At 63.7% G+C, this 115,343-nt stretch carries 105 protein-coding genes and 2 tRNA genes (1 of these 107 running past the window's edge); 28 read left to right on the top strand and 79 right to left on the bottom strand.

Annotated elements, in window-relative coordinates; genetic code table 11:
* Positions 1-197 precede the first annotated feature (197 nt).
* A complete protein-coding gene (locus OES25_05045) occupies positions 198-833 on the top strand; it encodes a YiiX family permuted papain-like enzyme (protein MDH3627006.1) in 636 nt (211 codons plus the stop codon).
* Between the two features lie 6 nt (positions 834-839).
* Here OES25_05045 and OES25_05050 read toward each other — a convergent pair whose 3' ends face one another.
* The 4 genes from OES25_05050 to OES25_05065 are packed head-to-tail and all read right to left on the bottom strand — an operon-like array spanning position 840 to position 4,909.
* Positions 840-2,924: a protein kinase gene (locus OES25_05050; protein ID MDH3627007.1), complete on the bottom strand. Its 2,085-nt coding sequence runs from the start codon at positions 2,922-2,924 to the stop codon at positions 840-842.
* Between the two features lie 22 nt (positions 2,925-2,946).
* Positions 2,947-3,723, bottom strand: coding sequence for a DUF4097 family beta strand repeat-containing protein (locus OES25_05055; GenBank protein ID MDH3627008.1), 777 nt, complete (start codon positions 3,721-3,723; stop codon positions 2,947-2,949).
* Between the two features lie 11 nt (positions 3,724-3,734).
* Entirely contained in the window at positions 3,735-4,355 is a 621-nt protein-coding gene (locus OES25_05060) for a zf-HC2 domain-containing protein (protein ID MDH3627009.1), read from the bottom strand.
* Entirely contained in the window at positions 4,352-4,909 is a 558-nt protein-coding gene (locus OES25_05065; protein MDH3627010.1) for an RNA polymerase sigma factor, read from the bottom strand. The genes OES25_05060 and OES25_05065 overlap by 4 nt, the downstream gene beginning before the upstream one ends.
* 108 nt (positions 4,910-5,017) lie before the next feature.
* Here OES25_05065 and OES25_05070 point away from each other — a divergent pair, with 108 nt between their 5' ends.
* The 3 genes from OES25_05070 to OES25_05080 are packed head-to-tail and all read left to right on the top strand — an operon-like array spanning position 5,018 to position 5,835.
* Positions 5,018-5,374: a VOC family protein gene (locus OES25_05070; GenBank protein MDH3627011.1), complete on the top strand. Its 357-nt coding sequence runs from the start codon at positions 5,018-5,020 to the stop codon at positions 5,372-5,374.
* Between the two features lie 4 nt (positions 5,375-5,378).
* A complete protein-coding gene (locus OES25_05075; GenBank protein ID MDH3627012.1) occupies positions 5,379-5,666 on the top strand; it encodes a hypothetical protein in 288 nt (95 codons plus the stop codon).
* The gene (locus OES25_05080; protein MDH3627013.1) at positions 5,656-5,835 is read left to right on the top strand and encodes a DUF1272 domain-containing protein; all 180 of its coding nucleotides are present in this window, start codon (positions 5,656-5,658) and stop codon (positions 5,833-5,835) included. The genes OES25_05075 and OES25_05080 overlap by 11 nt, the downstream gene beginning before the upstream one ends.
* Here the strand turns inward: OES25_05080 and OES25_05085 are convergent.
* Both OES25_05085 and OES25_05090 read right to left on the bottom strand, forming a co-directional pair.
* Entirely contained in the window at positions 5,827-8,208 is a 2,382-nt protein-coding gene (locus OES25_05085; protein ID MDH3627014.1) for a Smr/MutS family protein, read from the bottom strand. The genes OES25_05080 and OES25_05085 overlap by 9 nt on opposite strands.
* The gene (locus OES25_05090) at positions 8,201-8,818 is read right to left on the bottom strand and encodes a CDP-alcohol phosphatidyltransferase family protein (GenBank protein ID MDH3627015.1); all 618 of its coding nucleotides are present in this window, start codon (positions 8,816-8,818) and stop codon (positions 8,201-8,203) included. The genes OES25_05085 and OES25_05090 overlap by 8 nt, the downstream gene beginning before the upstream one ends.
* Positions 8,819-8,959: 141 nt before the next feature.
* On the opposite strand from OES25_05090, the gene OES25_05095 reads away from it, so the two are divergent.
* Positions 8,960-10,447 carry a PilT/PilU family type 4a pilus ATPase gene (locus tag OES25_05095; protein ID MDH3627016.1) on the top strand — a complete coding sequence of 496 codons (1,488 nt, stop codon included), beginning with the start codon at positions 8,960-8,962 and terminating at the stop codon, positions 10,445-10,447.
* Between the two features lie 22 nt (positions 10,448-10,469).
* On the opposite strand, the gene hfq is transcribed toward OES25_05095, so the two are convergent.
* The 8 genes from hfq to OES25_05135 form a co-directional block, all read right to left on the bottom strand.
* A complete protein-coding gene (gene hfq, locus OES25_05100; protein MDH3627017.1) occupies positions 10,470-10,730 on the bottom strand; it encodes an RNA chaperone Hfq in 261 nt (86 codons plus the stop codon).
* Between the two features lie 64 nt (positions 10,731-10,794).
* Positions 10,795-11,802 carry a tRNA (adenosine(37)-N6)-dimethylallyltransferase MiaA gene (gene miaA, locus OES25_05105; protein MDH3627018.1) on the bottom strand — a complete coding sequence of 336 codons (1,008 nt, stop codon included), beginning with the start codon at positions 11,800-11,802 and terminating at the stop codon, positions 10,795-10,797.
* Complete coding sequence (locus OES25_05110; protein MDH3627019.1) at positions 11,736-12,047, bottom strand: hypothetical protein; 312 nt, start codon at positions 12,045-12,047, stop codon at positions 11,736-11,738. The genes miaA and OES25_05110 overlap by 67 nt, the downstream gene beginning before the upstream one ends.
* A 77-nt stretch (positions 12,048-12,124) precedes the next feature.
* Positions 12,125-14,353 (bottom strand): SpoIID/LytB domain-containing protein, encoded by a 2,229-nt coding sequence (locus tag OES25_05115; protein ID MDH3627020.1) that lies wholly within the window; start codon positions 14,351-14,353, stop codon positions 12,125-12,127.
* Positions 14,350-14,913: a GTP cyclohydrolase I gene (locus tag OES25_05120; GenBank protein MDH3627021.1), complete on the bottom strand. Its 564-nt coding sequence runs from the start codon at positions 14,911-14,913 to the stop codon at positions 14,350-14,352. Before OES25_05120 ends, OES25_05115 begins: the two co-directional genes overlap by 4 nt.
* Positions 14,914-14,916: 3 nt before the next feature.
* Positions 14,917-15,264 (bottom strand): 6-carboxytetrahydropterin synthase QueD, encoded by a 348-nt coding sequence (gene queD, locus OES25_05125; GenBank protein ID MDH3627022.1) that lies wholly within the window; start codon positions 15,262-15,264, stop codon positions 14,917-14,919.
* Positions 15,261-15,644, bottom strand: coding sequence for a dihydroneopterin aldolase (gene folB, locus OES25_05130; GenBank protein MDH3627023.1), 384 nt, complete (start codon positions 15,642-15,644; stop codon positions 15,261-15,263). The genes queD and folB overlap by 4 nt, the downstream gene beginning before the upstream one ends.
* A gap of 41 nt (positions 15,645-15,685) precedes the next feature.
* Complete coding sequence (locus OES25_05135; GenBank protein MDH3627024.1) at positions 15,686-16,864, bottom strand: threonine synthase; 1,179 nt, start codon at positions 16,862-16,864, stop codon at positions 15,686-15,688.
* 198 nt (positions 16,865-17,062) lie between these two features.
* Here OES25_05135 and OES25_05140 point away from each other — a divergent pair, with 198 nt between their 5' ends.
* On the top strand, positions 17,063-19,087 hold the full coding sequence (locus OES25_05140) for a matrixin family metalloprotease (GenBank protein ID MDH3627025.1): 2,025 nt from the start codon (positions 17,063-17,065) through the stop codon (positions 19,085-19,087).
* On the opposite strand, the gene OES25_05145 is transcribed toward OES25_05140, so the two are convergent.
* Both OES25_05145 and OES25_05150 read right to left on the bottom strand, forming a co-directional pair.
* Entirely contained in the window at positions 19,084-20,745 is a 1,662-nt protein-coding gene (locus tag OES25_05145) for a CRTAC1 family protein (GenBank protein MDH3627026.1), read from the bottom strand. The genes OES25_05140 and OES25_05145 overlap by 4 nt on opposite strands.
* Positions 20,735-22,162, bottom strand: coding sequence for a tetratricopeptide repeat protein (locus tag OES25_05150; GenBank protein ID MDH3627027.1), 1,428 nt, complete (start codon positions 22,160-22,162; stop codon positions 20,735-20,737). The genes OES25_05145 and OES25_05150 overlap by 11 nt, the downstream gene beginning before the upstream one ends.
* Before the next feature lie 78 nt (positions 22,163-22,240).
* Between OES25_05150 and OES25_05155 the strand changes: the two genes are divergently transcribed.
* A complete protein-coding gene (locus OES25_05155) occupies positions 22,241-22,624 on the top strand; it encodes an MGMT family protein (protein ID MDH3627028.1) in 384 nt (127 codons plus the stop codon).
* On the opposite strand, the gene tyrS is transcribed toward OES25_05155, so the two are convergent.
* The 29 genes from tyrS to OES25_05300 all read right to left on the bottom strand — a co-directional run bounded on the left by tyrS (position 22,621) and on the right by OES25_05300 (position 51,842).
* Positions 22,621-23,859 carry a tyrosine--tRNA ligase gene (gene tyrS, locus OES25_05160; GenBank protein ID MDH3627029.1) on the bottom strand — a complete coding sequence of 413 codons (1,239 nt, stop codon included), beginning with the start codon at positions 23,857-23,859 and terminating at the stop codon, positions 22,621-22,623. The two genes, OES25_05155 and tyrS, sit on opposite strands and share 4 nt — an antisense overlap.
* A 63-nt stretch (positions 23,860-23,922) precedes the next feature.
* Positions 23,923-24,615: a DNA repair protein RadC gene (radC, locus tag OES25_05165; protein ID MDH3627030.1), complete on the bottom strand. Its 693-nt coding sequence runs from the start codon at positions 24,613-24,615 to the stop codon at positions 23,923-23,925.
* Between the two features lie 48 nt (positions 24,616-24,663).
* Positions 24,664-25,290 carry a phosphoribosylglycinamide formyltransferase gene (purN, locus tag OES25_05170; GenBank protein ID MDH3627031.1) on the bottom strand — a complete coding sequence of 209 codons (627 nt, stop codon included), beginning with the start codon at positions 25,288-25,290 and terminating at the stop codon, positions 24,664-24,666.
* Positions 25,280-26,353, bottom strand: coding sequence for a phosphoribosylformylglycinamidine cyclo-ligase (gene purM / locus OES25_05175; protein ID MDH3627032.1), 1,074 nt, complete (start codon positions 26,351-26,353; stop codon positions 25,280-25,282). The genes purN and purM overlap by 11 nt, the downstream gene beginning before the upstream one ends.
* A gap of 120 nt (positions 26,354-26,473) precedes the next feature.
* Positions 26,474-27,859 (bottom strand): amidophosphoribosyltransferase, encoded by a 1,386-nt coding sequence (purF, locus tag OES25_05180; GenBank protein MDH3627033.1) that lies wholly within the window; start codon positions 27,857-27,859, stop codon positions 26,474-26,476.
* Positions 27,860-27,904: 45 nt separating this feature from the next.
* Positions 27,905-29,206, bottom strand: coding sequence for an adenylosuccinate lyase (gene purB / locus OES25_05185; GenBank protein ID MDH3627034.1), 1,302 nt, complete (start codon positions 29,204-29,206; stop codon positions 27,905-27,907).
* Positions 29,203-30,018, bottom strand: a complete 816-nt coding sequence (locus tag OES25_05190; GenBank protein ID MDH3627035.1) for an MBL fold metallo-hydrolase — start codon at positions 30,016-30,018, stop codon at positions 29,203-29,205. The genes purB and OES25_05190 overlap by 4 nt, the downstream gene beginning before the upstream one ends.
* Positions 30,019-30,020: 2 nt before the next feature.
* On the bottom strand, positions 30,021-30,533 hold the full coding sequence (gene dut / locus OES25_05195) for a dUTP diphosphatase (GenBank protein MDH3627036.1): 513 nt from the start codon (positions 30,531-30,533) through the stop codon (positions 30,021-30,023).
* The gene (locus OES25_05200; protein ID MDH3627037.1) at positions 30,530-31,792 is read right to left on the bottom strand and encodes an insulinase family protein; all 1,263 of its coding nucleotides are present in this window, start codon (positions 31,790-31,792) and stop codon (positions 30,530-30,532) included. Before OES25_05200 ends, dut begins: the two co-directional genes overlap by 4 nt.
* A 96-nt stretch (positions 31,793-31,888) precedes the next feature.
* The gene (locus tag OES25_05205) at positions 31,889-32,965 is read right to left on the bottom strand and encodes a hypothetical protein (GenBank protein MDH3627038.1); all 1,077 of its coding nucleotides are present in this window, start codon (positions 32,963-32,965) and stop codon (positions 31,889-31,891) included.
* A gap of 7 nt (positions 32,966-32,972) precedes the next feature.
* Positions 32,973-34,031 (bottom strand): PKD domain-containing protein, encoded by a 1,059-nt coding sequence (locus OES25_05210; protein ID MDH3627039.1) that lies wholly within the window; start codon positions 34,029-34,031, stop codon positions 32,973-32,975.
* 27 nt (positions 34,032-34,058) lie between these two features.
* Entirely contained in the window at positions 34,059-34,463 is a 405-nt protein-coding gene (locus OES25_05215) for a type II secretion system GspH family protein (GenBank protein ID MDH3627040.1), read from the bottom strand.
* Positions 34,464-34,474: 11 nt separating this feature from the next.
* A complete protein-coding gene (locus tag OES25_05220; protein MDH3627041.1) occupies positions 34,475-34,966 on the bottom strand; it encodes a type II secretion system GspH family protein in 492 nt (163 codons plus the stop codon).
* Positions 34,966-37,353 (bottom strand): cohesin domain-containing protein, encoded by a 2,388-nt coding sequence (locus OES25_05225; protein MDH3627042.1) that lies wholly within the window; start codon positions 37,351-37,353, stop codon positions 34,966-34,968. The genes OES25_05220 and OES25_05225 overlap by 1 nt, the downstream gene beginning before the upstream one ends.
* A gap of 10 nt (positions 37,354-37,363) precedes the next feature.
* Complete coding sequence (locus OES25_05230; GenBank protein MDH3627043.1) at positions 37,364-37,930, bottom strand: hypothetical protein; 567 nt, start codon at positions 37,928-37,930, stop codon at positions 37,364-37,366.
* The gene (gene pilO / locus OES25_05235; GenBank protein MDH3627044.1) at positions 37,930-38,559 is read right to left on the bottom strand and encodes a type 4a pilus biogenesis protein PilO; all 630 of its coding nucleotides are present in this window, start codon (positions 38,557-38,559) and stop codon (positions 37,930-37,932) included. Before pilO ends, OES25_05230 begins: the two co-directional genes overlap by 1 nt.
* On the bottom strand, positions 38,556-39,242 hold the full coding sequence (locus tag OES25_05240) for a hypothetical protein (protein MDH3627045.1): 687 nt from the start codon (positions 39,240-39,242) through the stop codon (positions 38,556-38,558). The genes pilO and OES25_05240 overlap by 4 nt, the downstream gene beginning before the upstream one ends.
* Positions 39,243-39,245: 3 nt before the next feature.
* Positions 39,246-40,253: a pilus assembly protein PilM gene (pilM, locus tag OES25_05245; GenBank protein ID MDH3627046.1), complete on the bottom strand. Its 1,008-nt coding sequence runs from the start codon at positions 40,251-40,253 to the stop codon at positions 39,246-39,248.
* Positions 40,254-40,269: 16 nt separating this feature from the next.
* Positions 40,270-41,901 (bottom strand): ATPase, T2SS/T4P/T4SS family, encoded by a 1,632-nt coding sequence (locus tag OES25_05250; GenBank protein ID MDH3627047.1) that lies wholly within the window; start codon positions 41,899-41,901, stop codon positions 40,270-40,272.
* Between the two features lie 19 nt (positions 41,902-41,920).
* On the bottom strand, positions 41,921-43,141 hold the full coding sequence (locus OES25_05255; protein ID MDH3627048.1) for a type II secretion system F family protein: 1,221 nt from the start codon (positions 43,139-43,141) through the stop codon (positions 41,921-41,923).
* On the bottom strand, positions 43,141-43,884 hold the full coding sequence (locus OES25_05260) for a hypothetical protein (GenBank protein ID MDH3627049.1): 744 nt from the start codon (positions 43,882-43,884) through the stop codon (positions 43,141-43,143). The genes OES25_05255 and OES25_05260 overlap by 1 nt, the downstream gene beginning before the upstream one ends.
* Positions 43,884-44,372 (bottom strand): hypothetical protein, encoded by a 489-nt coding sequence (locus OES25_05265; protein MDH3627050.1) that lies wholly within the window; start codon positions 44,370-44,372, stop codon positions 43,884-43,886. The genes OES25_05260 and OES25_05265 overlap by 1 nt, the downstream gene beginning before the upstream one ends.
* A complete protein-coding gene (locus OES25_05270; protein ID MDH3627051.1) occupies positions 44,369-44,980 on the bottom strand; it encodes a sigma-70 family RNA polymerase sigma factor in 612 nt (203 codons plus the stop codon). The genes OES25_05265 and OES25_05270 overlap by 4 nt, the downstream gene beginning before the upstream one ends.
* Positions 44,981-45,104: 124 nt before the next feature.
* On the bottom strand, positions 45,105-47,522 hold the full coding sequence (gene lon / locus OES25_05275; GenBank protein MDH3627052.1) for an endopeptidase La: 2,418 nt from the start codon (positions 47,520-47,522) through the stop codon (positions 45,105-45,107).
* A complete protein-coding gene (locus tag OES25_05280; protein MDH3627053.1) occupies positions 47,519-47,959 on the bottom strand; it encodes an Hsp20/alpha crystallin family protein in 441 nt (146 codons plus the stop codon). The genes lon and OES25_05280 overlap by 4 nt, the downstream gene beginning before the upstream one ends.
* Before the next feature lie 37 nt (positions 47,960-47,996).
* Entirely contained in the window at positions 47,997-48,455 is a 459-nt protein-coding gene (nrdR, locus tag OES25_05285) for a transcriptional regulator NrdR (GenBank protein ID MDH3627054.1), read from the bottom strand.
* A gap of 12 nt (positions 48,456-48,467) precedes the next feature.
* Complete coding sequence (locus OES25_05290; protein MDH3627055.1) at positions 48,468-49,448, bottom strand: flippase-like domain-containing protein; 981 nt, start codon at positions 49,446-49,448, stop codon at positions 48,468-48,470.
* A gap of 174 nt (positions 49,449-49,622) precedes the next feature.
* Entirely contained in the window at positions 49,623-51,299 is a 1,677-nt protein-coding gene (locus OES25_05295; GenBank protein ID MDH3627056.1) for an NFACT RNA binding domain-containing protein, read from the bottom strand.
* A 27-nt stretch (positions 51,300-51,326) separates the two neighbouring features.
* Positions 51,327-51,842, bottom strand: coding sequence for a CarD family transcriptional regulator (locus tag OES25_05300; GenBank protein ID MDH3627057.1), 516 nt, complete (start codon positions 51,840-51,842; stop codon positions 51,327-51,329).
* Between the two features lie 149 nt (positions 51,843-51,991).
* On the opposite strand from OES25_05300, the gene OES25_05305 reads away from it, so the two are divergent.
* A tRNA-Leu gene (locus tag OES25_05305) sits at positions 51,992-52,077 on the top strand.
* 17 nt (positions 52,078-52,094) lie between these two features.
* On the opposite strand, the gene OES25_05310 is transcribed toward OES25_05305, so the two are convergent.
* Entirely contained in the window at positions 52,095-53,069 is a 975-nt protein-coding gene (locus OES25_05310) for a pyridoxal-phosphate dependent enzyme (protein MDH3627058.1), read from the bottom strand.
* A 181-nt stretch (positions 53,070-53,250) separates the two neighbouring features.
* On the opposite strand from OES25_05310, the gene pepF reads away from it, so the two are divergent.
* Together pepF and OES25_05320 are read left to right on the top strand one after the other, a co-directional pair.
* Positions 53,251-55,053, top strand: a complete 1,803-nt coding sequence (pepF, locus tag OES25_05315; GenBank protein ID MDH3627059.1) for an oligoendopeptidase F — start codon at positions 53,251-53,253, stop codon at positions 55,051-55,053.
* A complete protein-coding gene (locus OES25_05320) occupies positions 55,053-56,846 on the top strand; it encodes a hypothetical protein (protein MDH3627060.1) in 1,794 nt (597 codons plus the stop codon). The genes pepF and OES25_05320 overlap by 1 nt, the downstream gene beginning before the upstream one ends.
* Here OES25_05320 and OES25_05325 read toward each other — a convergent pair.
* From OES25_05325 to OES25_05335, 3 genes are read right to left on the bottom strand one after another with little or no spacing between them, the layout of a single operon-like run.
* Entirely contained in the window at positions 56,843-58,240 is a 1,398-nt protein-coding gene (locus OES25_05325; GenBank protein MDH3627061.1) for an aspartyl protease family protein, read from the bottom strand. The genes OES25_05320 and OES25_05325 overlap by 4 nt on opposite strands.
* Positions 58,237-58,800 (bottom strand): hypothetical protein, encoded by a 564-nt coding sequence (locus tag OES25_05330; GenBank protein MDH3627062.1) that lies wholly within the window; start codon positions 58,798-58,800, stop codon positions 58,237-58,239. The genes OES25_05325 and OES25_05330 overlap by 4 nt, the downstream gene beginning before the upstream one ends.
* A 3-nt stretch (positions 58,801-58,803) precedes the next feature.
* Positions 58,804-59,520, bottom strand: coding sequence for a metallophosphoesterase (locus OES25_05335; protein MDH3627063.1), 717 nt, complete (start codon positions 59,518-59,520; stop codon positions 58,804-58,806).
* Positions 59,521-59,608: 88 nt separating this feature from the next.
* Here OES25_05335 and OES25_05340 point away from each other — a divergent pair, with 88 nt between their 5' ends.
* Positions 59,609-61,303: a hypothetical protein gene (locus OES25_05340; GenBank protein ID MDH3627064.1), complete on the top strand. Its 1,695-nt coding sequence runs from the start codon at positions 59,609-59,611 to the stop codon at positions 61,301-61,303.
* 283 nt (positions 61,304-61,586) lie between these two features.
* Here the strand turns inward: OES25_05340 and OES25_05345 are convergent, their stop codons facing one another.
* Entirely contained in the window at positions 61,587-62,585 is a 999-nt protein-coding gene (locus OES25_05345; protein MDH3627065.1) for a sigma-70 family RNA polymerase sigma factor, read from the bottom strand.
* 32 nt (positions 62,586-62,617) lie between these two features.
* A complete protein-coding gene (locus OES25_05350; protein ID MDH3627066.1) occupies positions 62,618-63,466 on the bottom strand; it encodes a M23 family metallopeptidase in 849 nt (282 codons plus the stop codon).
* 184 nt (positions 63,467-63,650) lie between these two features.
* Here OES25_05350 and nagZ point away from each other — a divergent pair, with 184 nt between their 5' ends.
* Entirely contained in the window at positions 63,651-64,721 is a 1,071-nt protein-coding gene (gene nagZ, locus OES25_05355) for a beta-N-acetylhexosaminidase (GenBank protein ID MDH3627067.1), read from the top strand.
* Here nagZ and OES25_05360 read toward each other — a convergent pair.
* From OES25_05360 to pyrR, 4 genes are all read right to left on the bottom strand, one after another.
* Entirely contained in the window at positions 64,718-65,620 is a 903-nt protein-coding gene (locus OES25_05360; GenBank protein ID MDH3627068.1) for a phosphoribosylaminoimidazolesuccinocarboxamide synthase, read from the bottom strand. The genes nagZ and OES25_05360 overlap by 4 nt on opposite strands.
* Before the next feature lie 70 nt (positions 65,621-65,690).
* A complete protein-coding gene (locus OES25_05365; protein MDH3627069.1) occupies positions 65,691-66,980 on the bottom strand; it encodes a dihydroorotase in 1,290 nt (429 codons plus the stop codon).
* On the bottom strand, positions 66,964-67,902 hold the full coding sequence (locus OES25_05370) for an aspartate carbamoyltransferase catalytic subunit (GenBank protein MDH3627070.1): 939 nt from the start codon (positions 67,900-67,902) through the stop codon (positions 66,964-66,966). Before OES25_05370 ends, OES25_05365 begins: the two co-directional genes overlap by 17 nt.
* Positions 67,899-68,471, bottom strand: coding sequence for a bifunctional pyr operon transcriptional regulator/uracil phosphoribosyltransferase PyrR (gene pyrR / locus OES25_05375; GenBank protein MDH3627071.1), 573 nt, complete (start codon positions 68,469-68,471; stop codon positions 67,899-67,901). Before pyrR ends, OES25_05370 begins: the two co-directional genes overlap by 4 nt.
* Positions 68,472-68,620: 149 nt before the next feature.
* Between pyrR and OES25_05380 the strand changes: the two genes are divergently transcribed.
* Genes OES25_05380 through OES25_05400 form a run of 5 tightly spaced genes read left to right on the top strand, consistent with a single transcriptional unit; the run spans position 68,621 to position 72,738 of the window.
* The gene (locus OES25_05380; protein MDH3627072.1) at positions 68,621-69,427 is read left to right on the top strand and encodes a dihydroorotate dehydrogenase electron transfer subunit; all 807 of its coding nucleotides are present in this window, start codon (positions 68,621-68,623) and stop codon (positions 69,425-69,427) included.
* Entirely contained in the window at positions 69,421-70,344 is a 924-nt protein-coding gene (locus tag OES25_05385; GenBank protein ID MDH3627073.1) for a dihydroorotate dehydrogenase, read from the top strand. The genes OES25_05380 and OES25_05385 overlap by 7 nt, the downstream gene beginning before the upstream one ends.
* Positions 70,344-71,063: an orotidine-5'-phosphate decarboxylase gene (gene pyrF, locus OES25_05390; GenBank protein ID MDH3627074.1), complete on the top strand. Its 720-nt coding sequence runs from the start codon at positions 70,344-70,346 to the stop codon at positions 71,061-71,063. Before OES25_05385 ends, pyrF begins: the two co-directional genes overlap by 1 nt.
* Positions 71,064-71,072: 9 nt before the next feature.
* A complete protein-coding gene (locus OES25_05395) occupies positions 71,073-71,846 on the top strand; it encodes an MBL fold metallo-hydrolase (protein ID MDH3627075.1) in 774 nt (257 codons plus the stop codon).
* A complete protein-coding gene (locus OES25_05400) occupies positions 71,830-72,738 on the top strand; it encodes a hypothetical protein (GenBank protein ID MDH3627076.1) in 909 nt (302 codons plus the stop codon). The genes OES25_05395 and OES25_05400 overlap by 17 nt, the downstream gene beginning before the upstream one ends.
* A gap of 1 nt (position 72,739) precedes the next feature.
* Here the strand turns inward: OES25_05400 and smc are convergent, their stop codons facing one another.
* The 3 genes from smc to OES25_05415 form a co-directional block, all read right to left on the bottom strand.
* A complete protein-coding gene (gene smc, locus OES25_05405) occupies positions 72,740-76,318 on the bottom strand; it encodes a chromosome segregation protein SMC (protein ID MDH3627077.1) in 3,579 nt (1,192 codons plus the stop codon).
* A 251-nt stretch (positions 76,319-76,569) separates the two neighbouring features.
* A complete protein-coding gene (locus OES25_05410) occupies positions 76,570-77,598 on the bottom strand; it encodes a polyprenyl synthetase family protein (protein MDH3627078.1) in 1,029 nt (342 codons plus the stop codon).
* 67 nt (positions 77,599-77,665) lie between these two features.
* Positions 77,666-78,325 carry an outer membrane lipoprotein carrier protein LolA gene (locus OES25_05415; protein ID MDH3627079.1) on the bottom strand — a complete coding sequence of 220 codons (660 nt, stop codon included), beginning with the start codon at positions 78,323-78,325 and terminating at the stop codon, positions 77,666-77,668.
* 79 nt (positions 78,326-78,404) lie between these two features.
* On the opposite strand from OES25_05415, the gene OES25_05420 reads away from it, so the two are divergent.
* Positions 78,405-79,565 (top strand): hypothetical protein, encoded by a 1,161-nt coding sequence (locus tag OES25_05420; protein ID MDH3627080.1) that lies wholly within the window; start codon positions 78,405-78,407, stop codon positions 79,563-79,565.
* Here the strand turns inward: OES25_05420 and OES25_05425 are convergent.
* Positions 79,562-79,921: a hypothetical protein gene (locus tag OES25_05425; protein ID MDH3627081.1), complete on the bottom strand. Its 360-nt coding sequence runs from the start codon at positions 79,919-79,921 to the stop codon at positions 79,562-79,564. The genes OES25_05420 and OES25_05425 overlap by 4 nt on opposite strands.
* Positions 79,922-79,985: 64 nt before the next feature.
* Between OES25_05425 and mutS the strand changes: the two genes are divergently transcribed.
* Positions 79,986-82,643: a DNA mismatch repair protein MutS gene (mutS, locus tag OES25_05430; protein ID MDH3627082.1), complete on the top strand. Its 2,658-nt coding sequence runs from the start codon at positions 79,986-79,988 to the stop codon at positions 82,641-82,643.
* On the opposite strand, the gene OES25_05435 is transcribed toward mutS, so the two are convergent.
* The 3 genes from OES25_05435 to OES25_05445 form a co-directional block, all read right to left on the bottom strand.
* Positions 82,640-82,975, bottom strand: coding sequence for an STAS domain-containing protein (locus OES25_05435; GenBank protein MDH3627083.1), 336 nt, complete (start codon positions 82,973-82,975; stop codon positions 82,640-82,642). The genes mutS and OES25_05435 overlap by 4 nt on opposite strands.
* 31 nt (positions 82,976-83,006) lie before the next feature.
* The gene (locus OES25_05440) at positions 83,007-83,459 is read right to left on the bottom strand and encodes an ATP-binding protein (protein ID MDH3627084.1); all 453 of its coding nucleotides are present in this window, start codon (positions 83,457-83,459) and stop codon (positions 83,007-83,009) included.
* A 136-nt stretch (positions 83,460-83,595) separates the two neighbouring features.
* Positions 83,596-84,663, bottom strand: a complete 1,068-nt coding sequence (locus OES25_05445; GenBank protein ID MDH3627085.1) for a trypsin-like peptidase domain-containing protein — start codon at positions 84,661-84,663, stop codon at positions 83,596-83,598.
* 29 nt (positions 84,664-84,692) lie between these two features.
* On the opposite strand from OES25_05445, the gene OES25_05450 reads away from it, so the two are divergent.
* Positions 84,693-85,157: a hypothetical protein gene (locus tag OES25_05450; protein ID MDH3627086.1), complete on the top strand. Its 465-nt coding sequence runs from the start codon at positions 84,693-84,695 to the stop codon at positions 85,155-85,157.
* Here the strand turns inward: OES25_05450 and OES25_05455 are convergent.
* The 7 genes from OES25_05455 to OES25_05485 all read right to left on the bottom strand — a co-directional run bounded on the left by OES25_05455 (position 85,152) and on the right by OES25_05485 (position 94,619).
* On the bottom strand, positions 85,152-86,327 hold the full coding sequence (locus OES25_05455) for a glycosyltransferase family 4 protein (GenBank protein MDH3627087.1): 1,176 nt from the start codon (positions 86,325-86,327) through the stop codon (positions 85,152-85,154). The genes OES25_05450 and OES25_05455 overlap by 6 nt on opposite strands.
* 58 nt (positions 86,328-86,385) lie before the next feature.
* Positions 86,386-87,588, bottom strand: a complete 1,203-nt coding sequence (locus OES25_05460; GenBank protein ID MDH3627088.1) for an efflux RND transporter periplasmic adaptor subunit — start codon at positions 87,586-87,588, stop codon at positions 86,386-86,388.
* 4 nt (positions 87,589-87,592) lie between these two features.
* Positions 87,593-89,956, bottom strand: a complete 2,364-nt coding sequence (locus OES25_05465; GenBank protein MDH3627089.1) for an ABC transporter permease — start codon at positions 89,954-89,956, stop codon at positions 87,593-87,595.
* A 2-nt stretch (positions 89,957-89,958) separates the two neighbouring features.
* Positions 89,959-90,687, bottom strand: coding sequence for an ABC transporter ATP-binding protein (locus OES25_05470; protein ID MDH3627090.1), 729 nt, complete (start codon positions 90,685-90,687; stop codon positions 89,959-89,961).
* A 32-nt stretch (positions 90,688-90,719) separates the two neighbouring features.
* The gene (locus OES25_05475) at positions 90,720-91,283 is read right to left on the bottom strand and encodes a hypothetical protein (protein ID MDH3627091.1); all 564 of its coding nucleotides are present in this window, start codon (positions 91,281-91,283) and stop codon (positions 90,720-90,722) included.
* A gap of 105 nt (positions 91,284-91,388) precedes the next feature.
* Positions 91,389-92,915, bottom strand: a complete 1,527-nt coding sequence (locus tag OES25_05480) for a YifB family Mg chelatase-like AAA ATPase (GenBank protein ID MDH3627092.1) — start codon at positions 92,913-92,915, stop codon at positions 91,389-91,391.
* Positions 92,916-92,957: 42 nt separating this feature from the next.
* On the bottom strand, positions 92,958-94,619 hold the full coding sequence (locus OES25_05485) for a LysM peptidoglycan-binding domain-containing protein (GenBank protein ID MDH3627093.1): 1,662 nt from the start codon (positions 94,617-94,619) through the stop codon (positions 92,958-92,960).
* 283 nt (positions 94,620-94,902) lie between these two features.
* Between OES25_05485 and recA the strand changes: the two genes are divergently transcribed.
* Together recA and OES25_05495 are read left to right on the top strand one after the other, a co-directional pair.
* Positions 94,903-96,057, top strand: coding sequence for a recombinase RecA (recA, locus tag OES25_05490; GenBank protein MDH3627094.1), 1,155 nt, complete (start codon positions 94,903-94,905; stop codon positions 96,055-96,057).
* Positions 96,058-96,100: 43 nt separating this feature from the next.
* Positions 96,101-96,176 (top strand) — tRNA-Phe (locus OES25_05495).
* On the opposite strand, the gene OES25_05500 is transcribed toward OES25_05495, so the two are convergent.
* From OES25_05500 to lexA, 7 genes are read right to left on the bottom strand one after another with little or no spacing between them, the layout of a single operon-like run.
* The gene (locus OES25_05500; protein MDH3627095.1) at positions 96,155-96,880 is read right to left on the bottom strand and encodes a hypothetical protein; all 726 of its coding nucleotides are present in this window, start codon (positions 96,878-96,880) and stop codon (positions 96,155-96,157) included. The genes OES25_05495 and OES25_05500 overlap by 22 nt on opposite strands.
* 54 nt (positions 96,881-96,934) lie before the next feature.
* Positions 96,935-97,528 (bottom strand): isoprenylcysteine carboxylmethyltransferase family protein, encoded by a 594-nt coding sequence (locus OES25_05505; protein ID MDH3627096.1) that lies wholly within the window; start codon positions 97,526-97,528, stop codon positions 96,935-96,937.
* Entirely contained in the window at positions 97,525-98,250 is a 726-nt protein-coding gene (locus OES25_05510) for a PilZ domain-containing protein (protein ID MDH3627097.1), read from the bottom strand. The genes OES25_05505 and OES25_05510 overlap by 4 nt, the downstream gene beginning before the upstream one ends.
* A complete protein-coding gene (locus tag OES25_05515; GenBank protein MDH3627098.1) occupies positions 98,247-98,417 on the bottom strand; it encodes a hypothetical protein in 171 nt (56 codons plus the stop codon). Before OES25_05515 ends, OES25_05510 begins: the two co-directional genes overlap by 4 nt.
* Before the next feature lie 39 nt (positions 98,418-98,456).
* The gene (locus OES25_05520) at positions 98,457-99,281 is read right to left on the bottom strand and encodes an aminotransferase class IV (protein MDH3627099.1); all 825 of its coding nucleotides are present in this window, start codon (positions 99,279-99,281) and stop codon (positions 98,457-98,459) included.
* Positions 99,278-100,591 carry an anthranilate synthase component I family protein gene (locus tag OES25_05525; protein ID MDH3627100.1) on the bottom strand — a complete coding sequence of 438 codons (1,314 nt, stop codon included), beginning with the start codon at positions 100,589-100,591 and terminating at the stop codon, positions 99,278-99,280. Before OES25_05525 ends, OES25_05520 begins: the two co-directional genes overlap by 4 nt.
* Positions 100,592-100,596: 5 nt before the next feature.
* Positions 100,597-101,202, bottom strand: a complete 606-nt coding sequence (gene lexA / locus OES25_05530) for a transcriptional repressor LexA (protein ID MDH3627101.1) — start codon at positions 101,200-101,202, stop codon at positions 100,597-100,599.
* Positions 101,203-101,328: 126 nt separating this feature from the next.
* On the opposite strand from lexA, the gene OES25_05535 reads away from it, so the two are divergent.
* Complete coding sequence (locus tag OES25_05535) at positions 101,329-103,320, top strand: HEAT repeat domain-containing protein (protein MDH3627102.1); 1,992 nt, start codon at positions 101,329-101,331, stop codon at positions 103,318-103,320.
* Here the strand turns inward: OES25_05535 and OES25_05540 are convergent.
* Positions 103,310-105,139, bottom strand: coding sequence for an HD domain-containing protein (locus OES25_05540; GenBank protein ID MDH3627103.1), 1,830 nt, complete (start codon positions 105,137-105,139; stop codon positions 103,310-103,312). The two genes, OES25_05535 and OES25_05540, sit on opposite strands and share 11 nt — an antisense overlap.
* A gap of 176 nt (positions 105,140-105,315) precedes the next feature.
* On the opposite strand from OES25_05540, the gene OES25_05545 reads away from it, so the two are divergent.
* Genes OES25_05545 through OES25_05565 form a run of 5 tightly spaced genes read left to right on the top strand, consistent with a single transcriptional unit; the run spans position 105,316 to position 109,735 of the window.
* On the top strand, positions 105,316-106,584 hold the full coding sequence (locus tag OES25_05545; protein MDH3627104.1) for a 3-deoxy-D-manno-octulosonic acid transferase: 1,269 nt from the start codon (positions 105,316-105,318) through the stop codon (positions 106,582-106,584).
* The gene (gene lpxK, locus OES25_05550; protein ID MDH3627105.1) at positions 106,584-107,621 is read left to right on the top strand and encodes a tetraacyldisaccharide 4'-kinase; all 1,038 of its coding nucleotides are present in this window, start codon (positions 106,584-106,586) and stop codon (positions 107,619-107,621) included. Before OES25_05545 ends, lpxK begins: the two co-directional genes overlap by 1 nt.
* 35 nt (positions 107,622-107,656) lie before the next feature.
* On the top strand, positions 107,657-108,250 hold the full coding sequence (locus OES25_05555; protein ID MDH3627106.1) for an HAD-IIIA family hydrolase: 594 nt from the start codon (positions 107,657-107,659) through the stop codon (positions 108,248-108,250).
* Positions 108,240-109,244 (top strand): PfkB family carbohydrate kinase, encoded by a 1,005-nt coding sequence (locus OES25_05560; protein ID MDH3627107.1) that lies wholly within the window; start codon positions 108,240-108,242, stop codon positions 109,242-109,244. The genes OES25_05555 and OES25_05560 overlap by 11 nt, the downstream gene beginning before the upstream one ends.
* Positions 109,241-109,735 (top strand): adenylyltransferase/cytidyltransferase family protein, encoded by a 495-nt coding sequence (locus OES25_05565; protein ID MDH3627108.1) that lies wholly within the window; start codon positions 109,241-109,243, stop codon positions 109,733-109,735. Before OES25_05560 ends, OES25_05565 begins: the two co-directional genes overlap by 4 nt.
* 20 nt (positions 109,736-109,755) lie before the next feature.
* Here the strand turns inward: OES25_05565 and OES25_05570 are convergent, their stop codons facing one another.
* Positions 109,756-112,290 carry a zinc-dependent metalloprotease gene (locus OES25_05570; protein ID MDH3627109.1) on the bottom strand — a complete coding sequence of 845 codons (2,535 nt, stop codon included), beginning with the start codon at positions 112,288-112,290 and terminating at the stop codon, positions 109,756-109,758.
* A 106-nt stretch (positions 112,291-112,396) separates the two neighbouring features.
* On the bottom strand, positions 112,397-115,343 hold the 3' portion of the coding sequence (gene carB / locus OES25_05575; GenBank protein MDH3627110.1) for a carbamoyl-phosphate synthase large subunit. The gene runs 281 nt beyond the window's last position; 2,947 of the gene's 3,228 nt are visible here — the last part of the coding sequence; its start codon lies off the right edge, out of view; it ends in the stop codon at positions 112,397-112,399.

Consider the following 115,343-nt stretch of genomic DNA (forward strand, 5'->3'; position numbering starts at 1 on the left):
ACTCGGGATCGAAGTTGAGTTTCAGGATCATGAGATCTCGCATTCGATTTACTTTCTTGATCCGGACGGACATGAGATCGAGATCACCTCGTACGACGTCCATGAAGCGTAAACTCTCGAACCGCTTATCCGGGATGCCGTTACGGATCGTTCACACGATAATCGGGATCCACCCGGCGACAAACGGGATCATGTAGATGACCCACACACCCACCGCAATCAGCTACACGATGAGAAGGGTTGTCCTTGTACTCCTCCTGGTCATCGGCTGCACTCCGGCGTCCGAATCCAGCTACCGAAACGGCGACATCATCTTCCACGAGTCCCGCTCGTCCCAGAGCGTGGCCCTACGCCTGGCCATGAACTCGCGTTACACCCACATGGGAGTGATCTACATCAACGATGGCAAGCCGTTCGTCTACGAGGCGGTCGGTCCCGTGAAGGTGACCCCGCTCCAGGAGTGGATCGATCGCGGGATCGACGGTCACTATGTCGTCAAGAGACTGAAGGACGCGGATCGTATCCTGACGCCGGAGGCGCTGACCCGACTGAAGGAAGTCGGCAAGCGCTTTTCGGGACGCCCCTACGATCTACGCTTCGAGTGGTCCGACGATCGGATCTACTGCTCCGAGCTGGTGTGGAAGATGTACCACTCGGCGCTGGGACTAGAGATTGGTTCGCGACAGACGTTCGCGGACTTCGACCTGTCCAGTCCTGAGGTCGCGGCCAAGATCAAGGAGCGATACCCCGACGGACTCTCCATGAACGAGCCGGTCATCTCGCCGGCAAGCATCTTCGAGTCGCCGCATCTCGTGCTCGTCGAAACGCTCTAGCTCGCCCTACTCCATCAGCTCCATGATCGCGTCCGCCGCCATCGGACAACGATCCGCAGCCGCCTGAAGCATCGTCTGGGACTCCTCTACGGCCCCCAGTCGGCTCATCTCCCCTGCCAGGCCGACAACCGCCGGTAGGTAGTCCCGATCGATCTTGAGCGCCGCACGCAGCTGGCGGATGCCTTCCATCGAGTCGCCCTGCAGCTCGGACGCCGCGCGACCCCACCAGACATGGGACTCGGGATTACGGGGGAAGCGTTCGATCAGATCCGCAAACAACGCGGCGCCCTTCACGAAGTCGCCCTCGCGGAAATACGCGTCGATCCCCTGCGCCAGCAAGCGCTCGTCCTCGGGAAGAGACTCGGAATCCTGCAGGGCCGTCTCGATGGCGACCAACCCGCCGTCCACGTCACCCATCGTCAGCAGCGTCGTCGCTAGATGGACCTGTGGCAACGCAAACTCGCCGTCGTGCTCGATGGACGCACGGAAGCTGTCCGCCGCCGCTTCGAACTGTAGGTTCTCGTACTGGGTCTTGCCCTCGGTGAAGGCCAGGAACGCGTCCTGCGACCGGGTGGGCATCCTCTCGGGGCGGGTCGTCTCGCCCTGGGTCAGACCGGACAGCAGCCCGGTGGTCAGGTTCTCGACCATCAAAAATAAATCTGTCCCCGATACCTTGTGGGCGGCGGACAACGTGCCGGTCTCGACATCGTAGGCCTGGGCATCGATGCGGTACTGATCGCCCAGCTTGAACACCGAGCCGCTGATGACGATGTCGGCGCGGGCCCAACGGGCCAGCTCGGCGGTGGTGGATCGATCGAGGGGTGTGGTTGCGTCCTTGCCGGCGTTGGCCAGCAGGTCGTGCAGACGCTGGGTGGCGATCACCTCGAGTTGGCTCGAGCGCGACAGATCGGTGGTCAGCATCTGCGGCAGACCGCTGGAGATCCAACCGGCACTATCGTCACCGGTCTGGTTCTCGAAGAACGCCACGATGACCCGCGGGATGGGCGCTACCTCCATCGCCACCGGCATCACCGACGACGTCTGCGCCGCCGCCTCCACCTCAGGTCCACGATCGACGAACTTCGGAATCCACAGTCCCAGCAGACCGACAACCACGATCGCCGCGATCCCGAGCCACCAACGCTTTGACAGCCCCCGTCGCTTAGACGCCGGAAAGACGCTCAGTCGCTCGACACCACCGGAGCCGCCATGCATCTGTCGGCGTAGAAGGTTGAGATCGTCGGCAAGCTCCGCCGCCGACGAGTAGCGTTTCCCAGGATCCTTCGCCAGACACTTCTCGAACACCAACGCCAAACCACGGGGAACCCGAACCTCGGAGTCGGTCGGAATATTCGGCGGTTCATACGCTATCGCGTGCAACGTCGCGACGTCACTGCCACGGGCAAACGCAGAGCAACCGGTCGCAAGCTCGTACAGCAGGCTGCCTAGTGCAAAGATGTCCGAACGGGCATCCGCAACGTTCCCCGACACCTGCTCGGGACTCATGTAGGCCACGGTGCCCATCAGCACCCCGCCCCGTGTCAGCCACTTGGTCGGGGTCTGGGTCTTCGACAACCCGGACTCTTCTTCCTCGTTGACGACGTCCTCGATCCGAGCGACGCCGAAGTCAAGCACCTTGTAGAAGCCGGTGCCGCCGACCATGACGTTCTCGGGCTTCAGGTCTCGATGGATGACCCCGTGCTCGTGAGCCGCCGCGATGGCGGACGCCACCTGGGAGCCACAGTCCAGCACCTGCTCCACGGGAAGTGCGCCGGACTCAAGAACCTCTCGGAGGGTCGGGCCCTCCACCAGTTCCATGGTGAGAAACGCCGATTCCCCATCCACGTCGAAATCGAACAACGTCGCGATACCGGGGTGGCTGACCGACGAGACGATCTTCGCCTCACGCTCAAACCGGCGACTGCGCTCGGCATCCAGCCTGAACTCACCCGACAGCATCTTCAGCGCGACGGTACGACCCAGCCGGGTATCGCGGGCGCGATAGACCACGCCCATCCCTCCCTCGCCAAGCCGAGAGATAATCTCGTAATGCTTGACTCGGGTCGGGTCGTTTACGCCGGGCTTCTCCACGGGTGCTGGACCTCTGTCGTGTTCAGGATTTCTGCAGTCGGATCGTACCGCTAAACGTCTCGATCTCCACATCGGCGCTGCCGTTGCCCTCGGTGAAGCTGAGGCTCTTGGACGGCAGGTACTCGGCACGCTTGGGGGTGGGACCGAAGTCGCTCTTGATCGAACCGCTGAAGGTCTCGATCTCGTACTCCGCACCGAAGCCCGCAGGCACACGAAGCGTGATGTTGCCGCTGACGGCGCCGATCGAATAGTCGCCGCCGTTGTTGAAGCCACCGGACACCTCGACCGTGCCGGAGACCAGCTCCACCTCGATGGTGTCGGTCGACTTGCCGCCGCGGATGTCGATGCTCCCACTGACGGACTCCACGAGGATCTCTTCCATGTTTCCGTCGATGTCGATGTCGCCGCTGACCGTTTCGACGGAGACGCTACCGGTCAGACCCTCTACCCAGATCTCGGAGCTGACGGTCTCGATGCTCAGCTCGACACCGGCGGGCACGCTGATCTCCAGGTCGGCCTCCAATCGGACGTTGTTGTGGGTCCCGCTGGGGAGATCGACCTCGATCGAGATATCGTCGTCGTCGCCGTCGACCTCGACGGTCTCCCAGCGGTCGTTGACGGTCCCGCGGATCCGAACCTCGCTGTTGCTGCCGACGACGACACGGATGGTCCCCGAGATCAGCTCGATGGAGACGTCGGCGTCCGCGGTCGCGTCGCGGGTGATGTCGACGGTCTTGGTCCCCGCCAGAAGCGGCAGTGCCATCAGTAATAGTGCGGCGATGAGTGTGATCTTCTTCATGGCAATTCCTCTCAGGAGCGGAGCCGGGAGGCCCGCAAGAGAATGTCTAATTTCCGGTTATAAAGGGCGGTCAGGATGTGGCTGTTCTCGAAGGTGACCCCGTCGCGACCCAGGGCCAGACGGACCTCGGCGATGGCGGTATCGACGACGGCCAGGTTCTTATCCAGGACCGCCAGGGTCTCGGGCTCGATCTCGTCGCGGCGGGCTTCAAGCCCCTCCGCCAACGACTCGGTCGCCCGGATGTACTCGGCCTCCGCGGCCTCGAAGTTGGCCAGCAGGGTCTCAAACGACGGCTCGACTTTGCCCGACGGGCCCACCGCGGTCTCCCCGTTGTCACGACCGAGCTCGAGTCCGGCAAAGATCGCCACCAACCCCACCGCGGCGGCCGCCGCCAGCCAGCGGGTCCAGCCGTAGCTAGGCTTGCGGGCGCGAACTCGAACCGCATCCAGCAGGTCGCGGTCGGGCTCGATATCGCTCAACTGCGTCGCCTGATGCAACAGGTTCCGGATCGACTCCACGTCGGAGCGGCAATCGGGGCAGCTATCGAGATGACGACGCACCTCGAGAGTCTCCGACTCCGAGAGTAACTCGTCGACGTAGTCGTTCAGCATCTCTTCGTTGGGATGAGTCATGAGTTCAATGCCTCTCTTAGAATGCGTCGCGCGTGATGAAGTTGGCTCTTGGAGGTCCCCTCGGCGATCCCAAGCCGGTCGCCGATCTCGTGATGACGGAAGCCCTCGACGTCGTGCAGGATGAAGACCAGGCGGGCCCGCTCCGGTAACAACGCGATGGCCCGATCCAGGTCGACGCCGCCACCGACCGGCGCCGGACGAGGGGCCTCAGCCGGTTCCACCACCTGGATATCCTCGACGGTGTGCTCGTAGCGACGACGACCCGAGCGCCGCTCGCTCAGCACGAAGTTGACGGCAATCTTACGGAGCCAGGCCCCGAAGCCGGCCTCGCCACGGAAGGTGTCCAGCTTCTCCCAGGCCCGGATGAAGGTCTGCTGGGTCATGTCCTCGGCCTCACCACGGTTGGCGGTCATCCGCATACACAGCCCGTGGATCCGTCCGACATGCTGATGGTAGAGCCGCTCGTAGGCCGAGAAGTCCCCACCCCGGGCACGCGCCACCAAACCGCCGGAAGCGGAGGATGGGTCGGGAATCTGAATGATGGCTGCCTCCATGGTGACTATTGGATGCAACCGGGGCCCCAAGGGTTGTATCCGACCCGGATTTTACGAGATTTGTCCTATTATTGGGGCGGCATCTGCCATCCAGGAAGGGAGCGCCCCATGCCGGCCCACGAGAAGATCAATTACCTCGAATTTCCGGTCACCGACATGGACGGCTCGAAGCGGTTCTTCAGTCAGGTGTTCGGCTGGGAATTCGTCGATTACGGCCCGGACTACGCCTCGTTCAAGAACGCCGGCCTGAACGGCGGCTTCGTCCGATCCACGCTGAGCGCCCATTCGACGACCGGCAGCGCGCTGACCGTCTTCTACAGCCATTCGCTGGAGGCGACCCAGGCCAAGATCGAGGAGGCCGGCGGCAAGCTCATCAAACCGATCTACGCCTTTCCCGGTGGGCGGCGGTTTCACTTCACGGACCCCAGCGGCAATGAGTTCGCCGTCTGGTCCCACCCGGAGTAAAGAGATGGACGGGATCCTTGGCGGATCGATCGGTGCGATGGTCGGAGTGATCGGCGGGGTGCTGGGGACCTACCTGGCGTATCGGAATACGAAGAGTGACGGTGAGCGGGCGCTGGTGGTTCGCGGGGCCATTGCGGTCTGGACCGGGGTCCTCGTCTTTGTCGTGTTGTTCCTGGTCGTGCCGGCGCCTTACAAACATTTTCTGTGGATACCGTATGTGGTTCTGTTGATTCTGGGGATTCGGATCTGGAATCAGAAGCAACTGCAATTGAGAGAAGATCATGAGTCTTGAGATGAAGACGAGTTGTGAGGCCTGTGAAGTGGCGCTGGCGGCGGATGATGAGGCCTACATCTGCAGTTATGAGTGTAGTTTCTGTGGGGAGTGTGCGCGGAAGTTGAGTGCGAACTGTCCGAACTGTATGGGAGAGCTGGTGCGGCGCCCCCGACGGACCTCAGCGTAGGGTCGCGATCGTTGCGGCGTTGCCCCCCTCCGTCTCATCCCCCGGCCGCACCTTCTTGATCCTCGGATCCCCCCGCAGATACTCCCGCACCGCGTTCCTCAACTTCCCGGTCCCATGCCCATGCACAATCCGGGTCACGTCAAGCCCCGCCGCTACCCCCTCATCCAGGTAACGATCCAGCTTCTCCAGCGCCTCGACCACCCGTTCACCGATCAGCACGATCTCCGTCGGATAACTCTCGTCGGTGTCATCCATCGGCGTCGGAACTCTGGGTCCGCCCGTGCCGGCATCCGCCTGCGAATCGCTGACCCGCAGATCGCTGATCGACACGTTGAACGAGTGGCTACCAAGCTTCACGTCGGCCCGTTCCCCGTCGACGGCCACAAGCGTCCCCACTCGCGCCAACGAGTGAACACGTACCGACATTCCGACCTGCAACGTCGCCGGGGGCGAGCCATCGTCTTCCGGCGCACCCAGCTCGGCGTCCCGGCGCCGATGCTCCATCCTCATGGCGGCCTCGCGGGTCTGGTATTCCTTCTGAGCGGCACGACGCGCCGTCCCCTCCTCCAGACCACGGAGCTGCTTGCCGGCCTGCTTGCGAAACTCCTGCAGGGCACGATCCAGCTCCCTGGAAGCCTTGACCTGGATCTCGCGACGATCGTCCTTCGCCTGACCCTCGATCTCCGCAAGCTTGCGCTGAAGCGTGTCATGGGCGGCCTGCGCCTCGTCACGCTCCTTCTCGGCGCCCGACACCGCCTCACGCAGACGACGCATGAACCGTTCGGACTCGACGCCATGCTCGCCCAGCAGTTCCCGGGCGCGGCTGAGCAAATCGGCCGGCAGCCCGAGTCGCTCGGCCACATCCAGACCGGCCGACGACCCGGCCGTTCGTGGAATCATCCGATAGGTCGGACGATGGGCCTCGTCGTCAAATTCCATGGCGGCGGAGTCGATCTTCGGCTCCAGATAGGCCCAGCGCTTCAGCGGACCATGATGGGTCGTCGCGATGGTGGTGAAGCCCGGCCTCAGGTAACGTTCCAGGAACGCCTGGGCCAACGCCGCACCCTCCGCGGGGTCGGTTCCGGAACCGATCTCATCGATCAACAGCAACGAGCGCGGTGCGGCCTGCTCGACGACCGTGCGCAGCGAGGCCACGTGACCGGAGTAGGTCGACAGGTCGTCGTCGATCGACTGATGATCGCCTATGTCGGCGAACAGTCGTTCGTAGATCGGGGCCGCAAGCCGCGTCGCGAGCGGAGGAATCCCGGACTGCGCCATCAACACCGCCAAACCGAGACTCTTCAACACCACAGTTTTGCCACCCGCGTTGGGACCGGAGATGACCAGCAGAGGCGTCTCGGCATCGACGGTGATCTCGAGGGGCACGACCTCCCGCGACTCGCCTTCGAAGTGACGGATCAGCAGAGGATGACGGAGACCCTCGGCCGACAGGGCCGCGCTCTCGCCGAACGACGGGCGACAGCCCTCCAACCGATCGGCAAACTCGGCCCGAGCCTCGAGCCCGTCGAGGATCGCGATCTGTTCCACGTTGCGATCGATGGTGTCCAGCTGCTCCAGCAGAGCGCCCTTCCACTCCAGCAGGATCCGGCGCTCTTCCTCCCGCTCACGATCCCTTAGCTGAACGCGCTCATTGTTAAGCTCGACGGTCTCCAGCGGTTCGATGAAACGGGTCGATCCCGTCGACGAGTGGTCGTGGACGATGCCAGCCACCTGTCCGCTGGAATCGGTCTTGACCGGAACCACGAACCGCTGATTGCGCTGGGTGACGAAGGTATCCTGCAGGTGCACCGCCCGAGCCGGCTCCCGCATCCAGCCTTCCAGCATCTTCTGCAGGCGACCGGCCGACTCCCGCTGCCGACGGCGGATGCGCCCCAGCTCGGGGCTGGCGCTGTCGGTCAGGTTGCCGTCGGGATCGACCCCCTTCAGGATCTCCTGGGCCAGCGGCAGCAACCCGGTAGGGATCGCATCCAACGCGCTGCGCAAGACCGGCCACTGCTCGACCGACAGATCGTCGGCACGCTCTCTGACCTTGCCCGAGCCGACCAGGAACCCGGCCAGCGCGCGCAGGGCCGACGGATCCAGCCCGCGATCCCCGCTGGCCAGCAGACGACGGCTAGGCATGGGATCGGGAAGCCCCCGCGGCACGAGCCGCCCCAGTCCCTGACGAAACTGTCGAAGCTCGTCGATCCCGTCGAAGACCTGCTCCAGCCGGGCTCGATCGGTGTGCGGCCGCAAGGAAAGGAGCGCTTCGCGACCCGGTGGTGTCACCGCCCGTTTCGCCAGCCAGTCCAGTAGTTCTGCGAAACCCAGTGCCGACGATGTGGCGTCGTCGAAACGCAGGGAGTCAGTCATGGGGTCCGGGTGGAGCGGCCGTTCCGTCCTGCTGCAACATGCGGATCGTGCGGATCATGTAGTGGAAACCGGAGATCAGCGTCAACGTCAGCGTCGTCCAGATCGCGATCTCCAACAACAGGCCCGTGCGTTGCAGCGCGTTGGCCAGCAGGAAGCCACCGATGGTGATCAACTCGACGGCGGTGGTCAGCTTGCCCCAGATCGAAGGCTTGAAGCGACGCTGTGCGTGGGTGATCGTGAGGATGAACGCGATGCCGACGATACAGGCATCACGAGAGATCGTCAGAACCGTCAGCCACACCGGCAGGCGGGCCACCATGTCGATGTCCTGGAACATCCGCGGATAGTCGGTCAACAGAATGAACGCCGAGGTCAGCAGCAGCTTGTCGGCCGCGGGGTCGAGCCAGGCACCCAGCGGCGTGCCGGCGTTCAGGACCCGCGCGGTCCAACCGTCGAGGAAGTCCGTCACGGCGGCACCGACAAAGATCAACAGCGCCAGGTCGAAGCGACCCTCGAGGATCGAGAGGATGAAGAACGGGACGGCCGCCAACCGTAGAAAGGTCAGCTGATTGGCAAGATTCAGGTTTGCCAGCAGTCTCTTGGCGTTCACATGCCTCGCCTATCGCTCGAAAGTGCTGATTTATAGACCATTTACGGCTTCACGGTCAAACTCCCGTAGTTGCGGCCTGTTTAGGCCGGACCTATGTTCGAGAAGCGGGTCCGGATGGAGGACTCCCCTACGGAATCGACCATGCAATTAGACCTTCTGGACATCGACGACTTGCTTCGCTTCATGGTCGAGAAGCAGGCCTCCGATCTCCATCTGAAACCGGCACGCCCACCGCTTCTGCGCTTGAACGGCAAGCTGTTGCCGCTCAAGACCGACCCGGTTCCGCCGGACGCGATCCCGACGATGCTGGACAAGATCCTCACCGATCGGCAACGGGCCGCCCTGAAAGATATGCAGGCCGTCGATTTCGGTTACAGCGTTCCCGGTGTCTCCCGTTTTCGCGCGTCGGTATTCCATCAACGCGGCACGCTCTCGGCGATCTTCCGCCGTGTGCCGTTTGACTTCCCGTCCCTCGAGGACTGGTCGCTCCCACCGGTGGTCGAGGAGTTCACGAAACTACCGCAAGGCTTGGTCCTGATCACGGGACCGACCGGTGCCGGCAAGTCGTCCACATTGGCCGCGATGATGCGACGGGTGGCGGATACCCGACTGGTTCACATCGTGACCGTCGAGGATCCGATCGAGTTCTTACTGAATGACAACCTCGGCGCGGTCACCCAGCGAGAGATCGGTTGCGACACGCCGGGCTTCAGCCACGCGTTACGCAACGCCCTGCGACAGGACCCCGACGTGATCATGGTCGGCGAGATGCGGGACGCCGAGACGATGTCGACGGTCTTGACCGCGGCCGAGACCGGCCATCTGGTCTTCTCCACGCTTCACACCAACGGTGCCGTTCAGACCATCGATCGACTGATCGACAGCTTCCCCTCCGGTAATCACCGACAGATCCGCCAGCAGCTGGCCAACGTCCTACAGGCGGTCGTGTCGATGAAACTGATCGAGCGAAAGGATGGCCAGGGACTCGTCGCAGCCATCGAGATCCTCCGCCGTTCGCCGCGGGTCTCCAAACTGATTCTGGAAGGAAACCTGGAGGCGCTCGAAGAGGAACTCGAGAGTTCCGTCTCCTACTACCGCATGCAGTCGATGAACCAGTCGACGGCGGCTCTGGTGTTGAACGGGGCTGTCAGTGTCGAGACCGCCCTGGCCTCTTCCAGCAATCCAGGCGACCTCGATCTGATCCTACGCAAGTTCCTCTACCAGTCCGAGAATCCCGTCGATGGGGGAGATGACATGGGCCAACCACTAGGCGATTTTTCCAAGATCCTCGAGTTGCAGGAGATCCGTCAACGTTACGAGGAGTCCCAGGAACGTCACAAGACCGACCTGGACGCCAAGGACGAAGAGATCCAACGGCTGCAGCAGGCGTTGGCGCAGAACAGCGAGCATGTCGATTCCAACGACGGCGCTGTCGAAAGACTTCGCGACGAGAACTCCCGTCTGGCGCAGCAGATGAAGCTGGTGCGGACCGAGTACGAGACGAAGATCGAGCGACTGAACGACCGCATCCGCGACCTGTCGGGGACCACAGCCACGGGCGGCGAGCCCTCGTCGAAGACTGCCGAGCCCGTCGGGGCCGAACCCAAGCGCGGTTTCTTCAGACGCTAACCGTCACCCCTAGCCGGCACCCTTACCCGTCCACAGTCGCTGCGGCGGGACGGGCGGCGGCCTCGGATCGACCGGCGGCCGAGTTGGGGCTGACCGTCGAGACCGCATGCTTGAACACCAGGAGTTCCCCCTGGTGTCCTTCCAGCAAGACCGTGAACTTGTCAAAGGATTTGACGCGACCCGTCAGCTTCTTGCCGTTGCTGAGAAACACAGTGACGACCGAACGCGCTTTACGAGCCGCGTTGAAGAAGTCGTTCTGAAGGTTTCTAGACTCCCCTTCCATCCGCGTCCTCCCATACGATGGATTCGAGCGCGCGGAGTATACCACGGTAGACGTGGGTTTCTTGTCAAGGGGGGTGGGGGTTGGCCGTCCAGTGGGTCACGATCTCTCCCGCGACGACCTCGGCGGGTCGTTCCGCGTCCAGCCAGATCACGCCGGGCTCGCTCCGGAACCAGGTGCGTTGACGCTTCGCGTAGCGTCTTGTGTTCCGTTGGATCGTCGGTAACGCCGACCGTGGATCCTGGCCCGCCTGCCGGCATTGCAGGATCTCTCGATAACCGATGGCCTTGAACCCACTGGCGCTCTCCGGGATCCCGTCGGCCAGGATCGCCTCGACCTCCTGAAGCAACCCGGCCGCGAAGAACCCATCGACCCTCTCTTCCAGGCGACGGGCCAATCGCTGCGAATCGAACTGCAGCGCAAACTTGGCATTGGGGAATCGCTCGGCGCCGGCGGCCCAGGTCCCCTGCTGCTCGAGCCGTCGGCTCCAGCTGGGGCCCTCCGACAGCAGGAGCTCGAGGGCCCGAATGGTCCGCTGCCCGTCGGCGGCGTGCAGACGGCCGGCACTCTCGGGATCCCAACACCGCAGCAGACGATAGAGTCGCTCGGCGCCGTAGCGCTCCCGCAGGCCGTAGAGCCGTTCTCTCAGCGCTTCATCCCGAGACGGCGCATCGACGATGCCACGCAGGAGCCCTCTCAGGTACATCCCGGTCCCGCCGACGATGATCGGCTGTCGTTTCCGGTCGACGATCTCGGCGATCACCGTCTCGGCCCGGCGGACGTAGCGGGCCAACGTGAACAACTCGCCCGGCTCAACTTCGTCGACCAGATGATGGGGCACCTCGGCCCGCTGCGCGTCGGAGGGCTTGGCCGTCGCGATGTCGAAGCGTCGGTACACCTGCAACGCATCGCAGCCGACGATTTCGCCGTCAACGGCCTTCGCGACCTCGATCGCGATTTCGGTCTTCCCGCTACCGGTCGGACCACAGATGATGAGGAGTGGGGACGCTAGCGACGCTGAGAATGCAGACGGTCCTGATATTCCTGGACCGTGGCTCGCAGGTGATCGGCACAATACGTCTGCCCTCGCGGTACGGCTGCGCTACAACGTGCGCAACGACTCCCGGACATTGTACGGGCAACCGGCGAGAGCACCGTCAGCAGGAGCCCACCGACGAAAGCGACCGCTCCGCCTATCAGTAATGGGCCGGTGAACTGGAAGAATTCGTCGCTTTGCATGAGCGACGCCTCCTCGGCGATCAACAGCCAGGCACCGGCTGCCATCGCGATCAGTCCTAACAATCGAAGTGTGCTTCCCACGGAGTGCCTCCTGGACAGACTCTTCATGGAATATAGGTTCCGGGAGGTGGGAGTTCACTACCTGTTTTGGGGTGAGTTTACGGGAAATCGCCGATCTTCTCGATTTCGGTGCCCCGGTAGTAGTGCGCGAGGATTTTCCGATAGCCCGCACCGCGGAGGGCCATGCCATAGGCACCTACCTGACACATCCCGACACCGTGCCCCCAGCCCTTACCGGTGAACAGCACGGCCTCGATGGATCCGTCCGTGGCGCGCTGGATCTCGATCACCGTCAGGATCTCGCGCAGGTCCAGGACCCTCCGCACATCGAAACCGATCGCACGACTCGAGCCGCTGCTGCCGACGAGTTCGAGTTCGACGACACGACCGGACACACCCCGCTTGATCACCTTCAGATCCTTCAGCGTCCCGATCGACAGTCGACGGTTGATGGTTCGTTCCAGCTGACGACGGGTCTTGCGAACCTGCCACTTGTAGAGCCGTCCGCTGCGATCGTCCGACGTGCCCTTGACTGGGGGTCTCAGCTCCAGGAAGTCGATGGCGCCCCGCGCATCGGTTCGATAACGGATCCGATCGCCGGGCCACAACTCCAGTTGATCGACGGGCACCGGATGCCCACCGGACCAACCCAGTAGCGTCGGACTGGACGCCAACTCGACACGGACCTCGGACTTCCCGCGGATGACCCTCACACTCGTCTTCCCCAGGCCGGAGACGACCGCCTTCTTCAGACGGAACGCCTTGTAGCTCTCCCCCAGCCGCGCCAGCGCCGGGACCAGGCGTCGGATCTGCGTCGCCTCTCCGGCCCGGTAGCGTCCGTCGCCGTGAGAGCTGAGGGCATCGATAGAAACCAGGTAGGCCAGCGCCCGCTGTTGCGTCGCCGGCAGGCTCTCGACCTCGGCATCCCTCAGAAGCGCCGGCACGTCGGCGTCTGCCACGAGGAGATCGAGTCGTGGCGCCAGGCCGAGGTCCCGCAACAGCTGCTCGGAGGAGGCTCCGAGTGTGGCCGTCGACGGCTCGGGTCCCTGCGGCGCCGGACGCCCCGCCAGGGACGCCAGTCTGCGTGTCGCGTCTCGCAAGCTGGCGCCGTCCTTCAGCACACCGGCGGCGACCAGCAAACCGTGGTCCCGGGAAACATCCCGACCGGTCTCGTCCTTGACGGCGGTCAAGTCACGACCGACCACCGTGCCACGCAGGCTGGCCATCGCATCCTCCTCGGCGCGACAGGGAACACCGGTCAGGTACTTCGAGTCGAGATGCTCGGGGAAGATCAGTCCGCCATTCTCCGTGTGGCCGCCACAGGTCGCCGTGTACTTGGCATCGATCGGCTGCTTGCCATGCACCAGGACCTCCCCGCGGGTTTGCGATAACGCGCGATCGGAGAGCGGATGCTCCGCGCGCAGCCCCTTGTAGACCTGACAGCGCGGCGTGAAACAGATATCGAAACCACGATCGGCAAACTGATTACGATTGGCCCAGGCATAGGTCCGTGCGGCGACCGCCTGCGCTTTCAGCGCCTCGAGTTCGGGCCAGACCTCCGGCCCCAACTCGGCGGGCACCACACCACGCAGGTAACGTTCGAGATGGATCCAGTTGATCGCCTGCAGGGTCCCGAAGCCGGTGGTACGCACCTCGACCAGACCGCGATACGCCACATCCTCGACCTTGACCCCCGCGCTGCCGATCGGGACGATCGCCACCCGCCCCAGATCCAGGACCTGGGAGGCATAGCTCTCATCGACAAGACGGATACGGAAGCGGGCCGCCTCGCGTAACGGCTCCTCGGCGATCCAGATCGAGCCGAGTCCGGCGACCCGTAGCCGATCGACCAGGGGTTGAAGGCCCGCCCGGCGTTCCGACTCCCCCAGGCGAACACGCCAGTTGCCACGGTCCACGTCTTCGCGAACCACACCGCTGACACCGAATTGCTTTGTCAGCTTCTCCAGCTCCGCCTCGGCGGCATCCCGTCCACCGAAGGCGGCAACCTGGACGCGGAAGACACTCTGACGCCGATCCGTTGACGTCGCACTCGCGCCTGCAGGGTCCGCCGGGTCTTCCGCGACGAACCGCAACTCACCGCGATAGCGATCCCGCCAGACATCGGCGCCGCTTACGGGATCGATGACACGAAAACCGGAGCCGGCGACCCTCAGCGTGGCACCCTCATCGAGGCCGATCCGCATCCTGGGGGTCTTCTCGCCGAGCGCCGCCGCACGACGAGCGAGCGCATCGTCGACGGTATCCCCGAACACCTGCCCGGAGAGCCCGTACAACAACAGAAGCAAGAAGACGACGAGCCGTCTCACCCGCGATGCCCCGCGATCAGTGCGAGCGCTTCGTCACGACGGGCGCCCTCGGCCAACAGACCGGCGCCCCGCATCGTGGTCATCCGGCTACCTTCCTTCCGCACGCCACGCAACGACATGCAGGTATGCTCCGCGTGCAACACGACCAGGACGCCTCGCGGCTCCAGCACCTCGACAAGCGTGTCGACGACGCCACGCGTGAGATGTTCCTGGGTCTGCAGGCGACGGGAGTGAGCGTCGAGAACGCGGCCGATCTTGCTCAGTCCGGCAAGACGCCGACCGGGCAGGTAGGCCACATCCGCCGTGCCGAAGAACGGCAGCAGATGATGGACACAGATCGACGCGAAGCGCACGTCACGCACAAGGACCAACCCCTCGTCAGCGGCGCATGGAGTCCACGTGAGCTCCTCGCCCGGATCGAGGTCGTAGCCGGAGACCAGGTCGTCGCGCCAGGCCCGTGCGACTCGCTCGGGTGTCCGCTCGCGATCGTCCGCCTCGAAGCCGCCGCCGATACCGTCGAGGAACATGCGGATCCCCTCTTCCATCTTCTTCAGGTCCATCGGTTACTCGCCTCGATAGATCACGGAGCAGTTCTCCGTCTCGTGGAGCTCGATCTCGACCAGTCCGTCGAGACCTCTCGTCAGTTGCTGCCAGCACCAGACCGCCATCCGTTCGGCGGTCGGGTTGTCGATGATCTCATTGATGTAGCGATGATCCAACCGATTCACGACGTGCTCGCGGACGATGGTCTTCAGGTCGGAGAAGTCGATGGCCATGCCGCTCTCGGCATCGACCTCGCGATCGACGGTGACGAACAACTTGTAGGAGTGGCCGTGGAGCTCTTTGCACTTGCCCGGATGATTGGGAAGCTTATGAGCCGCCTCGAACGGGAATCGTCGTCGGACCTTCATTCGCGATTCCGGTTCCAGGCCTTGCGATCCCTAAAGATCTCGACACCGACCGAATCCACGATGCCGTCCAACACCGGGGTCTCCTTGCGGACCGTGATGCGGATCTCCTCGGCGGCGAAGTCGTCGAACAAGCGATCGAGGACGGCGACGGCGAACGACTCCAGCAACTTGTGCGAAGAACCGCGACCGAGCTCGATCACGCACGCGTGGACCTTGCGGTAGTCGATGGTCCGATGCACATTGTCTCCGCGACCGGAGGCCTCAAGGTCGAAGGTCAGCGAGACGTCGATGGACAGGCGACAGCCGACCTCACGCTCCATCCGCGTCAGGCCGTGGTAGCCGTGAAACTTGATTCCTTCGACGAAGATTCGGTCGCGCAAGGCGCCTCCCGCTAGAGATGGAAGTGTATCGTAATCCCGATTCAGGGAACCCGCAGGCCGGGAATCTCCGGATACTTCAACCCGCTGCCCGTGTTGAAGAGGACGACGGTCTCATGGGAATCGATCCAACCGATGTCCACGAGCTTCTGGGCGGCCGCGAGGGTGGCACCCCCCTCGGGCGCGGCGAAGATCCCCTCGCCACGACAGATCGCCAGTTGAGCCTTGGCCATTTCGCGTTCGGTGACCGCCAACGCGGTGCCCCGAGAGTCGCGGACCGCCCGCAGGATCAGATGATCGCCGATCGCCGCCGGAACCCTCAGGCCGCTGGCGTAGGTCCGCGGGTTCTCCCAGCGGGTCGCCCGCTCGACACCCTCCTCGAAGGCCCGCACCATCGGTGCACAGCCCTCGGCTTGCACGACGACCATCCGGGGACGCTGGCCGACTTCGATCAACCCGAGCTGCTCCATCTCCTCGAACGCCTTCCACATGCCGATCAGACCCGTGCCGCCACCGGTGGGATAGACGATGACATCCGGTAGCTTCCAGTCCAGCTGCTCGGCCAGTTCGTAGCCCATCGTCTTCTTGCCCTCTAGTCGATACGGCTCCCAGAGTGTCGACAGGTCGAACCAGCCGTGACGTGCCTTGCCCTCGCGGACGTGGACGCCACAGTCGGCGATATCGCCATCGACCAGATGGATCGTGGCACCGTGGGCCGCCGCCTCCAGTCGGAAGGGCTCCGGGGTCCACACCGGCAGGTACAGATCCACCGCCAGACCGGCCAGCGCACCGTAGGCCGCCGCCGCCCCACCGGCGTTTCCCGCCGACGGTAACGCGAGATGCCGGGCTCCAAGCTCTCGAGCCATCGTGACCGCGGTCGCCATCCCGCGGGCCTTGAACGATCCCGTCGGGTTGACCGACTCGTCCTTGATCCACAGCTGGTTCATGCCGTTCGCCGTACCGATGAAGCTGGCGCGGCGCAAGGGCGTCAGCCCCTCGCCGAGGGTCAGGACGTCCGAGCCTCCCGGTAGCACCTCGCGGTAGCGCCAGAGGTTGTTGGCGCGACCGGTCAGGGAGCCGCGATCCAGTGTGCGGGCGGCCTCGTCCAACCGGTACCGCGCCAGCAGCACACTCCGGCAATGCGTGCAGACGGTCTGCAGACGATCGACGTCGAAGGCCGCCTTGCAACGGGAGCACTCCAGCCATTCGAGTGTGGATTTCAAGGCGTCTCCCGGAGGCGAGGGTGCCACTCGCCCACCCTAGCGAACCCCCCTCCCCGGGGCAAGTTGTGACCGTCGGGCTTTTCCGGATCGTCGAATGCCGACTCTGCCGACCGGGGCCCCGGACCTTTCGACATGGACATCGTTTGGCCCCGGACCGGGACGTTAGTTTTGCGATAACACAAGCAACGGGGACACTTCGTGCGACGCAACACCTCTCTCATCTGCCTCGTGTGGGCGCTCGGCGTCGCCCTGGCTCCGGTGGCCGCCTCCACGTCCATCTATATGACACCGGAGGCGTTGGCCGAGCGCGCAACCGTCGTCGTCGAAGGCCAGGTCACCCGGATCGCGTCGGGGCCCGACGCCAACGGTCTGCGGGTGGCGACCTACATCGATCTCGACATCGATCAGGTCCATCGCGGACCCGCAGACCTGACAGGTTTGACCGTGCGCGAAGCGGGTGGCGTTGCCGGCGATCTGGTCCTCGAGATCGACGCCGCCCCCCACTACACGGTCGGCGAGCGTGTCTTCGTCTTTCTCGAAGCCGCGGACGACGGCGCCCTGCGAACCGTCGGTATGTTCTACGGTAAGTACAGCCTTGCGGGATCCGACAGCGATGACGTCGAGCCGGCCCGTCGAGACCTGGCCGATCGTGGTCGGATTTTCCGCGCACCGCTACGCGACGGCGACGACGACGTGGCCCCGGTCGAGGAGATCGACAAGCGGTCGCTGGTCTCCCTGACCGCCAGCATGGCGACGCCTCGACATCAGCGTCAGGGTCGTCTGGAATCGGCCGCGTCGACCGACAACTGGCGACCACGACCGGTGGAGTACGACGCCATCGACTGGCAACGGATCGAGGAGTGGCAGCCCACACCGGCCACCGACCGCGGCTTTGCCTCCGACCTGACGACCTACGAACTGGACGACCAGGATCTTCGCCCGCGATTCGTGGCGCTATCTTCCAGCAACCCCGCGCGCTGGGTTCAGTCCGACAGCGGCAGCGCCGTCGTGATCGACGTGGACCCGACAGGCAACCCCCTCGGCAACGACGCCCAGGCGACGGCCGAGATGGTCCGCGCCTTCGATGCGTGGAATGATGTCCCCGAGTCCCGCCTGCTGCTATCCCTCGGCAACGGCAACGACAACTTCGTCGCGACCCACGCACAGAGTCCGGCCGCCGCCTATCCCGACCGCAGCGTCATCCTGTTCGATGATCCGTACAACGACATCAGCAATCCCAGCGGCTGCTCCGGCGTCCTCGCCATCGGCGGCTACTGGCGAACCACCTCCATGGCCGGCATGGTCAACGGCGTCAACTTCCACCCCGTGCTGCGTCTCTACGTCATCTTCAACAATAACTTCTCGTGCTTCCTCGGTGACGCCGACAACCTGGCGGAGGTCGCCGCTCACGAGCTCGGTCATGGGATCGGTCTGGGTCACTCCTGGGTCTTCGACGCGCTGATGCGGTCGTCGGCCTACGGCGGTCGTGGCCCGCGTCTGGGTGACGACGATCTCGACGCCGCCCACTGTCACTACCCACACGCGGTGGGGATGGTCACACCGAACGGCGGCGAACAGCTGACCGTCGGCGAGACGTATGGGATCCAGTGGAGCGCCAGCGCAGAGAGCAGCGGCGACCCCGGAAGCGTCCGACTGCAACTTTCCACAGACGGCGGTCAAGCCTGGAGCACGATCGCCGACGGCACCGCCAACGACGGCTGGTACGACTGGACGGTTCCCGACACGCCGGGCACCGACATGCGGGTGCGGGTCGTCCGTCCCGCACGCATGGGCGCGAATCCCTCATTGTACGACGAGTTCTGTAGCGACGACGTCTCCAACAGCTCCTTCGAGATCGTCGCGGCGTCGCCTACCGAGCCCGGCGATATTGACCTCGGCTCGTTGCGTCTGGAACCCAGCGGCTTCGGCGACGTGCGTGTCAGCTGGGAGGCCGGCTGCTCGACGTCGATCTCCGGCTATACGGTCTACGAGGGCAGTCTGGCCACGCTTCGTGGCGGCCAGTACCAGGTGACGGCGGCCGTCTGCGACGCCGGCCTCGATCTCGAAGAAGTGCTCACTCCGTCCGGTGCGGATCGGTTCTATCTGGTGGTCCCCCACGACGCCTCCCGCGAAGGTGGGCTGGGGGTCGACTCGGATGGCACCCTGCGACCCGCACCGTCTTCGCCCTGCCGGGCTTCGACGACGGGGTCCAGCTGCTCCTAATCCCGTTGGATCGTGTGGGTTTGATTGACGTCAAACGCGCCTAACGTCTGTCGCGTGCCGTCGACCCACAGGATCTCGAGGGCATCGATCTTCGTGGCTTCACCCAGCCCGAAGGTCACCCTCGGGTCATTGCAGGCGAGGTAACTGTAACCGGAGCGAACGTCCTGACGTTCGGTGTGATCGCCGACCGAGGCGAACAACACGGCCCCCTCGGCATCCCGACCGGACCGCTCCAACACACGAAAGCGGACCCAGTTGCCGACATCCTCGTGGACGTTCATCAGCAGATGCGCCCGCTGGTCCTTGTTCACGACCAGGATATCGGGAGCCCCGTCGTCGTCGATGTCGCCGAATGCCGCCGCCCGGCTGGCCGCGATGAGGGGTTCGGTGGTCCCGCCCCGGGGAAGGACCTCATCGAAGGAACCCTGGTCTCTGCCCTTGAACAGGAGGTTGATCTCGGCGAAGCCGTCCTCGGCAAGACTCGATGGCGAACGCATCACCTTGCCGTTGGCCTGAAAGAGATCGAACTCGCCGTCCAGGTCGAAGTCCACCCAGCCGAGCCCGAAGCGTGTGTAGCGACGGCTGACGAGTCCCAGGCCGGTACGGGCCGTCACATCCGAGAAGTACTCCCCCTCGTTCCGATAGACCGAGTCGGTCTCGTCCACGAGGTTACAGACCATCAGGTCCAGGTCGCCGTCATCGTCGACGTCTCCTGCAGTCACACCCATGCCGGCCTTCGGCACGCCACCTTCCAGGTCGACCGCAACCCCCGCCACCAATGCACGGTCGATGAACGTCCCGTCCTGCTGGTTGACCCATAACTGATCGCCGATCCCGTCGTTGGCCACGAAGATATCCAACCAGTCGTCGCCGCTGAAATCGCCGAACACAAAACCAAGCCCGTTGCCGAAGCCCGCATCGAGACCGGCGGCCACCGTCACATCGGTGAATCGTCCTTCACCATCATTGCGATAGAGAGTATCCATCGACGGTGAGTCGTAGTTCAGCGGGCTACAGTAGTCCGGCTCCCCCATCGGGTTGGCGCAGTCCAGCTCCGTGGACTCCTGCCAGTTCAGGTAGTTGGCCACGAAGAGATCCAGGTCGCCGTCACGATCGTAGTCGAAGAAGCCCGCGCTGGTGCCCCAACCGTCATGCCCCACACCGGCGACGTCGGTGGCGTCGACGAACTTGCCGCTACCGTCATTCAGCAGCAGCGTGTTGGGTCCGAAGTTGGTGACATAAAGATCCACATCGCCGTCATCGTCCACGTCGCCGCACGCGACACCCATCCCGTAACCACTGCCGGCGCCTGCGCCGCTGTCCTGCACCTCGCGGAAGCGACCGTCGCCGAGGTTCTCGAATAGCTGGTTTCCGGGGGTTCGTTTTGCGGGGTCGGTGAGACTGCCGCTCTGCACCAGATAGGCGTCCAGGTCACCGTCATTGTCCATGTCGAACAGACCGCCGCCACCGGCCGCCGCCTCGGGCATCAGGTAGCGACCATCGTGACCCGAGCGATGGACGAAAGTCAGACCGCGGGCTGCGGCATCCTCCTGGAACCACGGCTCCGGCGTGTCTTCCTGGGGCTCCGTCGGCGGCGTACAGGCCAACGTCCCGAGCAACGAGCACGTCACGAGCAACTTAAGACAACTATCCCGCACCGCCACCCTCTTGCTGCTGTCGCCTGGACTGCTGGAGCAATTGGTTGACACGGTCCGGCTGACTCGGCCCCAGTTCCAACGCACGCACCAGCGCGGTCTCGGCGACGGCGGGATTGCCGGCGAACAACATCACCAGCCCGTAACGAACATGAAGGTCGGCATCCTGATCCTGCTGCTGGAGCGCCTCCTGGTAGCGTTCGGCCGCCGGCTCCCAACGTTTGAGCGTAGCCAGGCAGTCGCCCAGCGTCTCCAGAACCCGCGGATTCCCCGGATCGAGTCGTAGCGCCTCCTCGAGAGCGTCCACCGCGTCCTCGTTCCGCGCCAGTGCACGGAGCGCGGTCCCCTTGCGGATGTGGGCGAGGCTCTGCTCCGGCCGCAACTCGATGGATCGTTCGGCGTGACGCAACGCGCCGGCCGCGTCACGGGTCACGTAGTAGTAGGCCGACAGCTCCAGATGGACCCTCGGGTTCTCGGGGTGACGGTCCAGCGCGTCCTGTAAGACGACGAGGGCCTTCTCGTTCTTCCCGAGCCGCATCAGGACCTGCCCCATCTGTGCCAGCACACGGACGTCGTCGGGGTTACGCTCACGCAGGGACTGCAGCATCTGCAACGCGACGTCGTTCTGCCCGTCGTTGGCCAGCTGGATCGCCAACTGGACCTGGGCACCGTAGCCCACGCGATAACGCAGGACGTCGTTGCTCCAGAGATCGTCACGGATGACCTGGGATCCGCCGCCCCGCTTGAGGTGGTACTCGGCCCGCGTCATGTCGCCGAGCTGCCGGTAGGCGTTGCCAGCCAGCAGGTTGGCCAACGAATGGGTGGGATCTTTTCGCAGGATCTCCCGGGCCGCGACCAGCGCCTCTTCGGCCTGCCCTTTCTCGAGGGTCACGCGCACACGACCCAGGCGGGCCTGCACGTTTCCGGGGTTCAGTTCGAGCGCGCGATCGAAGTCCGTCGCCGCACGATCCACATCGCCCAGTTCGAAATGCCAACCGCCACGACGCCAGTAGCTGGGGACGTAGTCCGGCTGCAACGCGATGGAGCGTCCCATCGACTCGATGGCCGCCTCCAGATCGCCTTCGCGATGTTGGAGTCGAGCCAGGTGGTACCACGCCACCGGCTGCTCGGCGTCCAGGGTCAGGGACTGCACGAAAGTCGCCGCCGATTCTACGAACAGCTCGTTGGCCTGATAGACCATGGCCAGCCGGGTCCGTGGCTCCGGGTTGGACGTGTCCTTCTCGACGTCCAGGAGCATCTGTTGCACCAGAGCGGCGACGGTCGAATCCAGGGCACTCATATCCGCCGGCCGAGGGATCGGTCCGAGCGCTTCGGGTGCCGAGGGGCCACAGCCAGGCGAGAGCAGGAGCCCCAGGCCGAGCCCCACGACGATCCAGAGTCCGCGAATCTTCCGCCCCACGCCTCGATCTCCTACCGGGAAACGTCGTCTACTCCAATATACTCGACCGTCGAGAGATTACCGGCCCAGGAGGATCCGATGAAGCGTAAGCCGAGGCCCATCCGGACCGCGGACCGTCTGCACGGGGATCAACGCGACACCGCCGAAGCCGGCACGGGTGCCTTCGCGGCGGTTTATGCGATGGTCCGCCGAATCCCACGCGGTCACGTCATGACCTATGGACAGATCGCCAACGAGATCGAGGATCGACTCTCGCCCCGTGCGGTGGGCTGGGCGCTGAATGGCTGCCCGTCGGATGTCCCCTGGCAACGGGTGGTCAACGCGACCGGAGGCTGCTCCACCGATCGACTTGCCGACAGCCCCCGGGGACTTCAGCGAGCGCTACTGGAAGAGGAAGGGATCGCCTTTCGTGACAACGGGACGCTGGACCTTCTGACCTACCGCTGGATCCCCGCGGACTAACCCTCGAAGCGGATGCGCGCGAAGCGGCGCTTGCCCACCTTGACCAGCCAGGCGTCCCCCCCGGCGACCGCCCGCTCGAACGTGCCCTCGCCGACCCGCTCCCCGTCGATGGCCACTGCGCCTTGCTTGAGAAGACGGTTGGCCTCGGTCTTGGAACTGGCCAGTCGGGTGTCCGCCAGAAGTTGTGGCAGGAAGGTCTTGCCGTCGCCGACAGCGAAGGTGAACTCCGGGACGTCCTCGGGTGTGCCCTTGTTCTGGAAGACCCGGCTGAACTCTTCCCGCGCCTTCTGTGCCGCCGCCTCGCCATGGAACCCGGCGATGATTCGTGCGGCCAGCCCCTCCTTGGCCTTCTTCGGGTGGAGCGTGCCGTCTTCCGACAACCTTCGCATCTCCGCGATGCCGTCCAGCGATACATCCGTACAGAGCTCGTAGTAACGCCACATCAGGTCGTCGCTGATCGACATCAACTTGCCGAAAACCTGGACGGGGTCCTCCTCGACACCGACGTAGTTGTCGAGAGACTTGGACATCTTCTCGATGCCGTCGAGTCCCTCGAGTAGCGGCGTCGTCAGTACGACCTGCGGCGGAAGATCGTAGCCGGGCATGATATCCCGCCCGACGTTCAGGTTGAACAGTTGATCGGTGCCACCCAGCTCGACATCCGCCTTCAGATAGACCGAATCGTAGGCCTGGGCCAACGGGTAGAGAAACTCGTGAATCGAGATCGACTGGCCGGCGTTGTAACGTTTCTTGAAGTCGTTGCGCTCCAACATCCGCGCAACGTTGTAGCGTGCCGCCAGACGAACGAAGCCGTCAGAGCCCAACTCGTCGAGCCATTCGCTGTTGAAGCGAATCTCCGTCTCGTCGGGGTCGAGGACCTTGAAGCACTGCCGCTTGTAGGTTTCGGCGTTGGCGAGGATCTCCTCGTTGGACAGGGCCGGCCGCGTCTTCGATCGACCGCTGGGATCGCCGATGCGTCCCGTGAAGTCGCCGATGACGAAGATCACCCGGTGACCGAGATCCTGAAAGTGACGCATCTTTCGCAGCAGCACGGTATGACCGAGATGCAGATCCGGCGCCGTCGGATCGAAGCCCACCTTGACCAGCAGCGGCCGCTCGTTCTTGCGGGAGTCCTGAAGTTTTTGCTTCAGCTCGTCACGCCGGAACAGGTCCACCGAGCCCCGCTCGAGGAGTGCGAGTTGCTCGTCGACGTCGGCGAAAATCGATTGGCTCAAGACGACCTCATGGGGTTGCGACCGGATCGACGGGGATTCTAACAAACCGTTGCACGGGAAGCCTCAGAGGAGTCCCCGCTCCCGCAGGCTGGTGTAGCCGTCGCGGGTGACGACCAGATGATCGAACAGTTCGATACCCAGCAGTTCGGCCGCCGACGCGACGCTTCGGGTGAACTCGATATCCTCCGGCGACGGGTCCCGGCAGCCGCTCGGATGGTTGTGGGCCAGCAGGAACCCGAACGCCAGATGGACGATGGCGGGATGAAGAATCTCTCTTGGATGGGCCCGGGTGATGTTCAGACTGCCGACGGAGATCGTCTCGCGATGGATCATCCCGTTCTGGGGATCCAGGTAGAGCCCGACCAGATGCTCCTTGGTCTGCCGACCCAGCTCCCTGAGGTGTCCCCAGGCATCGGACGGGCCGCCGATCCGCGGACGCCGGGGTTCCGGTTGGTCGCCTACGAGCCGTCGTCCCAACTCCACCGTCGCCTGCAACCTTGCGGCGGGCTCCAGCGGCAGCCCCGACTCGGCGCGGAGACGGTCGAGGGGCCAGCCGCGGATGGCCTCGATGCCGTGCTCCCCGATCATGCGGGTCACCGCCTGCGCCCGCTGGACCGGTTGCACCTCAAGCGCCAGGACCAGTCCCAGCAGCTCGTCCTGGGTCAGGGCCTCGACGCCCTGCCCACGCAGCCGTTCGCACAGATGACGCGGACGACGACGCTGACGGGTCCGATCCTGTCTCCTGGCACCGTACATCGTGGACTTCTCGAATCGTCAGGAGACGGCGGAACCGGGCGATAGACGTCAGTGGGTGGCGGCCAGGATCCGCACCCGTCGTCCTTCCACACGGAGACGACCTGCGGCGAGGAGCGCCAGCGCTTCGGGATAGATGCGATGCTCCTGCTCGAGGATGCGGGCCGAGAGGGTCTCCTCGGTGTCGTCGGGCTGGATCGGGACGACGGCCTGCAGGACGATCGGTCCATGATCGCACTTTTCGTCGACGAGGTGCACGGTGCATCCTGCAAACGACGCCCCGTGGTCCAGGGCCTGGCGCTGCGCGTGCAGACCCGGGAACGCCGGCAGCAACGAAGGATGGATGTTGAGGATCCGACCACGGAAAGCTCCCACCATCCTTGGCGTCAGAAGCCGCATGTAACCGGCCAGACAGACGAGATCGACGGCGTGCTCCTTCAGGATCCGGATCAACTCTTGCTCGTGACGATCCCGGGGTTTGACCTGCTTGTGATCCACCACCGCCGTGGCGATCCCGCGGGCGGCGGCGATTTCAAGCCCACCGGCATCGGGGCGATTGGAGATGACCACCGCCGGCTGGGCGTCGATGGAACCGTCGGCCATGGCGTCGAGCAGCGCCACCATGTTGCTCCCCCTCCCGGAGAGCAGGATGCCGACACGACGCGGGCTACGCTCCATCGACATACCGCACCTGCCCGTCGCCGCGGATGACACGACCGATCGTGTGGTGTGCCTGACCGACCTGGTCGAGATGGGACTGAACCCGGGCGAGGTCGTCCGCGCCACAGATCACGACCATGCCGATACCCATATTGAAGGTGCGATACATGTCGTCCGTAGGGACGTTGCCGTGTTCCTGAATGTACCGGAAGACCGGCAACACCGGCCAACTGCCGAGCTGGATCTCAACACCAAGACCGTCGCCCAGGACCCGCGGAACGTTGTCGGTCAGCCCCCCGCCGGTGATGTGGGCCAAGCCGTGGATCCGATCGGCGTCCAGCAGCGGCGTCAACGGCTTCAGATAGCAGAGATGGGGTGCCAGCAGGATGTCGCCGACGGTCTCGTCAAGACCCGCCACGGCATCGTCGACGTCGTGTCCCGTGACGTCGAAGAAGATCTTGCGCGCCAGGGAATAACCGTTGGTGTGGAGACCCGCGGAGGGCAGACCCAGGAGAACGTCGCCCTCGCGGACCGCGCTGCCGTCGAGGATCTTCCCACGATCCGCAATGCCGACGATGAACCCCGCGACGTCATACTCCCCGTCCTTGTAGAACCCCGGCATCTCCGCGGTCTCGCCACCCAGCAGCGCGCAGCCGGCATCGCGACAACCGCCTGCGACCCCCTCGACGACCGCCGCCAACACGGCCGGCTCCAGGACACCCGTCGCCACGTAGTCCAGAAAGAACAGGGGGCGTGCACCCTGAACGAGGATGTCGTTGACGCAATGCTGAACGAGATCTCGGCCGCAGCTGTCGTGACGCCCGGTCCGAAACGCGACCTGCAGTTTGGTGCCGACGCCGTCGGCACTGGAGACCAGGACCGGCTGCTCCATGCCCGACAGGTCGGGAGAGAACAACCCACCAAAACTACCGAGATCGGATAGCACGCCGGACGTCCGTGTCGACTTGACGAACTCCTTGATGCGGCTTAGCGCCTGGTCCTGCGCATCGATATCCACACCGGAGTCCCGATAGGTCCACGCCTTGCGTGGCGTCGTCTCGTCCTGTTCAGTCTTCGACACGGGAGACTCTCCTGGCGACACCCCTCGGCGTCCCGATCCACGATAGTACGCGGCACCGCCCAGGGGATAGGGTCCGGCGCGGTCGTCGGGTTATGCCACGGTAACGGCGCGCGCAACCCATCAGCGTCGTGCCTTCTCAAACAACCTCAGCTGTTCCGCCTCGGTGGGTGGGATCGCGACGGGTTGGTCCCCGGTCCAACAGGCGGTACAGACCTCGTCCCGTCGCTCCTCCGCGGCGGTCAGCATCCCCTCCAGCGAGAGGTAGCCCAGCGAGTCGGCGCCGATATGCTGGCGGATGCCGTCCTCGTCCTTGTGGGATGCGATCAACTCTTCCGGGTGCGGTGTATCGATTCCGTAGAAGCAGGAACCCGTCGTGGGCGGACAGGAGATACGCATGTGAACCTCGCGGGCGCCGGCATCCCGACAGAGCTGGACGATCTTGCGGCTCGTCGTCCCGCGCACGATCGAGTCGTCGATCAGAACGACGCGCCTGTCCTCGAGGATCTCCGGGACCGGATTCAGTTTGATGCGAACACCGAAGTTGCGGATGTTCTGGGTTGGCTCGATGAAGGTTCGCCCGACGTAATGGTTGCGCACCAGACCCAGGTCGAACGGGATCCCCGACGCCGCCGCAAAGCCCAGAGCGGCGAACATGCCGGAGTCCGGCACGGGAACGACAACATCCGCGTCAACCGGTTGTTCGGCATACAGCTGTTCGCCGAACTTCTTTCGTGCGTGTTGCACCGATTGACCGAACAGGTCGCTGTCGGGGCGCGCAAAGTAGACATGTTCAAACAGACACGGCGCAGGACGTTCGGCCTCGAACGGGCGGAAGGAATGCATCCCCCCGACATCGAAGACCACGACCTCGCCACGTTCGATGTCGCGCACACGGGTTGCCCCGAGAAGATCGAAGGCACAGGTCTCGCTGGCCACGACCCAGGCGCCGTCCACCTTACCGATCGACAGGGGGCGCAACCCCCACGGATCGCGAACCGCGATCAGCCGTCCGGCGACCATCGTGACCATCGCGAACGCGCCACGCATCGGGCGAAGAGCCTCGACCAACGCGTCGACCACGTCCGCCGCCTGCGAGCGTGCCGTCAGGTGCAGCACCGTCTCGGTGTCGCTGGAGGTCTGGAAGATTGCACCGTCTTCCTCCAACTGCCCTCGGATCGACGCGGCGTTGACCAGGTTTCCGTTGTGAGCGATGGCGATCGGTCCACGATGATGACGCAGCAAGAGCGGCTGGGCGTTGCAGGTGTCGGAGACTCCGGACGTCGAGTAACGGACATGACCGATGGCGGCCGTGCCCGGCAGCGCCTTCAGGATCTGCTCGTCGAAGACTTCGTCGACGAGACCCATCCCCGCGTGACGGTGGAACTGTTCTCCGACGGCAGAGACCACCCCCGCAGATTCCTGACCGCGATGCTGGAGGGCGTAGAGCGAGAGGTAGGCAAGCGTCGACGCCTCTGGGTGGCCGAAGATGCCGACGATCCCACACATGCGTGAATGACTCCCGGGTCAAAAATAGATTATAGCGAACCCTGGCTATTGTTTGCCGCCAAAGGTCCTCTCGTAAATCGTGTCGACGTGCTGCAGAAACTTCTCGGGTTCGAAGCAGGCCTCGAATCGTCCGTCGGGCAGTGCCTGGAGGACCGCGTCATCGGCGGCCAAAAGCTCCCGGAACGACCCCTCCCCGGCCCAGGTCCGCATGGCGTTCCGCTGCACGATGGCAAACGCATCGTCCCGGGCCATCCCCGACTCGGTGAGCGCCAGCAGGACCGCCTGAGAGAAGACCAGCCCGCGGGTGATCTGCATATTCTGTTGCATCCGCTCGGGATAGACGTGGAGCCCGTCCAGCACCGACGTCATCCGGGACAGCATGAAATCGCAGAGCGTCGTCGAGTCCGGAACGATCACCCGCTCGACCGACGAGTGGGAGATGTCGCGCTCGTGCCACAGGGCAACATTCTCCAGGGCCGCCTGGACGTTGGAGCGGACCACCCGGGCCAACCCCGAGACGTTCTCGCAACGGATCGGGTTGCGTTTGTGGGGCATCGACGACGAGCCCTTCTGGCCGGCGCGGAATGGCTCCTCGACCTCTCGCACGTCGGACCGTTGCAGGTGGCGGATCTCGGTGGCGATCCGGTCCAGGGACGAGGCCAGGACGCCAAGCACGCCCATGTAATTAGCCAGGCGATCCCTTGCGACGACCTGGGTCGACACGGTCTCCGCCTTCAACCCCAGGCGCTCCATAACCGCCGCCTCGACCTGGGGTCCCAGGTGGGCGTAGGTCCCGACCGACCCGGAGATCTTGCCGACGGCGATCTCCTCGCGGACGGCGGTCAGCCGCTGGCGATTCCTCTGCGCCTCGGCATACCACGACGCGAACTTCAGACCCAGCGTGTAGGGCTCGGCGTGGATGCCGTGGGTCCGACCGACCATCACGGTCTGGCGATGGGCCAGGGCCTGCTTCCGCAGCACCGTCAGCATCGCTTCGATTCCGGCCAGCAATCGATCGGTGGCGCGAACGATCCGCAGGGCCTGGGCCGTATCGACCACGTCGGACGAGGTCAGGCCGTAGTGGATATGGCGGGACGCGGGCCCGACCTTCTCGGCGACGCTGGTGCAGAACGCGATGACGTCGTGACCCACGGTCGCCTCGATCTCGGCGATCCGGTCGATGTCGAAGTCGGCCTTCTCGCGGATCACCGCCATGTCTTCTTCGGGGACGATCCCCTCGAGGGTCAAGACCTCACAGACCGCAAGCTCGACGTCCAACCAACTACGGAGACGGGAGTCCTCGCTCCAGAGCGCGGCCATCTCTTTTCGTGTGTACCGATCGATCAACGTAGACTCTCCTCTTCGCGAACACCGTCATGATCCAACCACAGCGCGGGGGTCAGAGCGCGTGGCGATGCGACACGCATGCGAACCCGCGCGTACCCCCTCTCGGCCAGCACGCCGGATGCCGCCTGTCGTGCCAGTTCGGGTCGATTGTTGTTCTCGGAGAGATGGGCCAGCACCACGGCGTAACAGCGGTCATCGACCACCTCGCCCAGCAACGCCGCTGCCGCCGCGTTGGACAGGTGACCCATCCGACCGGAGACCCGTTGTTTGATCTGCCACGGATACCGTCCCTGATTCAGCAGGACCGGGTCGTAGTTCGATTCGATCATCAACAGGTGGCAGCCCAGCAGTCGCTGACGCACCAGCGTCGTGGCGTGACCCAGGTCGGTCGCCACACCCACCCGCAGACCGTCTCGCTCGAGAACGAAGCCCACCGGACGAGCCGCGTCGTGGGGAACGGGGAACGTCCTCACGTTCACGCCGGCCACACACTGGTTCCCCTCGGCCGGAAGCGACTCCCAGCGATGGAAGTGTTCCGGCGAACAGTCCATCGCCTCCAGGGTCGCCCTGGAACAGGCCACGGTCACCTGATGCTGGCGGGAAAACAGCTGAGCGCCTCGGCTGTGATCCTGATGCTCGTGAGAGAGCACGATGGCAGAGACCGACGACGGCTCGACACCGGCCTCGACGAGCCGACGGGTCATCGCACGGGCCGAGAGCCCCGCATCGACCAGCAGGGTCGCTTCGCCGAACTGGACCAGCGCGGCGTTGCCACGGGAGCCGCTGCCGAGCGGTTGGAATCGAAGCCCCACCCTCAATGATCCCCGGTGTGGCCGAAGCCGCCGGCACCCCGATCGGTCTCCGGCAGGGTCGTGACGGCCTGCCAGGTGACCCGCGGAAGCCGTTGGACCACCAACTGGGCGATCCGATCGCCCCGTCTCACGCTGAACAGCTGGTCTCCGTGGTGGATCAGGATCACCTGGATCTCGCCACGGTAATCCGCGTCGATGGTGCCGGGGGAATTCAGCAGGGTGAGTCCATGCTTCCAGGCCAGTCCGCTGCGAGGTCGCACCTGGGCCTCGTAGCCCGACGGAAGGGCGATGGCAATCCCCGTCGCGACACGATAGCGACCCCCGGGTTGCAAGGTCAGAACACCGTCGATGTTGGCCCGGAGGTCGAACCCCGCCGAGTCTCCGGTGGCCTGAGACGGTAACGGGAGATCCTCGGCCCCCGGCACCGCACGAACCTGCACGGTCGTCTTGGAGGCTGCGCCCCCGTCCGTGGACGCCAGGGTGACGTTCGATGCCTCGTGGTGATTCTGTTTCATAGTTTCAAGGCCCCCGAAAGTCGTTTGATGCTGCCGATCTTGCCGACCGCCGCGACACTCATCTCGCGGTCGGCAACAATGTGACGAGCGATATCCTGAACCTGATCCCGATCGACCGACTCTACGCCGGCCAGCGTCTCTTCCATCGTGAACTGACGTCCGTAGTAGATCTCTTGCCGGGCGACGTTGGACATCCGACTGGAGGTGGACTCCAGGGAGAGCATCAGCGATCCCTTGAGATGCTCCTTGGCCACCCTCAGTTCCTCGGCGGTGGGCCCGTTGTCGCGGAGGTCTCGCAGTTCCTCCTGCACGACCTCCAGCACCTCCGGTCCCTTTTGCGGGCTGGTGGCGGCGTAGATCGCCAGGAAGCCCGCATCGACGAAACCGTTTACGGCGGAGTAGACGCTGTAGACCAGGCCCCGTTCTTCGCGGATCCGCTGGAATAGCCGCGAGGACATGGTCCCCCCCAGCAACGTGTTGAAGACGTAGAGCGGATAGCGTCGTGTCCCCCGATCGGGAAACGCCGGTAACCCCATCAGCAGATGGAGTTGGGCCAGCTCTTTCCGCGACCGTGTCACCAGTCCCCCGTGGGGTCGTGGCAAGGCCTGGTGACGGAGCCCGCGACTGCCCCTCTCGAGATTGCCGAAGGCCCGACCGATCTTGCGGGAGAGACGTCCGTGATCGACATCTCCGGTGGCGACGATCAGCATGTTCTCGGGGCGATAGGCATTGCGGAAGAACGACATCAACTGACGCCGCGTCAGGCCGCCGACCGACTCGGCGGTTCCCTGGATCGGGCGACCCAGCACATGCCCCGGATAGAAATGGGAGGCGAACAGGTCGTAGATCAGGTCGTCGGGGGTGTCGTCGACCATCTGGATCTCTTCCAGGACGACCTTCCGTTCCCGCTCGACCTCATCGGCGTCGAAGAGCGGGTTCTGGACGATGTCCGCCAGCAGGTTGACGGCCACGTCGAGATGCTCGTCCAACACCTTGGCGTAGAAACAGGTGTATTCCTTGGAGGTGAAGGCGTCCATCTGCCCACCCACCGAGTCCATCTGCAACGCGATGTCACGGGCCGAGCGATTGCGCGTGCCCTTGAAGACCAGATGCTCGATGAAGTGGGAGATCCCGTTGACCCGTGCCGCCTCGTGGCGGCTGCCGCGACGGAGCCACACCCCGACACAGACCGAGCGCACGTGGGGGATGCTCTCCGTCAACAGGGTCAGGCCGCTGGCGAACTTTTTCCTGCGAATCATCGGGGATGTTGGACGGCGTGAGCTCCGTCGGACGGGCAACGGATGCGCGAAACAGCCGGTGCAAAAGCCGATTATAGCAGGGACTCGGCGGAGCGTTTACGGATTGTTGTTCTGCTGATTGTTGTTTTGTTGGTTGTTATTTTGCGGGTTGTCCCGGAGCTGGAGACCCTGCCCCTGACGTCGAGGGGGGCGTCGCCGATTCTCGCCGGGTGTCCCCTGGGTACCGGGCTGGTTGAAGGTGCTGCCGGTGTCGTTGCCGAACGCGTCGGTACTCCCCTGACCCGGCTGGCCAAACCCCGGGGCCGTCGTCCCACCGGGCTGGGCGCTGTTTCCGGCGCTGCCCGCGCCTCCCAGCCCGCCGAAACCCTCCCGGGCTCGTTGGACCGGTGACGCGCCGGCCACGGCGTTGGGATTGGTGTTGGTCGGGTTGCCGGCCTCCCGTTGGCCCTGCTGCCCCGGCTGTCCCTGGGGCTGGTCGATATCCAGGTAGGTGAAGGTCCACTCGCTGTATTCGGTCAGGTCTCGATAGATCCGGAACGGCGTCTTCTCGCACAGGCTGCGAACCCCGGCGATGGGCAGGCCACTCTCACCACTCCGGTTGGCGAAACTGCCGGAATTGGCCACGCCGCCCAGAGGATTGTCTCGGTTCTGGTTCATGCCGGAGTCCAGGCGGCCACCGGAACCGGGCGGCTCCGAGTCGCCTCCATTGCGATCCAGCGGTGATCGACGATCGCGGTTTCGCCCGCCACGGTCCGAGCCGAATGGGGAGCCCGAACCGCCAAGCCCCAGGTCGTCGGGGTTGCGATTGGGATCCACGATCTGCCCGTTGGGTCCGATGTAGAGCATCCCCCATTCGCCATCGGGCACCAGGGGGTCGGTCCATTGCTTCCGAAGGAAATACTGGCCCTGGGGGCCCCGCTCCATCAGCTTCTCCCAGTTGACCGGCGCGATGCCACCGTTGGCCCGTCGGTATCGCTGGATGCCGCGGACGATGTCCTGCGCCCGGAAGACCATCTCGGCTTCCATCTCCCGGTGAAGCATGTCCTCCCACGCCTGGTAGCCCACCAGCGAGAAGATCATCAGGATCGCCAGTGTGGCGACCAGACCGGCCATCAGATGACCGGCCTCTCCCGTCCGTGGCGAACCCATCGTCTTTTGGAACCGTTGCTTCAACCTGGCCTCAGGGGTTCGTCACCGTAACTCGAACCGTATCGGTGGAGGGTTGACCGCAGCCGTTGGTCACGGTGACCGTCGCGGTGTAGGTCAACGAGTTGGTGTACGTACACGTCGCCACCGGAGACTGGATCGTCGGGTCTCCGTTGCCGCAGTTCCACGAGTAGGAAGCGATCCCGGAGTCCGGGTCGCTGGATCCACTGGCGTCGAGGACGACGGAGGCCGAGCCGCCACTGAGCGTGATGATCTGATCGGTGCCCGCCGCGGCCGATGGCCCCGTCGGATCGCAGACGATCTGGTAGGCGATCGCGTCGATGTCCAGACTGAACAGCGCAGGATCCGCCGGCGAACTGTTGGGCGGGCAGACCGCCGTGGCGGCTGGATCGTCGCTGACACGTAGGATGACGGATAGATTCTGATCCGTGTTGTAGGTGCGAGAGAAGGTACTGACACCCTGCACGATCTCGTCATTGGTGTTGTTGGTGGAATCGATCTCCCACTGGTAGCAGGTGATCGGGTCGCCGTCGGAGTCGTCGGAGTCACGGCCGTCGAACAGAACCAGGGTTCCACGAACCGCCGGGCTGTCCGGGCTGACGTCGATCACGGCGAACGGGTCAGTGGACTCGAAGATCGTCTTCGTGATCATGACCGGCTGGGACGCCGCCGCCGAGCTGGCCGTGACGGTCGCCGCGGCCGGGTCGCTGCTGGTCATCGTGAGGACATCGACCGCCAGCCCGTTGTCGTCGGTCAGGATCTCCGTCGGCGGCGATCCCGTAGCGCCGGCCGAGGCGAGAACGCCGGCGGTCGTCGAGAACGTGATCTTGATGTCCTCCAGTGGGAAGCCACCCTCGTTGAGCACCAGGACGGTGATCGTCGATGTGCCCTCGGACTCGCCGGCGGTCTCGTCGATGACGATCTCGGACGGTGAGGCCGTGACGGTGAACTGGGCTGTCGCCGGCGCCAGGACTCCGTCACTATTGCAAGACAGCAGCGCCCACGACGCGCTGAACATAAGGAGTAACAGACCAACGGTTTGTAACGTTCGTTTACTTGTTTCGCGAATCATCGATCACACTCCTCGTTCACAGGGGGCTTACCAATCTGAAAAGAGCGTACCGTCCAGCGAAACGCCCGAGGCACCGCTTCGGACATCGACGATGCCCGGCTCGGTCGAGATATCCTGGTCAGAGACTTCGTTCATGATGACGTCCCAGGTGTCCGCACTCTGAGTGACGGGGTCCTGCGGGACGGCTCGCAGGTATTTGTCGTCGACCAGCGCGTGCAGGTCGTAGGGGTAGCGGCCCTTGTCGGCAAAGTAGTTGTTGATCTGGGTCCGCATGACGAAGAGGTTTTCTCTCAGCGTCGCCTCTCGTGCGCGATCGATGGCACGACCGTACTGCCCGACCGCGATGGCCGCGACGATACCGATCAGGGCCACCACTACCAACATCTCGACCAGCGTAAAGCCGGCCTGACCTTTTGCTCGCTTCTTGCTCACGACACTCACTCCTACCACTCCGAGTACGGCACATCATTCAGTCCCACCGCCTCGGAGAGGCTGTAGACGTCCATGATGTTGATGCCATCGGAAAACAGCGAACCGGGTTCGTCGCGACTCGACCGGGTACCCCACTCGTCGGACCCGGTCATCGGATCGATCGGCAACCGACGGAGGTACTTGATCTTGGTCCCGGCGGCGTCGCCGATATCGACCCCTTCGTAGAGCCATTTCAACTCTTCCGGATAGCCTTCTTCGTTGGTGGCGCTGAGGACCTGGGTCTTCAGCCCCTCGTAGCGTTCGGTATCGAACTGGAACTTATCGATGGCCTCACGTATCTCGCGCAGGTTGCGTCGTAGGACGACCTCCTTGCGACGCTTGAGCATGGTGTTGGCGACGGGAAGGGCCACGGACGCCATCACCGCGAGGACCGCCGTGACGGCGACCAGCTCCACCAGGGTGACACCCCGTTGGCCGCGCCCCCGCTGTCGCCGTTTGAACACTACTGAACCTCGACCGGAATTACGTTAAACGCCGCCGGCAACGGCTGGGCCTGAGGATCGGTCACGCTGGCGCCCAGGAAACCAAAGCCGGCGTTCCCCGGTGCGATCGCCTGGAACTGGAAGGTCCCGAGAGTGCCCGTTCCCGAGGCACCCTGGGGCGCGCCGAGTCTCGAGAGACCGACGATCACCGCCGTCCCCGAGTCTCGTGCCAGGAAGACCGTGTTGGCCCCGTCGGAGCGCATCATCGGCCCCTCGGCCGCCGAAACGAAGCGCATCACCTCCGGGTTGTAGGAGAGATGGAACGGGATCGAGCCCACGTTGCTGGCGTTGCCCACGTTGACCTGCACCACGAGGGTCGATCCGACGCCGATCGTCTGGGCGCTCGGCACCAGGTTGACCACCGCGACGGTTTGCGGTGGGTCGTCGGCCGGGTCATCGGGCTCGGTATCGGCGTCATCGTCGTTACCGTTGCGACGCCGGGAGCGCTCGGCTTCGCCGTCGTCATTCCCCGTCGTGTCATCGGTACCGTCCGCCGCGTTGTTGTCGTCCCCGGAGCGGTCCAGGCCGCGCGGATCATCGGCGTCGTCGTCGCCTGCGTTGGGGTTGCTCGCCACACCGCTGCCGGCGTCCCCGTTACCGGTGAACGGTAGGTCTCCCGCGTCCTCGGCGGCGCCGAACGGCCCCACACCCCCGGCACCGACTGCCGGACCACGGAGGACCGTCTTATCCTCGGTGCCGACCCAGAGGGTCATCAGATCCTCTTCGGTGATATCCGGGATGCGGACGATCCGCGGTGTCAGGGTCATGATGATGTCGGTCTCGGTCGACTGTTGACTGCTGTTGCTGAAGATCCGTCGGATCCCGGGAATGTCGATCAACCCCGGCACACCGGACAGCGTGTCCTGGTCGGTCGTCTGGATCAGGCCGGCGATGACGTTGGTCTCGCCATCCCGCAGCCGCAAGACCGACTGGATCTGACGGGTGCCGATGATCGGTTGACTCTGGCCCGGACCGGTCTCGACGAACGAACTGATCTGCGAGATCTCGACCTGGACCTTGAGGGTTACTTCCTTGTTGTGATGGACCCGGGGCTCGATCTGCACGGTGATACCGACGTTCTGATAGGTGAACGACGTGATCGGGACGATGTTGCCACCGACGGTCTGGGACGTGTTGAACGAGGTCGAGGGGATCGGCACGCGGTCGCCGATGAGGATCTCGGCCTGCTCGCCTTCCGCCACGCGGAGCTGCGGCTTGGCGACCGTCTTGGTCTCCGAATCGCTCTTGAGGAAGTTGAGCACGACGCTCGGGATCACACCGACCGTCCAGTTGGCGGCCTTGCCAAGCTGGTCCAGCTGATTCACGGGTAACGACTGCTGCCCATCGCCGAAGCTGAGAGAGAACGTCTTGGACGAGAGATCGATGCCGAGGGTCTTGGCCACGGTGCGATTGATCTCGAGCAGCTCCACATCGATGATCACCTCGCCCTTGGACTTGTCGTTGGCGTTGATGATCCGTTCGGCGATGGCCACCTTGGATGGCGTGTCCTTGATCGTGATGGAGTTCAGGTCCGTGTTCTCCGCGATCTGTCGGGATTGAAGAAGCGATCGCAGCAGCGTTGTCACGGTCTTCGGGTCTGCGTTACTGAGGAAGAAGGTGCGAATCACCTGGTCCTCGTACTCCTGACGCTTCTGACGAGAGTCGGGGTAGATCAACAGCGTGTGCTCGTCGATCACCTTGTAGTCGTTCTTCGTGCGCAACATCAGAATGTTGAGCGCCTTGGCGAAACTGACGTTGCCGATATCGAGAGTCAGTGGCTTGTCGTCGTCGACCTTCTCGTCGAAGATGAAATTGATTCCGGCGACCTTTCCGACGGCCTCGAAGATCTTGCGCGCCTCGGTCTCCTTGAAGTTCATCAGGATCGGGATATTGGACGTCGGATCCAACTCCGGTGGACCCAGACTCCGGCGTGCCGCGCGGGCCTTCAGCTCTTCGATCTCCGAGGGGCCGGACTTCGAAATCCGAAACTCCTTGATCGCCCGATTCAGCTCGTTGCTGGCATGCTCGTTACCGGGATTCAGCAGGAGTGTCTGCTGGTACTCGGCAATGGCCAACTCCAGCTGTCCGGCGTTGTGGAACCGTTGTCCCTTGAGGAAGTGCTGGCTCGATGACAGCAGCTTGGCCCGACCCAGGGCCACCGTGTAACGGGTGTTTCCCGGGTCCATGGCGACCGCCTTGCTGTAACCCAGTACCGCCGCATCGAGGTTCTCTCGGCGCTGGTCACGTTCCGCCTGTTCGTATGCCTTCTTGGCTGCACAGCCCGAGAGCATGAACAACAGCGCAATGACCGCCGCCAATCGAATCCATTGTCTGGATGGTCGTCCCACGAACCTCTCCCTAACGGCCCACTTGGGCCAGTTCCTTCGTCTGATCCTTGAACGTATCATCGGTATAACCCATCACCACCGCCTCGAAACCGAAATCCACCAGGCGGAATTGCTGCTGCACGACGTCACCGATCCGTGCCAGCAGGACTTCCTCGCCTTCTGAGAAGACGGCGATCTTGTTGTCCTTCGGCCCAAGATAGCCCAGGTAATCGAAGCCCATGTTGGGAGCCCGAGGGGCCCGCTTGGTCGGCGTCGGCTTGACCGTCGGCTTCGGCGGCTGTGGCGTCGGGAGTGTCTTCGCGATTTCTTGCGGTTTCGGCTTTGGCCGTGGCGGTCGTGGCGGAGGCTTCGGCACGAAGTAACGGAACAGGTTCCGTCCGTCGGGGTCGTAGTCGTCTCTCTCCGGCGACAGCTCCGCCATGTTGACGGCGGGGATCGGCTTGAGGTTCATGTCGGCGCTATCCGTGGCGCTGATCACGCCGGCGCCGACCTTGTCACGCGTCATGTAGAAGAAGCCGAAGGCCACCACGGCCAGGAGTGACAGGAGGATCTTCTCGCTCTGGGTCAGCGGCCTCATCACGCCCTCCGTGCCGCGGATTCGTCGACGCCCTGGGGCTTCCGGGTCTCTTGACGCAACGCTTCCGGGGCCTCGAAGTAGGTCGTCAGGGTGATGTTGAGGATCAACTGCTGGCTACCATCGGCACTCTCGCCCAGGGAGACCTGCTCCACCACCAGGAACTCGTCGGAGCCCTCGACGGCCTGGATGAACTTCCGCAGATTGGAGTAACCACCCGTGAGCGGGACGATCATCGCCATCCGCTCCATGGCCTGCGCTCGCATCGACTCGTTCTCGATATTGATCGAATCCCAACCGATACCGAATTCGCGACAGATCGTCTCGACCTCGGACTGAACCGCCACCGCGCGCAGGTCTCGTACCGACAACGCGTCGCGCAGCTCATGGAGATCGCGCTCGGCCTGCTCGAGGCTCTCGGAGTAGTCCTCTACCGCCTCGACCTGATTACGACGCACCTCGAGGGCCTGTCGAACCGGTCCGCTGTCATCCACCAGGGCCCGATGCTCTTCCAGTTTCGGTTGCAGCATCAGGAACCAGAATGCCAGCCCCAATGCCAACCAGATACCCACACCGATCAGGATCGGTCTAGCGCTCTGCCGGATATCGAAACGGATGCGTCGTTTGTTCATGGCGCCTCCTCCGTCTCCGTCTCGTCCGCAACCTCGGCCGCGTCACCGGCATCGCTGACCGCTTCGTCGCTTCCGTCGGGGTAGTACATGAAACGGGCGACCACCAGGTATTCGCTGGTCCCCAGATCGCTCTTGGAGATCCGTTCCATCTCGACTCGTCCGAAGTGAGGCGACTCAAATAGTTGATTCTGCATGTCGAGGACCGACGGGAAGTTCTTGGCGATGGCCTCGATGGCGACGGGAAATCCCAGATCCTCGGCGGACGTCAGTTGGGCGCGTCCGCCACGACGGGTGCGAGACCGCCCGAACTCCGGCCGGATCGTCACCATTTTCACATCGTTGGGCTGACAGGCCTCGAGCTGATTGAACAGCCCCGTCCAGGAGAACGCCTTGCGCTCGATGACATCGTTGGCCTTCCGAACCTGTCCTTCCAGGACGGCAAGATCGAAGGTCGCGATCTCCTTGCGAGCTGCGCGATCCCGTTGCTCCAATTCCTCTTCCTGCTCATCGAAGGTAGAAACATCCTGGGTCATCATCTTCAGTCGCGCGCTGTAGTCCAGGAAGGAGCGAACCTCCCAGACGGTTCCCGCCACCAGCGCCAGCACCGCGAGACCGGTCACAATCCACAACAGCGTGTTGTTGCGGTATGGCCGATGGGCCAGGTTGAGATCAAGTGGACGCACGACCTAGCCCCTCCCCGCCACGACGCCGATGGCCGGCGCCAGGACCGTCGCCTGAGAGCCACTGAAGCCGACTCCCGGTGCCAAGTCGATCGCGTCGGAAGAGGTCAGCGTCTCGATCCGCCCACAGCCGATCTGACCCAACCGCGCCTCCAAAGCGTCGTTGTCGTTGGCGACGTTGCGCAGGATGACCCGGCCGACGCCCTCCCCGCCGAGCTTCTCCTCGTAGTACGAGAAGGAACTGGACAGCTCACGGAGCAGCCCGCTGTTGGCGGCCATCCCCTCGCCGGGCTCCTGGGCCAGGGACTTGCTGCGATAGAAGATGATGTTTTGATTTCGCATGATGACCAGCGAGAAGTGGGTCCCCGCACAGTTGAGGATCGCCGTGTCCCCGTCCCCGGCTTCGGTCACCTTCTCCCGGCAGAGGTTTAGTAGGTTAGGGGTGCTGAGATCGATCAAGCCGAGACGACAGCCACAGGCCTCGAAGGCCTGCTCGAAGCGGTCCGTGAGGGAGCGCCGCACAACCACGACAAGCATCGTTACGCCCTTGCCCTCGGACGGCAGCGACTCGTACGAGAGGCTGGCCTCCTTGAGACGAAACGGGATCGCCTTGCGCATCTTCGCTCGCACCAGCTCGTCGAGGACTCGACGATTGGCCGGCCGCTCCGGCAACGTGAACAGGCTGACCTTGGCCAGGTTGTCGGGGAGCACCAGGGACGCACGCCCTGGACGCGTCCCGCTGGCCTCCAGGAGTTCGCGCAACGTCAGCGTGAGCTTGCCGGCGTCCGCCGGATTGGCGTCGAAGATCGAGGTGGGGACGACACCCTCGGACAGTGTTCGACTCTGCACCGCCTCGAGAACCGGCTTCCCGCGACGGGACGGTTTGACGCGGATCAACGACAGGTCGTCCCCCACCAGAGAGACGACGACCGGCGGCGACGGAGCCCGCAACCCGAGTTGCGACTCCAGATCGACGGTGCGAATGCGTTCCAAGATGTCGGTAACGGTTGCCATAATATCTACCAGTTCCTCAGTCGACGAAGGTGACCTTGTTGATCTCGTAAAGGGTTGTCTTGCCGGCGAAGGCCTTGGACAACGCCGCCTCGCGAAGGAACGTCATCCCCTCTTCCTTGGCGGCGCGCTTGATGTCCGAGCCCGGCTTACGTTGCAGGATCATTTCGCGAATCCGATCCGACATGTTCAGTAGTTCGGCGATCGCGGTTCTCCCACGGTAACCGGTGCCGTTGCAATCGATGCAGCCACGACCCTCGTAGAACGTCCAGTCGCGGAATCGATGGACATCCAGGCCCGACTCCATCAGCAGCTGCGGGGTTGCCTGGACCTTCTGCTTGCAATGCTCGCAAATCAGACGCACGAGCCGCTGGGCGAGGATGCAGTTGAGGGCCGAGACGAAGTTGTAGGGCTCGACGTTCATGTTGAGGAAACGACCGACCACATCGACGACGTTGTTGGCATGGACCGTGGTAAACACAAGATGACCCGTCAACGCCGACTGGATAGCGATCGCGGCGGTCTCCGGATCGCGGATCTCGCCCACCATCACCTTGTCGGGGTCATGCCGTAGGATCGCCCGCAGCCCCTTGGAGAAGGTCAGGCCCTTCTTCTCGTTGACGGGGATCTGGGTAATCCCGGGCATCTGATACTCGACCGGGTCCTCGATGGTGATGATCTTGTCTTCCTCGTTGGTGATCTCGGCCAGCGCGGCGTAGAGGGTCGTGGTCTTACCCGATCCCGTCGGACCCGTGACGAGGACCATGCCGTAAGGTTCCTTGATGAAGCGGCGGAGTCGTGCCTTGTCCTTCTCCTCGAAGCCACAGACCTCGAGGCTGAGGGACGAGAACTCCTGACTGGTCGATTCCTTGTCCAGGACACGGATGACGCAGTCTTCACCGTGGGCGGTCGGAACGATCGACACACGAAAGTCAATCGTTCTGCCCTTGATGCGAAGTTTGAACCGACCGTCCTGGGGAATTCGCTTCTCGGAGATGTCCAACTCGGACATGACCTTCAGACGCGAGATGATCGGTGAGTGGAATTTCTTATCGATCGGCTCCATCGCCTGGTACAGCACACCGTCGATGCGGTACTTGATCACGACCTGCTTGTCGCGAGTCTCGAAATGCATATCCGATGCGCGACGTTGTAGTGCGTTGAAGATGGTCGAGTCGACCAGCTTGATGATCGGCGACGACCCCTCGGTCATCTTGTCGATGGACAGCGTCTCTTCGCCGGTGTCCGCATCCTCGGTGATGATCTGAAGACGGAAGCCCTCGGTCGCCTCTTCCAGCACACGCTGGGACGACTCGCTCTTCTTGAGGATCTCCTGAATCGCCGACGAGGTGCCGACCGAGACCGTGATCCCGGTGCCGAGCAGCAGCTCGAGCTCGTCGATCATCAGGACATCGGCGGGATCCGCGACCACCACCACGAGCCCCGTCTCCGTCCGATGACGCGGAACGAAGTTGTAACGGAACATCAGGTCGACGGGAATCGAGCGGAACAGCTCGGGGTCAATCTCGAACTGTTCAAGATCGACATACTCCAGGCCAAGACGGTCCGCGAGTTTCCGCGCAGCGAACTCTTCGTTGATCGCGTCTTCCTGCGTCTGCAACGCAGCGTCGAGTTGTACCTCTTCAGCCATCGACCTGTTCCCTCATCGCCTAGAACCCACCGCTATTGCCGTAGAGGTTGATCAACGGCATATAGACCGACATCAGCATGATGGCCACAAGGATGGCCATGAACACCAGCATCAACGGCTCGACCAGAGCCACCAATCGTGTAAGCCTCTGATCGATCTCGTTCTCGGTAAACTCCGATGCGTTCTCCAACATCTCGACCAGAGCACCGGTCGACTCGCCGACCTTGATCATCTGCACCGAGATTCCCGTCATCAATTTCGTCTCGTCCAACGACTCCCAGAGCGACTGTCCCTCACGAACCCGCCCAACGACGTGGAACAGGGCGGACTCGAACACACGGTTGCCTGCGGCACGCGCCGCAAGCTCGAGAGAGTTCACGAGTGGCAACCCACCGGCCTGCAACGCCGCGAGGGTCCGGGTAAATCGTGTCTGGGCGTAGAAACGGATAATCTTCCCCACCAGAGGGAGCCGCAACTTGATCCGATCGACCATGATCAGACCCGCGCTCGTGCGGCCCCAGGTGCCCATACCAATGAACAAGGAGATAAGCACGACCACGACGATTTTCCACTGCGACGTGATAAACGTTGCGCTACCGACGACAACCCGCGTCAACAATGGTAATTCGGTGTCGAATCCGGAGAGGAACGTCTCGAATTTCGGGATAATGAAGAAAACCATGAGCCCGATCAGACCCAACGAGAGAACCAGCAAGACCGCCGGGTAGATCATCGACGAGATGACCTTCGAGCGAATGGCCAGCACCTTCTTGGTGTACTCGATGAAGCGCGCCAGAACCGCACCCATGTCACCGGTCGTCTCCCCGGAGGCCAGGCTTGCCGAGTAGAGCGGCGGGACCAGGTCACCCTGTGCCTGAAACGCCTCGCTCAGCGCCTCGCCACCCTTGACCCGCTCGCGGATATCCTGCAACGCGTCGCGGAAAATACCGGGGTCCCTTCGCTCGATCAACAGCTCCAGACTGGGAACGATCGGCAATCCGGCACGAACCAGGGCCGCCAGCTCCTGATTGAAGATCAGAAACTCGCTCATCGAGATGCCGCGTTTGATTCGAAAGAGACTCTTCAGCGCCCCGATCAACGCACTGGGTTTACGCACGTCGAGGATCATCAGATCCTGACTCTCCAGATCACGACGGACCGTGGCCTCGTCAACGGCGTTGATGGAGCGCTCGTAGACCTCACCCGTGGCATTGGCGACACGACAGACGAACTCCGTCATCAGCGCACCTCCGCCTGCAACATCAGGAACAACGCGCGGTCGGCATCCGCACCGGATGCGGCACCGACGACCGAGAGGCGACCGGCGGTGAGCACCGGAACGCTGCTGTAGAGCTCCTCGACCACCGGGAGCCCTTCCGGATCTCGCGTCAATCGCTGCAACGTGAATCCACTGAGCTTGATCTTCTGCGATCCTTCCTGAATCGCCTCGATGACGAAGACGACGCGGTACTCGGCGGAGAGTTCCACCTGCAGCTGTTCGCCCTCGGCACCGACGACCGCCAGGCTCCCCAGCGGCTCGTACGCGCTCCAGCGCGTGAAATCACCGAGGGTCTCGAGAATCCCTCGGACCTCTCGGGACAACTCATCGACGGACGGTGCCTGACGCCGAGCATCGCGGGTCGCGGCGAGCTCTTCGTCCGATCGTCGCTGATCCATCCCGAGGACCAGGGTGAGTTTCACTTCAACGTTGCGAGGTGGCAGATCGAAGCTCTCGATGAGCTCCCCGATCCGGTCGAGGACCGACTGGCGATCTTCGATGACCAGGGTATCCAATCGTGGTCGGAGCGAGATCATGCCGTCTTCCGACAGCAGCGGTTCGATCAGCTCGGCGACGTCGGACAACGGACGGAAGTCGATCTCGTAGGCTCGGGCCGAGATCGGATCCTGGCGATCGGGGGCCTGCGCCAGCAGCACTCCGAACGAGAGCGCAACCAGACACAACAGTCCTGGGAGTCTCCGCATCACAGGTCGAGCGCCTCGTCGAAGATCATCACGATCTGGGTCTCCCCGACGGATAAATCGACGACCTGCGCGTGTCCCGGCGAGGAGAGGAGTTCGAAGGTGGCGTTGGTCGGCGCCGGTTCACCGGCTTCGACCGCGGCGATCTCCGGTGCCGGCTCCTTCGGCGGACCCCACGTCGCGATCCCACCCAGCACAAGCGCCAGCAACAGAGAGGCGGCGACGCTGAAGCCCAGGCCGTGTCGGCGACGCGATGCGGCGGGCGCTTCAATCCCCGTGCGAACCGAGGCACTGAGCCGATCCAGCGCTTCGAGCGGAATCTCCTGCGTGGCGAGGAGTGCGAAGAGTCGACTCTCGTCGGCAGCGGCCCAGCGAGCCCGACAGTCGGCGCAGTCCTCGAGATGACGCAGCGCAACCGTGCGGTCCGCGGACGACGTGTCGTCCGACAGGCGACGCAGTGCGTCGTTGTGTAAGTGCAGAGGGTGCGTCACGATCCGCCTCCACGATCGTCGCGATCTTCGGAGTCCCCGAAGCCCTGGATCAGTTCCGGATAGTCGCGCTCGAGTCCGCGACGCAGGATGCGTCTCGCCTGCAACAGATGGTTCCGGACGGTGGACTCGGTGACATCCAGGATCCTGGCCACATCGCTGGTCGTCCGTCCCTCGATCTCGCGGAGGACGAACGCAGCCCTTTGTTTGGGTGCCAGCGTCGCTGCCAGCCGCCGGAATGCGGCCTGGAGCGAACCGAGATCCAGACGCTCGTCGGCGGTTCGCTTCTCCGGTGCCGGCAGGATCTCCGCCGCCTCGTCGGGCAGCGCGTGCATCATCCCCTTCGGTCCCTTGCTTCGTAGGCTGTCGATGGCGGCGTTCACGGTGATCCTGTACACCCAAGTGTCAAACGTCCTGGCGGGGTCGTAACGATCCAGCCCCTGCCAGAGCTTGAGGAACACCCCCTGGGCAACGTCGAGAGCGTCCTCGAGGTTTCCGGTGATCTGATACGCCGTCCGCACCACCCGTTCGCGCTTGGCACGGACGAGCTGGTCGAAAGCGTCTCGATCACCGGCTGCCGCGGCCCTGATCCTCTCGGCTTCGTCACGCATGCACGCTCCGAATCCGGGAGGTTCGTCCCGTGGCTGTCTCGGATGTGGTACGGCCCGACATCGTTCCCCGTCTAGGAGCCCATCGAAGACGGACAAAATAGCGCAGACGGCTCCTGGCCGGGAACTAGTGGGTCGGCTGTGGCTCTCGCCCGCTGGCGGCCGGGACCCTGGCCGGGGCCGACGGCTTCCCGGCCGGCGTCAGGGCGACGGCCAAAACGTCGTCGATCTGGGACGCCAGGACGAACTCGATATCGCGACGGAGGGCCTTGGGCACCTCGTCCACCTGCTTTCCGCTGGCCTTGGGCAGGATGATCTTCTTGATGCCGCTGCGACGGGCCGCCAGGACCTTCTCCTTGATGCCACCGACCGGTAGCACGTTCCCACGGAGCGTGATCTCGCCGGTCATCGCCACGTCGCTCCGCACCGGCCGCCCGGTGAAGACCGACAACATCGCCGTGGCGAGGGTGATGCCCGCCGACGGGCCATCCTTCGGGATCGCTCCCTGAGGCACGTGGATATGGATGTCCTTGCCGTCGAAGTAGTCGGCGGGGATATCGAATTCGGCCGCATGGGTTCGGGCGTAGGAAAGTGCCGCCTGAGCGGACTCCTTCATCACGTCACCGAGCTGTCCCGTGAGAATCAGGTTGCCCTTGCCACTCATGATCGTCGCCTCGATGAACAGCACGTCGCCGCCGGACTCGGTCCAGGCCAGACCGGTGGCCACGCCGACCTGATCGCCCTGCATCGCCTCTTCACGGCTGACGATCGCAGGACCGAGATATGCCTCGAGGCTGGAAGCGATGACACGGACCTTCTTCTTGCGACCCTGGGCGACCTGATGGGCGACCTTGCGACAGACCGACCCGATGGTGCGCTCCAGGTTTCGCAGCCCCGCTTCGCGGGTGTACTCGCCGATCATCGTTCTTAGCGAGTTCTCCGAGAACTCGATGAGCTTCTCGCCCAGCCCGTTCTCGTGGATCTGTCGAGGCACCAGGTGGCGCTGACTGATCGTCAGCTTCTCTTCCTCGGTGTAGCCCGACAGACGGATCACCTCCATCCGATCGCGAAAGGCCGGCTGAATCGGATCCAGCAGATTGGCCGTCGCTATGAACAGCGTGTCGGACAGATCGTACGGCACGCCCAGGTAATGATCCCGGAACGTGTGGTTCTGTTCCGGGTCGAGAACCTCCAGCAACGCCGCCGACGGATCGCCACGGAAATCGGAGCTGATCTTGTCGACCTCATCCAGCATGAAGACGGGGTTCTGCGATCCCGTGTGGTGGATCCCCTGAATCACCCGCCCGGGCATCGAACCGACGTAGGTGCGTCGATGCCCGCGGATCTCGGCCTCGTCCTTGACGCCACCGAGCGCCAGCCGGAAGAAGTTGCGACCCAGCGATCGCGCGATGGATCGACCGAGAGAGGTCTTTCCCACACCGGGAGGCCCGACGAAGCAGAGGATCGGGCCCTTGCTGTCGTTCTTCAGTTTTCGCACCGACAGGTACTCGAGGATCCGTTGCTTGATCTCGCCGAGGCCGTGATGATCCTCGTCGAGGATCCCGGCCGCGGTCTCGAGATCCAGGTTGTCTTCGGTGCACTTGCCCCACGGCAGGTCGGTCATCCAGTCGAGATAGTTGCGGACCGTCGTCGCCTCGGTCGAGTCCGGATGCATCCGCTCCAACTTCTTCAACTGGCGACCGAACTCCTTTTCGGCCTCGTCGGAGAACTTCAAGTCCTTGGCTTTCTCGCGATACTGCTCGACCTCTTCGTGAAGCTCGTTCCCTTCGCCAAGTTCCATCATGATCGCTTTCATCTGATGGCGTAGGTAGTACTCGCGTTGAGAACGATCCATCTCGTCACGGGCCAGCGAGTCGATCTCTCGTTGCATCGAGAGCAGATCCATCTCGCGCTTGAGGAAGTCATGGATCCGAGTGAGACGGGCGCCGGGCTCCAGGGTCTCCAACACCTCCTGAGCTTCCTCGACCTTGAGATCGAGGTTAGAGGCGGCCAGATCCGCGAGACGTCCGGGCTCTTCGAGGTTGCCCGCGATCACCATCACCTCGGACGGGAGATTCTTGCCGAGACTGGAGGCGCGCTCCAGGAGTCGCTTCACACTACGCATTCGGGCCTCTTGCTCGATGGCGTCGTCCGCGCACTCCGGTTCGCTCACCCGCTCGATCCGTGCCTGTAGATAGGGCACCGTCGAGACGACCTCGGTAATCCGGGCCCGACAGACACCCTGCACGAGCACACGAATGCGGCCATCGGGAAGCTTGAGCATTCGCATGATGACCGCGACCGTACCCATGCGGAAGATGTCGTCGCCTGCCGGCTCCTCGACATCCTTGTCCCGCTGTGCGGTCAGCAGGATCATGCGGTTCTCCGCCAACGCGCTATCCACGGCAGAGATCGAGATCTCTCGAGCTACGGACAGCGGGGCGATGATGAACGGGTAGACCACCACGTCCCGCAGCGGGAGAACCGGAAGTTCGTCGGGAACGTTGACCGCTTCGTCGCGGACGTTTGCATCGTCGGAGGTCATCGTGTGCTTACCTCGATCGGCACTTCTTCGCCGCGTCGATTGGGAACCTTCGGAAAACGAACCGTCAGGAGACCGTCCACGAGTGTCGCCGCAGCTTGCCGGGTGTTCACCGGAACGCCGAGATGGATCACCCGGCGAAACGGACCGAAGTCTCGCTCGCCTTCGAGTTGCGTCTGCTCCGGGTGGGTCTCGGTCCGCTGCTTTTCACCGCGGATGATGATGTCGCCTCCGTGGACCGAGAGCGACAGAGCGGCCGGCTCGACGCCGGGCAACTCGACACGCAAGACCAGCGTCTCCTCGGTCTCGAGGATGTCGATATTGGGCATCCAACTCGCACCGGCCTCGTCACCGCCGAGGCTCGATAGATTCTCGAACAGTCGATTGATCTCGCTCTGGATACGAGCCACTTCCATCAGTGGCCCCAGCGTGTTGGTCATCGGATTCGTCGCTCCATTCGTGAGATTGAGGGGAAGATCATTTTCTTGTTTCCAGTAATCCGCGTAGCTCGATCATGAACTCGTTCACATCTTCGAACTGCCGGTACACCGACGCGAAGCGCACGTACGCGACCTTGTCGAGTTCGGCGAGGCGTCGCATGACCCGCTCACCAATGATCTGAGTCGCCAGCTCTCTGTCGGTGGACTCATGAACCATCTGCTCGACCTCGTCGACCAGATCGTCCAGGGCCTTCGCCGACACCGGTCGTTTCTCACACGCACGATGGAGACCGGCGGTCAACTTGCCGCGATCGAACGCTTCACGACGCCCGTCCTTCTTCACGACGAGGTACGGAATCTCCTCGATCCGTTCGTAGGACGTAAAGCGACGCCCACACTCGAGACACTCGCGACGACGTCGGATCGCATCACCGGTTCCGCTCTCGCGGGAATCGACGACCTTGTCCTTGATGTGTGCACAGAAAGGGCACTTCATGACGGACTTCTCCTACCCGGCCCGAGCGGCAGTCGGACGACTCCGGGCTGCGGCTAGCATGTCACGCCAGGAGATCTTCTCGGTCCACAAAAACAGCAGGCCGAGCAATAACACGGGAAGCGTCGACGCGAGATGGGTCAGCAACCCGGCGCCCAACGCCAGCAACTCCGTCACGCCGAATAGCATCACACCGGTCTTCAGAGCCAGGTGATACGAACCGGCCCCGCCCGGTGTCGGTACGGCGATCCCCAGGACCAACAATGGCATGATCAACCAGACACCGGCGAGCGGAATCTCCACGCCGGAGGCGCGGATGCACAGATAGGTGCTGAGCCCGATCGCGACCCAGGCCAGGACACTATGCACAGCGACCCAGAACAGCACACGAGGTCGCACGAGAGGCTTCACGCCTTCGGCCAAGGACAGCACGGTGTGGATGACCCAGCGGATCGGTCCACGGGCTTCCGCGGATCGACGTCGGACGGTGTCGGCGCTGCGTGAGACCAGGACCATCACGATGAGGGCCGCGATGCTGACGGTTGCGATGAGGCCTGCCCCACCACGGATCAATGCGGCGTGTTCGCCGACCGCGCCCTCGAGGGGAACCAACAGGCTGGCGACACCGAAGAGCGCCGCCACCGTCACCGCATCCAGCAGCCGGTCCCCGACCACCGAACCCAGCGCCGGCCCCAACGAGACGTCGGTCCGGCTGGAGAGCAGCATCGGTCGGACGATCTCTCCCAATCGACCGGGCAAGATCCAGCTGGTCATGTACCCCACCACCACCGCCACGAAAAGCGGACGAAAGGGAATCTGACGGCCACCATCATCTAGTAGGTAACGCCACCTCAGGACCCGGAACGGGATATGGGCGATATTCATCAGGGCCCCAAGCAGAAGTAGGCTCAGCGACGCGCGGCGGATCTGCTCGCCGACCCCATTCAGGTCCTGGCCGCGAAAAACCCACCAGAGTAGGACCATTGCGAGGCCCAGACCCCCTACAAGCTTGAACCCGTCGCGTACGATGTCCGGCCTCCTCCGCCCACCAGAGGGTCACGGAGGGCGAATCTATTTCATCCCCACGGCAAGGTCAACCAATCCGGCAAAACATTGTGGGATTTTAACGAAAGATGGCTCGGCTTACCCAAAACCTTCCCGGATCCTCTGTCAGACCTGTCTCTCAATGCCCGGTCGGACCCGAATCGTCTCGGACCGTTTGACCAGGACCGCCCCCGGGGCGCCACCGCGGGGCTTGCGAACCCACTTTCGCCGCGTCCACTGCACATCCACCCAGGCCTGATTTCGGGCATCGCTGAAATAGGCCGCCGCCGCCGCCGCATCTTCCAGGGTCTCTTCCCGCGGACGCTTTCGCCGTTGCTCGTTGCGGACGATGACATGGGCCCCGGTGACCCCCAGAGCGTGGAACCAGAAGTCCTCGGGCCCTGCCAGACGGAAAGTGACGTGCTGGTTCTCCTTGGCGTTGCGACCGATCAGGATGGTCTCCCCCGCCCGACTGGTCAACATCCGCACGCCTTCGATCCGTGGTCGACGGATCTGGGCCGACAGACGTTCCGCCCGCGTGTCGGTACGCAGCCCCACCGGCACCCCCGCCGCCCGCAGCCCCGCCTCCAACCGGTCGGGATCCAGCGAGTCGTGACCCTGGATCTGCAAGAGCGAGTCGCGAGTCGCCTGTAACCGTCGAAGCCGCTCCTGCACCTCCTGGCGTCCGCGTTCGGCCCGGCGTCCCCGTCCGTAGAGCTCGTCGATGGTCTCCGCCGGTCCGGCGCCTCCTCGATGGGGGATCACCAGTCGCGAAGCCGGATCCTGCGGGTCCGGTACCGTCCAACGATCGCCCTCTCGCAGAAGCTGGGTCAGCCCCGCGGCGAGGGCCTCGGCCTGACGACGATGAACGCCGGGATCTCCCAGACGGTCCAGGTCCGATTGCACGCGATCCATCGCCTTGCGCAGACGGTCCAGCTCGCGATCGAGGATGACCATCAGCCCCTCCCGACGCCGCTGCTCCATCTGGTCCCACTCGCGTTCCATGTAGTAGCGGCCGGCGGTGCTCGCCGCGTTCCTCTCCGTGGTGACGTCGGCGTCGTCTCGTGGGGGCCACGGTAGGAGATGGGTGCTGCCGTCGTCGTCGATGCGGATCACCGGATCGACCTGCCCATCCTCGACGGCCTGAACGTTTCGCCGGATGCAACGGCCGACATCGACGCCGCGGCTCTCGGCCGCCACGAGCGACGCCCCTTCGCTACCGATGCCGAACACGCGACGTCGGATGGACTCGAAGAGGACGTCTCCCGTAGACGTTCCCTGCTGCACGGCGAGATCGAGGGTCGCCGGGTCGGCCGACGAGGGATCCACGAGTCCGGACGGGAGCGACGGCGGCTGCCAGACGGCGCCGGGTTCACACGACGCGGCGCGACGCCGGGGAGAACGCAACGCCTGGACGACGCGATCGTCTTCATCGACGAGGATGAGGTTGGCGCCGTGGGGCGAGAGCTCGATCAACAGGCACGCGCCGCTCTCAAAACGAAGACGGACCCAGCGATCGAAGGTCGGCTTCTCGACGGCGGCGAGGACGATCCCCATGAGCCGTTTTCGCAGGCCATCGAGGAACGGGGTTCGGACCCGTGGAGGGGACGCCGCCAGACGGATCGGTTGCACGATCCACGGCATCTCCGGTTGCATCGAGATCAGTAGGGATCGGGGTCGGTCCGGTCCCTCGAAACGGGCCCGAAACCAGAACGGCCCCTCCTGGCGAATATCGGCCAGGACGGTCCGCGTGAGACTGGCGTGGAGGACGGCGACCGTCCGGATCAGGACGAGGTTGTCCATCCCCTCAGACCTTCCCTACGGGGTCGGCTAGTGCTCGATCTTGGGCTGGTTGAGCTTCATCGCCTCGGCGAGGGCGTCGTCGATATTCTGCTCGACCGTCTCGGAGTCCTTGCCGCCGGCTTCCGCCAGCTCCGAGACCAGCAGGAATCGGGCGCGATCCAACATCTTCCGCTCTCTGTAGGACAGCGGCTTGACCTCGTTGAGCATGGTCAGGCTCTTCAGAACCTCTGCCACGGCCTTGATGTCGCCGGTGCGCATCTTGTCGGAGTTGGCTTGAAATCGGCCTTTCCAGTCATCGTAGGTGGTGACTTCGCCGTCTTTGAGGGTCTTGACGACCCGGGTCACTTCCCGTTTGGTGAGGACCTTTCGCAGGCCGACCGCCGCCGTGTTGTTGACCGGCACCATGACGGTACTGTCGGTGGACAGGATCCGGAGACAGTAGAAGGAACCCTTCACATCTCCGATGGCCCGTTTAGCCACCTCTTCGATCACCCCGACACCATGGTTCGGGTAGACAACCTTATCTCCGACTTTGAAGTCCAATGGAACTCTCCCAAGGGTGGATGGGCGCAACGGCGCTACCGGGGGACGCTGAAGTGGGTGCATTAAAGTACCGATAATTAGTCGATTTGTCAACAACTTAGCTCGCTCTTTCGCCTGGCTGGGCACTGCGCTAGAATCCGCCCACCTGTGCCGGAGTGGCGGAATGGCAGACGCAGGGGATTCAAAATCCCCCGCCCGAAAGGGTGTGTGGGTTCGACTCCCACCTCCGGTACCAGTCGATCAGCAGTCGTTTCAGAGGTCGTTATTGAGAACCCGTTTCAGGGTCTCACGATCGATATTTCCCCCGGAAAGCACCAACCCGACCCGCTGCCCCGCCAGACGCTCGGTCAGTTGGCGGACCGCGGCCAGACCGACCCCTGCGGCCCCCTCCGCCAGCTGGTGCGCCGCCGACAGATAGAGTCGAACGCCGCCCGCTGCCTGGGCCTCCGTCACCGTCACGAAGTCGGTCAGCCCCGCAAGAAGAGCCGGAAAGGTCAGAGAATAGGGGGATCGGGTCGCCAGCCCGTCGGCGAAGGTGTCGGCCCGGGCGGTCTCTCGCTTCTCGCCGGCGTGCCAACTGTCATGGATCGCCGCCGCCTGGCGGGCCTGGGCCGCGTAGACGGCCACCGAGGGACGCAACGCCCGGAAGACCGTCATGGCCCCCACCGCCTGGGAGCCGCCTCCCACGGTCACCACCACGGCGTCCAGCTCCGGCTGCTGCTCGTACATCTCCAGGGAGAGGGTCCCGGCGCCGGCGATGATCTCGGGATCGTTGGTGGAATGGGCCAGGACCGCGCCCTCTTGCCGGACCCAGTCCTTAGCGGCGACGAGGCTCTCGTCGTAATCGTGTCCGGCCTCGATCAGACGGGCCCCGAAAGCGACCATCGCCGCGTTCTTCTCGGGATTGTTGCCGTGGGGCACGAACACCGTCACCGGGACGTCGCAGATTCCCCCGGCCCAGGCCAGCCCCTGGCCGTGGTTCCCGCGGGTCGCAGCCACCACACCCCGTGGACGGTCGGCCTCGGGCAACGCGGTCATGAAAGACAGACCGTTGCGGGCCTTGAAGGAGTTGGTCGGGCAGTGGTTCTCGTGTTTCACGAAGAGCTGGATCTCGTGACCGATGGCGGATTCCAGGAGGGGGTAGCGGCGGAACGGGGTGGTTGGGATGTGGGAGGCCATGCGGGAACGGGACTGCTGGATCTGGGTCAGAGTGATGGGCCAGTCCATGTGCGCTCCCCGGGGTGGCTCGTAGGGTTCGGAGGATGCCTCTACTCTACAGGCCGGTCCCCTCTTTATGGGGAACCCTATTCTCCAAGCCCCCCTGGACTTGACGACCCGTAGGGTGTTTCCCTAGCTTGTGACTGGACACGTCGGACCTTCAAACTCACCGACGAGGAGCCCCGCATCGATGGACACCGCCACCCTGCCGATCGAGGAGAGCTGGAAACTTGACGATATTTTCCCCGACTCCGCGGCTATTCGGGCCGAACGACAGGCGCTCCAGGGCTCCCTCGACGGATTGACCGACGGGCAGGGTCGTCTAGGCGAGTCCGCAGCGATCCTGGCCGATGCGCTGGAGGCGTCGACCGAGGCCTGGCGACGGGTTGCGAAACTGCGATGTTTTGCAATGCTGCAATCCGACACGGATATCCGCAACGCGGCGGCGCAGGCGCTGCGAGAAGAAATCGATCTGCTGACCACGGACCTCTCCGGTCGGGTTGCGTGGATCCGACCCGAGATTCTCGCGTTGCCGTCATCGACGCTCGAGACGTATCTGGACGAGGAGCCGCGCCTCGCGATCCATCGGTTCTTCCTGCAAGACCTGATGCGACAGCGCGATCATGTGCTGACTCCCGGTGAGGAACGGATCATGGCGGAGGCCAGCGCCATCACACGAACCCCGGGAAGCCTGTTCAACGTCTTGCACAACGTCGAGATTCCGCCGGCGCAAGTCACCCTCGAGGACGGTCGCCAGGTCGAGCTGACACCGACGGAGTTCTTCAAACATCGCACCACCGGCAACCGCAACGACCGAGAGTTGCTGTTCACCGCGTACTACGAGTCGCAGGCCCGCTTCCAGCAGACCCTCGGTGAGAATCTGGCCGGACAGATTCGCGCACACATCTTTCGGGCCCGTGCGCGACGCTACCCAAGCTGTGTGGCGGCGGCGCTGGACGGCAACGCCGTACCCGAAGGTGTCTATCGCAATCTGATCGCCCAGACCCATGCGCAGCTACCGACGTTCTATCGTTACTTCGAACTGCGGAAGCGATCGCTCGGCGTCGAACGACTCGAGTATCACGATCTGCACTGTCCGCTCACGGGCGACGAGCCCACGCGGTACGAGCCGCAGGATGCGATGCGTACCATCCGCGAGAGTCTCGCCCCGCTTGGAAGCATGTACCTCGCCGCCGTCGACGAGGCTTTCGACAATCGCTGGATCGACTGGCATCCCCAGAACGGCAAGCGGTCGGGGGCCTACGCGACCGGTTGGGCGTACGACGTCCACCCCTACGCACTGCTGAATTTCCTGGGGGACTACGACAGCGTCTCCACCGCGACCCACGAACTGGGCCACGCACTCCACTCGTACTTCAGCAATCAACGGCAGCCCTTCGCGACCGCGGACTATTCGATCTTCGTCGCGGAGGTTGCGTCGACCCTGAACGAGGCGCTCCTGCTGAATCACAAACTGGAGTGTGCGGACGACGAGACCGAGCAGCAGTTCCTTCTCTCCCGCTATCTGGACAGTTTCCGTGTGACGTTCCACCGACAGACGCTGTTCGCGGAGTTCGAACTGGAGATCCACGACCGTAGCGAACGCGGCGAGGCGTTGACCGGCGAGCGGCTCAACGAGATCTACCTGCAGTTGCTGCGCAAGTATCACGGCCACGACGAGAGCATCGTTCACATCGACGAACGCTACGGCGGCGAGTGGATGCTGGTTCCGCATTTCTACTACAACTTCTACGTCTACCAGTACGCGACCGGTATCGTCGCATCGACGGCGTTGGCCGAGGCGATCGTCAACAAGACACCCGGCAGCGTCGAGCGTTACGTCGAGTTCCTCCATCGCGGAGGTTCGGACTATTCACTCCAACTGCTCCGCACCGCGGGAGTCGACCTGGAGCAGGCCCAACCGTACGAGGACGCCTGCAGCGCTTTCGAACGTCGTTTGGATCAGCTCGAGGCGCTGCTGCCCGACGCCTGATGACGTGGCGGGACCTCTCGACGAGGCGCGTCTTCCTGATCTGTCTCCTGGTCCTCCTCCCGTTATCGTTCTCCAATAGCGACAATCCGTTCAGGACCACTCCCGTCGCGGACGCCATGCGTTACGACAGCTGGGCAACCGAGATGGCCGGAGACGGCCTCGGCACTCAGGGTGTCTTCCATCAGGCACCGCTCTATCCCGTGCTGCTCTCGATGCTCTATCGCGTCGCGGAGGAGGCGTCCCGCCCGGGACTCGTCGTAGGACTTCAGCTGCTTCTCCTGGCTGCGGCCATCACCTGCCTCCGTCCGCTGGGACGCCAGCTCTTCGACGACGACCGCGTCGGCCTCGTGGCCGTCGGCCTGGCGCTGCTGTACGGACCGTTCGCGTTCCACGGGCTGAAGTTGCTTCCGGTAACCCTGGCGTTGGGAACGCAGGTCGCGCTCCTGTCACTCCTGTTGCGGGCCGGCCTGCAGCCGACGTGGATGCGTCTCGGGCTTGCGGGCCTCGCCGCCGGTGTGGCGGCGATCACCCGCGTCGAGGCGCTCCTCCTGTTGATCCTCGTCCTGGCTACGCTCGTGCTCCTTCGACCCCGCCGCCTGTCGTTGGGCCAGGCGGGAATCGTGTTGATCACGACGTTGCTGGTGATCGCCCCGATCACCTACCACAACGTCTCGAATGGGGATCGCGTCCTGATCGCCTCGTCCAGCGGAGAGAATCTCTTCATCGGCAATCAGCGTGGCGCCGACGGTGGCCATACGCCACTCGACACGCAGGCCGGTGACATCGAGTCCCAGCGGATCCTGGCCCGGCGGATTGCGGAGCAGAGCCGCGGGCGAGCCTTGCTCTCGTCTGAGGTCTCCCGCTACTGGGCGACAAGAGCGGTCGACGAGATTCGGGAGGCGCCTGCCGCCTGGCTGGGAATCGAGGCCAGGAAGCTACGACGGGCTCTCGTGGATGCGGATCCGACCGATCTCTACTCGCTCCGCGTCGAGCGACGACGGTACCTGGGCTGGCTGTATCTGTTCGTCGTGCCGACGTCGGTCCTGGTCGTCGGTGCAATTTACGGTGGCGTCTGCCTGCTTCGACGCCGCGGCTTCGGACAGGCCATGCCGATCGTCGCCATGATTCTCGGCCATCTATGCGTGTTGCTGACCTTCTTCGTCAGCACCCGACTGCGTTTGCCGATGCTGTTCTTTCTCTGCCCGCTGGCGGCGTATGCGGTCGTCGGCGCCATCGACGACCGTCGCGAACCGGGAAGTCGACGACGGGGCACCATCGTCCTGCTTGTCGGCGCCTTGCTGGTTCTCGCCTCGCCTTTCGCCGGGCAGGTCACAGAGCGAGAGACGCTGCGGCTCGCATCGGTGTTGTCCCGTCAGGATCGTCTGGACGAGTCCCTCGATGTGTTGTCGCCTCTCGTGGCGTCCGCCGAGGCGGGCGAAGCGGTCTTCGACCAGGCCTGCTGGGTGGCGTTCAAGCAGGAGGACTGGCGTACCGCCGGGGAACACTGTCGCGAAGCGCTGAAGCGAGGCATCGACGGCAACCGAGCCTGCGCGGTCCGTACACGGCTGGGGTGGATCGACGAGCGTCTCGGCGCGCTGGAGCAGGCGGGGCGCTGGCACGACGAGGCGGTCGCGGAGGGCTGCCCGACCCAGGCCCTGATGGAACGGGCCCTCTATCGCGCCAGACGGGGGGATCGTCGGGGTGCCGTCGCCGATCTCCGCACGGTCCTCACCCGCGAACCGGGTTCACGCGTCGCGCGTCAATGGCTGGAACGACTGGGCGGTGGAAACTAGGGTCGTCGGACCCGGACCCGTTGGGTACGCAAGTCGACCTCGATGAGTGTCTCCCCCAGGAGATCGAGACCCAGATAGCCGGCAAGCTCCACACCGCCAAGACGACTGGCGATCGCCAGATCGAGCGCAACCAGGCGTCGATCGTTGGTCGACAGCTCCATGAATCCCACCCGGCCGCCGTCGACCACACGAAGCCCCCGCATCCGCCCACCAAAGCCGCGGACGGCTCCACCCTCGAGAATCGTCACGTCGGTCAATCGATCGGCGAACGTGCGGCTGACCAACGTCTCATACGCACCCGTATCGAAGACGAACAGGCCTCGGACGCCATCGGCAGCGACGCCCCGAACCAACATCTGTCCGGAGAAGTTCCAGTAGCGCTCCCCGTCCAGAGCCTCGTCGGTCTGCGTGAAGCGCAGCTCCCTGTTCTCGCCGTCCAGGGTCAGGAGATAGTCGGCAAACGGCTGAAGTCCGACCAGCCCGTCGTAGCGGCCACCGGCATCCAGAGCCCCGGGAGTGACCGTCGCCATCGCGTTCTCGTACACCAGGTCGCCGAGGGCCAGGCGTGGAACAAGCCCACGACGTGAACGATGTCGGCCCTCACCCCCGCCACCGAACGTCGTGGTCTCGGCCATAGGCTCGAAGTTGAGGCGACGCGCCGCGCTGGACGTCAGGAACAGTCCCGTGCTGCCGCTATCGAGCAGCAACCGGATCGGCCGACGGCCGCGGGCGGCGGGAACACGAAGCAGGTAGCCCTGCAACCGCTTGTTCGACGACCAGAGCGGACGGAGTGCCAGGACACCGCTCTCCGGCGCCTGTGAGCGTCGCCAGACCGCCGTATCGCCAAGGGCCTCGTAGACGGCGATCGTTCCCCGTGCCGCCGTCAGGCGGTCGGGATCGGCCCCACCGTCCGGACCTCGTGCGACGTACCGTCGCAACCGCTTAAGGGCGTCCGCACGGCTCGCGGCCGCCTCGGCGGACCAGAACAACAGCGGGAGATCGTCGGGGTAGTCCGCCAGACCATCCTCTGCCAGCCGCTGAGCGGTGGCGTGATCCCCTCTCGCGATCGCCAACATGCCGGCCACCCGATAGGCCGCGGCCGGCAGGCCGTCCTCGTTCTCGAGGAGTGCCGCGATGGCATCCTCGGCGGTAAGCAGCTCACCCACCCGCAGGGCGAGTTCCGCGTGGATCGTCCGGGCCACCCGATCCTCGGGATGATCGAGCAGCCAGCTCTCCGCCTGCGTCAGCGCTCGCCGTTGCTCCGCCGGAGGTCCATCCGCGACCGCACTCCGTGCGGCAGTCATCCACTCCACGGACTCACCGGGCGCGACGGCTCCACCGATTGCCAACGGGAGCAGCCCGATTACGAGCCAGCTGAGGCGCGGCGCGATCATGCCCGCCCCAGGAGCAGCGCTACGGCCAGAATCACCGGCGTCATCACGTACGCACCCAGCAGCTGTCGGCGACCCGTGGCCATCCGTCCCAGCAGCCCGTGGGCATCGATCCATGCGGCGAGATCGTCACGACCGCTCCGTCTCTCTAGCTCTTGGAGTAACCCCACACCGTCCGAGATGAACGTCGGCACCCGATGGTTTCTGCCGGCCTCATCCTCCAACGCGATCGCCGGGATCCAGCGTCGCTCCCGGGAGAACGGCCCCTCGAATCGGAGTCGCTCGATGGACTCCCAGCTCAACTCGCGACGATGCCGCTCGAACTCCCAGACGATGCCGTCGTCCATGACCGTCACCGACTGACGAAGCTCTGCACCCTGTCGAACGATCCACCAGCCGAGGAACAGACCGAGCGCCGTCACCATGTGTTGCAGCGTCAGCCCACCCGCGAAAGCGATCCCACGATGGGTAAATCGTAACGAGATCAGCCACGCCGCGACGATCGCGGTCGCACCCAGCACCCGGGGGAGCCAGCGGGCGGCCGATGAAAACTCGAATCTCACGGGTCAGGTCGCTTCGTCGTAGTGCACAAGAGGCACCGGCGCGAAGCCGATCGCATCGACCGCCACGAAGTGGAACTCCATCGACCGGTGGACGCCACGTACCGCATACCGGTGATCGTCCCCGTGGAGATGCCCGTAGACGCAGATCGACACGCCTGCCTGTTCGAGCAGCGTGAACAGTTCGGTCGGTTCTCGGCCGAGCAGCCACGGTGGGTAGTGCAGCATGGCGATGAGGGGGCGCGTGGCGTCGAATCGTTTCCGCGCATCCGCGATCGACGCCTGGAGTCGCTCGATCTCACGATGCCAGACCCGTGCGTCGGCGGTGGTGGCGATCGGATCGTCCGGCGCCAGCCAGCCACGGGCCCCCACGACGCCCCACGGCCCAACCTCGATCGCATCGTTGTGGAGCGCCTCGCAGGAGGCCGGCAACGTCTCGCGGAGTTTTCCGATCCCTCCCCACCAGCTGTCGTGGTTCCCCTTCAGGAGGATCTTGTGACCCGGCCGCTGACCGATCCAGTCGAGATCGGCAGAAGCCCGGCTCAGGTTCCGGGCCCACGACAGGTCCCCCGCCAGCAGCACGGTGTCCTCGGCGGTGACGGCGTCGTCCCAGTACTCGGCCATGCGGCGGGCGTGGTCGATCCAGAGGTCGCCGAAGCGGTCCATCGGCTTGGAGCCATCGAGGGAGAGATGGAGATCAGCCATGGCTAGAATGCGGGGCACCGGCGGACTCCTCGAAATGATCGTAGGATTCTATGACCGGTTCGCGGTTGGGGTCAAAGTTTCAGGTTTGGACGGGAGAGGATCGAGCATGAATCGACGGATATCAAGCGTGAGTGGGTCGCTCCTCCTCGTGATGATCGCGTTCGTCGGCATGACGGCTGCCCAGGAGAAGCCGGTCTATGTCGGATGCGCGCGGATCTTCAATGGACCGACCGCGACGGTCGTCTATCCGGCGTCCGATCCGGGGACGATGGACACGAACCGCTTCTCCGCAGAACGCAAAACCGCATACCTACGGGAAATCCACGGTGTCGATGCGCGGGTCGTTGCCGACACCGATTTTGACCCCACTGCGACACCCGACAACCTCCTCATACTCGGCTGGGACAATCTGCTCCTTCCGCGGATCGCCGAGTCTCAGTTCCTAAGCCATAACGGCGTCTCCGGAACCTTCATGAACGGCATCACGATCGCACCCGGCGAGGACCTTCTGTTTGCCAGACGTTCCACGCTCTCCGATGACCATCGGGTCATCTTTTGGTCTCGGATCGATCCCGAACTGGATCGCTTCTACGTCGTTCCGTTTGTCGCGTCGGACTTCGCGGTATTCGAAGGCTATCGGATCCAGCACCAGGGCAACTACGCCAACTGGGATGCGGTTCCGCCGACACGAGACGAAGCCGCCGAGATGGAGTTCCGAACCTACCGCGGGAGTGCCGTTCGGATGGCTGAAGGGGAACAGCACGAGATCTTCGTGAACGGCGGAACGGACACCAAGACCGCTGAGGCCATCCTCGCGGCCCGCACTCAGGCCCTCGCGGACATTCAGGACCGACTGGGCTCCCGGCCGCTGGACGCCAGGATCAAGGTCTACGTCTACCCCGATCTCCCCGTCAAGCTAGAGCGGACGAACGTCCCCAATACGACTCACTCGATCCCTCGCCTGAACGAGATACATCTGCTTCAGCGTCACGCCCTCTCCGAAACGGCCCACGAGGACCTACACGTCGTGGCCCATCAGCGTTATGGCCCCTGCCTCTCGACCGCGCTATACGAGGGCTTCGCGCTGGCCTACGAGCAGGACGGTCACCAGACAACGCTGGACACCGTCGCCGCGCACCTGTTCGACGAAGAACAGTTACCGTCGATCCACGAACTTCTCGACGAGGAATCATTTCGCGTGCTCGCCCGCGAAGGAACCGGTTTTGCCGTCGCGGCCCTTCTCGTTCAGTGGCTCCGAGCGCAGTTCGACGAACCGAAGTTTGCCCAGGCGTATACGGTCGAACGCCCGGGTGTGGAGACACTCGCCGCGGCTCTGGGTACCGACGCCACGGCCCTCGAGGCAGGGTTTCGCGCGCACCTCAACGGTCTGGCCGAAGGGGCGATGTCCGCATTGGCTTTCCAGCGAGCGGTTGCCGAATCCCAACACCACCGCGATACAGGGAACGACGAGGCGGCCCGTGCCGCGATGGGTCGCGCACTCGAGGCGCAGCCCGACGACGCGGGAACGCTCTACGGCCTGGGACTGATGGATCTGGAGGCCGGTCGAACCGACGAGGGCGTCGTCTTCTTCCGGCGCCTGCTGGAGCTGGGGCTGCCGACCGACTCCCGTTATCGGATCTTCGCCCACTTCCAGCTTGCCAACGCCTACCGGACGCAGAAGCAGACCGGGAAAGCGACGCGGGAACTCAAGCGGATGCTGGCGCTCCCGGATCTCTACGATTCGCACGGACGTGCGGAATCGATGCTCGAGTCGCTCAGGAAAGAGAAGAAGAGCCGCTAGGCCAGGCGTGAAGCGACGGCTAGCGGATACGGGACATGAGTCGGAAGAGGACCGACAACACGCCACGAGCCGTAAGTAGAGCGGTGGCGAGACTCAGTACAACCGTAGCGATCAGAAGCAGAACCTGCATCAACATTCCTCAGTTCGCTGGCACCCTGCCCCGCTGTCGCTACCTTCGAACGACTGGCGAAGCATAACAGTATCCAGCATAGCCAACAAGTCTGACCCGTCTGCCCCAATATGGTGCCCGGCGGTCGGCCAGGCAAGTTGCCCCGAAACCACCCTACGAACCGGTGCCGATCTCGATCTCACCGAGGTCTCCCAGCTCACGGGTGAGGTGCTCGCGGAGCTTCTTGATCAGACGGACCTCCGCCTGGCGGACGGCCTCACGGCTGGTGCCGAACCGATCGCCGATCTCCTGCAGCGTCAGCGGGCTGTCGTTGACCAGCCGGCGATCCAGTAGAACCCGGTCCCGTTCACCCAGATCCTCGCGAAACACCGCCAGGGCGCGCTCGGTCCGCTCCTGGAGGTCGGCTCGCGCCAGGACCTCGTCGGCATCCGGCTGGCCGCTGTCCGAAAGCCAGTCTCCGTGGGTGCGGTCCTCGTCGTTCCCCCGCGGGGCATCGAGGGAGACGTCGTGGGCGTGGAGCGCCGCCTGGACCTCCGTGACGTCCTTTTCCGAGACGCCGAAGTGATCCGCCAGCTGTCGGGGACCCACCTCGAAGCCCTCGGCTTCCAGCCGCTCCTTCTCCTGTCGCAGATGACGCAGGAGTTTTCGACGGGCGTTGGTCGTGCCGACGCGCACGAGCCGTACGTTATCCAGCAGGAACTTGACCATGTACGCACGGACCCAGTACGCCGCGTAGGTCGGCAAGCGAACATCGAGTTCGGGATCGAACCGATCGATCGCCTGTAGCAAGCCGATGTTCCCTTCCTGAATGAGATCCAGGAGGTTCTTCGCCGCCCGTCGGAATGACATGGCGACACGCACGACCATCAGGAGGTTGGCGGTCACCAGTCGAAAGAGTGCATCCCGATCGCCCGTCTCCCGATATACGCGGGCAAGACGCTGTTCCTCTTCCCGTGTCAGCGGCGGGTACTTGCGGGCCTCTGCCATGTAACGACGGAAGGGGTCGGACGGAACGAGCCCGGTCCCACCGGCCGGTACGGGAGACTTCGTGCCGACGTCGATGTACGCATCGGTACCTGACTCGTCTGCGGGGTCGTCTGTGGGTTCCGTCAGGACCTCGGGCTCGAGGTCGTCCCGTGGCTCATCCACCATGGTAAGAATCGTAGCACGCAGGCTTGCGTGAGCTAGCTACGGCCGAGATCCAGGTATTTCCAGGGGTTGATACGGCGACCGTCGCGGAAAACCTCGTAGTGCAGATGCGGTCCCGTCGAACGCCCGGTCGAGCCGACACGCCCGAGAGTCTCTCCTCGACGTACCTGCTGCCCCGGTCGAACCAGAATCTCGCTCATGTGCGCATAGCGCGTGACGAATCCGAGGCCGTGGGAGATATCGACCGTCTTGCCGTAGTCGGAGACCCGAACGGCGCGGCTAACGACACCGTCCGCGGTAGCGATGATCGGCGTGCCCGTGGAATTGACGATGTCGATCCCACGATGGAATTGCCGGTTGCCACCGAACGGATCCTTGCGCCAACCATAACCGTGAGAGAACCAACCCTCCGCAGGCATGCCCAGGGGGGTCGACGCGAGACGCGAGATTCGCCCCTGGAACGCTTCGTCGAGTAGGGAGATGGACTGCCCCAGAGTATCCGAGCGCTGTCGAAGGATGTCGAGTTCACCATGAACCGAAGCCAGCGGCGATCGGGAAGAACTCCGTCCCCCGGGACCTCCCGCTGCCGGCGTCGTTTCCGATTCGACGCCGAGCGCCTTTGAGAGGATCTGCGTTCGGGTCTCGGCGATGTCGATTTGTTCGGCGACGCCGTCGAGCGACTCCTGGAACGACTGGCTCTGGGCCAGTAGCTGCTCATTCTCATGTTCGAGTCGGACGATCTCGGCGGACTGCGCCTGAGATCGAAACGCAAAGTGCGGCATCGCCAGTGCTGCAAAGCCGATGGCGGCGACGAGAGCGAGCGACGCGACGACGAAGCCCTTGGAGACGTGGAGCTTGCGAAAGCGACTGCGCGCGTTCGGCAAGACAAGAATGGTGTAGGTCGTTTTCTGGGGCCGCGTACGGCCCACCCATCTACCCACAAGATTGCTAAGGGACAACGTCCTGCCTCCAGCCACCCCATGGGATACAAGGTGGGCCCACGAGGGAAAACTTAACATCCGATTCCGGGAGGGTCAAACCCCGTGTTCCACGGGGTAAGATGGGCCGATGGACACCCCACGCAAGACGGAAGTCGAAGCCCTGGCCGGCGCGACGCTGATGGTCGGCCTCCCCGGGACGGAACTTTCCCGGGAAGACGTCGAATTCCTCGACGATCTGCGTCCCGGAGGCGTGATCCTCTTCGACCGAAACCTCGAGACCCCGGAACAGACACGGCGTCTACTTCGCGATCTCAGACGATGCGTTCCGGATCGCTCCTGGTTCAGCATCGACCAGGAGGGCGGCCGGGTCAGTCGGATGGCTCGTTGGATCGGTCCCACCGCATCGGCCCTCGAGTTGGTCGGCCGGGGTCCCGAGGTGATCCACGAGTTCGCGGCGACCACCGCCAGGACCCTGGCGAGCCTCGGCTTCAACATGGACTTCGCCCCGGTCGTCGACCTCTCCCCGTCAGACGCGCCCAACGGCATCGGAGACCGGGCGTACGGGGTGACCCCGTCTGCGGTCATCCCCTCCGCGGCCGCGTTTCTCGCCGGCCTTCAGGACCATCGGGTTGCCGGCTGCCTGAAACACTTCCCCGGACTCGGCGATACCCATGTGGACTCGCACAAATCCTTGCCTTGCGTGACACGAACCCGTGCCGAACTGCAAGAGGACATGGAACCCTACGGACGACTGGCCGGCGAGAGTGTTGCCGTCATGGTCGGTCACGGCCATTACACGGCGTTCGACGCCGAGCCGACACCGGCGACGCTGTCCAGCCACATCGTCCGCAAGATGCTGCGCGGCTCCTGCGGGTTCGAGGGCCTGGTCGTCAGTGACGACATGGAGATGGGCGCCGTCGCTGCCTGGGACACCGAGGGCGGCGCTGCGGTGCAGGCAATCGACGCCGGCTGCGATCTGATTCTCTACTGCTGGGCTGCGGAGAACGCGATTCGTGCCAGGGATCGTCTGCGTGACGCGGCGATCGGCGACCTGAACTTTTTCACGTCACTTCAGACCGCCGCGCGGAACGTTCGCTCATCGGCGTCTCGCTGGCCCGTCGCAGCGGACGGCCGCGAGGGGCCGCTGGTCGCAAGCGAACTGGCCAAGCCCTTCGAGACCTATCGCCCGCGAGCCTAACGCAGCTTTTGACCCGTGAGGATCTCGAAGATCTCCAGGTAACGCTGTCGCGAACCCAGAACGATCTCGTTCGGAAGCTCGGGCACCGGCGGCTGTTTGTCCCAGCCGATGGACTCCAGATAGTCTCGAACGAACTGCTTGTCGAACGACTCCTGACCGCGGCCGGGTTCGTACTTATCCGCCGGCCAGAATCGTGACGAGTCCGGGGTCAACACCTCGTCGCCAAGCACAAGGCGATCTCCGTCGAGACCAAACTCGAACTTCGTGTCGGCGATGATGATGTTGCGCTCGCTGGCCAGGGACGCGCCGGCCGAGTAAAGCTGCAGCGTCATGCTGCGAGCCTCCTCCGCTCGCTCGGGTCCGATCAGCTCCACAGCTTGATCGAAGGAGATGTTCTCGTCATGCCCGTCGACGGCCTTGGTCGCCGGCGTGAAGATCGACTCCGGCAGACGATCCGATTCCCGCAGTCCCTCCGGGAGCGAGATCCCACAGACCGTACCGTTTGCCTGGTACTCCTTCCAACCCGAACCCGACAGATACCCACGGGCGACACACTCGATCGGCAGCATGTCCAACTTCTTGGCGAGTGTGGTTCGTCCGACCAGCTGGTCCGCGAAGCGGTGGAGCGACTCCGGGAAGTCCTCGACCTCGGTCGCCACGGTGTGGTTCGGCACGAGTTCCGCGAATTCCTTGAACCAGAATTCGGAGATTTGATTGAGAACCTTGCCCTTGTCCGGAATCGGATTGGGCAAAACGAAATCGAATGCGGATAGGCGATCCGTCGCGACGATCAACAGACGATCGCCAAGGTCGTAGATGTCTCGGACCTTGCCGCGGGCGCGTAACGGGATGCCTTCTAGGTGGGTCTCTTTGACCGCACCAGGAATACTGCTCTGCATGCCTCAATCCTCGGGTTGAATCTGGACGGTTGACGAGAGAGCGCAGGCTAGCCCGCCGGACACCAGGGTGTCAATCGCCCGCGGATCGACCGTCGTGGACGACACGCCCACTGACGATGGTCAGGACCGCCGCGCCCGTCAGATCCCAGCCCTTGAAAGGCGTATTCCGACCCTTCGAGACGAACTCCTGAGGCGCCACGTGGAACGGGCGGTGGATATCCAGCACCGTAATATCCGCGACTCCACCGGGTGTCAGCGTGCCCCGATCCAGACGCAGAATCTCCGCAGGGCCACGGGTGAAGAGTTCGACCATCCGTCTGAGCGGCAGGACGTCCGCGTGTACGAGATGGTGCAGGCTGAGCGGGATCGCCGTCTCGAGCCCCACGACACCGAACGGCGCGACCGAGAATTCGACGCACTTCTCGTCACAGTGATGGGGGGCATGATCGGTGGCGATGGCGTCCACGGTGCCGTCGGCCAATCCCTGGAGGAGGGCCTTACGATCCTTCGCGGAACGCAACGGCGGGTTCATCTTGGCGTCCGTATCGAAACCGGAAACGGCCTCCTCGGTCAGCACGAAGTGATGGGGTGTCACCTCACAGGTCACACGCACTTTCTTCTTCTTTCCCTCGCGTACGAAATCCACCGCCTGGCCCGTGGACGTGTGCGCGATATGGACGTGGCCACCGGTGTACTCCGCGAGGATGATGTCCCGCACGACCATGATGTCCTCGGCGACCGCGGGCCACCCGCCAAGACCGAGGCGGGTCGACAATTCGCCCTCGTTCATCACACCGCCGTCAACAAGCACCGGATCCTCGCAATGATCGATGATCGGCACACCGAACACCTGGGAGTACTCGAGCGCCTTGCGCATCATCATGCTCGAGTGGACCGGCTTGCCGTCATCCGAGAACGCGACGGCACCGGCGTCCAGCATGTCCCCCATCTCCGCCAGCTGCTCGCCTTCCATTCCCTTGGTCACACAACCGATGGGGAAGACGTTGACCGCACCGTGTTGCGCGGCCTGCTTGACGATCAGCTGGGTCACCGAGCGCGTGTCGTTCACCGGAACCGTGTTGGCCATACAGGCGACGCTGGTGAAACCACCACGGGCCGCGGCGGCGGTCCCGCTGGCGACCGTCTCCTTCCACTCTTGCCCCGGTTCGCGAAGGTGAACGTGCATGTCAATGAAACCCGGGCAGACCACCAGCCCCTTCATGTCCAGGGTCTCGTCTGCGCTCGCCTTGATCGTCTTCTCGATCCTGGCGATCTTGCCGTCGTCCACCAGAACGTCCATCGGTTCATCGATGTCCGCCGCCGGATCAAGAAGGTGCCCGTTCTTAAGAAGGATCTTCATCGTCTATCCTGGCGGCCAGTAGGTAGAGAACGGCCATTCGGACCGCCACCCCATTCGTGACCTGTTCGAGAATGACGGATCGAGGACCGTCGGCCACGCCACCGGTGATCTCGACACCCCGGTTCATCGGTCCGGGATGCATGACAATCGCATCGGGACGGGCCAGCGCCATCCGGCGCGCGTCGATTCCGTAGAGCAATGCGTATTCGCGGATGCTCGGGAAGAACCCACGTTGCATCCGTTCCATCTGAATGCGAAGACCCATCACGACGTCGGCACCCTCGATCGCCTCGTCGGTCCGGGTCACCTGCCGACAGCCAAGTCGCTCCACCTCGCGGGGCATCAGCGTCGGAGGACCACAGACGACGACATCGGCACCCATCGTCGAGAGGAGGAGGATGTTCGAACGGGCGACACGACTGTTCAGCACGTCACCGATGATGGCGACCCGCAGCCCGCCCAGCTCCTTCTTGTGTCGCCGGATGGTATACGCGTCGAGCAGTGCCTGGGTCGGGTGCTCGTGTGCTCCATCGCCGGCGTTGACGATCCCACACGTGCAGTGCTGCGCCAGGAAGTGGGGCGCTCCGGCTCGTGAGTGACGGATGACGATGAAGGACGGCGCCATCGATTCCAGCGTCTTCGCCGTATCCAGCAGGGTCTCCCCTTTTGTGAAACTGGAGGTCGACGGCGAGAAATTGATCGTGTCGGCGGAGAGCCGTTTCTCCGCCAGCTCGAACGAGCTGCGGGTTCGTGTCGACGGCTCGACGAAGAAATTGACGATCGTTCGACCGCGGAGGGTGGGCACCTTCTTGATGACGCGTGCACCGACCTCCGCGAGACTCTCGGCGGTGTCCAGGATCAACGTGATCTCGTCGGCTGTCATGCCGTCGATACCAAGGAGATGACGACTGGCCAGCTTCACGCCTGCTCCTCCCCGCCGGCGGGCATCTCTACAAGGAAGACCCCCTCCTCGTCATCGGACTCGGATAGCCGCACGTCCACGTTCTGATCACGGGTCGTCGGGACGTTCTTTCCGACAAAGTCGGCCCGCACCGGCAGCTCGCGATGGCCGCGATCGACCAGGACGGCGAGCTGGATCACATCCGGCCGACCGAGATCCATGAGACCGTCGAGAGCTGCGCGGATCGTGCGCCCGGTGTAGAGGACGTCGTCGACCAGCACCACACAGGACCGATCCAGCTCGAATGGGATCTCGGTTTTCTTCAGAACCGGGTGATCCGCGATTCGCGAAAGATCGTCCCGGTAAAGATTGATATCGAGCATCCCCGTCTCGGGTCGCTCGCCGCTGATCGACTCCATGTGGGTGGCGAGTCGGTTGGCCAGCGGCACCCCGCGGGTGCGGATGCCGACGAGGGATACGTTCGCGAAGTCGCCGTCGCGATTGCGTTCGAGAATTTCGTGGGCCAGACGAACGAGGGCACGATCGATCTGTTCCGCGTCCATGAGACGGACCGGTTGGCTTCCCGCCATCGACGATCTCCTTGCGGCCTCTCTGGGCCTACTTAAAGGAAGCTCGTTGGAATCGGCGTTATGCTATCGCCCGACCGTTCCGCGGTCAAGGCGGTCCGCGGAATTGACGGGTTTCGGACCAAGGACTATCCTGCTCCGCCGAGTAACCGATGCCACTCGACTTTCTCACCAAGGTTTGCCGGAACGAAGATCTAGGGCAGGGAAATTTCCTGCTCAGCTTCGACGCGCCGTCATTCGCCGACTCGATGGCGCCGGCCGAGTTCTTCATGATCGGAATTCCCGGTGCCGAGACGCTGCTGCGACGCCCGTTCAGTGTGTGTGGCTTGCCGGGGACTTTCGACGACAGCCATCCCGACCGCTACACGATCCTCGTGAAGGCGATGGGAAAGGGAACCCGGCTGCTCTCCGAGTTGGGGCCGGGAGCCGAGCTGACCGTGCTGGGACCGCTCGGACAGGGCTACTCGCTTCCCACCGACGACCGTCCGTCGCTGATCGTCGCCGGAGGCATCGGTTCCGCACCGTTTCCCGCGCTGATCGATCTTCTGGAGCGCAACGGACACTCCCGCCCACACATGATCTACGGCGCACGCTCCAGCGGCGACCTGCCGTTGGCCGATTGGTTCGCGGATCGATGTCGGTCGTTGTCGATAACGACAGACGACGGCAGCCAGGGTGAAGAGGGGCGGGTCACCGCTCCCCTCCTGCGAATGTTGAAAGAACATCCGGGGGGTCTGCGAATCTACGCCTGTGGTCCCGACCCGATGCTGAAGGCCGTCGCGGCCATCGCTATCGAGGCGGGGGTCGAGTGCCAACTTGCCCTCGAAGCCCACATGGCCTGCGGGTTCGGTGTCTGTCTGGGGTGCGTCGTTCCCGTCATCGGCGAGGACGGCCAACCGCGATACGAGCGCGTCTGCGTCGAGGGGCCGGTCATGACGGCGGATCGGATGGCCTGGTGAAACCCGACATGACCATCGAGCTGGGTCCACTCCGGCTAAAGAACCCGATCCTCACAGCATCCGGCACGTTCGGGTATGGGCTGGAGTTCCTACCCTACTTCGATCTCTCGCGACTGGGCGGGCTGTGTACCAAGGGACTCTCTCCGCGACCCCGACTCGGAAATCCTCCCGCGCGAATCGTCGAGACCCCTTCGGGGATGCTCAATACGATCGGCCTTCAAAATATCGGTGTCGATACGTTTCTCTCCGATCGACTTCCCAAGCTCCGCGAGTATGACCTGGAGATCATCGCCAACGTCTTCGGCGAAACCGAAGCGGAGTACATCGAGGTCTGTCGCAAGCTGAGTAAGGCTGAGGGCGTCGCGGCCATCGAGTTGAACGTCTCCTGCCCCAACGTCGAAGAGGGCGGGATGATCTTCGGCAACGATCCGGCGGCTCTGCAACAGGTGACCCGTGCCTGTCGCGAGGCGTGCGATCTGCCGTTGATCGTCAAATTGTCCCCCAACGTCACCGACATCCGCGTCACGGCCGAGGCCGCCGTGGCCGGTGGCGCCGACATCCTCTCTCTGATCAATACCTATGTCGGCATGGCCATCGATATCGAACGACGAAAACCCGTTCTGACCAAGATCTCCGGCGGGCTCTCGGGACCGGCGATTCGCCCCCTTGCCGTCTGGCTGACCTGGCAGGTCGCCCAGACGGTCGACGTTCCGATCATCGGTATGGGCGGGATCACCGACGAGAGAGACGCGATGGAGTTCTTCCTGGCCGGGGCCAGCGCGGTCCAGGTCGGCACCTCGAACTTCGTCCATCCCGACGCCGCGGTCCGGGTCGTCGACGGGCTCGAGCGCTTCCTCGCGGATCGCAACATCCCGTCGGTCCAATCGATCGTCGGTCGTCTGGAGGTACCCCGTTGATGGGCAAGCCTCACGAGCGGATCTTCGTCGCACTCGACACGCCCGATGCGGATGCCGCCCGCTCCCTGGCCCGCGACCTTCAGGGTCTCGTCGGTGGATTCAAGATCGGTCTGGAGCTGTTCATCTCCACCGGCCCGAAGCTGGTCGAGGAGATCCGGCGCTACGATCAGCAGGTCTTCCTGGACCTGAAGCTTCACGACATTCCCAACACCGTCGCGGGGGCCGCGCGATCGATCGGACGTCTCGGCGTCCAGATGTTCACGGTCCACGCCAATGGCGGCGTCGAGATGATGCGTCGCGCAAACGCGGCCGCACGGGAAGGCGCCGACGAAGCCGGCCACCCGGCACCGATGACTCTCGCCGTGACCGTCCTGACAAGTCACGACGATGACGACCTGCAAGAGCTCGGCTGGGACGGGCCGTGCGAGACCGCCGTCGGACGCCTCGCCGGACTTGCCGATCGGGCGCAGGTCGGTGGGGTCGTCTGCTCGCCGCTCGAGGTTCGTGCGTTGCGCGAGCGGTTCCCCGACCAGAAGCGGGTCGTACCCGGGATACGCCTGCCCGGTGGCTCCACCGACGATCAGGCGCGTGTGGCCACTCCCGGCACGGCGATAGCCGACGGCGCGGACTACCTGGTGATCGGCCGTCCGATCCGAAACGCCGACGATCCCGCAGCCGCAGCCCAGGCCATCGCGGACGAGATCGCCCGGACAAGTTAGACTTCGCCTATGCGAGTGACGCTTCTCGGCACCGGCACCTCGACGGGCGTTCCCGTGCCTACCTGTTGCTGTTCGGTCTGTACGTCCGACGATCCCCGGGACAACCGCCTCAGGCCGTCTGCCCTGCTCGAGTGGCCCGGCGCCAGCCTGCTCATCGATACATCGACCGACCTGCGTCAGCAGGCACTTCGATATCGGATCGAGCGGATCGACGCCGTGCTCTACACCCACGCCCACGCGGATCACATGCTGGGTCTCGACGAACTGCGACTCTACAACTGGCGTCAGAAGGGCGTGATCCCCGTGTTCGGCAACCCCACGACCCTCGACGCGCTGACGCAGACGTTCTGGTATGTCTTCAGTGACAAACCCGCCGAGAGCACGAAACCGGAGATCGATCGTCGTCTTGTGGACCGGCCGTTCGAGCTTCTCGGTCGACAGATCATTCCGGTCCCGCTCCTGCATGGCACACTCCCGATCCTGGGATTCCGGATCGGCAAGATGGCCTACCTGACCGACGTCAGCGAGATTCCGCACGAGAGCTATGGGTTGTTGAACGACCTGGACACCCTCATCCTCAGCGCCCTTCGCGAACGACCCCACCCGACCCATCTGACCGTCGAGCAGGCCGTCGAGACTGCGAAACGGATCGGCGCTCGACGCACGCTCTTCACCCACATGTCTCACGAGGTACACCACGCCACCATTGCCGCGCAATTACCCTCCGGCATCGAGTTGGCCTACGATGGTCTCATCGTGGAGATCGATGATGACCAACCCTGAGCTACGCCGGCTCCGCCTCCTCCTGGTCGCAGGAGTCGTGCTACTGGCGGCTCTGACACCGTCTCTCGCAGAGGACGACACCCTACGCGTCGAGGACGTGGTACGACGGTTCGTCCAGGGAGAATCGGTCGAGGCTTTGATTCAGCAGATTCGAACGGCTCCCGTGGACTTCGTCCTCGATGACGAGATGCTCGAGGAGTTGAAGATCGCCGGCCTTCCCGAATCTCTGATCGGGGCGATGGTCGCACGCCAGAAAGAGAGTGAGCCGGAAGAGGCCCCGGTTGAGGTCGAGGACGTCACCGACGGCGAGTCGAACATCGTCTTCGTCATCAACCCGCCCAAGAAAGAGGGCAAGCCTCATCCGGACGGCGGCAAGATTCACCTGTGGGACTTCATCGACAGTGTCGATGCCGAGCGACTGGACCTTCGTGCCGATCAGACGCACTTCGATGACCTGGCGGTCTACATCCAGTGCCGGACCGCAGAGCACGTTCCCGATCGCTGGCGATCCGTCTCTCCGCTGGGGCGGGACTTTCGCGGCAGTCGACGACATCGCATGTTGCTGTTCCTCGCCGGCGCGGACGCATCGGACACGAAGGGCATCGGCAAGCTGGCGGACGCGATGCAAGATCGAGGGCGCACGCAGAAGCTGGCTCTCGAATTGCCCGCGACGCTGGAATTGCACCTGGACGAGGTAGACGACCATCAACTGACCGTCGGGATCGCGGCACGGATCGGTGAGCGGTACCTCCGATTGACGTCCGAGGACCTGGTCGATGTCGTGATCGAAGCCGGCGGCAGCGTGGAGTACGGTCTCCGAATCGAGAATCAATCGGGCGGAGCCGTCGTGGAGGGTCTGTCGGTGCGTCAGGTTCGTCTCAGGGAGCCCTGACCTACTGAAGCTGAATCGACATCACCTTCGACACGCCAGGCTCTTCCATCGTGACGCCGTAGAGTAGATCCGCCGACTCCATCGAGAGCTTGTTGTGAGTCACCACGATGAACTGGGTCTGCTTCGCATATTCCTTCAGCATCCGTGCGAACCGCTGAACGTTTGCGTCGTCCAGCGCAGCGTCGACCTCATCCAGCAGACAGAACGGTGACGGCTGGTAGCGGAACACCGCGAACAGCAACGCGATCGCCGACAGCGCCTTCTCGCCACCGGACATCAGCGCGACCGAGCCGAGTCGCTTCCCGGGTGGCTGCACCATGATCTCGATCCCGCAATCCAACACATCCTCGCCTTCCTCGAGTCTCAGGTCCGCCCGTCCACCGTTGAACAGCAGCTTGAAGATCTCCTGGTAGGACCTGCGAATCTGCTCGAAGGCCTCCTCGAATCGATCGCGGGAGGTGCGATTGATGCGTCGAATCGACTCGCGTAGCGAGTTCATCGACTGCTCGAGGTCCAATTTCTGCTTGCTGAGGAAGTCGTGACGCTCCTCGTATTCCGAGAACTCGTCGATGGCCGTCATGTTGACCGGTCCGATACGCTCGATCCTCTCGCGTATGTCGGCACACTCCTTGTCGAGGGTATCCAGGTCCACGGGCTCGTCGCTCTCTGGCGGTTCGCCCGCATCGAGACTTGGGACGCCGAGCTCCTGGATGCAGAGTTCGTCCAGATGCGAGCGTTCCGACTCCAGCTTCGTTCGCTCGAGTTCGAGTTCCCGGGTCACCGTCCGCTCGGCCTCGAGGCGATCGCGGAGGGTCTTCAGCCCGCTGTCCATCTCTCCGAGATGACGCTGAAGCTCCAGGATCCGTCGTTCCATCTCCGACGAACGTTCCGTGGCCCCACGACGCTCCTCGAGTTGTTGGAGTAGTGTGGCATCGGTCTCGGTCTTCAGACGCGCGGCCTCTTCCCCGCGAGCATCGGCGGCGCTGGCCTCGGCGTGACAGGCGTCAACGCGACGCTTCAACTCGTCGCGGCCTTCCTGGAGCCGCTGCTTCTCCTGCTGGGCAGCCTGGAGTTGCTCGGTACGCGACGCAAGCTCGACACGCAGCGCGCTGACGGCCTCCGCCAGAAGCTGCCCTGCCGCCTCCTGCTCCTCGGATCGAAGCGTCGCCTGTTGCAAATCGTGTTCGAGAGTCCGTCGCCGACCCTCAACCGTCGCAATCTCCTGGACGGTCGCGGCCTGCCGGGTGCTCAACTCTTCGACCTCGCGATTGGCGACGGCGATCTCCTCGTCGAGGGTCTCCCGCTTGCGCCCTGCGCGCTCGCCGTCCTCCCGGTTACGACGGGCGTAGGCCTCCAACTCGACGCGCTTGTGATTTGCCTCGTCCAGCGCCTGACGGGTCTCCCGTTCGAGGATCTCCAGCGCGACCATCTTCTGGCGCATGGTCTCGTTCTCTCGCTGTGCCTGTTGTGCGGCGGCCCGTGTCTTCTCTACACCCTGCCGCGCCTCGTCGGACTTACGACGATGGGCCAACAGACCGTTCTTGCTCTGTTCGACACCACCGGTGGCGACGACGCCCGATGAGTAGACGACATCTCCGGACGCGGTCAGGTAATCGACACCCGGATATTGACGATGCAGCATCAGCGCCGTCGTCAGCGTATCGACAAGCACCGCATCGCCGATTCGATCGCCGACGACCCCGTTCCCCGCGGTCTTCAGGTCAAGTCGCTCGCGGAGCCGCCCACGAACTCCGGGATGACCCAGGAGGCTACCTGGAAAGGCGTCGGTCCCGTTGCTCGTGTGACCGACGGCCGCGCCGCCTCCCGGATGGGACTTGCTGATCATCGTGGTGCGCCCGGCGCCTTCCCGACGAAGCAGATCACAGGCCTTCTCCACGTCCGCGTCGTCCTGCATGATGACGGTCGGCAGGATGTTGCGCAGGTAACCCTCGGCCGCACCCTCGACGTCGCTCTGGGCCTCGACGTAATCGGCAAGCACCCCCAGCGGACGAACTCCCGCTCGGGGGCCACCGTGGATCAACGTCCGCACGCCATCCGAGACACCGGCGAATCGGGTGTCCACGTCTTCCAGCGTGTTCAGGCGGGCGACGGCAGACTTCTCGGCCTCCCGTGCGGCGTTCAGCCCCTCGGACTGAACGTCGTGGGCCTTCCGTATCGAGGCGAGGCCACTCTCCGCCTCGGCCAGCGCCTTCGAGAGTCGACTGACCTCGTCCACGTGATAGCTGCACTGCTCGTCGAGCGTGTGCGACTCACCACGGATGCGTTCGACGTCGTCGCCGGTCAGCTCCAGCTCCGATTCGGTTCGGGCACGCTGCGCTCCGCAGCGCTGCAAGCCCTCCTCGATAGCGGTCAGCCGGTTTCGCAACTCGGCGACCTCGTTCATCGTGCTGAACTGTTCCTGTCGTCGGCGTTCGACGTCTTCCCGTTGCTCACCCCTGAGCGTCTCGGCGGCGGCAACGGCGTTGCGTTGCTCGTCCCACTGGACGGAAAGACGCTCGGCATCGGCGGAAGACTGACCGACCCGGGCGGCGATCTCTTCGAGTCCAACCTCGGACTCGGCGAGACGTTCCGTCAGGCTCTTGGCCTCGGCGCGCTGACGTGTCGCGGCCTCTGCCGCCTCCGCGACGCGCTCGACACAACTCTTGACCAATCCTTCGCTGCGATCCGTCTCAAGTTCCAGCTGGTGCGTGGCCTCACCGAGTTCACGAAAACTCTCTTGTAGTTGTTCGTGTTCCGTACGCTGTTCGACGAGCTGAACTTCCGACTTGCCAAGCCCGGCGGCGATCTCCGCCTCGGCCTCACGGGCAGCAGCTTCCGTGCCTCGCAGCGTTTCAAGTCGGGTGTCGAGGTCCTGGGCGCGCAGTGCGAAGCGAACCCGCTCTTTCGAACGCAACTCGTCGCGGAGCGTGCGATAGCGACGTGCCTTGGCCGCCTGTCGCTTGAGCGACCGAATCGATCGCTCGACCTCGACGATGATGTCGTTGACTCTCAGCAGATTGGCGTGGGTCGCATCCAGCTTCATCTCGGCGAGGCGACGCTTGTGTTTGTAGCCGGCGATGCCGGCCGCGTCCTCGATCAGCTGACGTCGATCCTTCGGCTTCGCGTTGAGGATCTGGTCGATTCGGCCCTGCTCGATGGTCGCGTAACTGCGCGCACCGACGTGTCCCTGCGAGAGAAGCTCCTGGATATCTTTCAGTCGGGCCCGTGCGCCGTTGACGCGGTACTCGCTTTCTCCACTGCGGAAGAGCTTACGGGTGATGACCAGCTTCCCGGACTCGCCGCCGACGGCACCCTGTGCGTCGTTGAAATGCAACGACACCTCGGCCATTCCCAGCGGCTTTCGAGCATCGCTTCCGCTGAAGATGACGTCTGCCATATGACGGCCACGGAGATTTTTTGGGCTCTGCTCGCCGAGGACCCAGTTGATGGCGTCGCCGATGTTGGACTTGCCACATCCGTTGGGACCCACCACGGCGGTGATCCCCGCAGGAAACGTCACTTCGGTCCGGTCGCTGAACGACTTGAAACCGGCAATCTGCAGTCTCTCGAGCTTGAGCATCGGGAACGGTGACCCCTCGACCAGGTAAACCCGTGTTTTCGGCGAATTGACGGCGAACTATACCATCCACCGCCGTTCCGAACCAAGGATCGCCCCAAGATCTGTCCGCATCTTCAGGGCCTGCCCCAACATCTTGGGGCGGCTTCCCGTCGTCCTGGAGGCCCCGCCGGAAAACCGCGCGGCAGACGCCACCTTCAAGTGGCGCACCACGGGGAATTCTACTCCGATCGGTGGGGAACTGCCCGAAGAGACTAGCGGTCGCGGAACAGCAACATGTCGGGCAAGGCCGTCAGGGCGTCCTTGGCGGGGCCCTCGGGAAAGCCCCGAAGCTGATCGAGGGCCGACGCCGCGAAGCGGCGGGCCCGGGCGTGGGTGCGCTCGATGGCACCGCGCTCCCTCAACCAGTCGGTGAAGCGGGCGAACTCCGGAGCCTCGGCGGGCAGGCCGTCCACGATCCGCTGGGCGACATCCCGGACTTCCGGTTGGCCCTGGGAGAGCAGGTCCAGCACCGCCAGCGTCGCCTTGCCTTCCGAGAGGTCACTGGCCACCGGTTTACCCATCCGCTCGGCTTCACCGGTGAAGTCAAGCAGATCGTCCACCAGCTGGAAGGCCATTCCCAGATCGGTCCCGTATCGCCTGAGGGCGACCAACCGGTCGTCGTCCATCCCGGACAGCAGGCCGGCGAGTTCGCAACAACAACCGAAGAGCGCCGCCGTCTTTCGTTCGACCAGGTCGAGGTATTCGTCGGTCGTCAGGTCCAGACGCCCCACGTAGCGTGTCTGAAGCATCTCCCCTTCCGTCATGCGCAGGGTGACGTCCGCGAGCTTCTTCATGACCTGCAGGCTGCCGGCCTGCAGCGCCATCTCCATCGCCTTGGCGAACAGGTAGTCGCCGAACAGGACGCTGACGTTGTTTCCCCAACGACGATTGGCCGACGGAGCCCCACGACGGGTCTCGGCCTCATCGAGGATATCGTCGTGGATCAGCGTGGCGGAGTGGATGAACTCCAGCACCGTCGCCAGCGCGACCTGATGCTCTCCCTCGTAACCGCACATCCGCGTACAGAGCAGGTGCAACGTGGGTCGGACCCGCTTACCGCCACTCTCGGCGACAAAGCCACCGATCTCATCGACGATCCGGACCGGCGACGCCAGTTGGTCCCGGAACATGACCTCGACACGGGCAAGGTCGTCAGCGATCAGTCCGATGATGGTGGGGGGGGTACTGAAGGGCTCGATCAGCAGCCGCTCGGCTTTTCCCATGCTGACCAAATTGCTCAAGGCTCTCCCTCACAGACGTCGGATACTAGCATCGTGCCGGTCGCACGAGCAACTTTAGAGGGGTTTCTCACGGCTCGTGGCTTCCGACGACCTCGGTCCCGGCCGGGGGCTCGAAACGGAACTGCGGATCACTGCTCCCCGGGTCCGGCTCCCAGCCCTCAAACGTGTAGAGCATCCGGTTGCCGCCGGAGTCGGTGATCCGTGCCTCCCGGACCGCAAAGGTCCTTGGATCGAGGACCAACCGGACCTCCTCGAACGCCTCGTCGACGCCCGACGGGAGTAACAGGATACCCAGCCCGTCGTCCCCCTCCAGGAGGTCCATCGGCGTGGCGACGAACAGGCTCTGCAACCGTGTCTCCGAGGCCAGGAGCCGTGGGAGGAGCGAGGCCTCGTCATCCAGCAACCCCAGGATCAACTGCTGATCTTCCTGGAGGTAGAGCCAGGTGCGGCGATCGACCACCAGCGCCAGTTTGTATTCGGGATCGCGATACTCCCAACGCATCTGTCCGGGACGGCGAAGCCACAGTTCCCCGGACTCCACGAGTCCGGTTCCCAGGGCCCCGGAGACCAACGATTGGCGAAAGGATGCGTGCAGGTGGGGCCGCTCATCGAGCCATCGTTGCAACCCGGCCAGATGATCGGCGGCCGATCCTGCGGGGGGCGGATCCGCCGCGAAGGCCCCCGAAAGACAGGGGAGGATCAGGAGGCCGGCAAGAAGAACTTTCAACGGAAGGCCCTCGTGACGCCGAGCCCGTCTTGCGAAAGGGGGACCGGAATGGTATTCCGGTGCTCGGAGGACCATGATCGTGGCAAAGCAACCGTTTCGCAACGCAGGCCCGAGGACAGCACCCATCTGGCTCGGAGTCATCGTTTTCCTGGGCCTCGCCGTGGCGGAGGAGCCGCTGCGTCAGCAGGCGCTGGCGGCGTACGACGAGAGCCGCTGCCCGGACGCGCTTCAGGCGTTCCAGCAACTCGACGATCAGGGTGCCCTCGACGGTCCCCTGCTCTATCGGCGCTATTTCTGTCTGAACCAGATCGGCGATGACGGAGCCACCGGCGCACTTCGCCGTGCCATCGAGACGCTGGAGGAGGAGTTCGGCAAAGAGACGACCCTCGAGACCGGCTTCTACCTGGGGAATGCGTACGGGAACATCGCGCGTCTCTCGGACCGAGCTGCGATCTCCGCGAAGACCGTCGCCGCCATCGAGTCCGGCGAGACGCCCAGCCCTACGACGCCTGCCGACATGTTCCGCCTCGGCAAGCTGTATCAAGATCTCGAGCAGACCGACGATGCGAGGAAGTGGTTCAGCGCCACCGTGGAACACGCCGAGGGACAGGAGAACGTGACCGGCGCCTACGTCCGTCACGCGGCCCGCTTCCTCATCGAGGAGGCCGCCGCCGGCGGCGACGAGGAAGCCCTCGCTCGTTACACGACCGCGGCGCTCGCCGACGGGTCCGGCACCGTGGAAGACTACGACCGTCTTGCGGTGATGCACGCGCGACAGAAGAACTACCTGGCTGCAAGCAAGGCATGGAACAAGGCGTTGCTCCTGAACCCCAGTCAAGGCAATCGCCCGCGCTATCTGACACGCCTCTGCCATTCGGCCATCAAGCTCGCACCGTTGCCGGAGACCGACGGAGCCAATCGGCCCTGGGCGGAGATGAATGGCGCGGAACTCGAGGAAGTAATCCGCCGGCAGGCCGAGATCGTCGCCGAGATCATGACTTCGACTCAGGCGGCCATCGAGGCGGAACAGCCGATCAACGCCGAGCAACGTGCGGACTACCAGTCTCGTGTCGATCAGGCGCGTCCGCTGTTCGTGGCGGCCGCGATGGAATACTCGTTACAGGGCAACTCGCTCAGAGAGTTCGCATTCTTCGGCGGCTTCGCGCAGTTGGTGTTTCGCGATCGCGACTGGCGGGTGCCGTACCCGAAACGGAAGCACCGCAAAGCGAAGAAGAACTAGAGCCTGTCCGCCAGTTCGCCGACGACGGGGAGCTTGAATCGCTCGCCCTCCAACCCGCGAACGATACAGAGCAGCAAGGCCAGTAACCCGCCGAGGATCGCAGCCGATGCCGCGAGCCAGTACAGCTCGGCCAGGACGGTCCACAGGTAGTTCTCGGCAACGAAGTAGAGAAAGCGAAGAAGTAGGTAGCCGACACCGAAGATCGCGCTGGTGACCAGCCCCTGCTTCGCATGCCACTTGACGAACTCCCGGCGACTGGCAATTAGACTGAGAATCGCCAACGGGCCCAGGTAGCCGAACACCAGGAGAACGCGGTCCTGGTCGGTCAGTTCCTGCCCTAGATGTTCGTTGTCCATCAGCGCCACTTATATCCCCCGCGCGCAATAGGGTCAAGCGGCCCGGTGCTATACTCCCGTCCTCATGTCTCAGGTCGCCACGCCGATGTTCCGTCAGTACACGGCGGTCAAGAACGATCACCCCGACGCCATCCTTCTCTTCCGCATGGGCGACTTCTATGAGATGTTTTTCGAGGACGCGAAACGCGCCAGCAAACTGCTCGAACTGACCCTGACCGCCCGGGGCAAGGGGACGGCCAACGTCGTCCCGATGTGCGGTTTCCCCCACCATCAACTGGAAAACTACACGGCCCGCCTCGTGCGTGCGCAAGAGCGGGTCGCGGTCTGCGAGCAGGTGGAGGACCCGAAGACCACCAAGGGACTGGTGCGTCGCGAAGTTGTCCGGGTTGTCACCCCCGGTACGGTCGTGGATCCCGACCAACTCGATGCGTCGGAGAACGTCTGGGTCGCCGCCATCCATCTTGTCGCCGGTCAGGCAGCCGCCGCGTTCCTCGATGCCTCCACCGGTGAGTTTCTCGTCTGGGAGTCCGGCCCCGGGGACGACGGCTGCGACACCCTGCTCCAGCGACTCCGCGAATTCGAGCCACGGGAGCTGGTACTGGCCGAGGAGTTCAAGCCACCGGCGGCACTCGCGGGCCGGCTGCAGTCCTCGCTGATCTCCCGCGCGGACCCCTATTCGTTCAACCACGACACCGCAGCCGAGCAACTCCGACAACATCTTGATGTGGCCTCCCTCGACGGTTTCGGGTTGAAGGACCGACCCGTAGCCGTCGCCGCGGCGGGGGCCCTGTTGCAGTACGTGCGCGATACGCAGAAGTGTGGCCTCGAGCAGATCAACTCCCTGCGGTTCCATGACCCCGGACAACATCTCCGCCTGGATGCCGCCAGTCGTCGCAACCTGGAGATCGAGTCCTCGCTACGCGACGGCGGACGTCGCGGGACGTTGCTCGAAGCGGTGGACCAGACGGTGACGCCGGCCGGCGCCCGCATGCTTCGTCGCTGGCTCCATCTCCCGCTACTCGATCTTGCACAGATCGCTCGACGGCAGGACGCCGTCGAGGAATTGCTCTCCGAGAACTCCGTTCGTGCGCAGGCGCGCGAGCATCTCAACGAGGTCCGCGACATCGAGCGGCTGGTGACCCGCTGCGTCACACGCAGCGCATTGCCGAGAGACCTCGGTGGGCTTCGCACATCCCTCGAACGGATTCCCGCGTGGAGCGAGGCTCACGACATCCTGCGCTCTCCCCTCGTCCGACAGCTCCTCGATGAGTTGGATCCGTGCACCGATGTCTGCCGACGTCTCCAGGCCGGAGTCGTGGACGACCCGCCGGCGTCCCTCCGTGACGGCGGTGTCATCCGAGAGGGGTTCAACGAGGAACTCGACGATCTTCGAAATATCGGACGCGACGGCCGAGCCTACATCTCGGCCCTCGAGGCGAAGGAACGGGAGGCAACGGGCATCAGCTCGTTGAAGGTCAAGTTCAACAAGGTGTTCGGCTATTTCATCGAGGTCACCAAGTCGAACCTCGCGCAGGTTCCCGAGCACTACCATCGCAAGCAGACCATCGCCAACGGCGAGCGCTACATCACACCGGAACTCAAGGATCACGAGAGCCGCGTCCTCAACGCGCAGGACCGGGTCGAGGAGCTCGAGGCACGACTGTTCGCAGAGCTGCGCGACGCCATCGCGAAGGACGCCGCCCGCCTCCAGCGGCTCGCACGGGACACCGCGTGCATGGATGTTCTCTGCAGCCTCGCTCAGCTGGCGCGGACCGCCGACTACCGTCGTCCCCACGTCACCGACGGCGATCGTCTCTCCATTCGCAAGGGGCGACACCCCGTCGTCGAGCAGGCGCTGGGGCACGGTCGATTCATCGCGAACGACTGCGACCTGCAGATCGGCGCGCGGGGCATCGCGATCCTCACCGGCCCCAATATGGGTGGCAAGTCGACGTTCCTGCGCCAGACCGCGTTGATCACCCTGCTGGCCCAGACCGGGAGCTTCGTTCCGGCGGAGGAGGCCACGATCGGGGTAGTGGATCGCATCTTCTGTCGTGTGGGAGCGTCGGACAACCTGGTCGAGGGCCAGAGTACGTTCATGGTGGAGATGACCGAGACGGCCAACATCCTGAATCACGCGGGCCCCCGCAGCCTCCTGCTACTCGACGAGATCGGACGGGGCACCTCGACGTTTGACGGGTTATCGATCGCGTGGTCGATCGTCGAGCATCTCGATCAGTCGATCGGCATCCCGCGCACCCTGTTCGCGACCCACTACCACGAGATGACAGAGCTGGAGACGGAGCGAGCGGGTATCTTCAACCTGCGAATGGCGGTTCAGGAGAGCGGCGACGATGTCGTCTTCACGCATCGCGTCGAGGCGGGTCCGGCGGATCGGTCCTACGGGATTCAGGTGGCGCGACTGGCCGGTCTGCCGCAGCAGGTGATCGATCGTGCCCGAGAGATCCTGGCCGACCTCGAGGGGCGTGCCGGTGGACGGGGCCTCCCCCACACCTCACCGGGATCGTCGGGTCGCTACGCGTCTCGTCAACAACCGTCGCTGTTCGAGGTTGCCGAATCGACACCCGCCGCCGTCGCTCCGCACCAGGAGTTGATCGACGAACTGAGGAACCTGACTCCGAACGAGATGACTCCCCTCGAAGCGTTGCAACTGATCGTGACGGTTCAGCGTCGTCTACGGGACGACCCCAACTCCGACTAGAACGAGACGAGCGCTTCCTTCTCGTCGCGATAGGTTTCGAATACCTCCTCGAGCTTCGTCAGCTGGAGCAGATCGAAGACCTTGCCGGACGGGTTGAGCAGCTTGACCGTGCCGTTCTTCTCTTTGGCTCGCTTGTAGCACGCGACCAGTTCGCCAATGCCGGCGGAATCCATGTACGAAACCTTCTCCAGGTTCAATAGCACGTTGGCGTTTCCGGAATCGAGAAGCTCGTTGACCTTTTCGCGCATCACGATGTCGCCGTCGCCGATGGTGATCTTTCCGCTGAGGTCTACGACCGAAACGTGACCAATGACGCGAGTGTTTGCCTTCATTCTGTGACCCTCTCTACGCCCTCACGGGCTTCTACGAACTGGACGTTTCGGATTCAGTTTCCAAGCGTTTGACGAGTCGTAGGGACAGTCCCCCCTCGTCGTTCACAAACTCCACCTTATCTACGTACGCGCGGATCATCAAGAGGCCGCGGCCCGAAGTATTCAGCAGATTCTCCGCCGAAGTCGGATCGTTCGATTCGTCGGGAGTATACCCCGGACCCTGGTCCTGGACGCAGGCCTCAAATAGATTGTCACCGCTGCTCAGTCGCAGTTTGACGATTTTCTTCGGATCGGCACCATTGCCGTGGACGATGCCGTTGATGACCGCTTCACGGACCGCAATGCCGATATTCAGGGCCGTATCCTCGTCAAAACCGGCCAACTTGGCGAAACGCTCGGCGAGGGTGTGGACCGGATCGACGTACTGGATCTGGCTCGGGACTTCTAGTTTCAGCGAACGATGGGAGTTGTCGGATCCCGCCATACTGCCCCCGAGGCCGCTCCCGGCTCGATCCGGCCGGGAAAAACCGAGGATAGCGACCCCTCAACCCCAAGTCAACGAAGGCGCCCCCGGTAGAACTCTACTGCCTACGGATCCGGGCGGAGTCGGTTTCAACGGGTCAGGGACGGATCTCGATCAGGGGTAATCGAACCTCTCGGCGTTGGCCGCCATTGTCCAGAGTCAACGTGACCTGACTCCCGGCCCCCCCCGCCTCCTCGAACGCGTCCATCAGCTCCGACAATTGCCGGACCCGTTTCCCGTCGACCCCAACGATGATGTCACCGACGATCTTCCCTCGGGCGTTGACCCGCACGGGCTCGATGCCCGCCTTCTCCGCAGGCTGCCCGGCCTGCACCTCGGTGATCACGATTCCTTCCAGTCCGTAGCGACGCGCGCGATGATCCGAGAGCACCGTCACACCGATCCCCGACCGGATTTCCTGGCCGAACTCGATCAACTCGGGGACGAGACGTGCCACGGTGTCCACGGGAATCGCAAAACCGATGCCGGCGGAACCGCCGCTGGGGCTGGCGATCGCGGTGTTGACGCCGATCAGTCGGCCACTGGAATCCAGCAGCGGCCCACCGGAGTTTCCCGGATTGATCGCCGCGTCGGTCTGGATCACGTCGTGGATCGTTCGCCCATCCGGGGACTGCAGGTCTCGCCCGAGCGCGCTGACGATGCCGACGGTCAACGTCTGATCGAGTCCGAACGGATTGCCGAGGGCCAACACCCGTTGCCCCACCGCCAGATTGGACGAGGTCCCGATGTTCAACGGGACGAGACGATCCCGTGGTGCGTCGATCTTCAGGACCGCCAGATCTTTACTGGGTGAGAGCCCCACGAGCCGGGCCTCCCAGTCGGACTGATCCCAGAGGGTGATCGAGTAGCGAGTCGAGCGGTCGTTGGTCTGAATGACGTGAAAGTTGGTGACGATGTGGCCATCCTTGTCCCAGACGAATCCGGAACCCGCGCCTCGCTCGTAGGCCGTCTCGTCGAGGGAGAACAGACTTCTCCTTACGGCCAGCTGTCGGATGTAGACGGTCGAGGGCGACGCCATCTCGAAATTGTTGATATCGCGGCGCTCGCCGTCGGTCAGACCCGTGTCGCCAAAGGCGACAACGGTCAGAGCCAACACCCACAGAATCGAAAAGGCCTTGGTCAATCTGGCGAACTCTTGCATCATCCCCTGGAGCTTACCACCGCGGAGGAACCTTGTCGGGCATACGCACCATGTTCGACAACGTCCGTGAGGCGCTCGGTCCCTACGTAGAACCGTTCGCCCCGTTCGCGACGTGGCTGCTCGTCGGTTCCCTGCTGACGATGATCCTGACGCCGGTGCTGACCGCCTACCTGATCGCACGGATCCCGCCCGGCTATTTTCTCAAGCGTCGTGCACCGCTCGACGGTTGGCGACGCTCCCACCCGATCCTGCGTTGGTCGGGTCTAATTTCAAAGAATGTACTGGGCGTGCTGTTCCTGGTGGCGGGGTTGGCGATGCTCGTCCTTCCCGGTCAGGGTATCCTCTCGATCGTTCTGGGACTCACGCTCATCGACTTCCCGGGCAAGCGACGCCTGCAACTATGGCTTCTGCGCAAGAAGCGGGTGATCAAGTCGATCAACTGGATTCGATCGCGACGGGGCCGGGAGCCGCTGCTCCTGCCGCCACGGCGCTCATGACGCCGCTCGGGATCTCTCCTCGATCGCGTTGACATAGACCGCCAGCGTTTTCTCCGCGGTCGCCTCCCAGGTCAACTCCTGCAGCGCAATGCGACGATTGTTGTCTGCGATGCGTCGGCGGCGCTGGTCGTCCTGAAGGAGCGTCAACATGGCGTCACGAAACGCCGCGGTGTCCTCGGCCTCGACCAACAACCCCTGATCCTCGGAACGGATCAGATCGGGAATGCCTCCGACGATCGTCGACGCGACGGCGCAGCGCGCCGCCAACGCTTCGAGCATCGCCGTGGGACACCCCTCCAGCAACGAGGGCATCGTGAACAGGTCCGCCGCGTTCAACAGGTCGATCTTGTGCTCCCGGGAAACGAAGCCCGGGAACTCTACCCGCGGCGCGACGTTGGCATGGGAAAGCCATTTCGAATAGCCGTCCGAGCTGCCACGGCCAAGCACCACACACTTCCAGTCGAGGCCTTCCGGAAACTGGGTGAACGCCTCGAACATGTACTTCAGTCCCTTGCGCTCGTCTTCCAGATTGCCCGGCGATGACACGATCAGGAGCTGCCCCGGTCGCAGCCCAAGACGTTCGCGACAGTCGGTCTGATCGTCGTCGGCGGCATGAAACGCCGCCACATCGACACCGTTCAACACCGCGGTCGTCTTGTCGGCAACGTGGGGGTAGAAACGAATCAGGTCCTTCTTCGATTGCGGCGAGACCGTCACGATGCGATCGGCCTGCCCCACGGACTTGCGCTCCGAACGGAGGATCCATGGGTTCCGATCGCCGCGTAGCGCCGGAAGCGCGAAAGTCTGATGGAGAACCGCGACGACGTGATGCACGGTCAGGATCGTCGGGCATTCAAACCCCGTGATCACGTACTGCTCGTTGGTGTGCAGGATGTCGAAGCCACCGATCGAATCGCTGACTTCGCGAAGGGCGGCCGGGAGGCGACGACGGAAGAGGATTGAACGCACGAAGCTGCGATTCGGCACCTGGATACGATGAACGTGGACGCCATGCTCGACCGCGGTGCTGCAGTCGTCGTAGCTCAAGATGAAGACATGGACCTCGTGCCCCGCACGGACCATGGCGGCGGCCAGCTCCGCCGAGTAGACGCCGGCACCGCCGAACGGCAGGTCGCCGGGATACTGAACGCTGTACAGACCGATCTTCATGGGATCTCCCTGACCGAGAGTCTACGACCCTCCGGCTGAAGTTTCCCGGTCAATCTCGTCATCGAGGACGGACCCGGACCCCATCGGCGACCGAATCCGACGGGTAGAGGACGACGGCCTCACCCTCGTCCAGTCCCGAGAGGATCTCGGCCTGCAGTCCATTGCGTGCGCCGACCTCCACTGGCGTGAGAACGGCGCGATCGTCGTGAACGGCATACAGCGCCCACTGCCCCTCGTGCCGGAACAGGCAACTGGTGGGCACAACGAGGGCATCGGCCGATTCCCACGAAACGACACGCACCTCGACACGGAAGCCATCGCCGAGGGCCTGCCAGGCGCCTTGCCCATCGACAAAATCAATAATCACGTTGACCCGCTGCTCCTCGACCCCCAGCGCGGAGATCTTGGTGAATCCACTGGGCTCGATCCGGCGCACCTCGCCGTGCAGCACCTCGCTGCCACCCCAGTCCTCGATCCGGACGGCCATGCCGGGATCGATGCGGACCGCATCCTCCGACAGATAGTCGGAGACGATCTCCAGTCGCGTCGGGTCAGCGACCTCGAGCAGGGGTTCGCCGGCCGCGACCACCGCGGAACTCTCGTGCAGACGCCGCAGCACGACGCCGTCGATCGGCGAGCGCATGACGATCGGTGCGGGCGTCCCGTCGTCGTAGGTCGGGTCCATCGTGGCGCGGATCTGAGCCAGATCGAACTGGGCCGTGCGAACCGCGAATTCGGCGGCAGCGTCACGCTCCTGACCGGTATCTACATTCAATCTTGCGGCGTCGAGGGCTTCCTCGGAGACGATCTGCTCGCCGGCCAGCCGCTCGATCCGACGCAATTCGGAGCGAGCGAATTCCAGCTCGGAGGCGACACGCGACCGCTCAGCCCGAACCCGTCCCAGCCGGGCTTCCGCCGCTCTGCGGCGGGCGGTGGTCTCGGCCTTCGTGCGCGCATCGAGCAACGCCGGGCGAACCGGCTGAAACGTCGCCAGCACGGTTTCGCCTGCGACCACCGAGTCGCCGGGCTCGAGCTCGATGCGCAGGATCTGCCCCGAGACCGGCGCGGAGACGACGAAGCGTTCGCGGACGCGGGTTTCGCCCTCCTCGTCCAGCGTGACACGCATCTCGGTTCGCATCGCTTCTGCGACGTCGATCTCGACGGGTTGCGGTCGCAGCGCCAGAGCGACCAGCGCGACGACCACCACGGCCAGCGCGAACCAGATCACACGTCGCGTCATGCTGCGCTCGTTCTCGGCCATCGGATTACTCCACGCCCTTCAGGACCTCGACCAGGTCCAGATTATCCAACTTGCGTCGCACCAGCAGTCCGGACGCGGCGGCTGACATCAAAACGACCAACGCTGCAAACGCGTAGGACCGCGGTGAAACGACGAGCGGAAAACGATACAACTCCGTGTCGAACAGAACCACCATTATCCCCGCGAGCCCATAGCCGATGAGCAGCCCGAGAGGAATGGCCAAGACGGTCAGTACGCCCAATTCACCGAGCAGGATTGCCGAGATCTCGCCGCGCGTGAACCCGAGTACGCGAAGACTTGCCAACTCGTGCTGGCGCTCGGACAGCGCGATGCGTGCGACGTTGTAGACCACGCCAATCGTGATGATCGAGGCGAACAGGATGTTGAAGAAGATGAAGACGCCCATCATCTCGTCCATCTGTCGACGAAACTCGTCCAGTGCTGCAGACTTCAACGCCACGCCGGCGACTGCCGGAAGCGACTTGAGGCGCTCGTAGAGAATTCGCTGAAAGAGCGGGTCGACACGCAGATAGGCACCCGACAGCACCCTCCCTTCACGCATCAGTTTTCGCAGGGCGTCGATACGCATGTAGGCCCCGGCGCCCATGTACTCGTCAACGACACCGACGACGATCACCGAGCGCACCGGGCGCGCCCCCTCGAGGACCTCCAGGATGATGCTGTCGCCAGACTCGACCCCCAGGATCTCCGCCAACTTCGCAGACAGCACCAGACCATCCGGTGGCAGCTCGCGAGGCTGGAAGTCGTCGTCGACGACGCGCTGCAGTTGTGGCCGCTGTTGGATGCCGAGGATCCCCGCCTGCCGCGAGCGGGATCCGGCGCGCAAACGCACCGCCAGGTTGCGTGCGGGTTCCACGGTCATGACGCCCGGTAGGCGCTCCATGTTGTGGAGGGCCTCGGGGGAATTAGGCTCGGCAAAGTTGACGGTCAGATCCTGACGCTGGATCGTGTGGAACTGCATCTCCATCAGTACGTCGATCGAGTCCAGGAAGAACAGGCCGATGATCATCATTCCGCCCGAGAAGCCGATACCGACAACCGAGGCCAGCGAACGGAGCGGTCGGCGCTGCAGGTTCCGCAAGACAATGCGTGCCGGCTGCGAGAGGAAGCGACGGAGACCCAGACGCTCGACCCAGGTGGCTCTGTAGGTGGCGGGCGGCTCGGGACGCATGGCCTCCGCCGGTGGCAGACGAACCGCCTGCCTCACGGCACCGACTGCGCCGATCAGCGCGGCGACCACACCAAACCCGATCGCACCCAGAACGACATCGGCCGTCAATCGATAATCCAGAAACGGAAACCGGTAGTAAGTGTTGTACATATTCAGCATGCCACGACCGAGCCAGTTCCCCGCGAACAAACCACCGATGCCGCCGACGATGGTGATCAGCAGACTCCAGCTGGCGTAGTGCAAACCGATCTCGCGGTTGGCATACCCCAGCGCTTTCAGGGCGGCGATCTGCACACGCTGGACAGAGATGATGCGACGCAAGACGACGTTGAGCAGGAACGCCGCCACACCAAGGAAGATCACCGGTACGAACGTGCCGAAGCCCCGCAACTGAATCAGTTCGCTGTTCAGGTACCAGTGGGATGTCTGCCGCGCACGGGGGATCGCGCCCAGCCCACCGTAGGGCTCGAGCAGGCGGTCCAGTCGTGCGAGCACATCCTGCTCCGACGCGTCGGCGGTAAGCCGCAGCGAGACGTCGTTGAAGCCGCCCTCCATGTCGAAGGCGGTGGCCAGCGCACGACGACCCATCCAGAAGATGCCGAACCGCGCATTGTCCGGCATCAGGTCCCCGGCACGAATCGAGTAGATGTACTCGGGAGACAGGCCGATGCCAACGATCTCGAGGGTGCGTTTGCGCCCGTTGATCACCGCATCGATCGTCGACCCCGGTCGAAGGTCGTGGGCCAGTGCGAACCCCTCCCCCGCCACGATCTCATCCGCGCGTTCCGCTTCGGGGAATCGCCCCTGCAAGAGCGCAATCCCGTTCAAGATCGTCGACGGGTCAGGCGGGATGGAGATCAGCCGTCCGGTGACCGGCTCGTCCATGTCGGCGACGTCGACGGTAACCTCGGCGACGACTCGCGTGGCGACACGGGAGACCCCGGGAATCTCGATAATCTTGCGCTCGAGGTGGTTTGGCGCACGTTTCATGTTCGCAAACACCTCGGCGAAATGATAGCGATCGTAGAACGTCTGTTGTGTGCGTTGCAGTGAGGCGAAGGTCGAGAAGTACGCGATGAACATCGCGATGCCAACCGTGATCACCATGCTGATCGCGAAGACCTGGCCCTTGATGTTCCAGAGGTCGCGGAGCAGTTTGCGATTGAGTGCACGCATCGCTACCAGCTCAAATCCTGCGGTCGCAATTTGCTGTCGTTGGTCTCTACCGAGGCGATCTGGCCGTCCGCCAACTTCACGACGCGGTCGGCCATCTGGGCGATGGCCGCGTTGTGGGTGATGACGGCGGTCGTCGTCCCCAGCTCGCGATTGACCCGCTCGATCGCATCCAGAACCAGGACCCCGGTCTGGATGTCCAACGCCCCGGTCGGCTCATCGCACAACAACACGTCCGGTCGTTTGGCAATCGCCCGTGCGATCGCGACACGCTGTTGCTCACCGCCGGAGAGCTGCGAGGGGAAGTGGTTCATCCGGTCTTTCAGACTGACGATCTCGAGCGCCTCGACGGGATCCATCGGGCTCGGCGCGATCTCTGTGACCAATGCGACGTTCTCCCGCGCGGTCAGCGAGGGAATCAGGTTGTAGAACTGGAAGACGAAACCGACATGATGACGCCGGTAGCGTGTCAGCTCGGCCTCCCCCGCCTCGGTCAGCTCGCCACCGCGATAGATCACCCTTCCGCTAGTGGGCGTGTCCAGCCCACCGAGGATGTTCAGCAGCGTCGACTTACCGCTACCGGAGGGCCCCAGCAGGCAGACGAACTCCGATTCGCGCAGCTGAAGATCGACTCCGCGCAGGGCATGAACCTGCACCTCGCCCATGTCGTAGATCTTCGTGACGCCCGAGGCGTCGAAGACCGGCGGGGTGGGAGGCGGTTCGGCGGTCGTCATGATGGATCAGGATAGACAAAACTGCGAAATCCTTAAAGGCCCCGCGCGGGCGGAATCGCTTTGACGTGGGCGTGGATCTGGACGGATCCGATCGTCGACTCGACGCGCTGCTTGTTCATCTTGAGGCCCTTCACGTCGTACATCACGCCGTCCGGCGAGAGCGCCTTGACGGCAAAGTAACGACCGAGCGTGCCGAACACCTTGATATCTAGGATGCTGCCCGTGCGTCTCATGGCCCTGACATCCAACTGCTTTCCCTCGGGGGTCAACGCCTTGAGATCGAGGATTTGCCCCTTGGCATCGATGGCCCTGACGGGCGCATGACGGTCGTCACTGACGACCACCTTTACGTCGTAACGGCGGTCACCGCTGAGCGCCTTGACGGCCAGTAGCTGGGCGTTGCCGTCCTCCTCGATCGCCACGACATCGAAAAGCTTGCCATCGGCATCTATGGCCTTGATGTCCAGCAAGTAGCCCTTCGGATGGACCCCCTTGACGTGCCACAGCGTGGTCTTCTCCGCGGCGAAGGCTGCCCCCGTGGAGACGATCGCGGCGATCGCCAGAAAAAGTAAGCCGACCTTGAGTCGCGTTAGCATTTCATACCCTCCTCGAGAATCCTCTGTGCCTGATAGTACATCGTCTCGCACTCGACCGGCCGGGTCCCCCAGAGCCACCCCACCTTCGGCGAAGAGGACGGATCCTCATGAGGCATCCCCACGAGCCGGCAACTGCCGATACTGCAACGCCTCGAGGAGGTGTCCCCTCCCGATCCTCACCACCACGTCCAGATCGGCGACGGTCCGTGCGATCCGCAGGACCCGATCGTACGCACGCATCGAGAGCCCCAGGCGGTCAACCGCGTCGTCGAGGATGCCACGGGCGTCGCGTTCGATCCGATCGGCCTTCAGCAGTTCCTCTCGTTCCAGGGCACCGTTGTAACGCCGCTCCGGTGGATTCCGTTGTCTTTGCCGCTCACGGGCGGAACTGACACGCTGACGCACGGCATGTGACGACTCGTTTGGCTCATCCTGAAGTTCCTGCCCTCGCAACGCAGTCATCCGGCAGACCAGATCGAACCGGTCGAGCAACGGACCGGAGAGTCGACTCTGATAGGTGGCGATCTTCGGCGGCGAACAGGCACACCGACCATCGTGATGATCCGCGTATCCACACGGACACGGATTCATCGATGCGACCAGTTGGAATTGTGCCGGTAAATCCGCCACCTCCCGGTGCCGTACAACCCGGATCGATCCCGACTCCAACGGCTGACGCAACGCCTCCAACGGCTCCCGCCGGAACTCCGGAAGTTCGTCCAGGTAGAGCACGCCATGACTGGCCAGCGTAATCTCACCGGGACGGATCGGAACCCCACCGCCGGTCATCCCCGCCGGGGTCACTCCATGGTGCGGTGCACGGAACGGCCGAGTCATCACCAGCCCGTTGGCCACACCCGCTGCACCGTGGATCCGTGTGATCTCCAGACACTCCTCCTCATCGAGAGGAGGGAGGATGCCGGGAAGCCGACGGGCCAACATCGTCTTGCCGGAACCCGGGGGCCCGACCAACAACAGGTGATGCCCACCGGCCGCCGCGATCTCCAGCCCACGACGGGCGCTCTCCTGCCCCTGGACCTGAGATAGATCGACGGCACAAGCCGGTGAGTTACATGCCGCCGCAAGCCGATCGGCGATCGGCTCGACGACCACCGTCGGTCTCCCCGCCTTCAACCGCTGGATCGCCTCCCGCAGGCTACTGGCCGCCAACACCTGCAGGTCGGGAACCAGCGCCGCCTCGGCGCCATTGGACTCCGGGACGACCATCCGCTTAATCCCGGCCTCCCGGGCCGCCAACGCCATGGCCATCGCCCCACGGATCGGTCGAAGCCCCCCATCGAGAGACAGCTCGCCACACAGCAGCGTCTTGCCTAACGTGGACAATGGCAGATGCCCATCGGCGGCGAGGATCGCAATGGCGATCGGCAGGTCCAGACCCGCGCCACGCTTGGGCGTCTCCGCCGGCGCCAGATTGATGACGACACGCCGGGACGGTAAGGCAAATCCGGAATTGCGTAGCGCGGAGCGAACGCGATCGATCCCCTCCCGCACCGCAGAGTCCGGGAGACCGACCGTGGCAATCGTCGGCAGCCCACCGGCAAGATCGACCTCGACGGAGATCAGTTGCGCGTCGATTCCACGCAACACCGCCGCACGAACACGACCCAACATGGACGCTCCAGGGAGGCGGAGCGAGGACCTTCCGTTAAGAGGCTAGCTGCCGATACGGAGGCGGGTTCCGGGATGCAGGACGCCATCGGCACGAATCCCGTTGGCGGCACACAGAGCATTGACCGTCGTACTAAAGCGACGCGCGATCCGCCACAGCGTGTCCCCTCGTCGGACCGTGTAGGTCTTCGGCGTGCTTCCGCTGGACGTCGTGCCACCGGAGGCGATACGACGAGCCGTCGCGGCGCTACGCACCCCGGGTGTCACCGTTAGCCGTTGACCGATCTGCAGGACCTTGCGTGTCGAGATACCGCTGGCGGCCGCGATACCCGCAGCGCTGGTGCTGTAACGACGAGCGATACCGGAGAGCGTGTCGCCGCGACGAACGCGGTACTGGATCGTTTCTCCACTCGCGACCGCGACGGACGAGTCGCCACTGTACCGACCGGCTGCGGCGGTCGGGATCAGGAGTTCCTTGCCGACGTTAATCAACGTTCGGCGTCCCATGCGGTTGGTCTGCTGGATCGCCGCAACGCTGACACGGTAACGCCGAGAGATGTCGTACAGCGTATCGCCCGAACGAACGATGTGACGCTCATAGAGAACGCGCTCGCCCACGGGGACTTCCTCGAGCGCGGCGAGGGTCATCGCGCCGCTGCCAAGCGGAACGCGGACCGTCGTCACTCCACTGGGTGGGGTCTGCAGCCGACGTAACGCCGGGTTCAACGCACGCATGCGATCCGGAGTCGTTCCGGCGCAACGAGCCAGGACCCTCAGGTCCGCCGCTCCATCGACTTCGATGGAGTCGTAGACCACCGGGGACTCGTAGTTGAGATCGAAACCGAAATCGTTCGGGTTCTTGGAAATGATCGTCGCGGCGATGATGGCGGGGACATAGTTCTTCGTCTCGCGACGAAGCCAACGGCTCTCGGCCAACTTCCAGAAGTCGCGACTGCCGGTCTTGCGAATCGCCAGTCGGACCCGGCCCTCTCCGGCGTTGTAACCGGCCATCGCCAGGTACCAGTCGCCGAACTCATCATAAAGATCGCTCAGGTAGGCCGCCGCCGCGTAGGCCGCTTTCTCCGGATCGGATCGCTCGTCGACCCAGTAGTCGATGCGAAGGTCGTAACTCTTTCCGGTGGCGGCGATGAACTGATAGACACCCTTGGCCCTGGCACGGGAGTAGGCCGTGGGTTTGTAGGCACTCTCGACGTGGGCCAGGTAGACCAGATCCTCGGGGATGCCGGCCTCACGGAAGATCCGTCGGAACATATCGACATAGCGCCCGGAGCGTTCGAGACCCTTGGCGAATCCGCTCTTCTGCCGCGTGCCGTATTGCTCGAGCCAGAATTTCACCTTCCCGTTGCGAACGATCGGATAGTCGTAGCCCGGCTTGTCTTTGAGCAGCGGACCCATCGTGATGTTCCGCGTCTCCTCCGCGTCGGGGGCGAAGGTCGACGGGTCGGGGCCCGCCAGCTGGTCGTGGGCTGCGTCGCTGACCTGCTCGTCGGGTGCCAGATCGCTGGGGGTCGCCTCCCCATCCTGTTGTGAGATCTCGCGGGCCGGCAGCAGCGGTACCTGCTCGTCCGGAACCTCCGGCGGTGCCTCATCCGAACCCCGGGACTCGGGAACGACGGCATGCTCCACCGGCGGTGGGGCCTCCTTGGAGGCCGGCGGCGAGACCCGCGGCTGACGTTGGCTCTGCATGAGCCCGCAGCCTGACAGAAAACACAGCGCGCAGACGAGGGTCGGCACCGTGATCGACGTTGCGAGTCGAATACCCTGCGGGGGGAAAGAAAGCGACAACGAGCGGTCCTTTCTGTGGTGCAATGGCACCGTGAAACGGAGCCAAATATAGGGGGGGTGCCGTCGGGAAGTCAACTGATTGCCGGGGTCCATCGGTCGTTGACTTTTCGCTCACTTTCGCCTAGGCTTTCGCTTCCCGAATACGTGTCCCGTGGTGCCTGCGACCCGGCCCAAGGAGTGATGGATGTCCAAGGACGAAGCAAACGGAATCTCCCAAGAGAAGCATAAAGCGCTGGATCTGGCGGTTTCTCAGATCGAACGGCAGTTCGGTAAGGGATCGATCATGAAGCTGGGAGACCGGGGCGGGGTGAAGATCCCCGTCATTTCGACGTCATCGCTCTCGATCGACTATGCCGTCGGTGTCGGCGGAGTGCCTCGCGGCCGGGTGGTGGAAGTCTTCGGCCCCGAGTCCTCCGGTAAGACCACCCTGGCCCTCCATGTGGTGGCCGAGGCGCAGAAGGCCGGTGGGTTGGCGGCGTTCGTCGATGCGGAGCATGCACTGGATCCTGAGTACGCAAAAAAACTCGGCGTCGATGTCGACAATCTGATGGTCTCCCAACCCGACTCCGGAGAGCAGGCGTTGGAGATCACGGAGATCCTGATCCGCTCGGGATCGATGGATGTGGTGGTCGTCGATTCGGTGGCAGCCCTGGTTCCCAAGGCCGAGCTGGATGGCGAGATGGGCGATTCCCATGTGGGGCTTCAGGCCCGCCTCATGTCTCAGGCGATGCGCAAGCTCACGGGCATCGTTTCCAAGAGCAAGACCAACCTCCTGTTCATCAACCAGATCCGTGAAAAGATCGGCGTCATGTTCGGAAGCCCCGAGACCACAAGCGGCGGCCGGGCATTGAAGTTCTATTCGTCGATGCGTCTCGATATCCGCAGGATCGGAGCTATCAAGGTCGGCGACGAGACCATCGGCAACCGTACGAAACTCCGTGTGGTGAAGAACAAGGTAGCCGCGCCGTTCCGCATCGCAGAGTTCGACATCCTCTATGGCATGGGGATCTCAAAGGAAGGCGACCTGATCGAACTCGGCGTCGCCCACAAGATCATCGACAAGTCGGGATCGTGGTTCTCCTACGGCGACCTGCGCCTCGGCCAGGGTCGCGAGAACACCCGGCTCTTCTTGCGAGACAACCCGGATCTGGCGATGGAGATCGACGCAAAACTCCGTCAAGAACTGGATCTGACTCCGAAAGAGATCGACGACGAAGCCGCCGCCGAGACCCCGGCCGAAGCCGCTGCCGACGACGCTCCGACCAACGGAACCCGCACCCCAACGAAGGCCGCCAGCGGCCCACGTAAAGGCGCTCGGAGAGCCACCCCACCGGCTTGACGGTCTGTGGGGCCTGTGACACCATGCCACGCTTCGTGGGTCTGCCTCGGTAGCTCAGTTGGTAGAGCGAGGGATTGAAAATCCCTGCGTCGGTGGTTCAAATCCGCCCCGAGGCACCACCGCCCCGCAGCCATCGTCGCAGGGCTCGGTAGGGCACCCGAATCCACCCATGGGCCCGGGTCCAACCGCGACGCTCCCACGACTCGGTATGATCCTCCGGCGTCATGCTCTCGGGGTCGTTGCGCCGCCAATGTTTCAACAGGTGGAACCGATCGGCCCGTTGGAACTCTCTCAACAACGCCGTACCGGCCCGGGTCGGCAGCAGACGCCAGACGCCGCGACGCTGCCGTCGCTCCTCCGGACAATGCCAGGCGATACCGAAGTCGATCAGGTAGGGTCGGCGGTCGTCGCCCACCAACACGTTCTCCGGCTTGGAGAGATCGATATAGGCGAGGTCATGCAGATGGATCCGTTTGAGCAGTTCGTCCAGCCTGGAAAAGAACTGCGGGTCCAATGAGGGAGAGATTCGGACAAGAGGGCGCCCCTCGATGTAATCGTGAGCTAGCCCCGCGGCACCCACCTCCCCTCGGTAGCGTGGCACGCCGTCCATCTCGCCGAGAACCCGATAGATCCGTTGCTCCCTTCCGATGAGCCATCGACCCAGCCAGCCCATCGGTAGGCCGAAGAAGCTGATCCGACGCCCGAGCTTGACGATGACCTTGTCCGCGCCTTGAACGTAGATGCCCGTGGCACCGTGGAAGTCGTGTTTGAGGACCGATGCTCTGGAGAAGCGGGCGCCCTGAACCTCGACGCGATCGGGCATCTCCTCCGCGCCTAGCGCACGAAACCTCGAACGGGCCCAATGGCGGATCACACCCTACCCCAGGAGACGGTGGATGTAGTACAGCGCCAGGCAGAAGACGACGATGTAGATCGGTTCGCCGTTCTGGACGAGACTCTGACGGAACGACCAACTACCCAGCTTGAACCCGCCGTAGGGTCGCAGACTCGGTAGCTGTGCGTGGGTCTTGGCCCGCCACTCGCGCCAGTCGTCGCCGAACAGACGCTCCAGCTTGGTATCCTCGCCTCGGATGGCCGGCGGATAGTAGAGCGCCGTGATCAACAACCACAACGGAACGCTCCACCAGAGCGATGAGGCGAGACAGAAGCCGACGGCGATCAGATGGTTTCCGACATAGAGCGGATGACGGACGAAGGCGTAGGGCCCGGTCGTCGCAAGCTGCTTATCCTTCTTGACGTGTCCCGAGGCCCACAGGCGGATCAGCATGCCCACGACCACCACAACAGCGCCCGGGAGAAAGAGACTCTCGAGGGGGCGTGCGACGAACGTGACCAACGCGATAAACGAGATGCCGACGAACTGACGGTGTCGATCCCGGCGATATCGCAGATCGTGGATGAAGCGGGAAATCCCCGAGCTCGGGCGGGTCGGAATCGCCGTTTCACTCATGACGTTTCGCTCTCCTTCGACAGCTGTCGGACGTGACGTAGATACATCGTCGGTGGGCTGATCAATTGAACTCCCATGCCGGCCGGTTTACTCCCCCGCTTGTGCGGAGTCGACCAGACCACCTTGCCCACCAGCGGGATCGTAAACTCATAGAGTTCGACCAGTAACTTCACGGTTGTCGCCTTGGGAAGGGGCTTGTCTGTGGCCACGAAGAGGCCGTTCTTGGACAGGTCCGACGTGACCGCCGAGGTCGTCGCCTTCTCCTCCCCGAATCGCACCGACAGATTGAGGAGGAGACGCGGATCTTTCCCCCCGATGGGCGCCTGCACGGCATCGTCTTCCGGATTCGGTGCCCCCGGAATCGTCGAAACCGAGTCGATGGACACGCCCTCTTCGAGGATCTTGATCTCCCGACGAGCGCAGTGGTCGCGGATGTAGTCCATCCCCTGCAACTCGACATCCTGCGGCGTGTCGCCGACAAACTTCAGCGCACCGCGTCCACCGGGAACGCTCCACAGCATGTTGGGATAGGTCAGCACGCGTGCCCGCCAGAGTTCACGGCATTCGGCGATCAGGACGCCGTAGACTTCGGTCCGCCCACCCGCCTCAACCGCGACCCGTCCGGCATGCCGTTCGGGCCCGGTGGCCAGCAACGCACCCGGACAGTCGCGTCGCCCCTCGTGGCGCGTGCAACAGACCGGGCACCATTCTGTCGAGTTCATGGGGCGTCGGGCTCGATAGGACCGGATCCACGGATCGCGTTGGGTTCACTCTGAGCGATCGAGCGCCACAACCCGTGAGCCACGACCACTCCGACCCAGACCCAGAGTCCCACCGCGGCGAAGAAACCGGAGATCAACCAGCCAGATGCAGAAGCAGACGATTCCATGAGCAACACTCCGTCGTGGATCGCTGGGACTGTACCACCCTACTCTGCGATTTTCCGCAATTTCGCAACCCTCCCGGCCAGTTCCGCCGTTCGTTGCCCCGGCTCTCCGCGTCCGATCTTTCGTCCGTCGACGGACAGCAAGGAACGGATGCCCTTGACGCTCGATGACAGGAAGGCCTCCTCGCAGCGCAGCAGACGTGGCAGACGGATATTGCCCTCGTGGATCGTGTACCCGGCGTCCCCTGCCGCGGCCAGGACGATGCGTCGGATGACACCGGGCAGGATCCCGTCACGGATGGCCGGCGTGAAGATCGCGCCCCCTCGCAGCAGGAACAGGTTGCTCATGCAGCCCTCTGCCAATCGGCCCCGCGTGTTGAGCCAGAGCCCCTCGTCGGCACCATGCGCCCGCGCCCACTCCAGACCCAGCTCGTTCCCTGCATAGTTCAGGGTCTTGTGGTTGGCACACGGGTCATCGGGGTTCTTGCGCCACGGCAAGATGACGGCAGTCGCCGGCCGACCGGCCTCGTCGGCGTCGATGGCACCGTTGAGGACGACGGTGCGACCTCCGCGGGTCACCAGCAGTTTCAACCAGCCGGAACGATGGCCCGATAACCGGGCCTCCTCGATCAGGACCGCACGAAGGTCGTACCCGTGATCCAGATTGATCTGAAGGGCGGTCGCGCTCTCACGCAGTCGCTCGAGGTGTTCATCGAGATCAAGAAGGCGGCCGTCGCGGATCGCCGCGGTTTCAAAAAGGCCCAGGCCGACGTGAACCGCAGGGTCATCGACGGCGAAGGAGATCTCCCTAAGCGGTCGTCGCTGACCGTCCACCCACCCCAGACTCTCCCGATCAGGGAGTCTCACGCTGCATCCTCCGGTTCGAATCCCAGCCCCCGACAGAGGGGGCGCACCTTGTCGTTGGACTCTCGCCACTCTGCGACGGGATCGGAGTCGGTCACGATGCCGCCGCCGGCACCGATCCAGGTTCGATCGCCGTGGCCCACATAGGTCCGGATCAGGATACTCGATTCGACGTGTCCGTCATCACCCAGCCAGACCAGGGAGCCCGTAAAGAAGTTCCGTGGCACCGGTTCGATCTCGGCAAGCAGTTGTCGGGCTCGGATCTTCGGCGCGCCCGTGATGGATCCACCGGGAAACGTCGCCTCGATCCACTCCGGCAGGCCGCACTCGGGGCGTAACGTCGCCGACACACGCGTCACGAGATGTTGAACGTTGGTATAGCGACGAAGCTCGGGAAACGGACCGACCCGGACCGTTCCGGGAAGCGCGATCCGACCGAGATCGTTTCGCTCGAGATCGACGATCATCAGGAGTTCGGCCCGGTCCTTCTCGGACCGGAGGAGTTCGTCGGCAAGACGTCTGTCTTCCGCCGGGTCCGCATCGCGCACCCGCGTCCCCTTGATGGGCCAGGTCGAGATCGATCCGTTGCCATCGATCACCAGGAACGTCTCCGGGGACATCGACGCCACCGTCAGACCGTCCCAGTCGACGAACGCCGAACGGGGTGCAGCCGGAAGACGGATGAAGGCCTCCCATAGATCGAGACGGCCACGACACTCGAACCGCTGACAGAGATTCGCCTGGTAGATCTCCCCCTCGCCGATGGCACGCTGGATCGTCCGCACCGCCTCCAGGTAGGCATCGCGCGAGAGGCTGGTGCGCACGGTCACGTCGTCGGTCGTGGACTCGGGAGGCTCTGGAGACGCGGGGGCGCTCGCCAGCGCCTGCTCAACCTGTGCGCGTCCATCGGCATCGAGACCGGCCGCACGTGGAACGCCATCGGCCCAGTGGATCGAGCCATCGACCTCGGCCCAGAACCAGTCGGGGGGCTCGTTCCCGTTTTCGCCGTCATCGAGGTCGGCCGCCGGATCGAGGGCGTGGTACCCGAGTCCGAGGAGGATGCCGGTCTGTCGCGATCCGTCGACACGACGACGGGCCACACGACGACGCTCGACGGCCTCCAACATCTTCCGGGTCTCTCCACGAAACCCGGATCCCACGAAACGAGGATCGACGGCGACGGTGGGGCCGAAGCTCCAACCACGATCCTCGCCGGCGGTGTCGTCGGCGTGACCGAGATAGAGCGTTCCGCCGGAGGTCGGATCGAGGTTCCGTAGGGCCGCGGCCAGTCGGAGGGGCGAGACTCCCGTCAATCGGTTCAATAGTGTCGCAGGACCCCGATCACCACGCCCTGAATCGCCACCCGATCGGCAGGAACGCGGATCGGATCCATGGACGGATGGGCCGGCTGGAGTCGGATCGTCTCACCCTCGTCGTAGAACTGTTTCAGCGTGGCGTCCCGTCCGTCCACCAACGCGACGACGGTGTCTCCCCTGCGGGCGGTTTGACGCTGTTCGATGACGACGAAATCCCCATCGCGGATCTGTTCGTCGATCATGGAATCGCCCTGCACGCGGAGGACATAGCTGTGCTGTGGGTCTCGAACCATCTCCGTCGGCACGGAGATCGTCTCTGCGGTCTGCACCGCCTCGAGCGGTAGGCCTGCCGCGATCGAACCCAGCAACGGGAGCTGCCGCACACCACTGTCGTCAACGCCGTCGACCAGTTCGATCGAACGGTTCTGGTTCCAACCACGTCGGACCAGCCCCTTCTGGACGAGATGCGAGACATGCTTGTGGACGGTCGCCACGGACGACAGGCCAAGCTGCTCACCGATCTCCTGGAGCGAGGGGGAATAGCCCTGTTCCGAGATGAACTGGTGAATCACGTCGAGGACTTCACGTTGCCGTCGAGTCAGCGCCATGGCGGTCTCCTTCCGCGCCACCCTAGGCGAATACCTTGCGAAAGTCAATCGCCGGGCGAGCTTTGCCGGGCCGGAGTAACGTGGGTATATTGCTCGTCACCGGCGAAACCAAGGAGAGACGTGACCATGGGGAGACGACGGGGCCTACCCCTGCTTGTTGCGGGCTTTCTACTGATTCCGGGGCTGCTGGCGGCCCAGGTCGACGACCCGGCCCAGACGCTCATCCGCGAGGAGCAGAACCGCGTGCGGTTTGCTGAGCTTCTCGAGCAGGGAACCCAACACCTCGAAGATCCTCAGGCCGTCTTGCGGGAGTTCGCCGATGCCGCCCACGGACTCGCCGCCGGTGGCGACGGCATGCTGCCGTTTCTGTTCGACGAGGTGGACCGCACCGATCAGCAGACCTTCTTCGTCTGCACGTATGCCCTCGGGCTGATGGGTGGCGAGGAAGCGAAGCAGATTTTGTTGCAGGCCCTCGAACGGGCCTCCGGCGATCTGGGCGACTACGGGATCGCACGCAAGGCCTGGACCTCCTACAACCTGGCGCTGCTCGGTGAGACCGACTCGTTGGAGTGGGTGAACGCCCGACCCAAGGCGGCCGGCCACATCCCGCTCTTCGAGTTGACCTCGACGCTGGAAGGGATGGCGATCATCCTCGAGAATCGCGCCACGCCGATCCTCATCAAGCAGCATGAAGCGCTTCGACCGGACCCCGAGTACCGGCTCGAATGGCAATTCCTGATTGCGTCCCTCGGGCGGACCAACGATGAACGCGCGCTCCCCCTTCTTCACAAGATCTTGCAAGAAGACGAAACGCTCAAGGGCCGGCAGGAGGCCGGGCGCGCGCTCGCCAATCTCGCCAGGCCGGCCTCAACCCCGACCCTGCTGGCCGTTCTGGACAACGAACCCAACGAGTACATCCGGCGTGCCGCGGCCGAGGCACTGGTGGAAATCTACCCGACGGACCAGCGCGATGCGTTGATCGATAAGTTCGACAAAGAAGGCTCTCCGGGAGTTCGAATGGCCTTGCTGCGAATGATCGTGCCGATGCTGGGAGAGGAGTCGATCCCCTTCCTTCGAAAGCACTGGTACCGCATGCGTCCGGTCGACCGAGCCGAGGCCGTCACCTCGCTTACGATCCTGGGTGACAACGCGTTACCCATCGTCGGACGCGGCCTTCAGTCCCGGGAGGGCAGAGTTCAGACGGCGGCCATTCAGGCACTGGGAGAGATCGGAACCCCGCAAGCGCAACTCGTCCTCGAGAGTGCCGTGCGTTCGCCGGTCTGGACCGTCGCGCAGAAGTCCGCCATCGAGATGGCGTACCGAGGATTCGATTCCGGGGCCCCGGCAGTCGCCGAACGGGTCCTCGATAAGGAGTTGTCCGAACCGATTCGGGATCCCACCCGCCGAGACCGAATCTACGTGATGATGAACCAGCTCATCAAACTGAACTACGGCGGACGGATCGATGAGTTCCGTGCGGCGATGCAGGCGCAACCGGACTCCCAACTAAAGGCGTTCATCGAGCAACGCCTCGTGGAGATGCGCGCACTGGCCGACAACGGTGATGACGTCAAGAAGTGGCTGAAGTTCTCGGAGACTGCCCCCGAGGGCCGGCTGCGGGATCTCGCCTATCGGAGACTGTCCCAACTGGGCGGCAAACCAAAGAGCGCTCGCGTTCTTGTGGCCCGATTCGATGGTGTCAATCGCCCGACCCAGCGCCTGATCGTCGAGGCACTGTCCGCGTACCCCGGCGAAGAGACGACCCAACTCCTCACGAGAGTTCTCACGACGGATGAGTTCGCCGGTTACAAGAACGAACCGCTGCGGGATATCGCGGCGTACGCCGCTCGCACGCTCGGAGGTTCGGCGATGCGCGACCTCCTCGGTATCGCCGTCGATCGGACACGGGGGAGGGACACACGGACTCTCGTCTACTGGTCGATTCTCGCGGGCGACGCCGCAATTCCGACACTTCAGCGTTACCGCACGGATCGCGTGCGATACAGCACCGGACGCCGAGGGTTCGAACAGATCAAGCTCGATCGTCTGGCACGCCTCATTCGAGCCGGTCGCCCGCTTGGCGAGTACGATCTTCCGCCGGATGAGCTCAGACTGTAGCGGGTGAATCCCGTTCCGTGGCGTGGTCGTCGGCGTCGATGGCCGCGGCGCCCTCGTCAGCCAGAAGATCCTCGGATCGGATCACGCCACGAGCGTAGACTCGATTGAAGGCCTCGACGATACGCGCCTCGAACGCGACTCCACGGAGCTTGTTGATCCGATCATGGGCCTCTTCGAACGTCATCGCCCGCTGGTAGGGGCGATGGGTCGTCATCGCATCGAACGTATCGGCCACCGCGATGATCCTCGCCATCAACGGAATGTCCTCACCGACCTGCCCGTCGGGGTACCCCCCACCCTGCCACCGTTCGTGGTGCGAACGTAGACCCGGCAAGACTCGTTTCATCTGCCGGATCGGCGCCATGATGCTGGCCCCCAGTGTCGTGTGGGTTTTCATCACCTCGAACTCTTCCGGCGTGAGCTTGCCCGGCTTCTGCAGAATCTTATCGTTGACGCCGATCTTGCCGACGTCATGCATCAGCGAGGCGACGTGAATATCGCGGACATCTTCTTCGGAGAGCCCGACCTCCTTGGCAATCAACACCGAGTAGCGGTTGACTCTTCCGGAGTGACCGCGGGTGTAGGGGTCCTTGGCATCGATGGCCTGAGCCAGCGCACGGATCGTCCCCAGGAACAGCTCGGCGTTCTCATCCGCCGCCTGTTTCAATCGACGGATCTGATCCTCGATCTCTCCCGCCATGCGATTGAACGTGAACGCCAACTCGCCGATCTCGTTGCCACTTCGGACCTGGACCCTGCTGGAGAAGTCGCCTTCGGCAAACTTCCGTGACGCGTTGGCCAGGCGATTGATCGGCGTCGACAACGTACCGGCGAACGCCATCGCCGCAATGATGGAGAGCGCCAGGACGACCAGCGCCCAACGCATCGTGTTGTCGATCATGCTCTGCACTGGGTGATAGACATCGTCAAGGCGCGCCTGAACGAACACGCCCCAGCCGTCGCGTGTAACCTCGTAGGAACCCAGCTGCATGGCGCCGTCACTCATGCCTTTCGCGGAGAACTCCATCGTCACGCTGCCACGCCCCTTGCTGGCGAGGAAACGTTGCACCAGGGGAGAGTCTTCCGCAGCACGTCCGGGACGAACGGCGACGGTGTCGGTGCTGGCAAACACCTCGCCGGAATCATCGATGGCATAGGTGAGATGGCCGGTGTCGGTCGTCGAGACCACCGAGTCCCAGATACCCTGGAGATCCACCACGCCCGAGATGACCCCGCGGAACTTTCCTCGCGTGACCACCGGAGCCGAGACGACGATGACCGCGGACCCGTCGTGGGGTCCAAGTCGGATGGGATCGGAGATCGTCGCCTGCATCGTCGGTACCGATCCGCGAGCACCGAGGTCCTCGACCGCGTCCCGCAAGCCGGATTCAAACGAAGGCTCGAGTTTCTCGTCCAGGATCCCGGCATCGATCGCGCGAACCGAGGCACTATCGAAGTACGCGAACCGCAGGAAGATCAGCCGTTCGTCGACGACGTCATTGAGCGTATTGCGGATGGCCCGCGACTGAAGGCCGCCTCGCCCGGTCGTCCCGCCGAGCCCCTGGGCGACTCGAATCACCTCCGCCGCGGCTCCATCGACATGGATATCGATTTCCCGGGCGATCGAACGAGCGAGGAGTAGCTGAAACTCCTGCTGCGCGGTGGTCAACGCGTAGCGATTCTCGTCGATCAACTTCCAGGCCACAGCCGTCAACGGTGCCAGGCCCACGAGGACCAGGACCGCGGCCAGCGTATAAACGATACGACCGCGACGCCGGAACGCCGGTTTCGAGTCATCCGTTTTGGCCGAGCCGCTCATACCACCCCAGTTTCAGCGGACGTACCGCTGCCCCATTCACTGTCTGGGGAATATAGGGTCCCGCTTCGCCGCCGGGCAAAGGGAGGCCAAACTCACCGTTTCCAGACAGTTAGCTTCGTTGACGCCCGTTTCTCGGTTGGACTAGACTGCGGTGTGGCCGTGGCGCCCACCCATCGATGCGTACGCTCTACAACAGTCTCCTGACACCCCTAAGGTTGCCGGTCGCCCTGCTTGCAGCGTGGCGGTCCAGGGATGTCCACGGGCAACTCGAGTGGCGGCAACGGCAAGGACGGGACCTGCCTCGGGGTACGGCGGACGGCGTCTGGCTCCATGGGGCCTCGGTAGGCGAAGCGCGGCTCGTACAAGCGCTGGCCGAGCAGCTGAGAGAGCGACGGGCAGATCTACCGCTTTCGGGATCGGCCATGACGCTCGCCGGGCGCTCCCAACTGCCCTCTGCGGTGGAACTCGATCGCACGTTCTTCGCGCCACTCGACTTCACACCCTACGTCCGCCGGACGCTTGACGCCGTCGATCCGAAATTGTTGACGCTGGTCGAAACAGAGCTCTGGCCCAACCTGATCCACGAGTCCCACGGCCGAGGATGTCGCCTCTCGATGGTCAACGCGCGTCTGTCCGAAGAACGCATGCGTCGGTACGAGAGGTTTCGGCGGCTCTACGCACCCTGCCTGAGTCGCATGCATGCCATCGGCGCACAGTCCGACCGCGACGCCGAGCGATTCTGCGAACTTGGCGCAAGGCCGGATCGTGTCCGCGTCACCGGAAACGTGAAGTACGACCTCGCAGCTCCGGCCGACACGCGGGCGGCGTGGCAAGAGCGTCTGAGTATCGCCGATACCGATCTCGTCTGGGTCGCGGGGTCGACAGCGGAGGGCGAAGAAGAGCTCCTTCTCCCGGTCTACGCCGCCCTACGCGGTGAACATCGCGATCTGCGCTGGATCGTCGCACCGCGCCACCCCGAGCGAGCCGGAAGCGTAACCCGTGCCATCCGTCGTGCCGGCTGGACCGCGTTCGAACTGTCTGCTCTGACCTCGGATGTCGTTCCCCCGGAATTCGACGTTCTCGTCGTCGATCAAGTAGGGAAGCTGGCCGAGCTCTATCGACTGGCCGACGTCGCATTCGTCGGTGGCAGCCTGGCTCCCATCGGCGGTCACAACCTCCTGGAGCCGGCGACGGTGGGGGTCCCGGTCGCGTTCGGTCCTCATGTCGGCCACGTGGAGGAGATGGCCCAGGCACTCTTGCGAGCCTCGGGCGGTCATCAGGTGACGGACGCGCAGGGTCTGACTCGTGTCCTCGGTGGATGGCTTCGGCATCCGGAGGAGCGTATGGCCATCGCGCGTCGCGGTCAGGGAGTCGTCGAGGGCAATCGCGGTGCGTTGCGAGTCACCACCGATCTGCTTCTAGAGCTTCTCGACGGGAGGGCGTGATGCGTCCGCCGGAGAGAGGTTTGCTGGCCATGGCCCTGCGGGTGACCGAGCCGCTCTATCGGGGGGCCGTCGCCCTGCGAAACCGTCGCTTTGACGGTGGCCGTGGGATCCACCGTTCGCCTCTTCCCACCATCAGCGTCGGCAATCTGACGGCGGGTGGGACGGGCAAGACTCCCCTCGTGCTATGGCTCGCCAACGAACTTCAGTCCAGCGGGGCTCGGCCGGCGATTCTCAGTCGCGGTTATGGCGGACGGGTCGGCGCCGGCCCACGCCTTCTGGATCGGCAAGACCCCGGCGGGGCCAGTCGCTACGGAGACGAACCGTGGCTGATGGCCCGCCGACTCCATGAGATCGACATCGTCGTCGGTAGTGACCGGGTCGCCGCAGCGAAGATCGCCCATTCGCAAGGGGCCAACCTGCTGCTCCTGGATGATGGCTTCCAACATCGACGCCTCGATCGGGATCTCGACATCGTGCTTCTGGATTCGGCGTCGCCCTTCGACAACGGTCATCTGCTCCCTGCCGGACTCTTGAGAGAACCTCCCGAGAGCCTGGCACGGGCCGGTGTGGTGATCTTCAGCCGCCATGTCGCTTCCCGGGAGCCCACACCTGCCCGCGAGCGCGCCCGAGCTCTATCGCCGAACGCCGCCCACTTCACGATGAGCAACCGTCGCGTCGGCTGGTTCGACGTCGATGGTGTTCAGCAGGCGTCCCCTCCACGTCGTTTTGGATTCTGCGGCCTTGGCAATCCACAGCCGTTCCGTGAGGATCTCCTCACAGACGACGCCGAGCTGACCGGCTTCCGGGTGTTCCGAGATCATCATCGTTACATGAACGACGAGTTCAAACAGATCCTCCAGGCCGCCGTCGCCAACGACGCGACGCCGGTCACGACGGAGAAGGACCTGATGCGGATGGCCTCGGCTCCGCCGGAGCTTCTCACCGCATTGCGAATCCTACGAATCGACGTAACACTCGACGCTCCGGAGCAGCTACTCGAGCGCGTGCTCCAGGCGACGAAAACCCACGCCAACTGATATAAACTGGGGCGCTCCCGAGGAATCGAATAGCCATGCCTAGACGCGCCATCTTCATCGACCGTGACGGCACGATCAATCACGAGGTCGGGATCATCAACGACCCCCAGGCCCTGACCCTCATCGACGGAGCCGCCGACGCGCTGGGGCGTGCGGCTGCGGCCGGCTTTCAGACGATCGTCATCACCAACCAATCGGCCATCGCCCTCGGAAAACTGGACGAGGCGACGCTCGCGGACATCCACGATCGGCTCCGCGACCTTCTCTACGAGGGGGGTGTTCGACTCGACGCGATCTACTATTGCCCCCACCACCCCACCATCGGAGAAGGACGTTGGACGCGGGCCTGCGATTGTCGTAAACCGGCCGACGGTCTCCTGCAGCGTGCCGGTCGTGAGATGGGTATTGCGCTCAAGGACTCCTACATGATCGGCGATCGAATCCGCGACGTCCGTGCCGGCCACGCGGCCGGGGCCACTGCAGTTCTCGTTCGCACCGGATTCGGTAAGGATGAAGAGGCGGATGCGAAGGCGGCGGAGAACGGATCCGCCCCCGCGACCATCGCCGACAATATCTCGGCAGCCATCGACTGGATTCTGAAGAAGGAGGCATCCTCCGATGAGTGTTGATCGCCTGGTGTCAATCGTCCGTGAGTTCGCCGGCACCCCCGTCGCGGTCGTAGGCGACTTCGTGGCGGACGAGTTCATTTATGGCGACATCGCACGCGTCTCACGGGAGGCACCGGTTCTCGTCCTCAACCAGATTCGAACAGAGGTCATCCCAGGCGGTGGCGCCAACAGCGTCGCCAATCTCAGCGCGCTGGGCGCCCACGTTCATGCGATCGGCGTTGTCGGGAACGATGCATCCGGACGGAGCCTGCTCAAGGCCTTCGACAAGATGCGTGTCAATCGCAAGGGTGTCCGGCGTCTCACCGATTACGCGACGCCGACAAAGGCTCGGATCCTGGCCGGTGGGATCCATACCCGACGACAACAGATCGTTCGACTGGATCGTGGCTCCTCGCGCGACGCACTCTCGCCGCGCACGCGAATCTCAGTGCGTTCCGCTCTGCGTGACGTCATCAAGACGACACGAGGTGTGCTGGTCGCAGACTATGGGTATGGCGCTGCATCGCCCGACGTCCTGGGCCCCCATCTGAAGCGTTGGTCTGCGGCGGGGACGGTCGTCACGGTCGACTCCCGAACTCGTATCGGCGCGTTTCACGGCATCACCGCCTGCACCCCCAATCAGGAAGAACTCGAGGTGGCGTGCGGCATCCACAATACGGACGACGAGACCCTACTGGCCGCGGCCCGTCGGCTCCGTCGCAAAACATCCGGTCGCGCGTTGCTCGTCACCCGGGGCGCGCGCGGGATGACACTCCTTACGTCACGCAAGACCTGCGAGATTCCGGCATACGGAACTGACGAGGTCGCAGACGTCACGGGTGCCGGCGACACGGTCATCGCGGCGTTCACGCTGGCCACCTCGGTCGGCGCCGAATTCGAGGATGCCGCCCGGCTGGCAAACTACGCGGCAGGCATCGTGGTCACACGGGTCGGAACCGCCACCGCCACGCCGGATCAATTGATCGCGGCGATCCGAGAGGACCACGCCCAATGAAACGATCGACCAGCGAGAAGGTCCTGGATCGTGCGACCCTTCAGCGGCGCCTGACGTCATTACGCGAGAGCGGCAAGACGATCGCGTTTGCCAACGGACTGTTCGACATCCTGCACGTGGGACATCTTCGATACCTACGCGGCGCGGCGGAGGTAGCGGACATCCTGGTCGTGGCTGTCAATGCCGACCGATCCGCACGGGAGCTGAAGGGGCCGGGACGCCCCGTCACGCCGCAGCACGAACGCGCGGAGCTGATCGCGGGATTCGACTGCACCGACTTCGTGACGATCTTCGACGAGCTCACCGTCGAACCGCTGCTTCGAGCGCTACGACCGGACTTCCACTGCAAGGGGACGGACTACACCGCCGAGAATGTCCCGGAGGCCGCCATCGCCAAAGAACTGGGCATCGAGGTCGCCATCGTCGGCGACCCCAAGGATCACGCGACGCGAGAGATCATCGAGCGTCTCTCGACACCCGATGATTCCTAGCGTCGAACCGCGGTAGCTCCCTAGTCGTCGTCGTCAAGCGCCGCCTCGATCCGGGCCGCCAGGTCCAGACGATGGGCGCGATCGGTGGCGTCATTCGGCGCGTTCTCTTCCAGCATCGTTGCCAGCGTGGTCAACTCGAATCGAGCCAGAGCAGGCAGGTCGGAACTCTCGGCCGGTTTAGTGAGCGTGGCGCCGAGATGCTCGACGTACGCCCGTTGGAGATTGCGGCGGTAGATCGTCGCCGGCTCCCCTGCACTTACTTCCGCGAACAGTCCCTTCCGTAAGTCGACCATCATCTCCGTCGGTGCGTAACCCGACTCCTGACGCCCGTGATGCTCGCTCATGCGATTGATGCGGGACGCAGTCACGAGCGCACGGAGGACACGCTTCTGTCCGCTGAGGATCTGCTGCGCGACACCCGAACCCGTCAGACGGAGAACGATGTCGTCCTCGACGAATGAGTCCGGCACGTTGAACGCGTTCGACACCAGGAAGCGTACAGCCTCACGCTGGTAGTCGGGATCGTTCGCGGCAAAACGACGATCGGCGTCGCCGTAGAACAGGTTGTCCTTACGCACGCCACCGACCACGCTGACGACATGGCCCATCTCTCTTGACCACTGGGAAGTCAACTCACGATAGACATCGCCCAGGAGGTCGTAGTTCTCTCCTTGACTACACGTTGCGTTGACCAGGAAATCTGCAATTCGCTCGAGGTTCAGGAGCCCCAGTCGAGTGGCCTCCACGGCATCGTCGCCGAGGTCCTCCGTCTGCTGCGTGGAATCCTCGAACGCGTTGGGACCACCGAAGCGAAGCATCGGGTTATCGATCTGCTGGGCGACGATGGCTTCGAGTTCGGCCTTCTCGTCGGCATCGGCGGCAAACTCGCGATAACCCCAGTTGGCTGCGAACAGGTCGTAGGGTCCGACACCGGGCACCAACGCGGCACCATCGCCCGGCTGTGCGACATAGTTGAACCGTGCGTAGTCCATGATCGAAGGGGCCGTGCCATTCTCTCGTGTCCATTCCGGATCGCGCAACTGAGCGACGGTGTAACTCGACGACGCCTTCATGTTGTGCGGGAAGCCAAGCGAATGACCCACTTCGTGAGCAACGACGAACCGAACAAGCTCACCGATCAGGTCATCCGGTAGCGGGAACTTACGTGCCCGCTCGTCGGATGCGGCGGCCTGGACGAAATACCAATCACGGGTCAACGTCATGACGTTGTGGAACATCCGCACGTCGGCCTCGAGGATCTCGCCGGTCCGTGGATCTGATACGTGAGGACCGAACGCGTTCTTGATCGCCGCCGGCAGCCAGCGAATGCTGGATACCCGGGCATCCTCGGGATCCCAATCGGGATCCACGGACGGGTCCGGAGGATACTCCCCACGGATCGCGTTCTTGAACCCCGCGGCCTCAAAGGCCGGGATCCAGTCGTCGATACCCTGCTTGACGTAGGGCTTCAGATCGTCGGGCACCCCGCGCCCGACGTAGAACACGATGGGCTTGACCGGCTCCGACATCTTGGCCTTGGGCTTCTTCTTCTCGAGACGCCAGCGGGTGATATAGCGAACCCGCTCGGCCTCATGATTGGAGTCATCGGAAAAATCGATGAAGCCGATGCTGAAGAAACCGACTCGCTCATCGAAGCGACGCGGTTTCATCGGATTTTCGGGCAACAACACCATGCTGTGATGCAGCACCGCCGTCAGACCGCTGCTGGTCGGGACAGGCGTGCGGCGGGGTATGCCACCGGGATTTGGCCTGGGCAACGGTTTGGCCGGCCCGTAGCTGGCAAGAACGCTGGTCTCCACGTTGGTGGGAAAGGCTCGTACACTCTCGATGAACGAGCGCTTGGAATCCATGGCGCTCACGCCACCAAGCGTGTTTCGCGCCGTAAACTCCGGCACGTCCTTGACGAACACTTGGGTCACATCGATGACCGGCGCCTTGTCGACACCATACGCCGCGACATCGAACGCCATGATGATGGGAGCGAGGTTGGTCTTGTCGACCACGTCCCGAATCGAGCCATCCGGGTCGGCGCGAATCGTGTAGCGGACATCCCGTAGCAACACGCGATCGCCGCGCTGCTCCCAGCGAACGACCCGGTCCTGGACCGGCATGCCTGCATACGAATTTCCGGCGGTCGTCTCGGAAACCTGTGTCACCCAGAGCATCTCCGTATCGAGTGCACTCGGTGGAAACTCGAAGTAGAGCTTGTCGTCAACGAGATGAACGCGAAACAGGCCGACTTCGGACTTGGCCTCTTCGGTGATGACCTCATCGTAGGGCTTGATCTTGGACTTCGAGTCCTTCTTGTCTTTCTTGTCGCCCTCGGGGTCCTTCTTTGGGTCTTCCTTGGGATCCTCCTTGGGATCCTCCTTGGGTTCTTTCTTGGGTTCTTCTTTGGGCTTATCGGGATCCTGGAAACTCGGGGAGCTCCCGTCGTCCGTCAGCGTGACGCCGGTGGCGGCGTGCAGCCCGACCGGCAGGTAGGCCAAGAGCGCCAGGAGAGCGAGGCGCGCAAAGAGAGCGCGAACAGACATGGAGCACCTCCGTCAGTTTCCGGTCAATCCCGTGATAGGTCCCGCGATTCTACGGGCGGGACAGGCCCGATAGTAGAGGTTTCTTACGGCGATGAGACCCGGAGGTTCAGCGGGTCTGGGCCAGCCCCTCGTAGATCGACTGGAGGCTCTCCACCGGCATCTCACCCCTCCTCAGGGCAGCGACGGCCTGCACCATGGCATGGGCCCCGGAAAGCGTCGTGATCAGCGGTATCCCCCGCTGGGTCGCCACGATCCTCATCGCGGTTTCGTCGTGATAGGAGTCTCGCCCCAGGGGCGTATTGACGATCACTGCCACGTCCCCGTTCTTCATCCGATCGACGATGTTTGGACGACCTTCGAGCACCTTGTAGACCTCCTCGCAATCGAATCCTTCCGCGAGGAGTGCCGCCCGCGTCCCCTTGGTCGCGATCAGGCCAAAGCCCTGCTCGGTCAGGGCGCGAGCGATCTCGATGGCCGCGGGCTTGTCGTTGTCGTTCACGGACAGGAAGGCCAGCCCCGCGGTCGGCAGGACCGTTCCAGCACCCAGTTGGGCCTTGGCGAAGGCCATCGGGAAGTCGGCCGCCACACCCATGACCTCGCCTGTGCTTCGCATCTCCGGACCCAGGACCGGGTCCTCACCGGGGAATCGGGTGAACGGAAAGACCGCCTCCTTGACGTAGAAACCTTTCACCGGAGGCTCTTCCAGCAGACCTAAGTCTTTCAACGTACGGCCGACCATGAGCCGCGCAGCGATCGACGCAAGCGGAATTCCGGTCGCCTTGGCCACGAACGGCACGGTCCGACTGGCCCTCGGATTGACCTCGAGGACGTAGAGCGTCCCCTGATGGATCGCGTACTGGACATTCATCAGGCCACGGACGTTCAGTGCCCTCGCAAGCCGGCGTGTGTAGTCTCGAATCTGATCCAGCTTTTCGATCACCACCGGGTGAACCGGCGGAATGACGCAGGCGGAGTCTCCCGAATGAACCCCGGCCTCTTCGATGTGCTGGAGGATTCCTGCGATCACGACGTCCTCGCCGTCGGAGATGGCGTCGACATCGACCTCGAATGCGTCCTCGAGGAATCGATCCAGCAGGACCGGGTGGCCGGGACTTGCGTCGATCGCCTTCCGCATCGTGTCCTTGAGAATCTCCTCGTCATGCGTGATGAACATCGCGCGACCACCCAGGACGTACGAGGGTCGAACCAGGACCGGGTAGCCGATCCTTGCGGCGACCTCCCTGGCCTCTTCGAAGGTACGAGCCGTTCCCCACATGGGAGCCGGGATTCCCTGTTCATCGAGTAGGGCACCGAAGCGTCGTCGATCCTCAGCCAGGTCGATGGAATCCGGTGAGGTCCCGATGATCGGCACGCCTTCCTTCTGCAACGCCAGCGCCAACCCCAGCGGCGTCTGCCCGCCAAACTGAACGATCACGCCTTCCGGCTTCTCGAGTTCTGCGATTCGAAGCACGTCCTCGAGGGTCAAGGGCTCGAAGTAGAGTCGATCCGAGGTGTCGTAGTCCGTCGAGACCGTCTCAGGATTGCAATTCACCATGATGCTTTCGATGCCCTCCTCCGCGAGGGCGAACGAAGCATGACAACAGCAATAGTCGAACTCAATCCCCTGACCGATCCGATTGGGGCCACCGCCGAGGATCATCACCTTCCGGCGGTCCGTCGGCTCGGCCTCACACTCGGACTCGTACGTCGAGTAGAAGTAGGGTGTCTCCGCGGCGAACTCTGCGGCGCAGGTGTCGACCCTCTTGAAGACCGCCTCGATACCGCGAGAGAGACGATGGCTCCGGATCTTGTCCTCTTCCGTGCCCATCAGACCGGCCAGGTGAACGTCGGAGAACCCCTGTCGCTTGGCGCCGAGCAACAGATCGTCCGGTAGCGATGCCAACTGAAACGAGCGAAGACGTCCTTCCAGTTGGATGATCTGCTCGATCTGCGTGAGGAACCACGGATCGACGTGGGTCAGCTCGGCGACGGATTCCACGGTCATCCCGCACTGCAAGGCATGCACGATGGAAAACAATCGATCGGCGTTCGGAGTGATCAAGCGCTCTCGTAGATGCTCGGCTTCGTGGGGTTCGTGAGTCTGCGTCGTCAGCCCAAAGCGGCCGATCTCCAGGGAACGAACGGCCTTCTGGAGAGCCTCCTTGAACGTCCTCCCCATCGCCATCGCCTCTCCGACCGATCGCATGGCGGTTCCGAGCGCATTGCTGGTCGATGGGAACTTCTCGAAGGTCCATCGTGGAATCTTCACAACGACGTAATCCAGTGTCGGCTCGAACGATGAGGGTGTCGACTTGGTGATGTCGTTGGGGATCTCGTCCAGGGTGTAGCCGACGGCGAGCTTCGCAGCGATCTTCGCGATGGGGAAGCCCGTCGCTTTCGAGGCAAGGGCCGACGAACGAGAGACGCGGGGGTTCATCTCGATGACGACCATCCGACCGCTATTGGGTTCGACGGCGAATTGGATGTTGGACCCGCCGGTCTCCACACCGATGGCTCGAATGACGCGTATCGCCGCGTCTCGCATCTGGTGGTATTCCTTGTCGGTAAGCGTCTGGGCAGGCGCGACGGTGATCGAGTCCCCGGTGTGAACACCCATGGCGTCGAAGTTCTCGATGGAGCAGATTACGACGACGTTGTCGTTGAGATCCCGCATCAACTCCAACTCAAACTCTTTCCAGCCGAGCACGGATTGCTCGACGAGCACCTGCGTCGCGGGGCTGGCTTCCAGTCCCTCCTGCACGATCTGCTCGAACTCCTCGACGTTGTAGGCCGCGCCTCCACCATGACCGCCAAGCGTGAACGACGGGCGAATGATCACCGGATACCCCGTCCGCTCCACGATCTCCCGTGCCTCGTCCAGCGTGTTGGCCGTCCCGCTGATAGGCGTCTCCAGGCCGATCTCAACCATGACGTCCTTGAACGCCTGACGATCCTCGGCCTTGTTGATGGCCTCGATGTTGGCCCCGATCAGTTTCACGCCATGACGCTCTAGCACGCCTCGATCGTTGAGCTCGACCGTGACGTTCAGCGCC

It is taken from the genome of Acidobacteriota bacterium (genome assembly GCA_029861955.1).
Classification (GTDB): domain Bacteria; phylum Acidobacteriota; class Polarisedimenticolia; order Polarisedimenticolales; family Polarisedimenticolaceae; genus JAOTYK01.

What these genes read in the sequence shown, in the direction of transcription:
- lon (MDH3627052.1), bottom strand. Translation starts at nt 47,522, where the DNA reads ATGACCTCCGACGATGCAAACGTCCGCGACGAAGCGGTCAACGTTCCC.
- OES25_05440 (MDH3627084.1), bottom strand. Translation starts at nt 83,459, where the DNA reads ATGGCGGGATCCGACAACTCCCATCGTTCGCTGAAACTAGAAGTCCCG.
- OES25_05570 (MDH3627109.1), bottom strand. Translation starts at nt 112,290, where the DNA reads ATGTCTGTTCGCGCTCTCTTTGCGCGCCTCGCTCTCCTGGCGCTCTTG.
- pyrR (MDH3627071.1), bottom strand. Translation starts at nt 68,471, where the DNA reads ATGGCGGGAAGCCAACCGGTCCGTCTCATGGACGCGGAACAGATCGAT.
- OES25_05510 (MDH3627097.1), bottom strand. Translation starts at nt 98,250, where the DNA reads ATGAACTCGACAGAATGGTGCCCGGTCTGTTGCACGCGCCACGAGGGG.
- OES25_05540 (MDH3627103.1), bottom strand. Translation starts at nt 105,139, where the DNA reads ATGAGCGGCTCGGCCAAAACGGATGACTCGAAACCGGCGTTCCGGCGT.
- OES25_05250 (MDH3627047.1), bottom strand. Translation starts at nt 41,901, where the DNA reads ATGGCTGAAGAGGTACAACTCGACGCTGCGTTGCAGACGCAGGAAGAC.
- OES25_05500 (MDH3627095.1), bottom strand. Translation starts at nt 96,880, where the DNA reads ATGCCCGATCGCGTCGAGGTTCAGGGCGCCCGCTTCTCCAGAGCATCG.
- pepF (MDH3627059.1), top strand. Translation starts at nt 53,251, where the DNA reads ATGGACACCGCCACCCTGCCGATCGAGGAGAGCTGGAAACTTGACGAT.
- OES25_05065 (MDH3627010.1), bottom strand. Translation starts at nt 4,909, where the DNA reads ATGGAGGCAGCCATCATTCAGATTCCCGACCCATCCTCCGCTTCCGGC.
- OES25_05070 (MDH3627011.1), top strand. Translation starts at nt 5,018, where the DNA reads ATGCCGGCCCACGAGAAGATCAATTACCTCGAATTTCCGGTCACCGAC.
- OES25_05560 (MDH3627107.1), top strand. Translation starts at nt 108,240, where the DNA reads ATGAGTGTTGATCGCCTGGTGTCAATCGTCCGTGAGTTCGCCGGCACC.
- OES25_05565 (MDH3627108.1), top strand. Translation starts at nt 109,241, where the DNA reads ATGAAACGATCGACCAGCGAGAAGGTCCTGGATCGTGCGACCCTTCAG.
- OES25_05255 (MDH3627048.1), bottom strand. Translation starts at nt 43,141, where the DNA reads ATGACGGAGTTCGTCTGTCGTGTCGCCAATGCCACGGGTGAGGTCTAC.
- OES25_05320 (MDH3627060.1), top strand. Translation starts at nt 55,053, where the DNA reads ATGACGTGGCGGGACCTCTCGACGAGGCGCGTCTTCCTGATCTGTCTC.
- OES25_05445 (MDH3627085.1), bottom strand. Translation starts at nt 84,663, where the DNA reads ATGATGCAAGAGTTCGCCAGATTGACCAAGGCCTTTTCGATTCTGTGG.
- OES25_05075 (MDH3627012.1), top strand. Translation starts at nt 5,379, where the DNA reads ATGGACGGGATCCTTGGCGGATCGATCGGTGCGATGGTCGGAGTGATC.
- OES25_05155 (MDH3627028.1), top strand. Translation starts at nt 22,241, where the DNA reads ATGAAGCGTAAGCCGAGGCCCATCCGGACCGCGGACCGTCTGCACGGG.
- purN (MDH3627031.1), bottom strand. Translation starts at nt 25,290, where the DNA reads ATGGAGCGTAGCCCGCGTCGTGTCGGCATCCTGCTCTCCGGGAGGGGG.
- smc (MDH3627077.1), bottom strand. Translation starts at nt 76,318, where the DNA reads ATGCTCAAGCTCGAGAGACTGCAGATTGCCGGTTTCAAGTCGTTCAGC.
- OES25_05295 (MDH3627056.1), bottom strand. Translation starts at nt 51,299, where the DNA reads ATGGACAACCTCGTCCTGATCCGGACGGTCGCCGTCCTCCACGCCAGT.
- OES25_05080 (MDH3627013.1), top strand. Translation starts at nt 5,656, where the DNA reads ATGAGTCTTGAGATGAAGACGAGTTGTGAGGCCTGTGAAGTGGCGCTG.
- OES25_05210 (MDH3627039.1), bottom strand. Translation starts at nt 34,031, where the DNA reads ATGATTCGCGAAACAAGTAAACGAACGTTACAAACCGTTGGTCTGTTA.
- OES25_05260 (MDH3627049.1), bottom strand. Translation starts at nt 43,884, where the DNA reads ATGCGGAGACTCCCAGGACTGTTGTGTCTGGTTGCGCTCTCGTTCGGA.
- nrdR (MDH3627054.1), bottom strand. Translation starts at nt 48,455, where the DNA reads ATGAAGTGCCCTTTCTGTGCACACATCAAGGACAAGGTCGTCGATTCC.
- radC (MDH3627030.1), bottom strand. Translation starts at nt 24,615, where the DNA reads ATGTACGGTGCCAGGAGACAGGATCGGACCCGTCAGCGTCGTCGTCCG.
- OES25_05535 (MDH3627102.1), top strand. Translation starts at nt 101,329, where the DNA reads ATGGGGAGACGACGGGGCCTACCCCTGCTTGTTGCGGGCTTTCTACTG.
- OES25_05060 (MDH3627009.1), bottom strand. Translation starts at nt 4,355, where the DNA reads ATGACTCATCCCAACGAAGAGATGCTGAACGACTACGTCGACGAGTTA.
- pilM (MDH3627046.1), bottom strand. Translation starts at nt 40,253, where the DNA reads ATGGCAACCGTTACCGACATCTTGGAACGCATTCGCACCGTCGATCTG.
- OES25_05045 (MDH3627006.1), top strand. Translation starts at nt 198, where the DNA reads ATGACCCACACACCCACCGCAATCAGCTACACGATGAGAAGGGTTGTC.
- OES25_05555 (MDH3627106.1), top strand. Translation starts at nt 107,657, where the DNA reads ATGCCTAGACGCGCCATCTTCATCGACCGTGACGGCACGATCAATCAC.
- OES25_05310 (MDH3627058.1), bottom strand. Translation starts at nt 53,069, where the DNA reads ATGGACTGGCCCATCACTCTGACCCAGATCCAGCAGTCCCGTTCCCGC.
- OES25_05515 (MDH3627098.1), bottom strand. Translation starts at nt 98,417, where the DNA reads ATGGAATCGTCTGCTTCTGCATCTGGCTGGTTGATCTCCGGTTTCTTC.
- OES25_05455 (MDH3627087.1), bottom strand. Translation starts at nt 86,327, where the DNA reads ATGAAGATCGGTCTGTACAGCGTTCAGTATCCCGGCGACCTGCCGTTC.
- hfq (MDH3627017.1), bottom strand. Translation starts at nt 10,730, where the DNA reads ATGGAAGGGGAGTCTAGAAACCTTCAGAACGACTTCTTCAACGCGGCT.
- pilO (MDH3627044.1), bottom strand. Translation starts at nt 38,559, where the DNA reads ATGAACAAACGACGCATCCGTTTCGATATCCGGCAGAGCGCTAGACCG.
- mutS (MDH3627082.1), top strand. Translation starts at nt 79,986, where the DNA reads ATGTCTCAGGTCGCCACGCCGATGTTCCGTCAGTACACGGCGGTCAAG.
- queD (MDH3627022.1), bottom strand. Translation starts at nt 15,264, where the DNA reads ATGAAGGTCCGACGACGATTCCCGTTCGAGGCGGCTCATAAGCTTCCC.
- OES25_05485 (MDH3627093.1), bottom strand. Translation starts at nt 94,619, where the DNA reads ATGCAGAGCCAACGTCAGCCGCGGGTCTCGCCGCCGGCCTCCAAGGAG.
- OES25_05230 (MDH3627043.1), bottom strand. Translation starts at nt 37,930, where the DNA reads ATGAGGCCGCTGACCCAGAGCGAGAAGATCCTCCTGTCACTCCTGGCC.
- OES25_05460 (MDH3627088.1), bottom strand. Translation starts at nt 87,588, where the DNA reads ATGGCCGAGAACGAGCGCAGCATGACGCGACGTGTGATCTGGTTCGCG.
- OES25_05120 (MDH3627021.1), bottom strand. Translation starts at nt 14,913, where the DNA reads ATGGACCTGAAGAAGATGGAAGAGGGGATCCGCATGTTCCTCGACGGT.
- pyrF (MDH3627074.1), top strand. Translation starts at nt 70,344, where the DNA reads ATGGGCAAGCCTCACGAGCGGATCTTCGTCGCACTCGACACGCCCGAT.
- OES25_05475 (MDH3627091.1), bottom strand. Translation starts at nt 91,283, where the DNA reads ATGCTAACGCGACTCAAGGTCGGCTTACTTTTTCTGGCGATCGCCGCG.
- OES25_05395 (MDH3627075.1), top strand. Translation starts at nt 71,073, where the DNA reads ATGCGAGTGACGCTTCTCGGCACCGGCACCTCGACGGGCGTTCCCGTG.
- OES25_05085 (MDH3627014.1), bottom strand. Translation starts at nt 8,208, where the DNA reads ATGACTGACTCCCTGCGTTTCGACGACGCCACATCGTCGGCACTGGGT.
- OES25_05325 (MDH3627061.1), bottom strand. Translation starts at nt 58,240, where the DNA reads ATGATCGCGCCGCGCCTCAGCTGGCTCGTAATCGGGCTGCTCCCGTTG.
- recA (MDH3627094.1), top strand. Translation starts at nt 94,903, where the DNA reads ATGTCCAAGGACGAAGCAAACGGAATCTCCCAAGAGAAGCATAAAGCG.
- dut (MDH3627036.1), bottom strand. Translation starts at nt 30,533, where the DNA reads ATGAAACAGAATCACCACGAGGCATCGAACGTCACCCTGGCGTCCACG.
- OES25_05545 (MDH3627104.1), top strand. Translation starts at nt 105,316, where the DNA reads ATGCGTACGCTCTACAACAGTCTCCTGACACCCCTAAGGTTGCCGGTC.
- OES25_05505 (MDH3627096.1), bottom strand. Translation starts at nt 97,528, where the DNA reads ATGAGTGAAACGGCGATTCCGACCCGCCCGAGCTCGGGGATTTCCCGC.
- OES25_05425 (MDH3627081.1), bottom strand. Translation starts at nt 79,921, where the DNA reads ATGGACAACGAACATCTAGGGCAGGAACTGACCGACCAGGACCGCGTT.
- purF (MDH3627033.1), bottom strand. Translation starts at nt 27,859, where the DNA reads ATGTGTGGGATCGTCGGCATCTTCGGCCACCCAGAGGCGTCGACGCTT.
- OES25_05365 (MDH3627069.1), bottom strand. Translation starts at nt 66,980, where the DNA reads ATGAAGATCCTTCTTAAGAACGGGCACCTTCTTGATCCGGCGGCGGAC.
- OES25_05400 (MDH3627076.1), top strand. Translation starts at nt 71,830, where the DNA reads ATGATGACCAACCCTGAGCTACGCCGGCTCCGCCTCCTCCTGGTCGCA.
- lpxK (MDH3627105.1), top strand. Translation starts at nt 106,584, where the DNA reads ATGCGTCCGCCGGAGAGAGGTTTGCTGGCCATGGCCCTGCGGGTGACC.
- OES25_05270 (MDH3627051.1), bottom strand. Translation starts at nt 44,980, where the DNA reads ATGCGTGACGAAGCCGAGAGGATCAGGGCCGCGGCAGCCGGTGATCGA.
- OES25_05480 (MDH3627092.1), bottom strand. Translation starts at nt 92,915, where the DNA reads ATGTTGGGTCGTGTTCGTGCGGCGGTGTTGCGTGGAATCGACGCGCAA.
- OES25_05280 (MDH3627053.1), bottom strand. Translation starts at nt 47,959, where the DNA reads ATGACCAACACGCTGGGGCCACTGATGGAAGTGGCTCGTATCCAGAGC.
- OES25_05435 (MDH3627083.1), bottom strand. Translation starts at nt 82,975, where the DNA reads ATGAAGGCAAACACTCGCGTCATTGGTCACGTTTCGGTCGTAGACCTC.
- OES25_05360 (MDH3627068.1), bottom strand. Translation starts at nt 65,620, where the DNA reads ATGCAGAGCAGTATTCCTGGTGCGGTCAAAGAGACCCACCTAGAAGGC.
- lexA (MDH3627101.1), bottom strand. Translation starts at nt 101,202, where the DNA reads ATGGCGCTGACTCGACGGCAACGTGAAGTCCTCGACGTGATTCACCAG.
- OES25_05345 (MDH3627065.1), bottom strand. Translation starts at nt 62,585, where the DNA reads ATGGTGGATGAGCCACGGGACGACCTCGAGCCCGAGGTCCTGACGGAA.
- OES25_05470 (MDH3627090.1), bottom strand. Translation starts at nt 90,687, where the DNA reads ATGACGACCGCCGAACCGCCTCCCACCCCGCCGGTCTTCGACGCCTCG.
- OES25_05055 (MDH3627008.1), bottom strand. Translation starts at nt 3,723, where the DNA reads ATGAAGAAGATCACACTCATCGCCGCACTATTACTGATGGCACTGCCG.
- OES25_05200 (MDH3627037.1), bottom strand. Translation starts at nt 31,792, where the DNA reads ATGATTCGCAGGAAAAAGTTCGCCAGCGGCCTGACCCTGTTGACGGAG.
- nagZ (MDH3627067.1), top strand. Translation starts at nt 63,651, where the DNA reads ATGGACACCCCACGCAAGACGGAAGTCGAAGCCCTGGCCGGCGCGACG.
- OES25_05465 (MDH3627089.1), bottom strand. Translation starts at nt 89,956, where the DNA reads ATGCGTGCACTCAATCGCAAACTGCTCCGCGACCTCTGGAACATCAAG.
- OES25_05340 (MDH3627064.1), top strand. Translation starts at nt 59,609, where the DNA reads ATGAATCGACGGATATCAAGCGTGAGTGGGTCGCTCCTCCTCGTGATG.
- OES25_05095 (MDH3627016.1), top strand. Translation starts at nt 8,960, where the DNA reads ATGCAATTAGACCTTCTGGACATCGACGACTTGCTTCGCTTCATGGTC.
- OES25_05380 (MDH3627072.1), top strand. Translation starts at nt 68,621, where the DNA reads ATGCCACTCGACTTTCTCACCAAGGTTTGCCGGAACGAAGATCTAGGG.